This window comes from Bradyrhizobium sp. USDA 376 (genome assembly GCF_054063675.1).
The window spans coordinates 3,945,067-4,057,705 of sequence record NZ_JBSSGN010000001.1 but is presented as its reverse complement, the minus strand read 5'-3'; the positions used below and the strand labels follow the sequence as shown (position 1 = coordinate 4,057,705).

At 65.2% G+C, this 112,639-nt stretch carries 102 protein-coding genes, 1 other RNA gene and 2 pseudogenes (1 of these 105 cut by a window edge); 41 read left to right on the top strand and 64 right to left on the bottom strand.

Going from position 1 to position 112,639, the window contains the following annotated elements; all coding sequences use genetic code 11:
• Positions 1 to 506: 506 nt before the first annotated feature.
• Positions 507 to 968: a hypothetical protein gene (locus tag ACVJ19_RS19020; RefSeq protein WP_453950552.1), complete on the bottom strand. Its 462-nt coding sequence runs from the start codon at positions 966 to 968 to the stop codon at positions 507 to 509.
• On the opposite strand from ACVJ19_RS19020, the gene ACVJ19_RS19015 reads away from it, so the two are divergent.
• Entirely contained in the window at positions 930 to 4,595 is a 3,666-nt protein-coding gene (locus ACVJ19_RS19015; protein WP_453950551.1) for a VCBS domain-containing protein, read from the top strand. The two genes, ACVJ19_RS19020 and ACVJ19_RS19015, sit on opposite strands and share 39 nt — an antisense overlap.
• A gap of 24 nt (positions 4,596 to 4,619) precedes the next feature.
• On the opposite strand, the gene ACVJ19_RS19010 is transcribed toward ACVJ19_RS19015, so the two are convergent.
• From ACVJ19_RS19010 to ACVJ19_RS18995, 4 genes are all read right to left on the bottom strand, one after another.
• A complete protein-coding gene (locus tag ACVJ19_RS19010) occupies positions 4,620 to 5,561 on the bottom strand; it encodes a LysM peptidoglycan-binding domain-containing protein (protein ID WP_453950550.1) in 942 nt (313 codons plus the stop codon).
• A gap of 136 nt (positions 5,562 to 5,697) precedes the next feature.
• Positions 5,698 to 6,018: a hypothetical protein gene (locus tag ACVJ19_RS19005; protein WP_453950549.1), complete on the bottom strand. Its 321-nt coding sequence runs from the start codon at positions 6,016 to 6,018 to the stop codon at positions 5,698 to 5,700.
• 118 nt (positions 6,019 to 6,136) lie between these two features.
• Positions 6,137 to 6,391, bottom strand: coding sequence for a hypothetical protein (locus tag ACVJ19_RS19000; protein WP_453950548.1), 255 nt, complete (start codon positions 6,389 to 6,391; stop codon positions 6,137 to 6,139).
• A gap of 61 nt (positions 6,392 to 6,452) precedes the next feature.
• Entirely contained in the window at positions 6,453 to 7,316 is an 864-nt protein-coding gene (locus tag ACVJ19_RS18995) for a DUF3313 domain-containing protein (protein ID WP_453955161.1), read from the bottom strand.
• A 171-nt stretch (positions 7,317 to 7,487) separates the two neighbouring features.
• Here ACVJ19_RS18995 and ACVJ19_RS18990 point away from each other — a divergent pair, with 171 nt between their 5' ends.
• A complete protein-coding gene (locus ACVJ19_RS18990) occupies positions 7,488 to 8,165 on the top strand; it encodes a TetR/AcrR family transcriptional regulator (RefSeq protein ID WP_453950547.1) in 678 nt (225 codons plus the stop codon).
• Positions 8,166 to 8,228: 63 nt separating this feature from the next.
• Here the strand turns inward: ACVJ19_RS18990 and ACVJ19_RS18985 are convergent, their stop codons facing one another.
• Entirely contained in the window at positions 8,229 to 8,846 is a 618-nt protein-coding gene (locus ACVJ19_RS18985) for a CGNR zinc finger domain-containing protein (protein ID WP_453955160.1), read from the bottom strand.
• Between the two features lie 130 nt (positions 8,847 to 8,976).
• Here ACVJ19_RS18985 and ACVJ19_RS18980 point away from each other — a divergent pair, with 130 nt between their 5' ends.
• A complete protein-coding gene (locus ACVJ19_RS18980; protein ID WP_453950546.1) occupies positions 8,977 to 9,828 on the top strand; it encodes an alpha/beta fold hydrolase in 852 nt (283 codons plus the stop codon).
• 42 nt (positions 9,829 to 9,870) lie between these two features.
• Here ACVJ19_RS18980 and ACVJ19_RS18975 read toward each other — a convergent pair whose 3' ends face one another.
• Positions 9,871 to 10,350, bottom strand: coding sequence for a MarR family winged helix-turn-helix transcriptional regulator (locus tag ACVJ19_RS18975; RefSeq protein WP_453950545.1), 480 nt, complete (start codon positions 10,348 to 10,350; stop codon positions 9,871 to 9,873).
• A 107-nt stretch (positions 10,351 to 10,457) separates the two neighbouring features.
• Between ACVJ19_RS18975 and ACVJ19_RS18970 the strand changes: the two genes are divergently transcribed.
• Together ACVJ19_RS18970 and ACVJ19_RS18965 are read left to right on the top strand one after the other, a co-directional pair.
• Positions 10,458 to 11,663: an ABC transporter substrate-binding protein gene (locus ACVJ19_RS18970; RefSeq protein ID WP_453950544.1), complete on the top strand. Its 1,206-nt coding sequence runs from the start codon at positions 10,458 to 10,460 to the stop codon at positions 11,661 to 11,663.
• A 17-nt stretch (positions 11,664 to 11,680) separates the two neighbouring features.
• Positions 11,681 to 12,859: a cytochrome P450 gene (locus ACVJ19_RS18965; protein ID WP_453950543.1), complete on the top strand. Its 1,179-nt coding sequence runs from the start codon at positions 11,681 to 11,683 to the stop codon at positions 12,857 to 12,859.
• A 34-nt stretch (positions 12,860 to 12,893) separates the two neighbouring features.
• Here ACVJ19_RS18965 and ACVJ19_RS18960 read toward each other — a convergent pair whose 3' ends face one another.
• Positions 12,894 to 13,613, bottom strand: coding sequence for a hypothetical protein (locus ACVJ19_RS18960; protein ID WP_453950542.1), 720 nt, complete (start codon positions 13,611 to 13,613; stop codon positions 12,894 to 12,896).
• Positions 13,614 to 13,890: 277 nt separating this feature from the next.
• Here ACVJ19_RS18960 and ACVJ19_RS18955 point away from each other — a divergent pair, with 277 nt between their 5' ends.
• From ACVJ19_RS18955 to ACVJ19_RS18945, 3 genes are all read left to right on the top strand, one after another.
• Positions 13,891 to 14,814, top strand: coding sequence for an ABC transporter ATP-binding protein (locus ACVJ19_RS18955; RefSeq protein WP_453950541.1), 924 nt, complete (start codon positions 13,891 to 13,893; stop codon positions 14,812 to 14,814).
• Entirely contained in the window at positions 14,811 to 15,572 is a 762-nt protein-coding gene (locus ACVJ19_RS18950; protein ID WP_453950540.1) for an ABC transporter permease, read from the top strand. Before ACVJ19_RS18955 ends, ACVJ19_RS18950 begins: the two co-directional genes overlap by 4 nt.
• A gap of 163 nt (positions 15,573 to 15,735) precedes the next feature.
• On the top strand, positions 15,736 to 16,770 hold the full coding sequence (locus ACVJ19_RS18945) for an IS110 family RNA-guided transposase (protein WP_453948252.1): 1,035 nt from the start codon (positions 15,736 to 15,738) through the stop codon (positions 16,768 to 16,770).
• Between the two features lie 347 nt (positions 16,771 to 17,117).
• Here the strand turns inward: ACVJ19_RS18945 and ACVJ19_RS18940 are convergent, their stop codons facing one another.
• Positions 17,118 to 17,444, bottom strand: coding sequence for a hypothetical protein (locus ACVJ19_RS18940; protein ID WP_453950539.1), 327 nt, complete (start codon positions 17,442 to 17,444; stop codon positions 17,118 to 17,120).
• Positions 17,445 to 17,841: 397 nt separating this feature from the next.
• Here ACVJ19_RS18940 and ACVJ19_RS18935 point away from each other — a divergent pair, with 397 nt between their 5' ends.
• From ACVJ19_RS18935 to ACVJ19_RS18905, 7 genes are all read left to right on the top strand, one after another.
• Positions 17,842 to 18,627, top strand: a complete 786-nt coding sequence (locus tag ACVJ19_RS18935; protein WP_453950538.1) for a L,D-transpeptidase — start codon at positions 17,842 to 17,844, stop codon at positions 18,625 to 18,627.
• 38 nt (positions 18,628 to 18,665) lie between these two features.
• Positions 18,666 to 19,679, top strand: a complete 1,014-nt coding sequence (locus tag ACVJ19_RS18930; RefSeq protein WP_453950537.1) for a glycerophosphodiester phosphodiesterase — start codon at positions 18,666 to 18,668, stop codon at positions 19,677 to 19,679.
• A 169-nt stretch (positions 19,680 to 19,848) separates the two neighbouring features.
• Positions 19,849 to 20,883, top strand: a complete 1,035-nt coding sequence (locus tag ACVJ19_RS18925; protein ID WP_453948252.1) for an IS110 family RNA-guided transposase — start codon at positions 19,849 to 19,851, stop codon at positions 20,881 to 20,883.
• A 474-nt stretch (positions 20,884 to 21,357) separates the two neighbouring features.
• Positions 21,358 to 22,656, top strand: a complete 1,299-nt coding sequence (locus ACVJ19_RS18920) for a site-specific integrase (protein WP_453950536.1) — start codon at positions 21,358 to 21,360, stop codon at positions 22,654 to 22,656.
• A 119-nt stretch (positions 22,657 to 22,775) separates the two neighbouring features.
• Positions 22,776 to 23,201 carry a hypothetical protein gene (locus ACVJ19_RS18915; RefSeq protein WP_456739410.1) on the top strand — a complete coding sequence of 142 codons (426 nt, stop codon included), beginning with the start codon at positions 22,776 to 22,778 and terminating at the stop codon, positions 23,199 to 23,201.
• Entirely contained in the window at positions 23,191 to 24,186 is a 996-nt protein-coding gene (locus ACVJ19_RS18910) for a TIR domain-containing protein (protein WP_453950534.1), read from the top strand. The genes ACVJ19_RS18915 and ACVJ19_RS18910 overlap by 11 nt, the downstream gene beginning before the upstream one ends.
• Before the next feature lie 270 nt (positions 24,187 to 24,456).
• Positions 24,457 to 24,723, top strand: coding sequence for a LuxR C-terminal-related transcriptional regulator (locus ACVJ19_RS18905; protein ID WP_453950533.1), 267 nt, complete (start codon positions 24,457 to 24,459; stop codon positions 24,721 to 24,723).
• Here ACVJ19_RS18905 and ACVJ19_RS18900 read toward each other — a convergent pair.
• From ACVJ19_RS18900 to ACVJ19_RS18835, 14 genes and pseudogenes are all read right to left on the bottom strand, one after another.
• Positions 24,711 to 25,052, bottom strand: coding sequence for a hypothetical protein (locus ACVJ19_RS18900; RefSeq protein WP_453950532.1), 342 nt, complete (start codon positions 25,050 to 25,052; stop codon positions 24,711 to 24,713). The two genes, ACVJ19_RS18905 and ACVJ19_RS18900, sit on opposite strands and share 13 nt — an antisense overlap.
• Positions 25,033 to 25,461 carry a hypothetical protein gene (locus ACVJ19_RS18895; protein WP_453950531.1) on the bottom strand — a complete coding sequence of 143 codons (429 nt, stop codon included), beginning with the start codon at positions 25,459 to 25,461 and terminating at the stop codon, positions 25,033 to 25,035. The genes ACVJ19_RS18900 and ACVJ19_RS18895 overlap by 20 nt, the downstream gene beginning before the upstream one ends.
• Positions 25,462 to 25,985: 524 nt before the next feature.
• Entirely contained in the window at positions 25,986 to 26,228 is a 243-nt protein-coding gene (locus ACVJ19_RS18890) for a hypothetical protein (protein ID WP_453950530.1), read from the bottom strand.
• On the bottom strand, positions 26,218 to 26,652 hold the full coding sequence (locus tag ACVJ19_RS18885; protein WP_453950529.1) for a hypothetical protein: 435 nt from the start codon (positions 26,650 to 26,652) through the stop codon (positions 26,218 to 26,220). Before ACVJ19_RS18885 ends, ACVJ19_RS18890 begins: the two co-directional genes overlap by 11 nt.
• Before the next feature lie 5 nt (positions 26,653 to 26,657).
• Entirely contained in the window at positions 26,658 to 27,713 is a 1,056-nt protein-coding gene (locus ACVJ19_RS18880; RefSeq protein WP_453950528.1) for a hypothetical protein, read from the bottom strand.
• A gap of 42 nt (positions 27,714 to 27,755) precedes the next feature.
• Positions 27,756 to 28,043 carry a hypothetical protein gene (locus tag ACVJ19_RS18875; RefSeq protein WP_453950527.1) on the bottom strand — a complete coding sequence of 96 codons (288 nt, stop codon included), beginning with the start codon at positions 28,041 to 28,043 and terminating at the stop codon, positions 27,756 to 27,758.
• Positions 28,044 to 28,048: 5 nt separating this feature from the next.
• Entirely contained in the window at positions 28,049 to 28,261 is a 213-nt protein-coding gene (locus ACVJ19_RS18870) for a hypothetical protein (protein ID WP_453950526.1), read from the bottom strand.
• Between the two features lie 90 nt (positions 28,262 to 28,351).
• The gene (locus ACVJ19_RS18865) at positions 28,352 to 29,107 is read right to left on the bottom strand and encodes a hypothetical protein (protein WP_453950525.1); all 756 of its coding nucleotides are present in this window, start codon (positions 29,105 to 29,107) and stop codon (positions 28,352 to 28,354) included.
• Positions 29,104 to 30,039: a DUF7146 domain-containing protein gene (locus ACVJ19_RS18860; protein ID WP_453950524.1), complete on the bottom strand. Its 936-nt coding sequence runs from the start codon at positions 30,037 to 30,039 to the stop codon at positions 29,104 to 29,106. Before ACVJ19_RS18860 ends, ACVJ19_RS18865 begins: the two co-directional genes overlap by 4 nt.
• Positions 30,040 to 30,171: 132 nt before the next feature.
• Complete coding sequence (locus tag ACVJ19_RS18855; RefSeq protein ID WP_453950523.1) at positions 30,172 to 30,855, bottom strand: hypothetical protein; 684 nt, start codon at positions 30,853 to 30,855, stop codon at positions 30,172 to 30,174.
• 72 nt (positions 30,856 to 30,927) lie between these two features.
• The gene (locus tag ACVJ19_RS18850; protein ID WP_453950522.1) at positions 30,928 to 31,215 is read right to left on the bottom strand and encodes a hypothetical protein; all 288 of its coding nucleotides are present in this window, start codon (positions 31,213 to 31,215) and stop codon (positions 30,928 to 30,930) included.
• 130 nt (positions 31,216 to 31,345) lie between these two features.
• Positions 31,346 to 31,639 (bottom strand): hypothetical protein, encoded by a 294-nt coding sequence (locus ACVJ19_RS18845; protein WP_453950521.1) that lies wholly within the window; start codon positions 31,637 to 31,639, stop codon positions 31,346 to 31,348.
• 102 nt (positions 31,640 to 31,741) lie between these two features.
• Entirely contained in the window at positions 31,742 to 32,194 is a 453-nt protein-coding gene (locus ACVJ19_RS18840; RefSeq protein ID WP_453950520.1) for a hypothetical protein, read from the bottom strand.
• Between the two features lie 159 nt (positions 32,195 to 32,353).
• Positions 32,354 to 34,635 (bottom strand): annotated as a pseudogene (locus ACVJ19_RS18835) (fused MFS/spermidine synthase).
• A 259-nt stretch (positions 34,636 to 34,894) separates the two neighbouring features.
• Here ACVJ19_RS18835 and ACVJ19_RS18830 point away from each other — a divergent pair.
• Positions 34,895 to 36,505, top strand: coding sequence for a phytoene desaturase family protein (locus tag ACVJ19_RS18830; RefSeq protein ID WP_453950518.1), 1,611 nt, complete (start codon positions 34,895 to 34,897; stop codon positions 36,503 to 36,505).
• Between the two features lie 264 nt (positions 36,506 to 36,769).
• Here the strand turns inward: ACVJ19_RS18830 and ACVJ19_RS18825 are convergent, their stop codons facing one another.
• Entirely contained in the window at positions 36,770 to 36,925 is a 156-nt protein-coding gene (locus ACVJ19_RS18825) for a Flp family type IVb pilin (protein ID WP_092021903.1), read from the bottom strand.
• 163 nt (positions 36,926 to 37,088) lie between these two features.
• Between ACVJ19_RS18825 and ACVJ19_RS18820 the strand changes: the two genes are divergently transcribed.
• The gene (locus ACVJ19_RS18820; RefSeq protein ID WP_453950517.1) at positions 37,089 to 37,976 is read left to right on the top strand and encodes a 50S ribosomal protein L11 methyltransferase; all 888 of its coding nucleotides are present in this window, start codon (positions 37,089 to 37,091) and stop codon (positions 37,974 to 37,976) included.
• Between the two features lie 121 nt (positions 37,977 to 38,097).
• Here ACVJ19_RS18820 and ACVJ19_RS18815 read toward each other — a convergent pair whose 3' ends face one another.
• The gene (locus tag ACVJ19_RS18815) at positions 38,098 to 38,277 is read right to left on the bottom strand and encodes a hypothetical protein (RefSeq protein WP_453950516.1); all 180 of its coding nucleotides are present in this window, start codon (positions 38,275 to 38,277) and stop codon (positions 38,098 to 38,100) included.
• A 185-nt stretch (positions 38,278 to 38,462) separates the two neighbouring features.
• Between ACVJ19_RS18815 and ACVJ19_RS18810 the strand changes: the two genes are divergently transcribed.
• On the top strand, positions 38,463 to 40,292 hold the full coding sequence (locus ACVJ19_RS18810) for an aminopeptidase P family protein (protein WP_453950515.1): 1,830 nt from the start codon (positions 38,463 to 38,465) through the stop codon (positions 40,290 to 40,292).
• Between the two features lie 320 nt (positions 40,293 to 40,612).
• Positions 40,613 to 41,889: pseudogene (locus ACVJ19_RS18805) on the top strand (multidrug effflux MFS transporter).
• Between the two features lie 167 nt (positions 41,890 to 42,056).
• Here the strand turns inward: ACVJ19_RS18805 and ligA are convergent.
• A complete protein-coding gene (gene ligA / locus ACVJ19_RS18800) occupies positions 42,057 to 44,204 on the bottom strand; it encodes an NAD-dependent DNA ligase LigA (protein WP_453950514.1) in 2,148 nt (715 codons plus the stop codon).
• Between the two features lie 120 nt (positions 44,205 to 44,324).
• Between ligA and ACVJ19_RS18795 the strand changes: the two genes are divergently transcribed.
• Positions 44,325 to 44,612 (top strand): GIY-YIG nuclease family protein, encoded by a 288-nt coding sequence (locus ACVJ19_RS18795; protein WP_453950513.1) that lies wholly within the window; start codon positions 44,325 to 44,327, stop codon positions 44,610 to 44,612.
• Positions 44,613 to 44,704: 92 nt separating this feature from the next.
• Here ACVJ19_RS18795 and recN read toward each other — a convergent pair whose 3' ends face one another.
• From recN to rsmH, 18 genes are all read right to left on the bottom strand, one after another.
• Positions 44,705 to 46,393, bottom strand: coding sequence for a DNA repair protein RecN (gene recN / locus ACVJ19_RS18790; protein ID WP_453950512.1), 1,689 nt, complete (start codon positions 46,391 to 46,393; stop codon positions 44,705 to 44,707).
• Between the two features lie 16 nt (positions 46,394 to 46,409).
• Positions 46,410 to 47,312, bottom strand: coding sequence for an outer membrane protein assembly factor BamD (locus ACVJ19_RS18785; protein ID WP_453950511.1), 903 nt, complete (start codon positions 47,310 to 47,312; stop codon positions 46,410 to 46,412).
• Between the two features lie 240 nt (positions 47,313 to 47,552).
• Positions 47,553 to 48,515 carry a UDP-3-O-acyl-N-acetylglucosamine deacetylase gene (gene lpxC, locus ACVJ19_RS18780; protein ID WP_453950510.1) on the bottom strand — a complete coding sequence of 321 codons (963 nt, stop codon included), beginning with the start codon at positions 48,513 to 48,515 and terminating at the stop codon, positions 47,553 to 47,555.
• A 360-nt stretch (positions 48,516 to 48,875) separates the two neighbouring features.
• Complete coding sequence (gene ftsZ, locus ACVJ19_RS18775; RefSeq protein WP_453950509.1) at positions 48,876 to 50,672, bottom strand: cell division protein FtsZ; 1,797 nt, start codon at positions 50,670 to 50,672, stop codon at positions 48,876 to 48,878.
• Positions 50,673 to 50,759: 87 nt separating this feature from the next.
• Positions 50,760 to 52,082 (bottom strand): cell division protein FtsA, encoded by a 1,323-nt coding sequence (gene ftsA, locus ACVJ19_RS18770; RefSeq protein ID WP_453950508.1) that lies wholly within the window; start codon positions 52,080 to 52,082, stop codon positions 50,760 to 50,762.
• Positions 52,079 to 53,095, bottom strand: a complete 1,017-nt coding sequence (locus ACVJ19_RS18765; protein WP_453950507.1) for a cell division protein FtsQ/DivIB — start codon at positions 53,093 to 53,095, stop codon at positions 52,079 to 52,081. The genes ftsA and ACVJ19_RS18765 overlap by 4 nt, the downstream gene beginning before the upstream one ends.
• A gap of 346 nt (positions 53,096 to 53,441) precedes the next feature.
• Positions 53,442 to 54,428: a D-alanine--D-alanine ligase family protein gene (locus ACVJ19_RS18760; protein ID WP_453955159.1), complete on the bottom strand. Its 987-nt coding sequence runs from the start codon at positions 54,426 to 54,428 to the stop codon at positions 53,442 to 53,444.
• Between the two features lie 117 nt (positions 54,429 to 54,545).
• Complete coding sequence (gene murB, locus ACVJ19_RS18755; protein WP_453950506.1) at positions 54,546 to 55,466, bottom strand: UDP-N-acetylmuramate dehydrogenase; 921 nt, start codon at positions 55,464 to 55,466, stop codon at positions 54,546 to 54,548.
• Between the two features lie 4 nt (positions 55,467 to 55,470).
• A complete protein-coding gene (gene murC, locus ACVJ19_RS18750) occupies positions 55,471 to 56,874 on the bottom strand; it encodes a UDP-N-acetylmuramate--L-alanine ligase (RefSeq protein ID WP_456739409.1) in 1,404 nt (467 codons plus the stop codon).
• A 122-nt stretch (positions 56,875 to 56,996) separates the two neighbouring features.
• Positions 56,997 to 58,097 (bottom strand): undecaprenyldiphospho-muramoylpentapeptide beta-N-acetylglucosaminyltransferase, encoded by a 1,101-nt coding sequence (murG, locus tag ACVJ19_RS18745; RefSeq protein WP_453950505.1) that lies wholly within the window; start codon positions 58,095 to 58,097, stop codon positions 56,997 to 56,999.
• A 176-nt stretch (positions 58,098 to 58,273) separates the two neighbouring features.
• Complete coding sequence (locus tag ACVJ19_RS18740; protein WP_453950504.1) at positions 58,274 to 59,425, bottom strand: FtsW/RodA/SpoVE family cell cycle protein; 1,152 nt, start codon at positions 59,423 to 59,425, stop codon at positions 58,274 to 58,276.
• Between the two features lie 235 nt (positions 59,426 to 59,660).
• The gene (gene murD, locus ACVJ19_RS18735; RefSeq protein ID WP_453950503.1) at positions 59,661 to 61,058 is read right to left on the bottom strand and encodes a UDP-N-acetylmuramoyl-L-alanine--D-glutamate ligase; all 1,398 of its coding nucleotides are present in this window, start codon (positions 61,056 to 61,058) and stop codon (positions 59,661 to 59,663) included.
• Positions 61,059 to 61,197: 139 nt separating this feature from the next.
• The gene (gene mraY / locus ACVJ19_RS18730; RefSeq protein ID WP_453950502.1) at positions 61,198 to 62,301 is read right to left on the bottom strand and encodes a phospho-N-acetylmuramoyl-pentapeptide-transferase; all 1,104 of its coding nucleotides are present in this window, start codon (positions 62,299 to 62,301) and stop codon (positions 61,198 to 61,200) included.
• Positions 62,302 to 62,457: 156 nt separating this feature from the next.
• Complete coding sequence (locus tag ACVJ19_RS18725; protein WP_453950501.1) at positions 62,458 to 63,837, bottom strand: UDP-N-acetylmuramoyl-tripeptide--D-alanyl-D-alanine ligase; 1,380 nt, start codon at positions 63,835 to 63,837, stop codon at positions 62,458 to 62,460.
• Complete coding sequence (locus tag ACVJ19_RS18720) at positions 63,834 to 65,306, bottom strand: UDP-N-acetylmuramoyl-L-alanyl-D-glutamate--2,6-diaminopimelate ligase (protein ID WP_453950500.1); 1,473 nt, start codon at positions 65,304 to 65,306, stop codon at positions 63,834 to 63,836. The genes ACVJ19_RS18725 and ACVJ19_RS18720 overlap by 4 nt, the downstream gene beginning before the upstream one ends.
• 83 nt (positions 65,307 to 65,389) lie before the next feature.
• Positions 65,390 to 67,144: a peptidoglycan D,D-transpeptidase FtsI family protein gene (locus tag ACVJ19_RS18715; RefSeq protein ID WP_453950499.1), complete on the bottom strand. Its 1,755-nt coding sequence runs from the start codon at positions 67,142 to 67,144 to the stop codon at positions 65,390 to 65,392.
• A complete protein-coding gene (gene ftsL / locus ACVJ19_RS18710; protein WP_018640944.1) occupies positions 67,141 to 67,533 on the bottom strand; it encodes a cell division protein FtsL in 393 nt (130 codons plus the stop codon). The genes ACVJ19_RS18715 and ftsL overlap by 4 nt, the downstream gene beginning before the upstream one ends.
• A gap of 3 nt (positions 67,534 to 67,536) precedes the next feature.
• Entirely contained in the window at positions 67,537 to 68,526 is a 990-nt protein-coding gene (gene rsmH / locus ACVJ19_RS18705) for a 16S rRNA (cytosine(1402)-N(4))-methyltransferase RsmH (RefSeq protein ID WP_453950498.1), read from the bottom strand.
• Between the two features lie 506 nt (positions 68,527 to 69,032).
• On the opposite strand from rsmH, the gene ACVJ19_RS18700 reads away from it, so the two are divergent.
• The gene (locus tag ACVJ19_RS18700) at positions 69,033 to 69,815 is read left to right on the top strand and encodes an N-acetylmuramoyl-L-alanine amidase (protein WP_453950497.1); all 783 of its coding nucleotides are present in this window, start codon (positions 69,033 to 69,035) and stop codon (positions 69,813 to 69,815) included.
• A gap of 103 nt (positions 69,816 to 69,918) precedes the next feature.
• Here the strand turns inward: ACVJ19_RS18700 and ACVJ19_RS18695 are convergent, their stop codons facing one another.
• Both ACVJ19_RS18695 and ACVJ19_RS18690 read right to left on the bottom strand, forming a co-directional pair.
• The gene (locus ACVJ19_RS18695) at positions 69,919 to 71,151 is read right to left on the bottom strand and encodes an RNA polymerase sigma factor (protein WP_453955158.1); all 1,233 of its coding nucleotides are present in this window, start codon (positions 71,149 to 71,151) and stop codon (positions 69,919 to 69,921) included.
• Complete coding sequence (locus tag ACVJ19_RS18690; protein WP_453950496.1) at positions 71,151 to 71,504, bottom strand: YciI family protein; 354 nt, start codon at positions 71,502 to 71,504, stop codon at positions 71,151 to 71,153. Before ACVJ19_RS18690 ends, ACVJ19_RS18695 begins: the two co-directional genes overlap by 1 nt.
• Positions 71,505 to 71,654: 150 nt before the next feature.
• On the opposite strand from ACVJ19_RS18690, the gene rnpB reads away from it, so the two are divergent.
• An RNA gene (gene rnpB, locus ACVJ19_RS18685) (RNase P RNA component class A) lies at positions 71,655 to 72,136 on the top strand.
• Between the two features lie 236 nt (positions 72,137 to 72,372).
• On the opposite strand, the gene ACVJ19_RS18680 is transcribed toward rnpB, so the two are convergent.
• Complete coding sequence (locus ACVJ19_RS18680) at positions 72,373 to 72,831, bottom strand: DUF983 domain-containing protein (RefSeq protein WP_453950495.1); 459 nt, start codon at positions 72,829 to 72,831, stop codon at positions 72,373 to 72,375.
• A 49-nt stretch (positions 72,832 to 72,880) separates the two neighbouring features.
• Here ACVJ19_RS18680 and ACVJ19_RS18675 point away from each other — a divergent pair, with 49 nt between their 5' ends.
• Entirely contained in the window at positions 72,881 to 74,251 is a 1,371-nt protein-coding gene (locus ACVJ19_RS18675) for an aminotransferase-like domain-containing protein (RefSeq protein ID WP_453950494.1), read from the top strand.
• A gap of 110 nt (positions 74,252 to 74,361) precedes the next feature.
• Here ACVJ19_RS18675 and ACVJ19_RS18670 read toward each other — a convergent pair whose 3' ends face one another.
• Positions 74,362 to 74,622, bottom strand: coding sequence for a hypothetical protein (locus ACVJ19_RS18670; protein WP_453950493.1), 261 nt, complete (start codon positions 74,620 to 74,622; stop codon positions 74,362 to 74,364).
• Between the two features lie 231 nt (positions 74,623 to 74,853).
• Here ACVJ19_RS18670 and ACVJ19_RS18665 point away from each other — a divergent pair, with 231 nt between their 5' ends.
• Positions 74,854 to 75,597, top strand: a complete 744-nt coding sequence (locus ACVJ19_RS18665; protein ID WP_453950492.1) for a sulfite exporter TauE/SafE family protein — start codon at positions 74,854 to 74,856, stop codon at positions 75,595 to 75,597.
• Positions 75,598 to 75,647: 50 nt separating this feature from the next.
• On the opposite strand, the gene ACVJ19_RS18660 is transcribed toward ACVJ19_RS18665, so the two are convergent.
• The 4 genes from ACVJ19_RS18660 to ACVJ19_RS18645 all read right to left on the bottom strand — a co-directional run bounded on the left by ACVJ19_RS18660 (position 75,648) and on the right by ACVJ19_RS18645 (position 82,533).
• Positions 75,648 to 77,054, bottom strand: a complete 1,407-nt coding sequence (locus ACVJ19_RS18660) for an MATE family efflux transporter (protein WP_453950491.1) — start codon at positions 77,052 to 77,054, stop codon at positions 75,648 to 75,650.
• A gap of 56 nt (positions 77,055 to 77,110) precedes the next feature.
• A complete protein-coding gene (locus tag ACVJ19_RS18655) occupies positions 77,111 to 78,910 on the bottom strand; it encodes an ABC transporter ATP-binding protein (RefSeq protein WP_453950490.1) in 1,800 nt (599 codons plus the stop codon).
• 476 nt (positions 78,911 to 79,386) lie between these two features.
• A complete protein-coding gene (locus ACVJ19_RS18650; protein ID WP_453950489.1) occupies positions 79,387 to 80,970 on the bottom strand; it encodes a DHA2 family efflux MFS transporter permease subunit in 1,584 nt (527 codons plus the stop codon).
• 246 nt (positions 80,971 to 81,216) lie between these two features.
• On the bottom strand, positions 81,217 to 82,533 hold the full coding sequence (locus ACVJ19_RS18645) for an HlyD family efflux transporter periplasmic adaptor subunit (protein ID WP_453950488.1): 1,317 nt from the start codon (positions 82,531 to 82,533) through the stop codon (positions 81,217 to 81,219).
• Positions 82,534 to 82,725: 192 nt separating this feature from the next.
• On the opposite strand from ACVJ19_RS18645, the gene ACVJ19_RS18640 reads away from it, so the two are divergent.
• Both ACVJ19_RS18640 and ACVJ19_RS18635 read left to right on the top strand, forming a co-directional pair.
• Positions 82,726 to 83,361 (top strand): TetR/AcrR family transcriptional regulator, encoded by a 636-nt coding sequence (locus ACVJ19_RS18640; protein WP_453950487.1) that lies wholly within the window; start codon positions 82,726 to 82,728, stop codon positions 83,359 to 83,361.
• A gap of 54 nt (positions 83,362 to 83,415) precedes the next feature.
• A complete protein-coding gene (locus ACVJ19_RS18635) occupies positions 83,416 to 83,757 on the top strand; it encodes a DUF6665 family protein (RefSeq protein ID WP_453950486.1) in 342 nt (113 codons plus the stop codon).
• Between the two features lie 217 nt (positions 83,758 to 83,974).
• Here ACVJ19_RS18635 and ACVJ19_RS18630 read toward each other — a convergent pair whose 3' ends face one another.
• Together ACVJ19_RS18630 and ACVJ19_RS18625 are read right to left on the bottom strand one after the other, a co-directional pair.
• The gene (locus ACVJ19_RS18630; protein WP_453950485.1) at positions 83,975 to 85,183 is read right to left on the bottom strand and encodes an extensin family protein; all 1,209 of its coding nucleotides are present in this window, start codon (positions 85,181 to 85,183) and stop codon (positions 83,975 to 83,977) included.
• A 567-nt stretch (positions 85,184 to 85,750) separates the two neighbouring features.
• Complete coding sequence (locus ACVJ19_RS18625; RefSeq protein ID WP_453950484.1) at positions 85,751 to 86,644, bottom strand: DUF2147 domain-containing protein; 894 nt, start codon at positions 86,642 to 86,644, stop codon at positions 85,751 to 85,753.
• A 195-nt stretch (positions 86,645 to 86,839) separates the two neighbouring features.
• Between ACVJ19_RS18625 and ACVJ19_RS18620 the strand changes: the two genes are divergently transcribed.
• Together ACVJ19_RS18620 and ACVJ19_RS18615 are read left to right on the top strand one after the other, a co-directional pair.
• Positions 86,840 to 87,616 (top strand): DUF2147 domain-containing protein, encoded by a 777-nt coding sequence (locus tag ACVJ19_RS18620; RefSeq protein ID WP_453950483.1) that lies wholly within the window; start codon positions 86,840 to 86,842, stop codon positions 87,614 to 87,616.
• 312 nt (positions 87,617 to 87,928) lie between these two features.
• Positions 87,929 to 89,326 carry a FecR domain-containing protein gene (locus ACVJ19_RS18615; RefSeq protein ID WP_453955157.1) on the top strand — a complete coding sequence of 466 codons (1,398 nt, stop codon included), beginning with the start codon at positions 87,929 to 87,931 and terminating at the stop codon, positions 89,324 to 89,326.
• Between the two features lie 261 nt (positions 89,327 to 89,587).
• Here the strand turns inward: ACVJ19_RS18615 and ACVJ19_RS18610 are convergent, their stop codons facing one another.
• Positions 89,588 to 90,151, bottom strand: a complete 564-nt coding sequence (locus tag ACVJ19_RS18610; RefSeq protein WP_453950482.1) for an NUDIX hydrolase — start codon at positions 90,149 to 90,151, stop codon at positions 89,588 to 89,590.
• Between the two features lie 67 nt (positions 90,152 to 90,218).
• Positions 90,219 to 91,082 carry an archaetidylserine decarboxylase gene (gene asd, locus ACVJ19_RS18605; RefSeq protein WP_453950481.1) on the bottom strand — a complete coding sequence of 288 codons (864 nt, stop codon included), beginning with the start codon at positions 91,080 to 91,082 and terminating at the stop codon, positions 90,219 to 90,221.
• Between the two features lie 35 nt (positions 91,083 to 91,117).
• On the opposite strand from asd, the gene ACVJ19_RS18600 reads away from it, so the two are divergent.
• Positions 91,118 to 92,782 (top strand): aminotransferase class III-fold pyridoxal phosphate-dependent enzyme, encoded by a 1,665-nt coding sequence (locus ACVJ19_RS18600; RefSeq protein WP_453950480.1) that lies wholly within the window; start codon positions 91,118 to 91,120, stop codon positions 92,780 to 92,782.
• Between the two features lie 242 nt (positions 92,783 to 93,024).
• Here the strand turns inward: ACVJ19_RS18600 and ACVJ19_RS18595 are convergent, their stop codons facing one another.
• The 3 genes from ACVJ19_RS18595 to ACVJ19_RS18585 form a co-directional block, all read right to left on the bottom strand.
• The gene (locus ACVJ19_RS18595) at positions 93,025 to 93,684 is read right to left on the bottom strand and encodes a hypothetical protein (protein ID WP_260388948.1); all 660 of its coding nucleotides are present in this window, start codon (positions 93,682 to 93,684) and stop codon (positions 93,025 to 93,027) included.
• Positions 93,685 to 93,922: 238 nt separating this feature from the next.
• The gene (locus ACVJ19_RS18590; RefSeq protein WP_453950479.1) at positions 93,923 to 94,612 is read right to left on the bottom strand and encodes a methyltransferase domain-containing protein; all 690 of its coding nucleotides are present in this window, start codon (positions 94,610 to 94,612) and stop codon (positions 93,923 to 93,925) included.
• A 33-nt stretch (positions 94,613 to 94,645) separates the two neighbouring features.
• The gene (locus ACVJ19_RS18585) at positions 94,646 to 95,698 is read right to left on the bottom strand and encodes a glycosyltransferase family 4 protein (RefSeq protein WP_453950478.1); all 1,053 of its coding nucleotides are present in this window, start codon (positions 95,696 to 95,698) and stop codon (positions 94,646 to 94,648) included.
• Positions 95,699 to 95,972: 274 nt separating this feature from the next.
• Here ACVJ19_RS18585 and ACVJ19_RS18580 point away from each other — a divergent pair, with 274 nt between their 5' ends.
• The gene (locus tag ACVJ19_RS18580) at positions 95,973 to 96,689 is read left to right on the top strand and encodes a L,D-transpeptidase (protein ID WP_453950477.1); all 717 of its coding nucleotides are present in this window, start codon (positions 95,973 to 95,975) and stop codon (positions 96,687 to 96,689) included.
• Positions 96,690 to 96,800: 111 nt separating this feature from the next.
• Positions 96,801 to 97,223, top strand: a complete 423-nt coding sequence (locus tag ACVJ19_RS18575; protein WP_453950476.1) for a c-type cytochrome — start codon at positions 96,801 to 96,803, stop codon at positions 97,221 to 97,223.
• 181 nt (positions 97,224 to 97,404) lie between these two features.
• Here the strand turns inward: ACVJ19_RS18575 and ACVJ19_RS18570 are convergent, their stop codons facing one another.
• Both ACVJ19_RS18570 and ACVJ19_RS18565 read right to left on the bottom strand, forming a co-directional pair.
• Positions 97,405 to 97,692, bottom strand: a complete 288-nt coding sequence (locus ACVJ19_RS18570; RefSeq protein ID WP_453950475.1) for a hypothetical protein — start codon at positions 97,690 to 97,692, stop codon at positions 97,405 to 97,407.
• Positions 97,685 to 98,479 (bottom strand): DUF899 domain-containing protein, encoded by a 795-nt coding sequence (locus ACVJ19_RS18565; protein WP_453950474.1) that lies wholly within the window; start codon positions 98,477 to 98,479, stop codon positions 97,685 to 97,687. Before ACVJ19_RS18565 ends, ACVJ19_RS18570 begins: the two co-directional genes overlap by 8 nt.
• Positions 98,480 to 98,569: 90 nt before the next feature.
• Between ACVJ19_RS18565 and ACVJ19_RS18560 the strand changes: the two genes are divergently transcribed.
• From ACVJ19_RS18560 to ACVJ19_RS18525, 8 genes are all read left to right on the top strand, one after another.
• Positions 98,570 to 99,790 carry a helix-turn-helix domain-containing protein gene (locus ACVJ19_RS18560; RefSeq protein WP_453950473.1) on the top strand — a complete coding sequence of 407 codons (1,221 nt, stop codon included), beginning with the start codon at positions 98,570 to 98,572 and terminating at the stop codon, positions 99,788 to 99,790.
• Between the two features lie 28 nt (positions 99,791 to 99,818).
• Positions 99,819 to 100,457 carry a Vgb family protein gene (locus ACVJ19_RS18555; RefSeq protein ID WP_453950472.1) on the top strand — a complete coding sequence of 213 codons (639 nt, stop codon included), beginning with the start codon at positions 99,819 to 99,821 and terminating at the stop codon, positions 100,455 to 100,457.
• Positions 100,458 to 100,585: 128 nt separating this feature from the next.
• A complete protein-coding gene (locus tag ACVJ19_RS18550; protein WP_453950471.1) occupies positions 100,586 to 102,154 on the top strand; it encodes a DUF4403 family protein in 1,569 nt (522 codons plus the stop codon).
• A gap of 109 nt (positions 102,155 to 102,263) precedes the next feature.
• Positions 102,264 to 103,388 carry an ABC transporter ATP-binding protein gene (locus ACVJ19_RS18545; RefSeq protein WP_453950470.1) on the top strand — a complete coding sequence of 375 codons (1,125 nt, stop codon included), beginning with the start codon at positions 102,264 to 102,266 and terminating at the stop codon, positions 103,386 to 103,388.
• A 48-nt stretch (positions 103,389 to 103,436) separates the two neighbouring features.
• A complete protein-coding gene (locus ACVJ19_RS18540; RefSeq protein WP_453950469.1) occupies positions 103,437 to 104,495 on the top strand; it encodes an ABC transporter substrate-binding protein in 1,059 nt (352 codons plus the stop codon).
• Positions 104,496 to 104,786: 291 nt separating this feature from the next.
• Positions 104,787 to 106,037 carry an ABC transporter permease gene (locus ACVJ19_RS18535; protein WP_453950468.1) on the top strand — a complete coding sequence of 417 codons (1,251 nt, stop codon included), beginning with the start codon at positions 104,787 to 104,789 and terminating at the stop codon, positions 106,035 to 106,037.
• On the top strand, positions 106,034 to 106,864 hold the full coding sequence (locus ACVJ19_RS18530) for an ABC transporter permease (protein WP_453950467.1): 831 nt from the start codon (positions 106,034 to 106,036) through the stop codon (positions 106,862 to 106,864). The genes ACVJ19_RS18535 and ACVJ19_RS18530 overlap by 4 nt, the downstream gene beginning before the upstream one ends.
• Before the next feature lie 399 nt (positions 106,865 to 107,263).
• Complete coding sequence (locus tag ACVJ19_RS18525) at positions 107,264 to 108,475, top strand: ABC transporter substrate-binding protein (RefSeq protein ID WP_453950466.1); 1,212 nt, start codon at positions 107,264 to 107,266, stop codon at positions 108,473 to 108,475.
• Between the two features lie 350 nt (positions 108,476 to 108,825).
• On the opposite strand, the gene ACVJ19_RS18520 is transcribed toward ACVJ19_RS18525, so the two are convergent.
• Together ACVJ19_RS18520 and ACVJ19_RS18515 are read right to left on the bottom strand one after the other, a co-directional pair.
• On the bottom strand, positions 108,826 to 109,359 hold the full coding sequence (locus tag ACVJ19_RS18520; RefSeq protein WP_453950465.1) for a PRC-barrel domain-containing protein: 534 nt from the start codon (positions 109,357 to 109,359) through the stop codon (positions 108,826 to 108,828).
• Between the two features lie 222 nt (positions 109,360 to 109,581).
• Positions 109,582 to 110,133: a hypothetical protein gene (locus tag ACVJ19_RS18515; RefSeq protein ID WP_453950464.1), complete on the bottom strand. Its 552-nt coding sequence runs from the start codon at positions 110,131 to 110,133 to the stop codon at positions 109,582 to 109,584.
• Positions 110,134 to 110,313: 180 nt separating this feature from the next.
• Between ACVJ19_RS18515 and ACVJ19_RS18510 the strand changes: the two genes are divergently transcribed.
• Positions 110,314 to 111,054 (top strand): response regulator, encoded by a 741-nt coding sequence (locus ACVJ19_RS18510; RefSeq protein WP_254122534.1) that lies wholly within the window; start codon positions 110,314 to 110,316, stop codon positions 111,052 to 111,054.
• Between the two features lie 13 nt (positions 111,055 to 111,067).
• The gene (locus ACVJ19_RS18505; RefSeq protein WP_453950463.1) at positions 111,068 to 112,390 is read left to right on the top strand and encodes an ATP-binding protein; all 1,323 of its coding nucleotides are present in this window, start codon (positions 111,068 to 111,070) and stop codon (positions 112,388 to 112,390) included.
• Between the two features lie 84 nt (positions 112,391 to 112,474).
• Here ACVJ19_RS18505 and ACVJ19_RS18500 read toward each other — a convergent pair whose 3' ends face one another.
• A protein-coding gene (locus ACVJ19_RS18500; RefSeq protein ID WP_453950462.1) for a hypothetical protein crosses the window boundary here: on the bottom strand, positions 112,475 to 112,639 show its 3' portion. It continues 36 nt past the right edge of the window; only the last 165 of its 201 coding nucleotides appear in the window; the start codon falls outside the window, past its right edge; it ends in the stop codon at positions 112,475 to 112,477.

Below are 112,639 nucleotides of genomic sequence, written 5' to 3'. Positions count from 1 at the left end.
GCGCAGCAAGAATGCTCGCCGAGGCCCAAATGAAACCAGTCACAAAAACTGCAATCATATGCCTGCACATGACCCACCCTTTCCGAGAAGATCTGCGTGGCGCTTGATGGGAGCTATGTAAGCCGCGACCAAGCTCGCAATTCGTGTATCGTGAATATCTACAACCTGGATCGATCCTAACGGACCTGTCGTCCAGAAAAAGTAATTCTTCCGGCCTCGATCTTAGGCCCAAGCCGTTTGCCTGACCAGCGAAAGTGAGCTAGGTTCCGCATAGCTCAACCGTCAACTTCTTGAGAGCGCAAATTGCTGTCGCGGAGAGGCATCTCCGCTGAACCTGCCATCACGTTGGTTATACCTATAGAGTCGCATTTTTTATCAAATGTCTTCGGCGTGCAGGCCTGGGGTTGCTAACGCCAAAAATTGCGCCCGCGGCGTAGCAAAACCGACAAGAAGACCGCGGCACCGCGCCGAGCCGGAATTGTTCGGCGCACGAGGCCACGGCCATGTCAGTTGCGTTTGGCGTTGGACCCCAGGATGGGGTCACTAGGGCTTTTCCCCTCCAGATCATCGGCATCGTTCAAAGCACGTTGGGATACATTACCCTCACGCGCGATGATGGCCCGGCCACGCAGGTCAATGTTGGCGACCTTGTCTGCCGCCATGACGTAATCGAAACGGCTGCGGATGCGCAGATCGGGATCCGGCTTCTCGACGACACCATATTCAACGTCGCCGGCGGAGCTCGCGTCGAACTGCGCGAGTTCGCCTCCGAATCCGACTCTGCTTCGCGTTCGACCGTCGTTGCGGTCACCAGCGGAAGCTTTGCGTTCGCGGCCGGTCGGCTGGCGAACAGCGGCACCCTGACGGTTGACACACCCCTTGGCAGCGTTCGCGGCCGCTCCCATGCGACCGGCTTCGGCATCCTGACGATGGCAGCGCTGACTTTCTCGATGGTGGACGATGCGCAAGGCGCGGACCCTGACGGCGCGTTTCTCGATAACGATACGCTCAGTTACAAGGACCTTCAGCACGGCGTCTTCGAGCTCATCACCAAGGAGCGGGTGCCGCGGCACATCATTGTCGACGATCCAGGCGAAACCGTCATCCTGAACAGGGTCGGCTCCTCGGTCAGCGTGAATCAGGTTGCCAACAGCGCTGCTCGCATGGAGGAGCTGCGCGCAGCTCAACAGGACGTGCTCGCCAACCTCACGCAAGGCCCGACAGGGTCCAGTACGCCACCTGGCGTCATTGCCCCCTCGCTGCAGCACATCAACTTCAACCCGGATAACGCGCCGGCGCCGCTAAACCTGCTTCCGGCACTGTCGCCGGCCGACATTCCCTTGATCGTACGCCCGCCGCCGTCACTGAACGTGCCGGGCGGGCCCACCGAAATCGACACGATAGCATTCAACGACACGTTCACCGCGACAACCGGCACTTTCACCGCCAGCAGCCCGATCAATTCCGCCCTCACCTTTGGCCTCAGCGGCGGGACGGCCGGCACCACGGTCCTGGACGGAGTGACCTACGATCTCTCGCAGACCGGTACGTATGGCACCCTCTTTCTCAATAGCGCATCCGGCGCCTATACTTTTGTTCCGAACGCGGCTGCCATCAATGCCCTGTCGTCGCCGACGACTATGGGTTTCGTCATCACGGTCTCGGACAGCGGGTTCTCGACGAGCCGAACATTCGTCGTCAACATCCTCGGCGTCAACGACACGGCCATTATCTCCGGCAACGCCGCCGGCACAGTGGTGGAGGCGGGCGGCGTCGCCAATTCGGTGCCGGGCTCACCGAGCGCAACCGGCACGCTGACAGACATCGATGTCGACAATCCGCCCAACACCTTCACGACAGTCAGCTCGCCGACCAGGAGCGCGGGCGGCTACGGCACGTTCACGATGACAATCGGCGGCGTGTGGACCTACACGCTCGACGATAGCGACGGCACAGTACAGTCGCTGAATGTCGGCGATACGCTGATCGATCGGTTCACCGTGACCACGATCGACGGCACCCCGCAGCTGGTGACGATCACGATCAACGGCACGAACGACGCCGCAATCATCTCCGGGACTGCGACCGGTTCAGTCGCCGAGGCGGGCGGCACTTCGCCCGGCACGCCGGTCGCGACGGGCACGCTTCTCGCCGCGGATGTCGACAATCCCGCCAACACGTTCGTGGCAGTCACCGCACCGACGGCGAGCGCGCAAAGCTATGGCAGCTTCACCATCACCGCGGCCGGCGTGTGGACCTACACGCTGGACAATAACAACATCGCGGTGCAGGCGCTCAACAATGGCGCCACGCTGACGGACAGTTTCACGGTAACCTCGGCCGACGGCACGGCACAGACAGTGACGATCACCATCACCGGCAGCAACGATGGGGCGGTCATTTCCGGAACGGTGACCGGCTCGGTGGTCGAGGCCGGAGGTGTGGCCAATGGTACGCCCGGTACGCCAACCGCGACCGGCACGTTGACCGATCTCGATCCTGACAATCCGTCCAACACCTTCACCCCGGTCACCACGCCAAAGACGAGCGCGGGCGGCTTCGGCACCTTCACGATGACGGCGCTGGGCACGTGGACCTACACGCTCGACAACAGCAACGGCACAGTGCAGGCGCTCAATGTCGGGGATACGCTGAACGATCAGTTCACCGTGACCACGGTTGACGGCACGCCGCAGCTGGTGACGATCACGATCAACGGCACCAATGACGCCGCCTTCATTTCCGGAACGGCGACGGGTTCGGTGCTCGAAGCCGGCGGCATCGCCTCCGGCACGCCAGTTGCGACCGGCGCGCTCACCGATACCGACCTCGACAATCCGGCCAACACCTTCACGGCGGTGACCTCGCCCAGGGCCAGCGACGGCGGCTACGGCACCTTCACGATGACCGCGTCCGGGCTGTGGACCTATACGCTCGACAACAACAACGCCGTGGTGGACGCGCTGGATGTCGGCGACACGCTCACCGATCATTTCACGGTCACGACGATCGACGGCACCACGCAAGAGGTGACGATCGCCATCCATGGCGCCAGCGACGCTGACCCCAACGACTTCGACAATCTGGCGACGGGATCAACTGTCGTAACCGATCCCCCGTTTGTCTTTGGCACGCCCGGGGGCGACAGCATCGCAGGTGGCGGCAGCGTTTCCCAGATCGTCTATGGCGGCGCCGGCGACGACACCCTTAACGGAACCGGCGTGAGCGACACCATCTTCGGCGGATCCGGCGACGACACGATCAAGGGCAACAACGGAGCCGACGTCATCTACGGCGGCTCCGGGCAAGACACCATCGACGGCAGCAACGAGAACGACACCATCATCGGCGGGTTCGGTGCGGACAAGCTCACGGGCAGCAATGGCGATGATGTCTTCGTCTATCTGTCGGCGGTAGATTCCAGGGCCGGCCGGTTCGATACGATCACCGATTTCAGATCGGGAAGCGACAAGATCGATTTGACGGCGATCGGCGCGCTCGGATTCGTGATCCTGGCGTTGAGCTCGACGAGCTCGTCCGTGCCACCCCACACCATCGCCTGGATCTACGACAGCTCGGCCAACGAAACCGTCGTCTATGTCAATCCGACCGATCAGCCGCTCCAGATCGGCGATTCCAGCCTGCTGGAGGTTCACCTCCAGGGTGTCGCGACCATCGATTCCTCGGACTTCATCGTGGATCAAGCAGCAGCACCGGTCCAGGCGGTGAGCGACACCCTCGATCCGGCCTCCGCCACGCAAGGCGACGCGCTGGCCATGACATTGAGCACCTCCGACGCCTCCACCGAGGCGACGGACAGCAGCGGCTCGGATTCCTTGGACGGAAGCTGGACCGCAATCGATGTGAGCTATCCCTTCGATATCGATGGGGATCACAGCGGGTGGAGCCACGAGATCACCGCTTCCGCGCCGGACGAGACTGCAACACTCGCCGGCCTCTCGGAACCGGCGATCCATTCGCTATCGATGGAGCCCTTCAAATTTGTCTTCGAACCGTCCCGGACCGACGACAGCATCCATCCGACGGGGATTGGCGCGATCGGCATAGCGGAGCAAAATCATGCCACAGCTTTCAGCATGCCGGATGCGCTCGTTGCCATCGACCAGCATCTAGATAACGGCAAGGCTGCCGAGGCTCATGGCCATGCAAGCCTTGCCGATACCGCCAGTGCGCTTCTCGATATCGCCTCCCAGAAAGGTCTCGGAAACGGCGGCAACGCTCATTCGAATCAATCTCAAGAAAGCAAACACAGTCATGCTTCGATGGAGGCGGCCGACAAGTCCAATGGACAACCTCATTCTGCGGCAGACGACACGCACGGCCCACACGGAAACACGCAGGCCCATCCGTCCGGATCGGACGATTCCTTCAAGTTCCTGACTCCGGCGATCGAGAAGTCGGGCGTCGCATTTGTGGACGATCTCCCGGCGCCGCTCGATCGTCATGAAGGCGTGGCACATGCCTACGGACATGGTGGCGCCGCGACAGCGGGCGAGGTTCCGCAGCCGGACGATAATGCGCACGGCGCGGGCGGCTTAGGCGGGCCTCATGTGCCGCATGATCTGCTGGTGTGAGCTTGATCTGCTGAAACCGCGGCTCTACTTCCGCCCGGCGGGCGGCGGCGTCGCCATCGCGGCGGCAGGCTCCGGCGGCGTCAGATGGCGCGGGACGATGATGGTCTGGCCCGGGGTGAGCTGCGCGTTCTCTGCAAGCGAGTTGCTCTGCGCGAGCGTCCACAGCGGCACGCGATTGGCTGCGGCGATGCTCTCCATGGTGTCGCCGCGGCGCACCGGCACCCGCACGCCGCTATCCCACAATTCGACCAGCGTATCCGCGGGCACGAGATAGCGCAGTGGCACGGCATCGGCCTGGGCCTGGGGCGGAATTCGGGGCAGCTGCGTCACCATCTCGACGATCTGGCGATGGATATCGTCGGACTTCTCGATGTTGATGTGCGAGACGCGGCTGTTCTCTTTCAGGTCGTAGCTCGCGTAATGGCCGCGATAGCCGGGCACGGCCACGACATCGCCGCCGCCGAGCACGCTGTCGGACAGGAAGATGTTGATGAAGCGCTCGACATTGAGCGGCACGTCGCCGGTCGCATGCGCAGGATCGATGGCAATCACGAGGCTGACCGGGATGTTCTCCTTGGCCGCCATCTCGGAGATGACGACCGAGCACAACCCGCCCATCGAATGGCCGATCAGCACGATGGGCGCCGGGCTCTCCTTGTAGCTGGCGATGGCGCGGTTGCCGATCAGCCGGCAGATCGTGAATTCATAAACGTCGGCCGAGAAGCCGGCCTGTGTCAGCCTCTCGCCGAGCCGGTCCATGCCGGTCGAGAAGATCGGCCCCATCGCGCCCCGAAACAGGTAGATTTTCGGCGGCGGCAATGGCTCGAACGGTGGGGGTGGCGGCGCGGCAGGCGCGGCCACGGTGGCCTTGGACTTGGACTTGGCCGGTGAGGCAACGGCCGTGCCGGTGCTCAAGGCGAGCAGCGCGACAGCTACCAGCACGACTAGCCGCCTCAAATCAATCATCAATCCAGCAGTCCCACCACGGGAGGCAGAGGCCTCCCCGAAGGGGCCTTAGTGACCACCGATTGGGTGGTTTTTGGGGCACGGAACCCAGCCCCAAACTCCCGTCGATCAAGGCTCCCATTCCCGCGCCCCGACATCAATTGAACGGAGTCCATGGCTGGGCTTCGCAGGCATCGGAGATCACCGAATGCTGGATTCCCTTGTAGGCGTCATCGTCGAAAAAGACTGAATAGGCGGGGTGTCTATCGGACGGACCACCGCGCTGCCTCAGGCAGACGAAATAGGATCCCGGCCCGTGGTCTGTATGACGGACAGCAGATGTCTCGAGCCCCCCGGTCAATTTGACTTCAACGGCCCCTTTCCTGACGCCCTCCTGCACCGCCTTGGTGCCCGGCGGACGCGGAGGATGGTAGACCGGAGGCAGATTCGACGCGCATCCCGCCAGCAGCAGCGTCAAGACGGCGGACAAGGCCGCCAGTGATCTGCGGTGGCCGACGACGGACCTTCGGTGGTCGCACCGCGCCAACTCATGTCGTGAACGCATCGCGTATCCGGCACCGCGCTCGATGCGCGCCTCATCCCTGGGTCAGGAAGAGATAGAGGCACCCCGCGACCGTCGGCAGGAACGCAACCAGGGCCGTCATCCAGAAGCCGGGTTCGAGCAAAGAATCCCGATCGTCCGTCTCGCCGGCCAGGCGCCGATCCGCAATCGTCCGGCTCCACGCTTCATCGGCCGTGAACAGGGGAGCGCTCCCCGCGTTCGCGTCGCCGCCCGCTGCGCGTTGGCGCAAAGCGCGTTGGGAGGGGCGTGTCGTTCCGGATGTCTGCATGTCGTCGGCTCTGACCGGCTACCAATGTGTCGAGGCGGATATCGCTGGGAGTGCAGCCGCATTACTGCGTCAGCGCCTGCTCTGGACCAGGTCCTGGGGGCGGTGCTGGGGCCGGATTGTTGCTCGGACTCTCCTTGGCGCCGGAATCCGTCCATGCCGGCGGCAGACCAAGCCCCTGCCCCGCAAGGCCGGTCAGGCCCGGAAAACGTCCGAACGCCTCGCATGCGACATATTTGGGCGCCCCGCCGAGGCGCACGGGAATGCTCTCCATCGGCGGCAATGCAGGGACACCGCCGAAAGGCGACTCTCCGGTCGTCACCAGCTTGGCGAAGTCCGCGCCGAAATCGCCGGCGAGATCGTAGGCATCGCCTTCGTTGGCGACCCGCGCAGAGCTTGCGATGGAATTGGCACTGCGCGCCCACACCATGGCCGCCTTCTGGAATCCTGCAAAATCGCGCGCTTCCGCCTCGACCGAAAGGCTGCCGAGCCCAACCGGAAGCCGCGGCACCGGTACGGGCACGCCGGGAAGCGCGACGGTCTTGGCAATCGACAGGGCTTTCGAGGCGCCGGAGGCAGTCGGGCTGGTTGGCGCGGCATGCGTCACCGTCGCCTGCACCGTGAGGTCGGCGTCATCATCGGAGGAGACGATGCGGAAGCGCTCGCTCAAGCGAAGGCAAAGCTCGCGGCTGACCGCGTTTGCGACCAGGCGACGTTCCTTTTCGGTCAACGCCACGTCGGTGCGCGCGGGAAAGGCGGTCGACGCGATCCGGATGGTCTTGGCCGCCAGCACGTCCTTCTTGTTCACGCGAATCTGCGATCGCGTCACCAGTCCGTTCGCATCCGACATCCGGTCGTAGCTCCTGAGCGAGCCGGCCCGTTCGAGCGGTGCGGCCGCGCACCCGCCAAGAGCAAGCGCGACACTCATCAGGGCCGTCGGTGGAAAGCGCATGGTCCCATTTCCGCATCGACGGATTATTAGATGGATCGCTCTAATAATCACTTTCACGCCCCGCAACATCCGTCAACATAAATAGATGGAACTCTCTAATTTTGATTTTCTCGTGGCGAATCGTCGTGCTAAACGGGGCGAGTGTGAATGGAGATGTCCGATTTGAGGAAAGTGGATCCCGTCAAGCATGAGCAGAAGCGCGCCGAGATCCTCGGCGCGGCGATCCGCTGCTTCACCCGGGACGGCTTCCGCGGAGCCAGCACGACGGACATCTGCACCGAGGCCGGGATCAGTCCCGGCCACCTCTATCACTACTTTCCGAGCAAGATGGCGATCATCGAGGCGATGATCGACCTCGGTCTCGCGCGTTCGGCGGAACGGTTTGAAAAGATTCTCGCGGCCACCGACGTGATCGAGGCGCTACTTGTCGATATCGAGGAAACCAGCCTGCGGTTTCGTCCCGCCCAGATCCTCAATCTGGATGGCCTCGCGGAGGCCGCCCGCAATCCGGAATTCGCCAAAATCATCGAACGGCACACCGCCGCAGTCCGCGCTATGTGGAGCGACTTCCTGCGCCAGGCGCAGGACCAGGGACGGGTGGATTCAGGACTCGATCCGGAGGCGACGGCGAACATCCTGATCGCCCTCATCGACGGATCCCGCGCAATGCCGATCCGCAATCCGAAGCTGGATATCAAGCAGAACGTGGAGCATCTGAGGACGATGCTCGCGCGCTTCCTGAGGCCGCCCGAGGCGCAGGGCACGACGGAGAAACCGCGCAATCAACGGACCAGTCGTCCGCTCAAGCTGGTCAGGAGGCGATAGGACGTCTGCCGGAAATGCGCTTCGCGCTTTTCCGGATCATGCTCCGGGTGCGCGCATTCGTCGTCACTGCCTGCTCTTGAGCCGGCTGCGATGTGCGGCCTGCTTGGCGCGGTTGCCGCAGACCGCCATGATGCACCACCGCCGTGCATGCCTGCGGGTGTGATCGGCGAACAGCATCGTGCAGTTATGGCCCTCGCAGGCCTTCACGTCGGAAAAGTCTTCCTCGCAGACGAACTTCGCCATCGCCTCGCCGATGGGCAGCAGCAGGGACTCCGGTGATCGCCAGCGCCGTTTCATTCGTAGCGCGAGAACGCCACCATCGTCCTGCCCGGGCCCTATCCGGCTGAATGCTTCATCGCGCTCGAGCAAGCTGTTCAACGGGCCAAGCTCGTGCAGCGCGCTCGGGCTAAGCGGCCGTCCTGCATGCTTGCGAACAAAGCCCCGAAACCATTCGCGCAAAGCGCACGCCTCACCAGCGACCTTGTCGAGCTCGCCGGGCTTTGCGCGCACCCTCAGTGCGTCGAGCTCCTCCGCCGGCACGAGTTTCGCCTGGGCCAGCCAGTCGATCAGGCCATCGCCATCGTCGAGCCAATCAACGGGCGTATCGACTGGCGTCGCCACCGAGTTGAGAAAATCGAGGCCGGGCGAGTCGGCGATGAACATGGCGGGCGGTCTGTCCATGAGCGGTCCTTGGCCGTTCGAAACAACGCTACCGTTAGTAACCAGTAGAATGCCTATTGACAAGTTACTCAAGGCGCACGTAACCTAATTATAGCCTTTTAACGGGTTATCATCAGTAATGGAGACGGTCATGACCGCGACCACCTACCGCACGGCCGACGTCGATGGCTTCAAGGTGTTCTATCGCGAGGCCGGCTCTCGAGGTGCGCCAAAGCTGCTGCTGCTGCACGGCTTCCCCAGCGCCGGCCACATGTTCCGCGACCTGATCCCGTTGCTCGCCGACAAGTTTCACATCGTCGCGCCCGACCTGCCCGGCTTCGGCCAGTCCGACATGCCCTCGCGCGAAAGTTTCCGCTACACCTTCGACAACGTCGCGCAGGTGGTCGAGCGCTTCACCGAAGTGATCGGCTTCGATCGTTTCGCGATCTACGTCTTCGACTATGGCGCGCCGACCGGCTTCAGGCTCGCGCTGCGTCACCCCGAACGGATCACGGCGATCATCTCGCAGAACGGCAATGCCTATGAGGACGGCCTCAGCGACGGCTGGACGCCGATCAAGGCCTATTGGCAGGATCCCTCGCCGACCAATCGCGAGGCGCTGCGCGCCTTCCTCACGCCGGAGGCGACGCGCTGGCAGTACACCCATGGCGTCCCCGATCCGACGACGGTGTCGCCGGACGGACAGAACCTCGACAATTTCTATCTGGCACGTCCCGGCTCCGATGACGTGCAGCTCGATTTGTTCGGCGACTACAAGAGCAACGTCGCGCTCTATCCGTCATTCCAGGAGTATTTCCGCAAGCACAAGCCGCCGTTCCTGGCGGTCTGGGGCAAGAACGATCCGTTCTTCATTCCGCCCGGCGCCGAAGCCTTCAGGCGTGACAATCCCAATGCGGTCGTGCAGTTCTTCGACACAGGCCATTTCGCGCTGGAAACGCATGCACGGGAGATCGCCGAGAGCATTCGCGCATTCCTGAAGTGACGTGAGCTGTGGCGATCGTCGATTGCCACACTGCGCGCGGGCCTAAAGCGGCAGCATCCGGTTCAAGAGATCGAGCAGCGCGCGCTGCTCGGCCTCGCTCAGCGGAGCCAGCATCTTCCGATTATACGGCTCCGTCAGCCTTGCTCCCTCGGCAATGAGCTTTGCGCCCTTTGGCGTGAGCACGAGTTCGACCGCACGGCGGTCCGCCTTGGAGCGGTTGCGTTTGATGAAGCCGGACGATTCGAGCTCGTTCAGGATCTTGATCAGGTTCGGCAGGCGCAGCCGGAGCAGGCTGGCGAGGCTGCTCGGCGGCACGCCGGGATTGTCGCGGATGACGGCGAAGATCGCATAGGTCGCGGGCGTCAGGCCCAGTGCGGCAAACTCCTCGTAGAAGCCTTCGAAGAACTTCAACTGCGCGAGGCGCAGCATGAAGCCGGGCGTGCGTTGCAGCGCGCGCAGGTCCAGCGAATTTTCCGGCTGCTGAGCGGGCTTGGCTCCGGGTCTGACGGCTTTCGAGCTCATGATCCTCAAATCCGCGGCCGCAAGTCGGCCGAATTGACACTCTCAAAAATAGCTATAAAATATAACTATTATTCAGCGGCACCAAGACCGCCCATGGGAGGGACACAATGAACAGCAAATTCCTGCATAAATTGTGCATGGTGGCCGCAATGCTGACCGCGGCGCCGGCATTCGCCCAGGACGTCGTGAAGATCGGCATCCTGAATGACCAATCCGGGCCGTTCGCGAGCTATCAGGGCATCGGCTCGGTCGTCGCCGCCAAGATGGCGGTCGAGGATTATGGCGGTAAGGCTGCCGGCAAGCCGGTCGAGGTCGTCGCGGCCGACCATCAGAACAAGACCGATATCGGGATCGGCATCGCCCGGCGCTGGTACGAGAACGAGAGCGTCGATGCGATCTTCGACATCCCGAACTCGTCAATCGCGCTCGCGGTGGCCGGCATGAGCGCCGAGAAGAACAAGGTCTTCGTCGGATCGGGCGCCGGCACGGTGCTGCTGACCGGCGAGAAGTGCACGCCGAACACCGTGCACTGGACGTACGACACCTATGCCTATGGCCGCGGTCTCGGCAAGGCGATCGTGCAGCAGGGCGGCAAGAAGTGGTTCTTCATCACCGCCGACTACGCCTTCGGTCACGATCTGGAGAAGCAGGCCGCGGAGGCCGTGAAAGCGTCGGGCGGCGAAGTGCTCGGCAGCGTGCGGCATCCGCTGGGAACAGCCGACTACGCCTCCTTCCTGCTCCAGGCCCAGGCGTCGGGCGCGAACGTCGTCGGCTTCGCCAATGCCGGCGACGACACCATCACCTCGATGAAGCAGGCCGCCGAGTTCGGGCTGACCAGGGATCACAAGCTGGTCGGATTGATCCTGGGCATGAACGGCCTTCCCGCGCTCGGCCTGAAATTTGCGCAAGGCGCGCAGATCATGAACCCGTTCTACTGGGACCTCAACGACGGCACACGTGCGTTCGCAAAGCGCTTCACCGAGCGCATTCCGTCGAAGGCCTATCCGAACGACATGCAGGCCGGCGTCTACGCCTCGGTCATCCACTACCTCAAGGCGGTCGACAAGGCCGGCAGCGCCAAGGACGGCAAGGCCGTCGTCGCCGCGATGAAGGAGATGCCGACCGACGATCCGCTGTTCGGCAAGGGCTACATCCGCAAGGATGGGCGCAAGATCCATCCGCTCTACCTGCTGCAGGTCAAGGCGCCGGAGGAATCGACGTCAGCCTGGGATCTGCTGAAGGTCGTCGCCACCATCAAGGGCGAGGACGCATTCCGCGCCGAGAGCGAAGGCCAGTGCCCACTTAGCAAGTAACAGAAGCAGAGCTGACCATGAGCGGCATTGCATCCAGCCCGGTCGACCCGTTCGCGCCCGACTTCCTGATCGACCCCTATCCTGCCTATCAGGCGCTACGCGCGCTCGGGCCCGTGTTCGAATTGGAGCGTTACGGCGTGTGGGCGATGGCCGGCTATGCCGAGGTCGAGCCGGCGCTGAAGGACTGGAAGACGTTCATCAGCGGCGAAGGCGTCGGGCTACACGGCATGAACCCGGCGCTGCCAAAGCCGCTGACGCTGCAGATCGATCCGCCCGACCACGACAAGGGCCGCCGGGTGCTCGGCCGCACGCTGTCGCCGGGCGTTGCAAGGAAGCTGCGCGAAACGTTTCAGCAGGAGGCGGAGAGGAAGGTCACGGAGCTGATCGACAAAGGCACGTTCGATGCCGTGACCGATCTTGCGGAAGCCTATCCGATGAAGGTGTTTCCGGATGCGATCGGCATCCGGCCCGACGGCCGCGACAAGCTCCTGGCCTGGAGCACGTTCGTGTTCAACAGCTTCGGCCCGGAGAACGAGATACTCGCGGCTTCACGGGAGGAAGGTCTCGCCGCGCAGAGCTGGATCATGGAATGTTGCGCGCGAGATGCGCTGCGGCCCGACAGCCTCGGCATGATGATCTACCAGGCGGCCGACGAGGGCGAGATCACCGAGCACGAGGCAACGCATCTGGTGCGGCCGTTCCTCACCGCCGGGATCGACACCACCGTCAACGGCATCGGCAACACCCTGCTCGCGCTCGCCACCCATCCGGATGAATACCGCAAGCTCCACCACAAGCCGGAGCTGGCGCGCAATGCGTTCGAGGAAGGCCTGCGCTATGATTCACCGGTGCAGACGTTCTTTCGCACCACCTCGCGCGAGGTCGAGATCGGCGGCGGCGTGATCCCCGCCCACCGCAAGGTGCTGCTGTTCATGGCCTCGGCCAATCGCGATGCCGCGCGCTGGGACAGACCCGATCGCTTCGAGGTCGAGCGGGTCGCGACCGGGCATGTCGGCTTCGGCGCCGGCATCCACGCCTGCGTCGGCCAGATGATCGCGCGTCTGGAAGGCGAACTGATCTTCGGCGAGCTTGCAAGGCGCGTGAAGACCATCGAGCTGACGGCCGAGCCGAAACGCAGGCTCAACAATTCCCTGCGCGGGCTGGAGAGCATGCCAGTGCGTGTGACGGCCGCTTAGGCCGCATCACACGATCCGGGCATGAGCGATGTGCTCAGTTCCTCGCCGGAGCCGTTGCCGCTGCGGCGCGGGCGGACCGCGGCGCGCCGGGTTCGGCGACGGGGGCAGCCGGTGCACGCGAGCGCATGATCGCGGCGTCGATCTCGGCGATGACGCGGCGCTGGATCGCCTCGTTCTTGTCGATCGAGATATGGCCGACACCCGTGCCGCGCACGTCGACATTGTCGAGCTTGCCGCGCAGGCCCGCCGCGGCCCGCACCGGTTCGCCGGGACCATCGCCGATATAGATGTTGATGTAGCGTTCGGCGCCGGTCGATAGCCTGGTCTTGAACACGGAATCGAGGCCGATCGCGAGCTTCACGGGCACGCCGAGCTGGTTGAGCTTGGCGATCATGTCAGGCAGCGCGGTCGCGCCGGAGGAATGGCCGACCAGGATGATGGTCTTGATACGGCCGGCCCTGTAGGCGGTCGCGGCTTCGTCGGCGAGCGAGGACCAGGAGACGAAATTGGCGACGGTCACCGGGATGCCCTGCGCCTGGAGACGGGCGCCGATCGTGTCGAGCCCGAGCGAGAAGATGTTGAGCACGCCACGCAGCAGGTAGACATGCGTGGTCGCGACTTGGGCCTGGCTCGGGGCCGCCCTCGCGGTGGTCGGGCTGATGGCAACAGCTGACAGCAGAAGCAGACAGATCGCCCACACGCGGAGGGCGGGCAATTGGCTGGCGCCGGCGGTGTGACGGCCGTTCGGTCTCATCTCAATGTTTTCCCTGGAGACAATACGCTTCGCGATTGGCCGGAATCGTAGCCACGGCCTGCTCGCAGACGCAACAAAGAGCCGCGTGAGCGACAATCTTAGCCGCAGCCCGTGGCGGTTGCGCAACACTTACCCGGAACCTGCCACGGAAGAGCCGGTTTTGAGACCATTTTTCTCCGGCCAATTGCGACCGGGCAAGGGCATTCCTATCTCAGGGCTCCGCTGACCACCCTCCCGGGCTGGTTCCAGCCTCCCTCCCCCACCCCTGCCGGCCATCATGTCCTCCATCATCTCCGTCGCCAATCTGTCGAAGACCTATGGGTCCGGCTTCAAGGCGCTCAAGAACGTCAATCTCGATATCAAGCGCGGCGAGATTTTTGCGCTGCTCGGCCCGAACGGCGCCGGCAAGACCACGCTGATCTCGATCATCTGCGGCATCGCCAACCCGAGCGAAGGCAAGGTTCTGGTCGGCGGCGAGAACATCCAGACCTCCTACCGCAAGGCGCGCTCGCTGATCGGCCTGGTGCCGCAGGAATTGCACACCGACGCCTTCGAGAGCGTGTGGGCGACCGTGAGCTTCTCGCGCGGGCTGTTCGGCAAGCCGAAGAATCCTGATCACATCGAGAAGGTGCTGAAGGACCTCTCGCTCTGGGACAAGAAGGACAACAAGATCATCACACTCTCCGGCGGCATGAAGCGCCGCGTGATGATCGCCAAGGCGCTGTCGCACGAGCCGCAGGTCCTGTTCCTGGACGAGCCCACCGCCGGCGTCGACGTCGAGCTGCGCAAGGGCATGTGGGAAGTCGTGCGCACGCTGCAGCAATCCGGCGTCACCATCATCCTCACCACGCACTACATCGAGGAAGCCGAGGAGATGGCCGACCGTATCGGCGTCATCAACAAGGGCGAGATCGTGCTGGTCGAGGACAAGGCGACCTTGATGCAGAAGCTCGGCAAGAAGCGGCTGACGGTGCACTTGCAGGGCAAGGTCACCTCGCTGCCGGAGAGCCTCGCGCAGTACGAGCTCGACCTCTGCGACAACGGCGCGACGCTGGTCTACGACTACGACACCAAGGGCGAGCGCACCGGCATCACCAGCCTGCTCAGCGACCTGCGCACCGCCGGCATCCGCTTCAACGATCTCGACACGACGCAGTCGTCGCTCGAGGACATCTTCGTCGACCTCGTGAGGACGTCATGAATCACCGCGCCATCCGCGCCATCTATCTGTTCGAAATGGCGCGCACCTGGCGCACGCTGCTGCAAAGCATCGTCTCGCCGGTGGTCTCGACCTCGCTCTATTTCGTGGTGTTCGGCGCGGCGATCGGCTCGCGCATCAGCGAGGTCGAGGGCGTCAGCTACGGCACCTTCATCGTGCCGGGCCTGATCATGCTCTCGGTGCTGACGCAGAGCATCGCCAACGCCTCGTTCGGCATCTACTTCCCGAAATTCACCGGCACGATCTACGAGATCCTGTCGGCGCCGATTTCTTACTTCGAGATCGTGCTCGGCTATGTCGGCGCCGCCGCGACCAAGTCGATCATCCTGGGCCTGATCATCCTCGCAACCGCCGGCCTGTTCGTGCCGCTGCACATCCATCATCCGGTCTGGATGCTGGCCTTCCTGGTGCTGACGGCGGTGACGTTCAGCCTGTTCGGCTTCATCATCGGCATCTGGGCCGACGGCTTCGAGAAGCTGCAGATGATCCCGATGCTGGTGGTGACGCCGCTGACGTTCCTCGGCGGCAGCTTCTATTCCATCGACATGCTGCCGGCGGGCTGGCGCACGGTCGCGCTGCTCAACCCGGTCGTCTATCTGATCTCCGGCTTCCGCTGGAGCTTCTACGAGATCGCCGACGTCAGCCTATCCGTCAGCATCGGCATGACGCTGGCGTTCCTGGTGATCTGCCTCGCCATCATCTGGTGGATTTTCCGCACCGGATATCGGCTGAAGAACTGATGGCTGTCCGTAGATGGGGTAACGGGCCGGCCGCCCGCTCGCTACGGCGCGATTTGGAAGCGCGCTCGCGAGCGGCCTGTTGGTTGGAAGGCGGTCGTCCCTCAAACTGATGGTGTTCAACGGAGTCGGGCAAGCCCGCTCCAAGCATCATTAAGGGACGACCATGTATCACTATGCAGGAATCGACGTGTCATTGGAATGCTCGAGCGTCTGCCTTGTCGATGGGACAGGCAAGATTTTGCGCGAGACGAAGGTTGCGAGCGAGCCGGAGGCCCTGATCGCCTGGTTCCGGTCGCTGGCCTTGCCGCTGGAGCGGATCGGCCTGGAGGCAGGCCCGTTGTCGCAATGGCTCTACGCGGCTCTGCGGGAGGCAGGGCTTGCGGTTGAGCTTCTGGAGACGCGTCACGTTCGCGATGCCTTCAAGGCGATGCCAGTCAAGTCGGACCGCAACGATGCGCGCGGGATCGCCCAGCTGATGCGGCTCGGCTGGTTCCGGCCGGTGCATTGCAAGTCGGTCGCGGCGCAGGAGACGCGCGCCATTCTGACGGCCCGCAAGCTGCTGCAATCCAAGCTGCACGACATCGAGAACAGCCTGCGCGGCGTGCTTCGCGGCTTTGGGCTGAAGGTCGGCAAGACCACCGAGCGCACCTTCGCCGAGCGCATCCGGGAGCTCGTTGCAGGCCATCCAGGCCTTGAAGTGGTGGCGCAGGCGCTGCTCGAAGCTCATGGCGTGCTGCGGCGCGAGTTCAACAGCCTGGACAAGCAGGTCGCCAGGCTCGCCAGATCGCACCCTCAAGCCCGCCTCCTGATGACGACGCCGTCCGTTGGCCCGATCGTGGCGCTGACCTACGCCTCGGCGGTCGACGACCCGAAGCGCTTCCGCTCATCGAAGGCGACGGGGGCGCATTTTGGCCTCACCCCGAAGAAGTACCAATCGGGGGAAACCGACTACACCGGCCGCATCAGCAAGATCGGCGATGCCTCCGTGCGCGAGGCGCTCTACCAGGCGGCCCACGTGATGCTGACCAAGCCGGTCAGGAATTGCGCGGCGCTCAAGGGCTGGGCGATGCGGATCGCCCGGCGCGCAGGCATGCGCAAGGCCAAGGTGGCGCTCGCGCGCAAACTCGCGGTGATCCTGCATCGCATGCTCGCCGACGCCACGCCGTTCAACCCGATGGCCAAAGCCACGACAAGCTGAGCTAAGGAGTATCGATCGGTTCCGGGCGGGCCACGACACCAGGCTCGTCCGCGCGAGGTCCCTTCGCTGGGACGATGGATCCGGTCAGGCCGCCATCCGGGAAGTGGATCACAACCACGCTTCCGTAGATTGGCCGGCCGGCTCCTCATGCACCCCATCAGGCGACGGCCTCCGCGCCGATCCCGTACAGAAGCAAGTGCCCAGCGATCGGATCACGCAAAAAGGGATTGACTAACCAAGGCCCGTTACAGAAGCCCGGATGGAGCGTCAGCGTAATCCGGGACCTGCGTCACGTCAGCTCCGGCGATCCCGGATTGCGCTGCGCTCCATCCGGGCTACAGAAGTCTTCACCGGTAGCAATGAAAACGGTGATAGCCGTCGTAATACCTGTGACAGCGGTGGCGGTAGTGGCGGTGGGGAATGCCGAGCACACCCTCCACCGCACCCACGGCGCCGCCGACACCGGCGCCGACCGCGCCACCAACCACGCCACCGACGGGCCCCGCGATCCGGTTGCCTTCATAGGACCCTTCCTGAGCGCCGCGCACGATGCCTTGAGCATGACCAGCTCGAGGCAACGCCAACAGCGCAAGCAGGATAGCGGCGGCTGCGAACAGCAGGCGGACAGGCAAGCCGGCCGGCAGGGCGGCGGCGTTAACACGGGCTTTGTTCATCTTCAGTCCCAGGGAAGTACAGAGTGAACGGCGGCGAAAGCCGCCAATCGGCAGGCCATCATCAACGCACCGAACGGCCAAATGGTTGCGCCTTTGCGACGAATTGTCGGCGATGTGAACGCATGTCCGCTCGCGAAAATGTCAGCATCGCAGCTAACGGCGCGGCACAAAGCGGCCTTGCTTACATCAGACATCACGTTAACGATGGGTCGGCGGGCCGCTGGAACGGAAGCCGGATTGCAGGCATATTGCACGCCGGGGGACGGAGAGCCGCGGTGTTATTGTTTGAGCATGATCTTTTCGGAAAACCGCTACACACTTTTCCGGATCATGCTCTAGCGTGAACAGGCCGGAGGCCAGAACTCAGATGTATTTCCCTCAAATGTGTTTCCCTCGGATGCGTTCGTTTTTTGTTGCTTTCACCTCGCTGATGCTTTTGAGCGCGGGCACCGCGCAGGCCAAGGTCGAGATCACCGTCGACAAGGACAATCAGCAGATGACCGTCGCGGTCGACGGCGTCGCGCGCTACCACTGGCCGGTGTCGACAGGCATCCCCTCCCGCGAAACGCCGGCCGGCGCCTTCCGCGCCTTCCGTATGGAAGAGGATCACTACTCCAAGGAATTCGACGACGCTCCGATGCCGCACGCGATCTTCTTCACCAAGGTCGGGCACGCCATCCACGGCACGGACTCGGTCGGCCGGCTCGGCTCACCGGCGTCCCATGGCTGCGTGCGCCTGTCGCGCCAGAACGCCTCGACACTCTACGCGCTGGTGCAGCAGCAGGGCGTGCTCAACACCACGGTGACGCTGACCGGCTCGGCGCAGGTGGCGCTCGCCCGCAATCCGCGCGGCCGCAGCAACACGGCCGTGGCCCGCGCTCCGCAGCAGCCTGTTGAAGAGCAGTATGCGACCACGGGCGATCCCGTGAACCTGACGCCGCCGCAGCAACCCGCCCGCCGCTACATGCCGCAAGACGACAATTACATCTATCCGGCCGATGGCAGCGACACCGGCGCGCGCTATCCGGCACCGCGCCCGATCACGCGCCCCTATGGCACGCAGGCCTATCAGCAACTGCCGCAGCCGACCTACGACCAGGGCTATGGCCAGCAGGGCTACTATTATCAGCAGCAGCAGCCTCGCCAGTATTATCAGCCGCGCGGCTATTACTACCAGAACTGACGCGGCCGCCATCAACTGTCCTCGCCGGTCGAGGCGCCATGCCGTCACGTGCCACGACAATCCTGACCGTGCTCTCGGTTCTTGCCGCGGGACAAGGCATTGCAGGACAAGGCATGGCAGGACAAGGCATGGCCTTTGATCTCGAGGCGCATCGCGGCGGGCGGGCGCTGCTGCCGGAGAACACCCTGCCCGCGTTTGCGAACGCGCTGTCGATGGGCGTCGACACGCTGGAGCTCGACGTCGGCGTGACCGCCGATGGCGAGGTGATCATCTCGCATGAACGCGGGCTCAATCCGGATCTCGCACGGGATGCGAGTGGCGCCTACATTGCACCGCCCGGAACGCCCTTCGTCAGGCTGCCGCTCGCCGACGTCAGGACGTACGACGTCGGCCAGATCCGGCCAGACAGTTCTTACGCGAAGCAATTCCCCGAGCAGCGCGCGTTGCCGGGGACGCGCATCCCCACGCTGAAGCAATTGTTCGCGCTGGTGCGCAAGTCCGGCAACGCCAATGTGCGTTTCAATATCGAGACCAAGATCGATCCGAACCATCCGGACGAGGCCCTCGATCCGCAAGGTTTCGTCGGAAAACTGCTCGGGCTGATCGAGGCCGAAAAATTCTCCGATCGCGTCATGATCCAGTCGTTCGACTGGAGGACCCTGCAACTCGTCCAGCAGCAGGCACCGAAGATTCCAACCGTGTACCTGACGCTCCAGCGCGGCTCGGCTCCGACGGTGGCGCTCGACAAGGCTACCAACTGGACCGCGGGTTTCAGCCCGGCCTATCATGGCGGCTCGCTGCCACGGACCATCAAGGCTGCGGGCGGCGCGATCTGGTCACCCTATTTCGGCGACGTGACCCCGGCGCTGGTCACGGAAGCCCATGCGCTCGGACTGCGCGTCGTGGTCTGGACGGTCAACAAGCGCGAGGACATGGCGCGGATGATCGAGACCGGAGTCGACGGGATCATCTCGGACAATCCGGACCTGTTGCGGCAGGTCGCCGGCGAGAAGGGAATTGCGCTGCCGGCGGGGACGCCGGTGGAGCCTTAGCCTCGGCCTGCCCTCGTAGATGGGGTAACGGGCCGGCCGCCCGCTCGCTACGGCGCGATTTGGAAGCGCGCTCGCGAGCGGCCTGTTGGTTGGAAGGCGGTCGTCCCTCAAACTGATGGTGTTCAACGGAGTCGGGCAAGCCCGCTCCAAGCATCATTAAGGGACGACCATGTATCACTATGCAGGAATCGACGTGTCATTGGAATGCTCGAGCGTCTGCCTTGTCGATGGGACAGGCAAGATTTTGCGCGAGACGAAGGTTGCGAGCGAGCCGGAGGCCCTGATCGCCTGGTTCCGGTCGCTGGCCTTGCCGCTGGAGCGGATCGGCCTGGAGGCAGGCCCGTTGTCGCAATGGCTCTACGCGGCTCTGCGGGAGGCAGGGCTTGCGGTTGAGCTTCTGGAGACGCGTCACGTTCGCGATGCCTTCAAGGCGATGCCAGTCAAGTCGGACCGCAACGATGCGCGCGGGATCGCCCAGCTGATGCGGCTCGGCTGGTTCCGGCCGGTGCATTGCAAGTCGGTCGCGGCGCAGGAGACGCGCGCCATTCTGACGGCCCGCAAGCTGCTGCAATCCAAGCTGCACGACATCGAGAACAGCCTGCGCGGCGTGCTTCGCGGCTTTGGGCTGAAGGTCGGCAAGACCACCGAGCGCACCTTCGCCGAGCGCATCCGGGAGCTCGTTGCAGGCCATCCAGGCCTTGAAGTGGTGGCGCAGGCGCTGCTCGAAGCTCATGGCGTGCTGCGGCGCGAGTTCAACAGCCTGGACAAGCAGGTCGCCAGGCTCGCCAGATCGCACCCTCAAGCCCGCCTCCTGATGACGACGCCGTCCGTTGGCCCGATCGTGGCGCTGACCTACGCCTCGGCGGTCGACGACCCGAAGCGCTTCCGCTCATCGAAGGCGACGGGGGCGCATTTTGGCCTCACCCCGAAGAAGTACCAATCGGGGGAAACCGACTACACCGGCCGCATCAGCAAGATCGGCGATGCCTCCGTGCGCGAGGCGCTCTACCAGGCGGCCCACGTGATGCTGACCAAGCCGGTCAGGAATTGCGCGGCGCTCAAGGGCTGGGCGATGCGGATCGCCCGGCGCGCAGGCATGCGCAAGGCCAAGGTGGCGCTCGCGCGCAAACTCGCGGTGATCCTGCATCGCATGCTCGCCGACGCCACGCCGTTCAACCCGATGGCCAAAGCCACGACAAGCTGAGCTAAGGAGTATCGATCGGTTCCGGGCGGGCCACGACACCAGGCTCGTCCGCGCGAGGTCCCTTCGCTGGGACGATGGATCCGGTCAGGCCGCCATCCGGGAAGTGGATCACAACCACGCTTCCGTAGATTGGCCGGCCGGCTCCTCATGCACCCCATCAGGCGACGGCCTCCGCGCCGATCCCGTACAGAAGCAAGTGCCCAGCGATCGGATCACGCAAAAAGGGATTGACTAACCAAGGCCCGTTACAGAAGCCCGGATGGAGCGCAGCGCAATCCGGGATCAGTGTTCGCCACGCAAGGACGGCCCCGGATTGCGCTTCGCTCCATCCGGGCAAAGTTTGTCCCAGCCAGATACCAATTTTACCTCTTTAAGTCATTGAATTGTATTGCATTTAGTCGGTGACTGTCGGCTGGTGTCGGTGTATATCTGGGAAGGTTTTAGGACTTTTAGGACTTCTCCGGAGTAGTACCAGTGACACGCAAGCCGAGGCACAAAGCCGCCAAGACCAGCACCAGCCAACTGCAAAGCGCGACAGCACGGCTGAAGCTCGCCGCACAGGCGCGTGCCTACTTCGTCAAGATCGCGGACGGCGCATGGCTCGGCTATCGCAAGCCGTTCAGCGGTGCTGGCTCATGGGTCGTCCGCTCAGGCGGCAGCGACGGCAAGGGCTGGGAAAGAACCTTGTGGCGTGCCGACGACAACAGCCTGAAGGCTGACGGCGAGAAGGTCCTGAACTTCTGGCAGGCGAAGAGCAAGGCGCAGGCGATGACGGGACGTAAGCCCGGCATCGACACGCCTTTGGCTGACGGCGCACCGATCACGCTCGACGACGCGACCAAGATACACGAGGCGGACCTGCTGCAACGCGGTGCGAATGTCCACAACGCACGCCGCGCGCGTTGTCACCTGACCGAGGCGCAGTTGTCGAAACCCGTCGAGCTGATCACGGCCGACGAGCTGACGATCTGGCGCGACGGGCTGCTGAAGAAGGGTCTTGCACCGTCGAGTGTGAACCGCACCATCAGCACCATCCGCACGGCGCTGACGCTGGCGGACAAGAGCCGTGCCCACATCTGGCGCAGCGCGCTGAAGGCGCTGCCGGACGCGACCGAGGCGAACAACGTCGTCATCGAGGACGAGGCGAAGGCGCAACAGTGGGTTGCCGAGAGCTACGCTCACGATCACCAGCTCGGGCTATTGACGCATGTGATCGCCGAGAGCGGCGCACGACCGTCGCAGGCGGTGCGGCTCCGGATCAGGGACCTGATCACCCGCGATCCGACAACGCCGCGCCTGATGATGCCCAAGAGCGGCAAGGGCGGCACCCGCAGTCCGGGGCACCGCAAGCTCGAACGCTACACCGTGTCGATCTCCCCGGAGCTTGCAGCACTACTGAAGGCGGCAGCGAAGGGTCGTCCAAGCAACGCGCCGCTGCTGGTGCGCCAAAACGGGCAGGCATGGGACGACGGCAACCCGAACCCCTACGACAGGTACAAGGAGCCCCTGAAGCTCATCCTCAAGAGCATCGGCCTCGATCCGACGATCTACGGCATGTACGCCTTCCGGCATACCAGCATCACCCGGATGCTGCTTCAGGGTGCGCCGACATCGATTGTCGCCAAGGCGCACGACACCTCCGAGGCGGAAATTCGCAAGCACTACGCGGCGTCGATCCTCGACTTCTCCGACGAGATCACGCGCAAAACCCTGCCATCGTTTGGACCGGCTGCGCCTGCCGCGAGCAATGTCGTCAAGCTGACGAAGCGGTAAGCTCGACACGGATTTCTAACGACCGCCTGAGTCGTAAGCTGTCAATGGCGAAATTCTCCTTACACAACCTTGAATTTTAGCAATGTGGTTCCGACCTTCTGCTAAATTTTGGGTCGATGATGCCGCCAGAAAAGATTGCCGAGCTGCGCGTAAAGCACCTTGAGATGTTGCAAGGGCTGGTCACCCGCATGGCGGGGTATGGCGCTTCCTTCAAGAGCTACTGCATTACGGTCGTCACGGCTGTGGTCGGATTTGCACTCACTGCTCACAAGCCCAATGTGATCTGGCTGGCTCTCCTCCCGCTTGTCGCATTTGCTTTGGCCGACGCGCAGTATCTGCGGGTCGAACGTCGGTTTCGAGCCGTGTTCAATCTCGTGAGAAAAGAAGGCTGGGATCAGATGCCCACTTTCGAGATCAACTTAGAGCACGCTCCAACCCATTCGTATCTGAGCGCCCTTCTGAGCTGGTCGATTGTCGGTTTTTACGCACCGCTGACAATCGGCGTTCTTATCTCGGTGCTCGGGGCATGGGTTTATGGCGTCTAATCCCTCCGATCCGAAAAACAATACATTGGCTTCGTTGCTCGGCATGTACGACCCGCCAGTCTCAAAGCCTGCCTTGCCAGTGAGCCCGCTAGGGTTTGGGGCGCTCGCCCCCTTGTTTAATTCGCCGCCGCAGGAGCCGGAGAACCCGCTGGCCCGCGCTCTCGGGCTGATACCGACGAAGCCCGTGCTGCCGGTGAGCCCAGCGGTCAACGATCTGTTTCCGTATCTGGGATCATCCGCAAGCCCCTTAAGCGGTCTGGGCGGTGCGGCTGTCGATCTTTTTCCCTTCGGCGGGTTGGCACCTCCGCAGCGTCCGCTCGCTCCGCTCAAGCCTGCGGTTAAGCGCAGGGCATTCTTCTCGTTCCACTACGACGACATCATGCGAGTGAACGTGGTCCGTAATGCGTGGAAGATTGATCATCCCGACAATCAGTTGATGCGTAGCTTTCAAGACAGCAGCCTGTGGGAGAGCCGCAAGCTCGAAGGCGAGGACGCTGTCAAACGTCTAATTCGGGAAGGCGTTGAATACACTTCCGCCGTTTGCGTACTGATCGGGACCGAAACGTGCTGGCGGCGTTGGGTGCGCTATGAAATCGCGAGAGCCATCGTTGACGGCCGAGGGCTTCTCGGCGTGCATCTCAACAGTATTCGCCACCATCATACAAAGACGCCTCACACGCGAGGCCACAACCCATTGGAATTTTTGGCCGTGGGCAAGGTGCAGGCGGGTATACTAGCGACGCCAAAATATTTTCTCTTCGAGAAGATTGCCGTGCCAAACGGCATCGGCGGATGGAAATTCGAGTGGCATCGTTACAATGACTACACAAACTCAGTGGCCTTGCCCCCGTGGTTGGCGGACCCTCAGCCGGGCTTCGTAACTCCCCTTTCGCACAATACCATCGTGTACGACTACATTGCCGACAACGGGCACAAAAACATTGGAAGCTGGATTGATAAGGCCGCTCAGCGGGCCGGCCGCTAGACACCGCTTCGAGGCGGCTACTTCGCGATCTGCCGCTGCTCGGCCGCTCGCCATCAGCGGCCTTTTGTAACCGGAACGTGCGTCCCCGCAAGCTCTCAAGCCTCTGGCGAGCCGTCCCCGGCTGGTGCATACTCCTCGCACGGTAGCCGAGCGGAGCTTTGCTATGCGTCACCCAAAACAGCTTCTTGAACGTGAAATAGTCTACACGGCGGGCGTGATCGGTCTCGGATTGCTGCCGGTGGCGATAGCCATCACCGCGATCCTTGCGCGTTGACTGACACGCATCAAGTAGCATTGACGTCGCGGACTGTGATCCTCAGCCCGCGAGAAAAGCGGCTGTTGCGACGTTTCGCCCGAGGCAAGACGGACAAAATGATTGCGCAGGAAATAGGCGGCACCGCGAAGCAGGTCGCGGCAGCGCGCGCGATGCTGACCAAGAAACTCGGTATTCACTCGCAGGAGCAGTTTGCAGTCGCCGCCAGTGAGCTTGCCCCTTGGCCCGGCTATCCGACGCGAGTGCGGCCCTACACCGATTGACGTCGCCTGGAATGCTCCAGCGCGACCTCGACGTCCGGCTCGAACCGCGACAGGCCGGCGGCGAGCATCTGCTGCAACAGCGCGATGTTGGCGCGCACGTAGCGTGCATCGCCACAGCGCAGCCCGGCGTACATCGGAGGGTCTTGCATCGGCGACAGATGCAGCGTCCGGATTTGGCTGTTGTAGGCGCAGAATTTGGCGACGTCTTCCCACGGCCGTTCGGCGAACATGCGGTCGATCTGCCGCGAGCGGGCTTCGCTCTCACCGCGCGCGTAGACGATGGCGCGCGTCAGGGCATCGCGGTCGAGGTCACTGAGTTGGTTCGTCATCGCGGCGGTCCTCGTCCAGCAGGCCCATGCGTTCGAAATAGGAGGGCGGAAGCGGCGGCTCCTTCGGCGCTGTCGGCACGGTGTACTCGGACAGCGGCGTCAGGCGCAGCTTGGTCGCCAGCGACATCATCGCGCTGTGCCGAGCTTTCCAGATCGCCAGCCATGGCGACGGCTTGCCGTCGATGACGGGCTCACGCTCCTGCTCGGCGAAGGCGTCCCGCTCCGCGACCTGTAAACGGGCGTAGCTGACGACCAGCCCCAGATGCCCGGCCCGGAAGTAATCGGGCCTGACGCCTTGCACGATGGCAAGGAAGGCGAGCCGCGCCGGGCCGGCCAGATCGTCGGGCGGAGCCAGACGCTCGGCTTGGCTGGCAGGGAAGGCGATGTCGGCGGAGCTTTTGCGAGGCATCGGGGCGGGGCCCGGCTGGCTGGCTTAAAGCCAGTGGTTGTATTGGACCGATCTGGGGACGATAGGCGGTCTTGGAAGGATTTTCTACGGTTCCGGAGGTTCCAGTTCCGACCTACCACCCCTTGGGGCCCATTTTTGTACCGGGTAGAGTTCCCGTTGCGCCGCCGCGATGGAAAATGCTGCCGACCGGCAAAAACGGGTGGTCCCCCCCGGCCCCGCTTCGATCCAGACGAGCCAGCCAGCCCCGTGGATGCGTTCGCGCGACCTCTCTGGCACTCCGCATCGTCCGGCTCGACGCCAGCTCGCCAGCGGGCTTCCTAGGGCCTCGCGCTCTGGTCCATGCAACCCCTTGATGGACCGACACAAATTGACGCGACCGAAAGGCCTCGTAAGCAGTTGATTAGATTGAGTTATTCGGCGTTTTGATAGGTCCGAACATAGGCACAAGAGGTCGGAACATCGGGGAATAACTTGCTAAAAGCCAGCGTAGCGGTTCCAAGCGGCTCAACGCGGGAGCGACAGGCCTACATCCCACACTCAACCAATGCGAGCAGTCGCCGCGCGTGGTCTCGTGCCCGGAGAGCGAGGAGCAGCAGCGCAAATTCGCGTTCGTCCGGATCGGTCGGCAAGGTCGCCGGGAACGGCGTTCGGATCGCCTGCACCAATGCGGCCAACTCGTCGGCGCGCTCGCGGATCGGATTGAGGGTTGCTCGCGCATTCAGGTCGGCGACGAGGGCGCGGACTTTGGCCTCGTGATCATCCTGCACGGCGCTGCCTCCGGGTGTCCAACCAACGCTGACGATGCTTCGCGCGGATCGGAGCCATGATCTTCTCGTCGATGGGGTTATCGACCGGACCGATGATTGCGTTGTGAAGCTCGCGGTCCTGCTTCTTGCCGTCCTCGTCCAGATAGAACAGCTCGTTTCCGCCGGTTCGCTCGGCGAGAACCTTCGCGATCTCGGCGCGCCAAAGTTTGCGTTCTTGCGCGATCACCGCGCCATGGACCTCGCGCCAGATTGCGTCCCGTTCGGCGAGCGCAGCAGCGACGCGACGATCCACGAGCTTCTCGATATCGCGCGTGGTCTGCGACGGAGGCGGGGCCTGCGGTGCCGTTGCGTGACGCGCGAGCGAAACCTCGTAGGCTTCGGCGCGGGCTTCGATCCATGCTGCTTGTCGTTCGTCGTGATCCATCGCGCTCACCATGTTGCACCCTCGATCCACGCAACACTTCCCGGCGCTGCGCTCCACGTCACCCGCGAGATGCAACGAAGCGCGAAGCTGTCGGTCTGAAACATACTGACGCTCGGCGCGGCAATCACGGCCGGATCGGGCGAGGTGCCCGGTGTCCCGATCTGCTCGGCGGGATCAGCAAGATGCAGCGTGGCTTGTCGGCTGCTATCGACCTCCGGAATGCCGTCGCCGGAAACGACGAACCCGTCAGTCGCGAGAGCAATCGCGGTGCCGGGCGCGAGCGTCGGGGCCTCGATCACCGTGCGTTTGAAATTCGGCCATGGCAGCGTTTCAAATACGCCGAACAGATCGGACGCGACGATGAGCACGACCGAGCGCGTGCTGATGCCATTGGCCGCGATCTCGGCGAGCAGCGCCTTGATGTCGTCGGACGCGGATGCGCCGGCGGCGAGCGGCGGGATGCCGTACAAAATTCCGCCGGGACTTGCTGCGGTCGGCGGATCGGCCGAGAGCAACACCTTCGCGCCGCCTTTGCCCACGGCTTGCTTCAACAACCGCGAGATCACGACGCTGGCGTCGGGAGCTGACAGGTTTTCAAGCTCGTTGGTCAGCGGCGCGAGCAGCGCGAGCTTTTTCACCGGACCGATCAACTGACCTTCGAACACGCCTTGCGCGGCCGGGATCGGAAAACCTTCCTCGACAAAAACCGCCTCGCTGAAACTGGTCGGCGACACCAGCGAAAATTGCGACAGGCCGCGAAGATTGATCCTGTCGGCGAGGTTCAGTATCTCCGCAAACTCGCTATCGGGCGCGAGCAAGAGCAGCGCCGCAACGCTGTCTCCCGGAAGATCGGCTTGCTTCAACGGCTCGACCGCTGCGCGCAGGATCAGCCCAGTGAGGTTGTCGTGCTGCCATCCCGCATCGCGCAGGACCGCCTCGACGCTGGTCTTCTGGACGCGCGACAGGACACGGGCGGTCGCGGCGCGAATGAACGAGCGGTGCCACTCGCGGGCGAGATCGGTGCGGCTCGGCGGCATGAACGGCTTTCTGAACTCGGTCATGCCGGGAAGTTACACCCGCCCCGACCGGGCGAGCGTGATCGATCACGTTTTGCCGCGCTCGGCGAGATACAAGCGCGCCCACCGCAGGACGATCTCAGTGAGATCGGCGTTGACCTTCTTTCGGTTGCGCGTGGCGCGTTCGGCGGCCTCCGCAGTCATCTTGGCGTCGATGTTACGAGCCTTCAGCGCCGCGTAGACCGTCTCCCCGGCGCGGACCGTGTGGAGTTTGATACGCTTCTGCTCGCGGGCTCGACGACGGGCCTCGGCGAGCCGGTGCAGCTCGCGCTTGCGGGCCGTATCATCGGAGCGCAATGGCGGGCGGCGAAGCATCGGAGTTAGCGGCGGTTCAGTTTAATAAAACCATCCCAGCTCATCTTGCACTCGGGATTGGTCGCGATGCGTTCAGCAACAACGCTCGCAGTCTTCAGGATGTCCGGATCGGCACTATTGGCAAAAGCTCTGCGCGCCTCGTCCATCATGGTCTGATAGTCGAAAGCGGCCAGACTGGCGCGCTCGCGAAGTTCGGCCACTCGGTCGCGGTTGGTCATGGCGCACGCTCCGCACCCGCTCTCTCTCCCATCCCTTCAGGAGGTGTCACACCCGTCACACCCGTCACGGGCTGCTGGTCCGGGGCGATCTCAAAGAAGCGGTGGAGAGCATCTCTTGTGACGTCTGTGACGCCTGTGACGCCCTCCAGAGGGTACGGAGAGAGAGGCGGCAAATAGCGCCGCCAAGCGTCGGCAAGCTCGCCGAGCAGGTAGCCCCGGCACTGATCGCCGCCGGGCACCGCACGCAACACTTTCGGCCCGGCATCGTAGTCGCCGACCCGCCAGCGCGACGGCAGCAAAGCTCTCGATCTCTTCGGTCTCGACGGTCTTGCCGCGCACGACGCAGCGGCCGAAGGTCGCGCCGCGTCGATGCCCGGAATTCAAAAACGACCTGACGTCCTCATGCTCGTTTTTGACCTTCGGGCCGAAGAGAGCATCGATCTCGTCGAACAGGATCGACGGCGGACCGCTCTCTTCATCGCCGCATTTCCTGAACAGGTAGGCTGGCGACACGTTCGTGACATTGATCGGGTTTGGCACCAGCAACTCGGTCACTTCCAGTGCGCGCGACTTGCCGCATTCCGGCTCCGGCGAGAGGAACGCGAGGCGAGGTGTGCTTTCCCATGCTCGCATCAGGTGACAATGAGGAACCCACAACGTGTGCGCCACGCTCGCGTGCCCGGAGGGATAGCTTACGAAACGGCCCAGAAACTTGCGCACGTCATCGAGCAACGCCGCCGCTGTCTGTTTGCGATGCGCCTTGTCATGCCTCGCGCGCACGGCGTCCGCACCATCGGTGCGCAGTGTGTCGTTGACGTCGGGCTTCTTGGTCTTGAGCGTCTTCACAGCGCGCCCTCCAGCGTGATCTCGATGGATCGGCCGCGCAGCCCGGCGGCGAGCTTGCGAGCGTTGTCCTGACCGGCCTTATCGTCATCGGCGAAGATGGTGAGCGTCTCGACATAGCCGGGGATGACGTCGGCGAGCATGGGGAGCTGGGCCGCCGATCCGGCGGCCCAGGTACCGAGACCTGTAGCCTCGTGAACCGACAGCGCGTCCTCGATGCCCTCGGTGATGGCGAGGCCGAGCAGGTCGTTCGGCGGCGCGAGCACGATGGGCAAGCCGACTTCGATGATGTTGCCGTCATCGTCGAACCGTTCTTCAACCGGACGCCCGACGATGATCTTGGACGACTTTCCGTCCGGCATCTCGGCTTTGCCGGTGCCGTCATCCTTCAGCTTCGTCAGATGCACGGCCTCGACCTTGCGCGGAGCCGCGAGCACCCCCGGCTCGATCTCGTCTGGCACTCCGAAGGCCGCGATCATTGCCGGATGATATTGGCCGTTGCCCGGCAGGAAGCCGAGCGTCGAGGGCAAAGCGCAGGCAATGCCTCGCGCGCGTAAATAGGTCTCAGCGATGGTGCCGGTGATCGGTTGACGCCGCGACCAGAGCCAGCGAGCCTTGTCATGCTGGCGGCGTTCGTGATCGTCGGCGCGCGTCTTGTTTCTAATCCTGACATTGTCATGGTTAGGAACACGAGCGCTTCGGTCGTCGAGCAGCCTGCGCCGACGAAGCTCGTCGAGCACGTCACGCGGATCGCAGCCGCCATAACAATGGACCAGCACGCGCGTCTCGCCGTCGCCGATGCGCAAGGATGGCGACCGATCACCGCGACCCTTGCCATGCGACGGCACCGGGCACGGCACCAGCCAGCCGCCATCGCCGAGCCGTTGCGCTCGCTTGCCGCCAAGAGCTGTTGCGATCTGTGCTGCGGTGTTCACGGCGAGGGTCTCCCTCTTGAAACGGGAGCCGGGCCGGGGAGTACGGTCTGGGCCTTCGTCGGTGCCCGGCCATCCCCGGTCGGCTCAAGAAGTGCCCTCGGCCGCAAGCAGCTCGGCCGGGGGTTTTTCGTGTCAGCGTGGCTTGGGCGTCAACAATTGCTCAACAAGGCCGCTCGGAAATTCGAGACAATACTCGTCATCCATCCAGACGCTGCGTTGCCAGAGCGTGCGCGACGTTCCGTTCTTGCGAGCGAGGTGTTCGAACGCTGCGGGGACGATAAGCCTCCAGCCCGCGTAGCGATCAGCGGTCATCTTCAGAAACCGCGCCATGCTGTAGTTGAATTGCGGTTGGTCGTCGGCGCGGCACAGCGTGAAGGTCTTTGCCTCAAGGTCGCGCCGATACTCCGGTGCAGTGTAGACCTCGTTGCCATCCCAACCCGCCATGCAGATGCCGAAGTCGAAGCGGGCGAGGTTGTCCTGCATACCGAGCGGTCTCCGCCGGTCGTAGTCATCGTAGGGCCGCTTCAGTCCAATCAAGCAGACCGGGATTTCCTCGTCGGCCTTTTCAAACTTGGCCACCCGCTCGACGGCGGGATCGGAGAACATCGCGTATTGCTTCCATTCTCCAACCTTGACGAAGCCGTACTGCGACCGCATCAGTGCCGCAGCCTCGTCGGTGCAGTCGGCGTCGAGAAACAGATCGACGTCCCTGATCGGCCGCTCCAGCAGCGTGTCGCGCACGGCACCGCCAGCGATATGTGCGGTAGGACAGATGCTCCTGATCGCGCCGAGAATTGGGTTATAGCGTTCCAACATTTTGCGTCTCCTGTTCTGCTGTTGAGGCTGAGAAGGAAAAGGCGTCGCCCTCGCGAGCGACGCCCAGTGCTGTTAGTGCAGACGTTGAGTTGTCGGTGCGGTGGCGCGGTCCAGCGCCGCGAACACGCGCTCGGCACCGAGCCGCTCGATGGTGCGGTCGGCCTGCCGGTCGTAGGCGACCGCCACAAAGCGGACGGCACGGTCGGCCTGCTGTTCGGTAAAGTTGGTGACTATGATCCTGCCGGACTTCAGATCGTCGGCGATGGCCGCAAGCTCGGAGGTGGAAGCGCACCTGATCTTCCGGTCGAGCTGGCGGCCGGTGAGATAGACACCGGCATCGTTCAGTTGTAATGAAGGCACTGTAAGTCTCCTTTTGATCTTGACCGGGTGCCCTTTCCTCGTTTCCACCGATGAGGGTCACCCGGTCGTCCAAGCCGACAGTTTGTGAATTCCACACGAGGGCCTGCCGACATCGCCCGCGCGCGGCAACCTATGCGGCGGCCTCCTTCTGTGCCTTAGCGTCAGCCTCGCGCTCGGCGCGCCAGCGGGCGGCGGCTTCGAACGAGATCAGACGTCGCCTTTTGCCGGTGAGGATGCAGTCCGGTGCCTTGTCCTCTTTCAGCAGTTCGTAGAACGTGTCGCGGTTGAGGTTGTGGGCATGGCAGAACTGATCGACGGACATCGCGAGCGTGGGGATGTTGTCCATCCGAAGGCGCTTCGGCGTGGCTGCCTTCTTGCGCGGCTTCCGCTTGCGTGCGGGCATGCTGGTGCGTTTGCGGGCCATGGGGTCCACCTCACCTCCGTTGTGCAGAGCTATCGGCTGTTGTCGATGTGTGTGATGAAACGCCCGATGACGGGTTCGCGCAATTACAACAACTAGTAAAAACTAGTTTTTGGTTTTCGCCATCGCGGCGCGGATCGTGCCGAGCGAGGCGCTGATGTCGAGCTTGTCCTTCGCCCAGTTCTGCAGATGCCGCTCGACATCCTTCTTCAGCTTGCCGGGGAGCTGCTTCTCGTACCTGTGCTGTTCTTGCTGAAGCCGGTTAGTCTGCTTCGGCGTGAATGACGGCGGACGTCCGCCAGCATGTTTGCTTTTAACTGGCGATGGTGCAGCGGTGACAAGAGGCGCTAATGCAGGCGAGTGATCCAGTCTCGATAGTGCCGTGCGATCAAGCTCGACAAGCGGCGGGTGCGACGGCAACCGGCTAAACGCCTCTTTCAGTTTCCGCCGTTCGTCGTCCGGCAATGGCGGTCCGGTGTAGACGAGCGTGCGCGGCGGCTGCTCCGGTTCGGCCGCCTTCATCTGCGTGGTTGCCTTGCTCGGCTTCTTCTTGCTCACCGGCTTTGCTCGCCTGCTTCACTTGCCGCATCTTAGTTTGTCGGCGTGTGTCGGCTAGTGCCGGTTAGTATCGGCCGGGTTTTAGGACCTCCCTAGGACTTTTGCCGAAAAGCCGAGCAATATCAAAGCGCTTCTTTGCCCCATCCGGGCTACGGACCATCACTCCCCGTCCCTCAAACGCCGGTACAGCGCGCCCAGAATGTTGGAGTAATCGTCGGTCCAGACCCGCACCCGGTCGTCCGCTTCGGTCTGCTCCCACGACTTGGAAGCGGCGAGCTTGCCGACATCTTCCTCCTCGCGCGCGGAGATGACGACGTCGGTCGAGAAGATGTAGTCGGAATCGCGGCCCGAATCCTCGTTGAAGACCCAGCTCTTGAGATCATTGGCGTCGGCGATGCCGACCACGACGGTCTCGAGATCGAGGTGGCGGTTGGAGACGTGCATCACCACCGCGCCGTGCGGCGCGAGCTTGTCCTTGTAGATCTTCATCGCCTCTTCGGTCGCAAGATGGATCGGGATCGCATCGGACGAATAGGCATCGACGATGATGAGATCGTAGGCGCCGTCCGGCTCCTTGGCGAAGGTGAGGCGCGCGTCCCCGATCACCGGCTTCATGTCCGGCAGGCAGCTCGAGATGTAGCGGAACTTTTTGGGGTCACGCGCCGCATCCACCATCGACTGGTCGATCTCGAAAAATTTCCAGTCCTCGCCGGGTTCGGCGGCGCAGGCGAGCGTGCCCGAGCCGACGCCGATCGCGGCGACCTTGAGCGGCGACCCCTTGCGCTCGCGGATCGCGGTGACGGCCTGACCGATGCCGCCATCCTTGTGATAATAGGTGATCGGCTCGGGCCGGCCGGTGACCGGCGTGCCGTCATTGTTGCGGAAGCGTTCGGCGCCGTGGATGGTGGTGCCGTGCATCAGCACGTGGAAATAGCCGCCGGGCGTCTCCACGATCTTGTGCACGCCGAAGAAGCTGCGCACCGTGGTGACGCGGCCCTCGTCCGCCGGATAGACCCGGATCAACGCCAGCGCCAGCGCGACGGTGGCAAAGATCTTCCAGCGTCCGGCATTGAGCGCCAGCGTCAGCAGCGCGGCGAGCACGCCGACGGAGCCGGCGACCCAGACGCGGTGATCCTCGAACCAGGTCGAGAGCTCGCCCGTGGTGGTAGACGGCACGATCAGCGCCACCGCGAGCGCGGCGAGCGCCAGCCAGTACCATCTCACGATGCCGGCGAGGCGCTCGTTCGCGGACGGGCGGCACAGCGCGGCGAGCGCGATCAGGATCGGATATTCGGCGATCCAGGAGAAGGTGAAGGGCGCAACGAGGCCAGCAAAGAGGCCGCCGACCATGCCGCCGAACGACAGCGCGACATAGAAGCCGGTGAGATATCTGGCGGCCGGCCGCGTCCGCGCCAGCTCGCCGTGACAGGCCATGGCGATGACGAAGAAGCACAATTGGTGACCGCCGAGCGTCAGCAGCAGGTTCTGCTCGCCGCCGAAAGCGAGCAGGACGACGACGCGCCCGCGATCGCGACCGGCTGGAGCATCAGCATCCATTTGTGCGGCAGCAGCGGCCGCGACTGGAACACCACCACCCATGTCAGCAGGTACAGCGACAGCGGCAGCACCCAGAGCAGCGGCGCCGCCGCGACGTCGGTCGAGATGTGCGCGGTGACCGCGATCAGCAGGCCGGACGGCACCGCGGCGAGGAAGATCCAGCGCAGCCGCGTCAGGAAGCCTGGCGCCGGCGCATTGACGTCCTCGGTTCGCGCGTCAGCCACCGCCAGTTGCGGTGAGCGCAGCAGCAGCACACCGCAGGCGGCGATCAGGAGGATCAGCACGCCATAGCCCGCCGTCCAGAACCGGTTCTGCGTGTGCAGCGTGAACATCGGCTCGAGCAGGAAGGGATAGGACAACAGCGCCAGGAAGCTGCCGATGTTGGAGGAGGCATAGAGGAAATAGGGATCGTGCCCGGCGGGGTGACCGGTGCGGACGAACCAGGCCTGCAGCAGCGGATTGTTGGCAGCCAGCGCGAAGAACGGCAGCCCGATCGAGACCACGAACAGGCCGAGCAGCCAGAACGCATAGCCCGAGGCCGGCGGCTCACCATAGGCGGTGGCGATGCCGAGCGGCAGCGTGGCGAAGGCCGCGATCAGCAGCACCAGATGCACCGCGACCGGAAGGATGCGGTTCCTCGCCTGCATCAACAGATGCGCATAGGCATAGCCCGCCAGCAGCAGCGACTGGAAGAACACCATCGCCACCGACCACACCGCCGGCGAGCCGCCGAGCCGGGGCAGCACCATCTTCGTGAACAGCGGCTGCACCGAGAACAGCAGCAGCGCGCTGACGAAGATCGCAGCGGTGTAGACCGTCAACAGCAGCCGGTTGCGCGACGACGACGGCTGCTCCGTGGCGGCGGGTTGCACGATCGAATCCATGAAAACTCCGGCAAAAGCGTTTTCCAGCAAAGTGGGCACTGGTTCGCGCGAGAAAACGCGTCGGATAACTCCCCGGCGGGCGCCGGACGGGGTGCAATGGAGCACACCGCGCCTGAACGGGCAATAAAGGGGCTCGTGATGTTGCAGCGACGAATGCTTGATATAGAGATGTCATTCCGGGGCGCCTCGAAGAGGCGAGCCCGGAACCTCGAGATTCCGGGTTCGCGCTTCGCGCGCCCCGGAATGACATCAGGGAATCATGACCGAAACTGACGTCGTCATCATCGGCGCTGGCCATAACGGCCTCACCTGCGCGGCTTATCTCGCGAGCGCGGGCCTGCGTGTGCGCGTGGTCGAACGGCGCAAGGTGGTCGGCGGGGCCGCCGTGACAGAGGAGTTTCACCCCGGCTTTCGCAATTCGGTCGCGGCCTACACCGTGAGCCTGCTCAATCCGCAGGTGATCGGTGACCTCAAGCTGGCCGAGCACGGCCTGCGCGTGGTCGAACGTCGTGCGCAGAATTTCCTGCCCGCGCCCGACGGCAGCTATCTCCTCACCGGCGAGGGGCGGACCAAAGCGTCCGTCGCGCGGCTCAGCGCGCATGACGCGGAGGCGCTCGACGGGTTCTCGCGCGAGCTCGAAGACATCGCCGACGTGCTCCGGCAATTCGTGCTGCGCGCGCCGCCGAACCTGCTCGACGGCTTCGGCACGAACGCGATCCGCGAGGCCGTGAACGCATTGCAGAGCGCCAACATTTTGCGTGGCCTGACGCTGGAGCAAAGCCGCAGCCTGCTCGATCTGTTCACGCGATCGGCCGGCGAGATGCTCGACGAGCGGTTCGAGCACGATCTCGTCAAGGCGCTGTTCGGCTTCGATGCCATCGTCGGCAACTACGCCAGCCCTTATGCCGCCGGCTCGGCCTATGTGATGCTGCATCACGCCTTCGGCGAGGTGAACGGCAAGAAGGGCGTCTGGGGCCATGCCATCGGCGGCATGGGCGCGATCACCCAGGCGATGGCGCGCGCCGCCAGGGATCGCGGCGTTACGATCGACACCGAGGCGGGCGTGCGCGAGGTGATCGTCGAGCGCGACCGCGCGGTCGGCGTGGTGCTGGAGAACGGCGAGACGATCCGCGCGAAATATGTCGCGGCCAACGTCAATCCAAAGCTGCTGTATACGCGGCTGATCGCGGCCGATGCGCTGCCCCAGGACTTCCTCGCCCGCATCAGGCACTGGAAGAACGGCTCCGGCACCTTCCGCATGAACGTGGCGCTGGACCGCCTCCCCTCCTTCACGGCGCTATCAGGCGAGGGCGATCACCTCACCTCCGGCATCATCATCGCGCCAAGCCTTCCCTACATGGACCGCGCGTATCTCGATGCGCGCGCGCAGGGCTGGAGCCGGCAGCCCGTCGTCGAGATGTTGATCCCCTCGACGCTCGACGACACGCTGGCGCCGGCCGGCAAGCACGTAGCCAGCCTGTTCTGCCAGCACGTCGCGCCGGAGTTGCCCGATGGAAAGTCGTGGGACGACCATCGCGACGAGGTCGCCGATCTCATGATCGCGACGGTGGACAACTACGCGCCGGGCTTTGCGTCGAGCGTGCTCGGCCGCCAGATCCTCTCCCCGCTCGATCTCGAGCGGCAGTTCGGCCTGCTAGGGGGCGACATCTTCCATGGCGCGCTGACGCTGAACCAGCTGTTCTCGGCACGGCCGATGCTGGGCCATGCCGATTATCGCGGCCCTCTGAAGGGTCTCTATCACTGCGGCTCCGGCGCCCACCCCGGCGGCGGCGTCACCGGCGCCCCCGGCCACAACGCCGCGCGCGTGATCCTGCGGGACCACCGCGCGCTGTTTGGAAGCCGTGGATAGGGCTGTGGATGGGCTGTGGACAGGCTGTCGAGATGTCTGTGGTCGGCCGGGGAACCCGATCCGGACATGGTGGGGAAAGGGCGGTGGATAACCGCGGGACAGCTGGGGGATGAGGCGGTGGACGACGCCTTGATAAAGGGCGGACGTCCTGTGGACATCGCCGAGCCCCTAAACGACCTCGCCCGCCGGGGGCAATTCCCCGCGCGGGCGCTCGTCTGGATTTCTATGAAGAAAGTGGCCCCCGCTGGAAATCGGAGGCGGAAATTACTTCAAGGAGCTGCTAATCGAACCGAACTTGTCGTTCATCGTGCTGCCCAGGCTGTTCACCACGGTGATGATCGCCAGAGCGATACCGGCCGCGATCAGGCCGTATTCGATTGCGGTCGCACCGGATTCGTCGGACCAGAATTTCAAAACCATGCGCTTCAAGACGTGCCTCCGTTTCAATCACAAGCTGTGTTGGCCAACCCCAACAGCCGCAAATCTACGGGGTGCGACCTTCGGTCCAGTTAATCTCGAGATTCAACTTATGCGGAAAATTGCACGCAAAAGTTCCCAAAATTGAGCCGATGGAACCCTGAGGATGCAGCCTTCCCCCACCCACCGCGCCAGCTTCTCGATCGGCACCGAGGCCGCCGCAAGGCGCGTTGTCGATGTACTCACCGAGGTGTTTTTCGAGGGCGACGCAGCGGTCGCCGCGTTCGAACGGCCGAACGGCCAGTGGGACGTCACGCTGCATTTCGCCGAGCCGCCGGACCAGGCGTGGCTGCGCGAACTCATTGTAACTTCTGCAGGAAATGAGATTGCCGACACGCTTGCCTTCGACACCGTCGAGGCCAAGGACTGGGTCAAGGCGAGCCTGGAGGATCTGGTCCCGGTGCCGGCCGGGCGCTTCGTCGTGCACGGCAGCCATGATCGCGACCGCGTCGCGCCGAACAAGCTCAAGATCGAGATCGAGGCGGCGCTCGCCTTCGGCACCGGCCATCACGGCACCACGCGCGGCTGTTTACTCCTGCTTGACCATGTCCTGAAGAGTTCCCGTCCGCGCAACGTGCTCGACCTCGGCACCGGAACCGGCGTGCTGGCCATCGCGGCGGCGAAGGCGCTGCATCGCGCGGTGCTGGCTTCCGACATCGACCCGCCCTCGGTGCGGGTGGCGGCCGAGAACGGCCGGCTCAATGAAGTCGGCCACCATGTGCGGGTGATCCGCGCCACCGGCTTTGCCGCGCCGGATTTTGCCAGGGCCGGCCCGTTCGACCTGGTGCTGGCCAACATCCTCGCCAACCCGCTGCGGCAGCTGGCGAGCCCGATGGCGCGGCACCTCGCGCCCGGCGCCCGCGTCATCCTCTCCGGCCTGTTGACGCATCAGGCGCCCGCGGTGATCGCGGCGTACCGCGCACGGGGCCTCGTGCCATTGCGGCACCTGCGGATCGAGGGGTGGAGCAGTCTGTTGTTGCGGAAGGTGGGGTAAACGAGGTGCCGTAGGGTGGGCAAAGCGCAAGCGTGCCCACCATTTCGTCCGCAAATCCGGAAAGCATGGTGGGCACGGCGCTTTGCGCCTTTGCCCACCCCACGGCATCGTCATCACCGCGCTACTCCGTCGGCTTCTCGTCCCGGCGCACGACGCGCTCGCCCTGCAGGGCGCGCCTCGCACGACGCTCGGCGAAACGGTTGATCATCTGGCTGATGAGGCCGCGCGGCTTCTTAGGTAGCGCCGCGGCCGGGGCGCGGCGCACCGGCGGCGAGATCTTCTCAAACGTGAACGCTGGCATCGTGTGTCCCCTCGCCGTTGAGATGAACCACTTGCTCGAATTTCCCTGTTATCCGGACGAAGCTCAACTGCCGCATCCCTTACTCCACTCATTCGAATGGAACATTTTCAAGCACAGTCCATGCCAGATGCGATGCAAATGCGTCTAGATTGCGGACCGATGCCCATGATCCTAGAGTGATCCACATGTTCGAAGCGCACTTCCAGACATTCGAGGAGCCTGAGGCCGGCGTCGCGTTGACGGCGCGCCTTGCCGCGCTCCGCGAAGAACTCGCCCGCCGCAAGCTGACCGGCTTCGTCATTCCGCGCGCCGACCAGCAGCAGAACGAATATGTGGCACCCTCGGAAGAGCGGCTGGCCTGGCTGACCGGCTTCACCGGTTCGGCGGGCTTTGCGGTGGTTCTGACCCGCGAGGCCGCATTGTTCGTCGATGGCCGCTACACGCTGCAGGCGGCCAAGCAGGTCGATGCCAAGGCCTGGGCGGTGGAATCGCTGATCGATCCGCCGCCGGAAAACTGGGTGTCGGCGCATCTGAAGGCAGGCGATCGCCTCGGATTTGATCCGTGGCTGCACACTTTTGCGGCAGCCGAGCGCCTGTCCGCCGCCTGCGCCAAGGCCGGCGCCGAGCTCGTCGCCGTCGACGGCAATCCGGTCGATGCGATCTGGCAGGACCGGCCGCAGCCGCCGCTTGCCCCCGTCGCCGTGCACAGCCTCCAGCATGCCGGCGTCACCGAAGCCGAGAAGCTGACGCAGGTCAGGGCCGAGATCGCCAAGCTCGGCACCGATGCGCTGGTGCTGTCGGACAGCCATGCGGTGGCCTGGACCTTCAACATCCGCGGCGCCGACGTCGCGCACACGCCGCTGCCGCTGTCCTATGCGCTGGTGCCGAAGGACGGCCGCCCCACCATCTTCATCGACCAGCGCAAGCTCTCCAACCTCTCGCGCGATCATCTCGAACAGTCCGCCGACGTGCGCGAGCCCGATGCGATGGCGCCGACGCTGATGGCGCTCGCCAAGAGCGGCGCGGCGATCGCGCTCGACAATGCCACCGCAGCCGACGCGCTGAGCCGCCTGATCGCCGGCGCCGGCGGCAAGCCGGTGCGCGGCAGCGATCCGATTGCATTGCTGAAGGCGGTCAAGAACGCGACCGAGATCAAGGGCACGAAGACGGCCCATGTGCGCGACGCCGTGGCGCTGGCGCGCTTCCTCGCATGGGTCGATCGCGAGGCACCAAGCGGCAAGCTCACCGAGATCGACGCGGTGGAAGCGCTGGAGACGTTCCGCCGCGACACCGGCGCGCTGAAGGACGTCTCGTTCCCGACCATCTCGGGCACCGGCCCGAACGGCGCCATCGTGCACTACCGCGTCACCCGCAAGAGCAACCGGCGGATCGCGCCCGGCGATCTCCTGCTGATCGATTCCGGCGCGCAATATGAGGACGGCACCACCGACGTCACCCGCACCATGGCGGTCGGCGAGCCCACGGCCGAGATGCGCGATCGCTTCACCCGCGTGCTGCGCGGCCATATCGCGATCGCGCGCGCGATCTTCCCCGACGGCACCACCGGCGCACAGCTCGACACGCTGGCGCGGCAATATCTCTGGGCCGCCGGCGTCGATTTCGAGCACGGCACCGGCCATGGCGTCGGCAGCTATCTTTCGGTGCATGAGGGGCCGGCCCGGATCTCGAAGCTCGGCATCACGCCGCTGAAGCGCGGCATGATCCTCTCCAACGAGCCCGGCTACTACAAGACCGACGGGTTCGGCATCCGCATCGAGAACCTCGAGCTCGTCGTCGCCGCCGAGATCAAGGGCGCCGAGAAGCCGATGAACGCGTTCGAGACGCTGACCCTGGCGCCGATCGACCGCCGGCTGATCGACGTGACGATGCTGAGCAAGGACGAGCTCGACTGGCTCAATGCCTACCATGCGCGCGTGAGGGCCGAGGTGCGGCCGGCGCTGGACGAGGCGACGAAGGCGTGGCTCGATCAGGCGACGGCGGAGCTGAAGGCGTAGCGCGCATAGTGCCACGCGATTTTCGCAAGGCTGCTTCTCCAACATGACTGTCATGCCCCGCCTAGTGCGCAATTGCGCACGGGGGCGGGGCATCCAGTATTCCAGAGGCAGCAAACGTATCCGGATAAGTCACGGCGTACTGGATTCCCCGCCTTCGCGGGGAATGACACCTGTAGCGCGGCATGAGCAACGCGCCCAATCGGTCGCCATCGCGCCCTCATCATAACCGTCCCGGAATCCGTATAGCCGCATTCCGAAACGCCGATATCCGTCTTGCGTGGGCACGCTACAGTCGATTCGACATCGAAAGACGGACACTTATGCACGGCATGATCAGCAGGCCGCCGGAAGCGGCAACGAAGACCATCGCGAGCTCGCGCGTGATGCTGCTGTTGCTCGTCTGCATGACGGGCGTCGCGCCGATCTCGCTCTACATGCTGGTTCCGGCGCTCCCCGTGCTGGCGACGAATTTCGGCAGCGACATCTCGGTCGCGCAGATGACGGTGTCGCTTTACATGGTCGGCATCGCCTGCTCGCAACTGATCATGGGCCCGCTGTCCGACAAGTTCGGGCGGCGCCCGGTGCTGCTGGCAGGGCTCGCGCTGATGGTCGCGGCGAGCATCGGCTGTGTGTTCGCCGAGAGCCTGCCGCAGCTGATCGCTGCACGTTTCTTCCAGGCGCTCGGCGGGGCTACCGGCATGGTGGTGAGCCGCGCCATCATCCGCGATCTCTACGAGCGCGAGCGCGTCGGCGCGATGATCAGCCTCGTCATCGCCGTCATGATGATCGCGCAGATGCTCTCGCCGCTGACCGGCGGCTTGATCGAGACCGCGTTCGGCTGGCGCGCGATCTTCTACGCGATCACCGCAGGCTCTCTTGCGGTCGCGATCGGCATCGCGCTCGCGCTGCCGGAGACGCGCCGCGACCGTGCGGCCGGCAGCGGCTTTCGCGGCGATGTCGGCAGCCTGATCAGGAACCGCGCCTTCGTCGGCTACGTGCTGTGCCAGGTGCTGGCCTCGCAGATCATCTTCACCTTCGCCGGCGGCGGTCCGTACATCGTGGTCACACAGATGGGCCGAACCACCGTCGAATATGGCGCGTGGTTCGCCACCAGCAGCCTCGCCTTTCTCGTCGGCAATCTGCTGTGCGTGCGCTTTGCGCCGCGTCATTCTCTGGAGAAGCTGATCTGGTTCGGGCTGGCGCTGCAGCTCGGCGGCAGCATCCTCAACCTGCTCTGGAGCTTGACGGGACTGAACGCGGCCCCACTCTGGCTGTTCGGCACCCAGATGATCGTGATGGCGGGCAACGCCATCGTGATGGCAAATTCCGCGGCCGGCGCCATCAGCGTCCGCCCCGAGGCCGCCGGCACGGCGTCGGGAGCGAGGGCTTTCTGCAACAGGGCCTCGGCGCGCTGATGTCGCAATTCGGCGCCTATCTCGGCGGCCACTCGACGACGGCGCTGCCGCTGACCGCGGCGATCCTGGCGATCTCGCTGCTCTGCGCCGGCACGATGATCTTCGTCGTCCCCCGCCGCGAAGTGGTGGTGAGCGAGGAATTGATCGAGCAGGCGGAAGAGGAAGAGACGGGGATGATGTAGCTGTCGCGGGGACGACGGCTATCACCACACGTTAGGTGTCATCCCCCGCGAAGGCGGGGGATCCAGTATTCCAGAGACAGTGCGGGGATACGGAGAGGCCGCGGCGTACTGGATCGCCCGCCTGCGCGGGCGATGACAGCGGAGTGAAGGGCACGAGTGCGCCCCTGTCACTCCCCGATCAACTTCAGCCACTCGTTCTCGGTCAGCACCTTGACGCCGTGCTTGTTGGCTTCCGCGAGCTTCGAGCCTGCGCCGGGGCCGGCGACGACGAGGTCGGTCTTCTTCGACACTGAGCCCGAGACCTTGGCACCTAAGCGCTCCGCGGTCGCCTTGGCTTCATCCCGCGTCATCTTCTCCAGCGAGCCCGTGAACACCACGGTCTTGCCGGCGACGGGCGAGTTGCTCTTCGGCTTCTCGGCGTCGACGATCTCGACCTCCCGGGTCAGGCGCTCGACGATGCCGCGGTTGTGGCTCTCGCCGAAGTAATCGGCGATACTCTTGATCACGGTGTCGCCGATCTGGTCGAGCGCATCCATGTCGGCCATCGCCTCCTCGTCGCCCTTGGCGACCTTGAGGCAGGCGTCGTGGAACGCCTCCCATGAGCCGTAGCCGCGCGCCAGCGCCAGCGCGGTGGTCTCCCCGACATGGCGCATGCCGAGCGCATAGACGAAACGCTCCAGCGCGATTTTCCGGCGGCTCTCGATGGCGCCGAACAGGTTGCGCACCGAGGTCGCGCCGTAGCCCTCGATCTCCTCGAGCTTGAGCTTCGAATTGCGCTTCTCCAGCGTGAAGATGTCGGCGGGCTCCCTCACCCACTCCTCGTCGAAGAAATACTGGAGCTGCTTCTCGCCGAGACCATCGATGTCGAAGGCGCGGCGCGACACGAACAGCTTCAGATGCTCGATCTTCTGGTAGGGGCAGGCGAACTCGCCGGTGCAGCGCGCACGCGAGCCCTCTTCGCCCGCCGCCGTCTCCTCGCGCGTGACGTCGGTGTGCAGCGGGCACGGGCACTTCTTCGGGAACTGGAATTCCTTGGCGCTCTTCGGCCGCTTGTCGAGGACGACGTCGACCACCTGCGGGATGACGTCACCGGCGCGCTGGATCACGACGGTGTCGCCGATCCTGATGTCGCGCCCCTCGCGCAGCACCTCGCCCTTGTTGCCGATGCCCTTGATGTAATCCTCGTTGTGCAGCGTGACGTTCTGCACGATCACGCCGCCGACGCCGACCGGCTCGAGCTTGCCGACCGGCGTGAACGAGCCGGTGCGGCCGACCTGGATCTCGATGTCGCGCAGCACCGTCATGGCGCGCTCGGCCGGGAATTTGTGCGCGATGCCCCAGCGCGGCGTGCGCGAGACGAAGCCGAGCCGCTCCTGCCAGTCGATGCGGTCGACCTTGTAGACGACGCCGTCGATGTCGTAGTCGAGTTTTGCGCGCTGCTCCTCGATCGCGTGATGAAACGCGAGCAGCTCCTCGACCGAATGACACAGCTTGGTCAGCGGATTGGTCTTGAAGCCGCAGCGCTCGAACCAGCCGATCATGCCGCTCTGCGTATCCTCCGGCATCGCGCTCATCTGGCCCCAGGCATAGGCGAAGAAGCCGAGCGGACGCGAGGCGGTGATGGTCGGATCCTTTTGCCGCAGCGAGCCCGCGGCCGAGTTGCGCGGATTGGCGAAGATGGTGTCGTCCGCCGCCTTCTGGCGCTCGTTGAGCGCGAGGAAGGCCTTCTTGGTCATGTAGACCTCGCCGCGCACCTCGCAGATGTCGGGGACGTTACGGCCCTTCAGCTGCTGGGGCACGTCTTCGAGGGTGCGGATGTTGGCGGTGACGTCCTCGCCGATCGCGCCGTCGCCGCGCGTCGCCGCGGTGACGAGCTCGCCGCCCTCGTAGCGCAGCGACATCGACAGGCCGTCGATCTTGGGCTCGGCGGAGAAATTGACCTTGTCGTCGTCGAGCTTCAGGAAGCGCACGATGCGGCCGACGAAGTCGCGCACGTCCTCTTCCGCAAAGGCGTTGTCGAGCGACAGCATGGGCACGGAGTGCCGCACCTTCCTGAAGCGCCCGGACGGTGCCGCGCCGACCTTCTGCGACGGCGATTCTGCGCTGACGAATTCAGGAAAGCGTTTTTCGATCGCGTCGAGGCGCTGCCGCAGAGCGTCGTACTCGGCGTCGGTGACGGTGGGCGCGTCGTCCTGATAGTAGCGCTCGTTGTGTCCCTCGATCTCGAGCGACAACCGCATGTACTCGACCTTGGCCTGCGCCTTGGTGAGATCGGCGACGTCGCGAAGCGGTTTCGATTTTGCTGCTCTTGCCATTATACTTAAGGTTGCATCTCGTCGTTCCGGGATGGTCCGAAGGACCAGACCCGGAACCTCGAGATTCCGGGTTCGCACTTCGTGCGCCCCGGAATGACGGTTGGGAGGGGCTCGGAAATCATGGCGTACTACGTCTATATCCTAGCAAGCCGGCGCGATGGGGCAATCTACGTCGGTATCACCAATGACCTTGTGCGCCGCGTCTACGAGCACCGAATCAAAGCCGTTCCTGGCTTCACGGCAAAATACAACATCACGCGGCTGGTTTGGTTCGAGACGTATGATGACCCGATCTCGGCAATCTCTCGCGAGAAAGAGCTCAAGAAGTGGAAGCGCGCTTGGAAAATCCAACTGATCGAGAAGGACAATCCGAACTGGAATGATCTCTACGAGTCGATCTGCAAATGAGGAGTCATTCTGGGGCGGCTCGAAGAGCCGAACCCGGAATCTCGAGATTCCGGGTTCGATGCTTCGCATCGCCCCGGAATGACGGTGGTGGCCTAAGCCGTCGCCGCCTTCAGCAGCCGTTCCGCCGCCGCCCTCGCCTCGGCCGTGATCTCCGCTCCCGCCAGCATCCGCGCGATTTCCTCGCGGCGGTGGTCGGCGGCGAGCGCATTGACGCGGGTGGCGACGCGCTTGCCCTTGTCGAGGGCGTCCTTGGAGATGAGCAGATGCTGGTCGGCACGGGCGGCGACCTGCGGGGCGTGGGTCACGGCCATCACCTGCACCTTGCCGGCAAGCCGGGCCAGGCGCCCGCCGATGGCGTCCGCGACCGCGCCGCCGACGCCTGTGTCGATCTCGTCGAACACCAGCGTCGGCGCCGAGCCGCGGTCGGACAGCACGACCTTGAGCGCCAGCAGGAAGCGCGACAGCTCGCCGCCGGAGGCGACCTTCATCAGCGGCCCCGGCTTGGTGCCCGGATTGGTCTGCACCCAGAACTCGACGCGGTCGAAGCCCTGCGGGCCCGGCGCGGCCTCGTCGGTCTCGACCTGGGTCATGAATTTGGCGCGTTCGAGCTTGAGCGGGGCGAGCTCGGCATTGACGGCCTTGTTGAGCTTTTCCGCCGATTTCTGCCGCGCCAGCGACAGCTTCTTGGCGGCCGCGGCATAGCGGCTATCTGCCTCGATGGCAGCCTGCTCCAGCTTCTTCAACTGCGAGGCGCCGGCGTCGATCAGCACGACGTCGGCGGCGTATTTGGCGGCAAGCGCCGCGAGCTGGTCGACCGGGGTCGAATATTTGCGCGAGGCAGCGCGCAGGGCGAACAGCCGCTCCTCGATGCGTTCGAGCTCGGCCGGGTCGAAATCGGTTGCGGCAAGCGCGGCCTGGAGATGCTGGTCGGCTTCCTCCAGCGCGTTGATCGCGGCGTCGATCGCCTTCACCGCGGGCTCGACCAGCGCCGGCGAGTTGACGCCGCGGCGCTCCAGCCGGCGCACAGCCGCCGACAGCGCCGCGACCGGCGAGTGATTGCCGCCGACCGCCTCCTGCGCCTCGCGCAGATCGGAGGCGATCTTCTCGCCCTGCATCATCGTGGTGCGGCGCTGGGCCAGCGACGTCTCCTCGCCCTCCCTGGGCGCGAGCCGCTTCAGCTCGTCGGAGGCGTGGCGCAGATAGTCGGCCTCGCGCGCGGCGCGCTCCATGCCGGCGCGATGCTCTTCCAGCGCCGTGTCGGCGGTGCGGCGGGCGTCCCAGAGCTCCTCGACGGCCGTGACGTCCTTTTCCAGGCCGGCGAAGGCGTCGAGCAGGCGGCGGTGCGTGGCGGCATCGACCAGCGCGCGCTCGTCATGCTGGCCGTGGATCTCGACCAGCGCGGCGCCGACCGCCTTCAGCGTCTGCACGCTGATCGACTGGTCGTTGATGAAGGCGCGGGTGCGGCCGTCGGCGAGCTGAACCCGGCGCAGGATCATCTCGCAAGAATCTGCGACGCTCGCGTCGTCCAGCCCGTTCTCGGCCAGGATCTTCGTCGCGGGGTGATTCTTCGGGATATCGAAGACGGCGGTGACCTGTCCCTGCTCCGCGCCGTGGCGCACGAGGCCGGCGTCGCCGCGGCCGCCGAGCGCCAGCGCAAAGGCATCAAGCAGGATGGATTTGCCCGCCCCGGTCTCGCCGGTCAAAACGGCAAGGCCGGTGGCGAATTCGATATCGAGCCGTTCGATCAGGACGATGTCACGGATCGACAGACGCGCCAGCATGGAACCCCAAAATTTCCTAGCCGAGGCCCATCTTCTTGAAGGTCTTGCTGATCCAGGACCCCTGATTCTCGCTCGGCTCGAGACCACCCGATTTTACAAGATTATAGGCGTCCTTGTACCAGCGGCTGTCAGGAAAATTGTGGCCGAGCACGGCGGCCGCGGTTTGTGCCTCGCCGACGATGCCGATTGCCATATAGGCTTCGGTCAACCGGTAGAGCGCCTCCTCGACATGGCGCGTGGTCTGGTACTGGGTGACGACGGCCTTGTAGCGATTGATCGCGGCGGTGTAGTCGCGCTTCTGCATGTAGTAGCGGCCGACGTTCATTTCCTTGCCGGCGAGCTGGTCGCGGGCACCCTCGATCTTTGCCTTGGCGGAGGTCGCATATTCGGACGTCGGATATTTGCGCACCACCTCTTCCAGCGAGGCGATCGCCTTCTCGGTGCGGCTCTGGTCGCGGCTGATGTCCGGGATCTGGTCGTAATGCGAGGCGGCGATCAGGTATTGCGCATAGGCCGCATCCGGGCTGCCGGGATGCAGCGTGACGTAGCGGGTGGCGGCGCCGATGCATCCGTCGTAGTCGCCGCCCTGGTAGGAGGCGTAGGCAGACATCAGCAGCGATTTGCGGGCCCAGTCGGAATAAGGATGCTGGCGGTCGACCTCTTCGAACTTCTTGTTCGCCGCCTTCATGTCCTTCTTCTCGTTCATGAGGTACAGGCCCTCATTGTAGATCTTGTCGGCGGGCTCCTCGACGAAGGTGTCGTCCTTGGCGGTGAACTTGTCCCAGAGTTCTCCGGTGCCGCAGCCGGCCAGCGGCAGCGCGAGCAGGAAGAAGGTGGCAGCCTGGAGCAGCCCACGGGCCGCAATCGAGGCCTTTGGCGAAATCGAAAGAGAGCCGCGCGTCATACGCTGTGCCGACATGAGTTTTGCCCTGACGCCCTGTGATGCAGTGCCCGCCAGCCCATGAAGTCAGTCATGGGCGCGAAATGGTGCGTGGTGCCTGCCATGCGACCACGCCGATGTATCCGAAAAACGATCGTTAACAACCGGATAGGCAGGCATTTCGCCCGGATTAAGGCGAACCTGCCGCAATGCTAGCCGATCATGGTTACCAGGAGTTTCCCGGGGGCAGGTTGCCCTTGCCCGCGGCGGCAGATCCCTTCAGGACACGTCCGGCCCATAGGCCGCGGCGATCCGGCCACCGACAATGCCGCGACCGACTTCGCCCACCGGACGGGTGGTGCGACGCACCGCCTCGCCCTCGACCACGCGCCAGGCGGTACGGTCGGCAAGCAGAGCAGTCAGGACGGCGTGGTTGAGCTTGTGGCCGCCACGGACCGAACGGTAGGCGCCAAGCAGCGGCAGGCCGGCCAGCGCGAGGTCGCCGATCACGTCCAGCACCTTGTGGCGGGCACATTCGTCGGCGTAGCGCAGGCCCTCGGTGTTGAGCAGCCGCTCCTCGTCGAACACGACGGTGTTGTCGAAGGAGGCGCCAAGGGCATAGCCCGCGCTCCAGAGCCGGGCGACGTCGCACATCAGACCGAAGGTCCGGGCGCGGCCGACTTCGCGGCGGAAACGCTCCGGGTTGAGCTCGAGGGCGTAGCTCTGCTGGCCGATGACGGGATTGGTGAAGTCGATCTCGACCTCGGCGCGGAACCCGTTGGCATAGGGCCGGATCTCGCCGAAGGAGTCGCCGATCTTGACGGAGATCGGCTTCAAAACCTGGATGAAGCGGCGCTGCGCGGACTGGGTGACGATGCCGGCCTGGTCGATGGCGGCAATGAACGCCGCGGCACTGCCGTCCATGATCGGCACTTCCGGCCCGTCGAGCTCGATCGTGGCGTTGTCCACGCCCATGCCCCGCAGTGCGGCAAGCACATGCTCGGCGGTCGAGACCAGCGGACCGTTACGATCGCCGAGGACGGTGGCAAGGTCGGTCGCGATCACCTGGTCGGCGGTCGCCTGAACTTCGCGGTCACATCCCTCGAGGCCGGTACGGACAAAAATAAAACCCGCGTCGATAGGCGCAGGCCCAAGCGTGAGAGTGACGGGAAGACCGGAGTGAACGCCGACGCCGGCCACGGTGGCTTGCGCACGAAGCGTTGTTTGCCGGCTAAATTTCATCAGGAACCCGCCCCACTACGACCCATTGCGACTTATACTCAACCCGACCGATCAGCTTGCGCCGTCGTGCGAATCCGTATCCCCAAGTCACGGCAAACCATAGTTGCTGCCTCAAACAGCGCCAACTCACGGTTTTTTACCGATTGTTACCCCAAACCTGCCGTATTCGCGCCAAGGCTTAACCAAATTGCGCCGAGGTTTTGGGCCGCTGCCGGCGATTTTACTGAACCACCGAATACATAATTAATGATTTAAAATCAGATGCTTGTCTGTGCAATCCGGGCATTCCCGGGAGAAAAGGAAAGGTCCCGGCAAGCTTGTCGCCGGGACCTTTTTTCGTCTGCCCTATTGTAACAATTCTCAGGTCGCCTGCCGCCGCAGGAAGGCCGGGATATCAAGATGGTCGTCACCCTGTGGCGCCGGCGCAACAGGTGCGGGGCGGCCATGCATGTCGAGGCCCTGCGGCGCGGGACGGCGCGCATACTCCGATACCGGCTCACTAGCCGCGATCTGCTGCGCCACGGTCTTCTGCGGCCGGCGCTCGGGGAGCGGCGGCATGGCGGGACCGGTGGTGCGCGCGGCCACCGGCGGCTCGCTCTCCTCGTCGCGGCGGCCAAGGCCGACATTGGCGAGGCGCTGCAGCAGCGACAGGCGGGTCTTCTGCGGGGTCTCTTCCTCCACCTCGCCACGGGCCTGACGAAGCTCGGCCTGGGCCGGCATCGGCAGCTCCTCGATTCGCGGCATCCGCGGCGCGCGAACCGGCGGACGCTCGGCCTGCGGCGGAATGAAGTTTTCGGGCATCATCGGCTCCTGCATCGCGACCGGGGCCATGTCGGGCTCGGGGAACAGGGTCGGCTTCTGCGCGATCGGGCGCACGGTGACGTCGCCATAGGTCTGGGGCGCGGGCGCCTGCGGGACCTCGGCAACGGCAGCCGCGATGGCGGCGAGCGCCGCGCGCTCGACGTTCTGGCGCGGCGCGACCGGAGCAGCCGCAACCGGAGCAGCGGCAGGGGTCTGGGCTTCCAGCTTCTGGGCACGCTCGGCCAGGCGCTGATTGTCGGCGCGCAGACGCGCGGTGAGGTCGGCGAGACGGCTCTCGGCGGCCGCGGCGGGAGCTGCAGGAGCCTGCTGCACCTGCGGCGCAGCGTTCGCGACCGGAGCGGAGGTCGCCTGGCTGTTGCGGGCGATCGCGGCCTGCTCGATGCCGGTGGCGACGACCGAGACGCGGATCAGGCCGTCGAGGGCTTCGTCGAAGGTGGCGCCGACGATGATGTTGGCGTCCTGGTCGACTTCCTCGCGGATGCGGGTCGCGGCCTCGTCGACCTCGAACAGCGTGAGGTCCTTGCCGCCGGTGATGGAGATGAGGAGGCCCTTGGCACCCTTCATCGAGCTATCGTCGATCAGCGGGTTGGCGATCGCAGCTTCCGCGGCGGTCAGCGCGCGCTTGTCGCCGGAGGCTTCGCCGGTGCCCATCATCGCCTTGCCCATCTCGCGCATGACGGCGCGAACGTCAGCGAAGTCGAGGTTGATCAGGCCTTCCTTGACCATCAGGTCGGTGATGCAGGCGACGCCGGAGTAGAGCACCTGGTCAGCCATCGCGAAGGCGTCGGCGAAGGTGGTCTTCTCGTTGGCGACCCGGAACAGGTTTTGGTTCGGGATGATCAGGAGCGTATCGACGACCTTGTGCAGCTCGTTGATGCCGGCTTCGGCGGTGCGCATGCGGCGGCCGCCCTCGAAGTGGAACGGCTTGGTGACGACGCCCACGGTGAGGATGCCCATGTCGCGCGCGGTCTTGGCGATCACGGGTGCAGCGCCGGTGCCGGTGCCGCCGCCCATGCCGGCGGTGACGAACACCATGTTGGCGCCCGAGAGATGATCGCGCAACTCGTCGATCACCTCTTCCGCCGCCGCGGCGCCGACGTTCGGCTGCGAACCCGCGCCGAGGCCTTGCGTGACCGCCGTGCCCATCTGCACGATGCGCTGCGCCTTCGACATCGTCAACGCCTGCGCGTCGGTGTTGGCGACCACGAAGTCGACGCCCTGCAGGCCCGCCGTGATCATGTTGTTGACGGCGTTGCCGCCGGCGCCGCCGACGCCGAACACGGTGATCCGGGGCTTCAGTTCGTGAATATCAGGAACATTGATGCTGATGGTCATGGTTGCCTCTCGATCACGCGCGCGTGGGTTCGCCCCGGCCGGCGGCCGCGGGAGTTGGTGAAAATGGGAAATTGCGGAAAGGAGTCATCAGAAGCCCTCGCGTAGCCATCGTCCAACCTTTCCGAAATAACCGCCGGTCCCTGTCTTGACCTGCTGCCGCGTATGCCGCGGTTCGACATGTTCCTGGTGAACATATTGCGGGTAGACGAGGAGGCCGGCCGGCACCGCGAACGCGGCGTTCTTCGCCTCGTTGGGCAGCCGGCCGAAGCCAAGGGGACGCCCGACCCGCACGGGCCGGCCGAGAATTTGAGTTCCGAGTTCGACGAGACCGGTCAGTTGCGAGGCGCCGCCCGAGAGCACGACGCGGCCGTTGGGCTCTGACGCGAAAGGCGAATCCTTCAACCGGTCCCGGACCATTTCGAAGATTTCCTCGGCACGGTGCTTGACGATGTTGGCGATGGTGGCGCGGGAGACGATCTGCGGCAGATCCTGCTCGTCACCGGCTGTCGGCACAGACATCAGCTCACGCGAGTCCGATCCACCGGTGATGACCGTCCCGTATAAAGTCTTGATTCGCTCGGCATCGGCAATGGTCGCGGAGAGTCCGCGCGCCATATCCATCGTGATGTGTTGCCCGCCGACCGCAAAACCCGCCGCATGCACGAAACGGCCGCCGGAATAGACCGCGATCGTGGTGGTGCCCGCGCCCATTTCGACGACGGCCGCGCCGAGATCGGCCTCGTCGTCGGTCAGCACCGACAAGCCGGCAACATAAGGGCTCGCCGCCATGGCTTCGACATTGATGTGGCAGCGCTCGACCGCGAGCATCAGGTTTCGCGCCACGGTGGCGTCGCAGGTGACGACGTTCATGTCGACACCGAACTGGTGCGCGACCATGCCGCGGGGATCGCGGATGCCCTTGACGCCGTCGAGCGTGTAGCCGACCGGCAGCGCGTGCAGCACGGTGCGACCCTCGCCGGTGGCGTGGCGCATGCCGGTGGAGGTGACGCGGCTGACGTCGGCCGGCGTCACGGCGCCGCCGCGGATGTCGGCGGCGGCTTCGACCAGCTGGCCGGAGAGCCGGCCGCCAGACACCGAGAGCAGCACGGACTCGACCCGCACCTTGGCCATCTTCTCCGCCAGTGCGACGGCCTGGCGCACCGCCTGCTCGCATTCACCGAGATCGATCACCGCGCCGGCCTTCATGCCGCGCGCCTGGATCTGGCTGTAGCCGATCAGCTCCACCGCATGGGTGCGGCCGCGCAAGGCTTCGCTCGGCGCCGACGGCTTCAGCCGTGCGATCATGCAGGCGATCTTGCTGGTGCCGATATCGAGGCAGGCGACCAGGCCGCCGCGCTTGTGCGGCATCTGGCGCGTCTTCGGCGTCTGGGTGCGATCGAGACCGGTCATGCGGCGTCCCCGGCCTTCTTTTTCTTCTTGTCCTTGAACTGGTCTTCGCGCGCCTTGGCGGCGTCGTCGGACAGCTGCACCACCAGCCGATCCGGCAGGCGCATGTCGACGGCGACGATGTCGCGGGAGAACAGCCTGTCTTCCTTGTCGAGCCTGGACAGCATCGCAAGCGCGTTGCCGACGTCCTGCTCGGGCAGGCGGATGTCGAGGCCGTCCTTCAGCCTCAGGTTCCAGCGCCGCTCGCCGACATAGACCGCGGCCTTGGTCACCGCATTGACCTGCGGATAGCGCGCCAGCAGCGCCAGGAAATCGCGGGCCTGGGTGTCGGCGCCCTTGCCGACCACGAGCGGCAGCGACAGGAAGCGGCGCGAGACATAGGGCTCGAGCACGGCGCCGTCGTCGGCGATGACGGAGAGGCGGCCGCCCTCCTGCCACAGCGCGAACGCCTTGCGCTCGGTGAGCTCGATCATGAGCTGGCCCGGATAGAGCTTCAGCACGGTCGCATCCGCGATCCAGGGATTGGCCTTGAGCTTGTCGCGCACGGCGTCGGCGTCGAGGAACAGCAGCGAGGAGCGGCCGCTGACGCCGCCGATGGCGAGGATCTCGTCCTGGGTCAGCTGCTTGCGGCCGTTGATCACCACGGAGGTGATGCGGAAGCCGGCGGAATTGGCCATGGCGTTGCGGGCGTCGCTGACCGCGGTGATGAAGTCCTGGAGGTGGCCGCCCTTGACGATGCCGAAGCCGCAGCTTCCGAGCAGCAGCAGCACGGTCATGGTGATCCCGACCCGGCGCGGCGCATAGCGCTCGACCAGCGCGACCACGCGCGGCGGCGGCTCGCGCTCGACGACCGGCTTGGCCTTGGCTTTGCTCTTCGCGGCAGCGCGTTTCTCGTCGCGCTTGTCCTGCACCCACTCGCGCAGAAGCACGACCGCTCCGATAGCGGCTGCCTTCAGGTCAGCTTGGGGCCTCAGCGATCTGAAAAGCGACCGGGTGAGGCTTCCTGCTCCATCCATTGCACGAGCTCGTCAACAGTTTGCCCGCGACATCGCGCGGATCCTGGCGAACATGACGTCTCGGTGCCGGGCCGGGTGCTGGTCTTCAGCAGAAGAAGCCTCTCCCCTTCAAAGCGTTCGCTGGAGGTGACATCACCCACCACAGCTCACGCGCCGGCAGCCAAAGCGCCATATGCGCCGCCAGCGTTAACCTTCGGATGTCCTGGTAAACAAAAGGTAAAATTCGTTAACGACTTGCGCTTTTTGCCCAGCCATGTGAGGCATTTATGCCGCGATGTCCGGCATTTTACCGGATTTGGACCCCAAACCGGGCCGTTTCGCCCGTCCGGCCGTTAACCAGTCCTAATTATTTCCGCACGCCTCGCCCGGCGAGTTCGACCAGGCCCTGCAGGAAATCGACGAACGCGATGCCCTCCGCCTTCAGCGCCTTGGGGTAGAGCGAGGACTTGGTCAACCCGGGCAGCGTGTTGGTCTCGAGGTAAACGAGGCCCCTGTCCGAAACGATGAAGTCGGAGCGGGAATAGCCGGTGCAGGACATCGCCCGGTGCGCCAGCATCGCGTGCTCCTTGAGCGCGGCGGTGATCTCCGGGGCGAAACGACCGGGGCAGATCTCCTGGGTCGACTTCAACAGATATTTCGCGGCGTAGTCGAAATTGCCCTCGCCCGGAATGATCTCGATCGGCGGCAGCGCGATGATCGAGCCGTCAGTGCGCTCCAGCACGCCGCAGGTCGCCTCGACGCCGGCGATGTAGGGCTCGATCACGTACTCTTCATGCTTGGCCGCATTGCGGACGGCGACGAGATCCTGCTTGGCGTTGACGAAGATCAGGCCGTAGCTCGACCCGTCGCGCGCAGGCTTTGCGATCAGCCTGCCATATTCGGCGAAGGCCTCGTCGATGTCATCGAGCGCGACGTTGGCCGGCGGCGTCACGCCGCCGAGCGCAGCGAAACGCTTGGCCGCGATCTTGTCGAAGGCGAGATGCGAGGAGGCCGAACCAGATCCGGTGAACGGCACGCCGCGCGCCTCGCACATCACCTGCAATTCGCCGTTCTCCGCGCTTCCACCATGCAGGCCGAGCACGAGCACGCGATCTTCCGCCTTGGCCCGGTCGAGCGCCTGCGCGAGCGGAATGCCCGATGTGCCCGGCTTGAACTCGTCCTCGAACGGGCGCGCATGCTCCAGCAGCTGCCTGGACTGCACCACATGCACCTTGTCCTCGACGTCCCACCACCAGAGATCAGCCTCGGGCAGCGCCTGATGCAGCGCCTGCGCCGAGGCGACCGAAACCAGACGCTCGCGGTTGGAGCCGCCGAAGAGGATGGTGATGCGCATGTTTCCTCGCATTTCGTCATTCCGGGATGGTGCGCAAGCACCAGACCCGGAATCTCGAGATTCTCAGGTGCGCAATTGCGCACCATAGTTCGCCCTTCGGGCGCCCCGGAATGACTGTTAAATGGGAATCCCGATCCGCTTGATTTCCCAGTGCAGCTCAATTCCGGAATTCGCCTTCACGCGCTCGCGCACGGTCTCGCCGAGCGTCTCGATGTCGTGCGCGGTGGCATCGCCGGTGTTGATCAGGAAATTGCAGTGCATCTCGGAGACCTGCGCGCCGCCGACGCGCAAGCCGCGGCAGCCGGCGGCATCGACCAGCTTCCAGGCGGAATGGCCGGGCGGATTCTTGAAGGTCGAGCCGCCGGTCTTTTCGCGGATCGGCTGCGCGCTCTCGCGGTGGCTTTGCACGTCGGCCATGCGCGCGCGGATCGCATCTGCATCCCTGATCTCGCCGCGAAAGCGCGCGGAGGTGAAGATGATGGAGGGATCGACGCCGCTGTTGCGGTAAACGAATTTCATCTCGGTGTTGGAGAAGACGTGCTTCGTGCCGTCGCGACCAACGCCGCGCGCCTCGATCAGCACGTCCTTGGTCTCGCCGCCATTGGCGCCCGCATTCATGCGCAAGGCGCCGCCGATGGTGCCGGGAATGCCGAAATAGAATTCGAGCCCGCCGATATTGGCGGACGCCGCAACCTCCGCCACGCGCTTGTCGAGCGCGGCAGTGCCTGCGGTGACGATGTCGCCACTCGCGGTCGCCTCGCCGAAGGCGCGCGGCGCAAGACGGATCACCACGCCCGCAATGCCGCCATCGCGCACGATCAGGTTGGAGCCGACGCCGATGACATAGACGGGGATGTCGGAGGCAAGATGCGCGAGGAAGTAAGCGAGATCGTCCTCGTCCGCGGGCGTGAACAGCACCTGCGCAGGACCGCCGACGCGAAACCAGGTGAGCTCGGCCAGCGACTGGTTGGCGAGCAGCCGGCCCCGAAGTTTGGGCATCGCGGCTTTGAGCGAGGGTGTGATGTCGGGGAAGCTCACTGCCCTACCCCAGCGCCTTCAATTCGCCGGGCAGTGCATACGCCCATTGCGTGATGTTGCCGGCGCCGAGGCACACGACAAGATCGCCCGACTTCGCAAGTCCCTTGACGATGCCGGCGAGTTCCGTCGCAGCCGGCAGCGGGACCACCTCGCGATGACCATGGGCGCGCAGGCCCGCAACGAAATGATCGCGGTCGATGCCGTCGATCGGCGCCTCGCCCGCGGCATAGACGTCGGCGACAACAACCGCATCGGCGTCGTTGAAGCAGGTGCAGAATTCCTCGAACAACGATTGCAGGCGGGTGTAGCGATGCGGCTGCACCACGGCGATGATCTTGCCGTTGGTGGATTCCCGCGCCGCCTTCAGCACCGCCGCAATCTCGACGGGGTGGTGGCCGTAATCGTCGATCACGGTAACGCCGTTCCATTCGCCGGTCTTGGTGAAGCGCCGCTTGACGCCGCCGAAGCCCGCGATCGCCTTGCGGATCGCGTCGTCGGAGACACCGAGCTCGCGCGCGACCGCGATCGCGGCCGTCGCATTGGACGCGTTGTGGCGGCCCGGCATCGGCAGCATGAGATCGGCGATTTCGTGCACGGCGCCTGTCTTGCGATCGCGGAACGCGACCTTGAATTTCGAGCCGCCACCCATCGGGGTGAGATCGAGCAGCCGCACGTCGGCCTGCGGATTCTCGCCATAGGTGATGATGCGCCGGTCCTCGATCTTGCCGACGAGACTCTGCACCACGGGGTGATCGATGCACATCACGGCAAAGCCGTAGAACGGCAGGTTCTCGACGAAGTGACGGAACGCGTCCTGCACGGCCTCGAAGGTCTTGAAGTGGTCGAGGTGCTCGGGGTCGACATTGGTGACGATCGCGACATCGGTCGGCAGCTTCAGGAACGTGCCGTCGCTCTCGTCGGCCTCCACCACCATCCAGTCGCCGGCGCCGAGCCGCGCGTTGGAGCCGTAGGCGTTGATGATGCCGCCGTTGATCACGGTGGGATCGAGCCCGCCGGCATCGAGCAGCGTTGCGACCATCGTGGTCGTCGTGGTCTTGCCATGGGTGCCGGCGATGGCGACGCAGCTCTTCAGGCGCATCAGTTCGGCCAGCATCTCGGCGCGGCGCACCACGGGAATGCGCCGTTCGCGCGCCGCCATCAGCTCCGGATTGTCGCGCTTGATCGCGGTGGAGACCACGACGACCTCGGCGCCATCGACATTCTCGGCCTTGTGGCCGACCGAAACTTTTGCGCCCTTCTTACGCAAGCGATCGAGATTGTAATTGTCGGAGGCGTCCGAACCCTGCACGGCGTAGCCGAGATTGACCAGCACCTCGGCGATGCCGCTCATGCCGATCCCGCCGATCCCGACGAAGTGGATGGGTCCGATCTCGCGCGGCAGTCTCATGCTCTGTTCCCTGACCTTGCCGCCGGAAAGGCGGCAGCTGGCGAAGGTCACGGCCAAATCAGCCGCGCGCCCTTCCTACTGGATGCCCCGCTTTGGAAGACGAAGACAAGGGCTTTTTCGCGTCAGATTCCCGCGACCTTGACCACCAGATCGGCCAGCCGCTCGGCGGCATCGAGCCGGCCTGCCCCCTTTGCGGCCGCGGCCATGGCGGCGAGGCGCGCCGGTTCGGCGGCGAAGGCTGAGATTTCGGCGGCGAGGCGGTCGGAGGTGAACTCGGCCTGCGGGATGCGGATGGCGCCGTCGACCTTGGCCAGCACGCCGGCATTGGCGAACTGGTCCTGGTCGATCGAGCCCGGCAGTGGCACCAGGATCGAGGGCCGTCCGATTGCGGCAAGCTCGGCAACGGTGCCGGCGCCAGAGCGCGACACGATCAGATGATTGGAGGCGAGCCGCGCCGGCAAGTCGGTGAAGAACGGCGCGAGCTCGAACTTGATCTTGAGCTTGTCGTACACCGCGCGGACACGCGCCATGTCCTCGTCGCGCACCTGCTGGGTGAGGATGAGACGGCTCCACAGCGCAGGCTCGAGCCGCTCGATCGCGCCCGGGACGATGTCGGCCATGATGCGCGCGCCCTGGCTGCCGCCGACGACGAGCAGGCGCAGCGGACCGTTGGATTCGGGCGCAGTGTATTGCACGGCAGCTGCCGCGAGGATCGCGGGCCGCATCGGCGTGCCGACCGTGGTGGTCTTGCCTGACAGCGACGGATCGCGATCGAGCACGCCGGGCAAGGATGTCGCGATGGCACGGACGCGGCTGGACAGGAAGCGGTTGGCGCGGCCGAGCACCGCATTGGCGTCGTGGATGATGCCGGGGACGCCGGCGAACTTCGCGGCGACGAGCGGCGGCAGCGTCGGATAGCCGCCGAAGCCGACGACGGCGGCCGGCTTCAATCGCCTGATCAGGCCGTAGGCGGAGAGCGTGCCGACGACGAGCGTGAGGCCGGCATAGGCGAGCTGGAACGGATTGCGGCCGCGCGCGGTCTCGCTTCTGACGACGTCGATCATGTCCTTGCTGAACAGCCCGCTATAGCGCAGCGCGCGCTCGTCGGTGACGAGGCGGACGCGAAAGCCGCGCCGGATCAGCTCGACGCCGAGCGCCTCGGCCGGAAACAGATGGCCGCCGGTGCCGCCCGCGGCGAGAAGAATCAGGGGGGAGGTGTCCATGGGCGCCGTATTTACAGGGAAAGGGGGGCCATTGCGAGCCAACTACCGGGGGCTCGTGCCCCGGGCGCAGCGCAGCGCGCCGCACTTGGCGGCGTGGTGCGCTGCTGAACCGGGGCCCATTCTCGCGGCATTCTGGGTCCCGGCTCGCGCTCCGCGCGTCCGGGACACGAGAGTGACTACGCGTAACTCCGCATCGCCTCGGCGTGGCCGCTGGCCTCGACCTCGGTGCGCGGACGCAGCCGTGTCAGCGCCAGCATCATGCCGACGCCATAGGCGAGCGAGACGATCGAGGAGCCGCCATAGGAGATGAACGGCAGCGTCATGCCCTTGGCGGGGATGAGCTGCAGGTTCACCGACATGTTGATCGCCGCCTGCACGCCGAAAAGGATGGCAAGTCCCGAGGCCGCGAAGCGCGAGAACATGTCCTCATTGGCATAGGCGCGCGACAGCGTGCGGATGACGACGAAGGCGAACAGCGTCAGCATGGCCAGACACAGAACGATGCCGAACTCCTCGGCGGCGACCGCGAACACGAAGTCGGTGTGGCTGTCCGGCAGGCTGCGCTTGGCAATGCCCTCGCCCGGTCCGAGGCCGAGCCAGCCGCCGTTGTAGAAGGCCTCCATCGCCATATCGACCTGGAAGGTGTCGCCCGAAGCCGGGTTCATGAAGCGCTTGATTCGGCCGGCGACGTGCGGGACGAACAGATAGGCGCTGAACAGGCCCGCGGCAGCGGCGCCTGCAAGACCGAACACCCAGATCATGCGCATGCCCGCGATGAAGAACAGCGAGCCCCACACCATCAGGATCAGCATGGTCTGACCGAAGTCCGGCTCCATCACCAGCAGCGAGACCAGCATCAACAGCAGCACCAGCGCCATCGAGGTCGCCGGCATTTCCGGCCGCTTGGTCGATTCCGCGAACAGCCAGGCCGCGATGACGACGAAGGAGGGCTTTGCGATCTCGGAGGCCTGGATGTTGACGCCGAGCAGCGTGATCCAGCGCCGCGAGCCCTTCACCTCGGGACCGATCGCGAGCGTCACCACGATCAGGATGATGCTGACGGTGAAGATGATCAGCGCCGAGCGGCGGATCGCGCGCGGCGACAGGAAGGACACCCCGAGTAGCACCAGGCAGGACGGGAGGAGGAACATCACGTGGCGGCTGAAGAAATGGAACGGATCGAGCCCGATGCGGGTCGCAACCGGCGGGCTCGCCGCCAGCGACAGGATCACGCCGGTCAGCATCAGCGCCAGGATGGCGCCCATCAGCGGCTTGTCGACGGTCCACCACCACTCGGAAAAGGGGGTGCGTTCTTCACGGGAGAGCATGGGCGGCCGCTTTCGGACAGAGGTCCGTCCATTGGTCGCCGAGGTTGGTTACCGGGGGGTTAATGAATCGTGGATGTTTTGAGATGATCTCAGCCGCCTCCACAAATGTCCGTCATGCCCCGCGAAGGCGGGGCATCCAGTACGCCGCGGCCTCTCGGCTCAAGCCCCGTCTCTGGAATACTGGATCGCCCGCCTTCGCGGGCGATGACAGCGGAGATTGGGGAAGCAGCGCGCCTCACACCACCGGCTTCACACCCGGCAGCTCCTGCACCAACTCGCGGAACTTTGTGCCGCGGATTTCGAAGTTGCGGTACTGGTCGAACGAGGCGCAGGCCGGCGACAGCAGCACGACGGCGTCGGTGAGGCCTGAGGCTTCCGCGTCGCGCGCTGCGTGCTCGACGGCGACGTCGAGGGTCTGGCTGATCTCGTGCGCGACTGCGCCCAGCGTGCCCGAAAACTCCTGCGCGGCTTCGCCGATCAGATAGGCTTTTCGGATGCGCGGGAAATAGCCGGTCAAGCTGGTGATGCCGCCCGCCTTCGGCTTGCCGCCGGCGATCCAGAATATGTCGGCGAACGACGACAGCGCGTGCGCGGCGGCGTCCGCGTTGGTGCCCTTGGAGTCGTTCACGAACAGCACGTTGCCGCGGCGGCCGACCTGCTCCATGCGGTGCGCGAGGCCCGGAAAGCTGCGCAGGCCGTTCTGCAGCACGTCCTGGCTGATGCCCATCGCGAGCGCGGCGGCCGCGGCGCAGGCCGCGTTCTGCGCGTTGTGCAGGCCGCGCAGCGACCCGATGCCGCCTAGCGCGGCGACCTCGCTGCGGGCGCCGCCCGAGGCGCGCACGATATTGCCGTGCTCGAAATAAATGCCGGAGGCGAGCGGGTTCTTGACCGAGATGCGCACCACTGTCTTGCCGGCGCGCTCGAGCCGGTCGGCGACATCGCGACAATAGCCGTCGTCGACACCGACGATCGAGGTGCCGCCGGCCTGCACGCCCGCAACGAGGCGTTCCTTCACCGCGGCATAATGCGCGATGGTGCCGTGACGATCGATGTGGTCCTCGCTCACGTTGAGCAGGATGCCGACGGAGGGATCGAGCGAGGGCGTGAGATCGATCTGGTAGGACGACATCTCGATGACGTGGACGCGGCCCATGCGCGGCGGCTCCAGCGACAGGATCGCGGTGCCGATATTGCCGCCCATCTGGGTGTCGTAGCCCGCGACCTTGGTCAGATGCGCGATCAGCGCCGTGGTGGTCGACTTACCGTTGGTGCCGGTGATGGCGACGAACGGCGCGTTCGGCGCGTGGCGACGGCGCTCGCGGCAGAACAGCTCGATATCGCCAATGACCTCGACACCGGCTTCGCGCGCCTTCAGCACGCTCCAGTGCGGCACCGGATGGGTGAGCGGCACACCGGGCGCGAGCACGAGGGCGGCAAAGTTCGCCCAGGAGACGTTGCGCAAGTCGGCGGTGATGAAGCCGGCCTGCGCGGCCTTGGCGACGTTCTCGGCATTGTCGTCGGCGGCGACCACCTCGGCCCCGCCAGCCTTCAGCGCGTGGCAGGAGGCGAGCCCCGAGCCGCCGAGGCCGAACACGGCGACCGTCTTGCCGGCAAAGGATGTGACGGGGATCATGCTTGGGCCTCTGTCATTCCGGGGCTCGCGATGCGAGAACCCGGAATCTCGAGATTCTCAGGTGCGCAATTGCGCACCATAGTTCGACGCTGACGCGTCGCCCCGGAATGACAGCAAAAGGGAAGCACGGCGAGCATCATCACCGCAGCTTCAGCGTCGAGAGGCCGGCGAGCGCCAGCATCACCGAGATGATCCAGAACCGGATCACGATCTGCGGCTCGGTCCAGCCGAGCTGCTCGAAATGGTGATGGATCGGTGCCATGCGGAAGATGCGCTTGCCCGTCAGCTTGAACGACACCACCTGCACGATGACGGAGACCGCCTCCAGCACGAACAGGCCGCCGATCACCGCGAGCACGATCTCGTGCTTCACCGCGACCGCGATCGCGCCCAGCATGCCGCCGAGCGCGAGCGAGCCGGTGTCGCCCATGAAGATCGAGGCCGGCGGCGCGTTGAACCAGAGGAAGCCGAGACCGGCCCCGAGCAGCGCGCCGCAGAGCACGGCGAGCTCGCCGGTGCCGGCGACATATTTGATCTGCAGATAATCGGCGAACACGGCGTTGCCGGCGAGATAGGCGATCATCGCAAAGCTCGCGGTCGCAATCATCACCGGCACGATGGCGAGGCCATCGAGGCCGTCGGTGAGGTTCACCGCGTTGCCGGCGCCGACGATGACGAAGGCGCCGAACACGACGAAGAACCAGCCGAAATGCAGCACGGTGTCCTTCAGGAAGGGAATCGTCAGTGCGGTCGACGCGGGATCGCGATTCAGGCGCACCAGCGCGTAGCAGGCGACCAACGCGATCGCCGCCTCGATCAGCAGGCGGAGCTTGCCGCCGAACCCGGTCGTGGTCTGCTTGGTCACCTTGAGGTAATCGTCATAGAAGCCGACGAAGCCGAAGCCGAGCGTCACGGCGAGCACGATCCAGACATAGGGATTGAGCGGATTGGCCCACAGCACGGTGCCGACCGTGAGGCCGGACAGGATCATCAGGCCGCCCATGGTGGGCGTGCCCTTCTTGCTGAGATGCGATTGCGGCCCGTCAGCGCGGATCGGCTGGCCCTTGCCCTGGCGGATGCGCAAATGGTCGATGATCCAGGGCCCGAACAGGAACACGAACAGCGCGCCGGTGACGATGGCACCGCCGGTGCGGAAGGTGATGTAGCGGAAAACGTTCAGGAGGGTGCGAAACGCACCCAGGATCGGAAATGTATTGGAGAGTTCGATCAGCCAGTAAAACATTCAGACGGTCCTATGGCGCCTTTCGCACGCGGTCTTGGCCCTTGGCCTCACCATGCCTTACGCGCATTCGCTTCATCATGGGTCGGGCGACCTCTGGGACAACGGATGGCTTGGTGCCGCAAACGGTGGGATTGGGAACAGCGCCTTCCAAGCAGTTTACGCCTTTGCCTGCAAGGCGGCCACTAGGCCCGGCACAAACTTGTTGACCCAGAACATCTTCTTGCTGCCCTTGACAACCACGACGTCGCCTGCCTGCAGCAGGCTTGCGATCTCGCCTGGCTTCAACGTGGCGGGATCGTCATGCCAGCCCAGGCCCTTGCCTGATGGCAGCACGTCATAGAGGTGGCGCATCAGGGGGCCGACGCAATAGACGCCGTCGATGCCTTCGAGATACTTGGTGAGGCCGGTGTGATAGCCCGGTGCGTCATCGCCCAGTTCCAGCATGTCGCCGAGCACCGCGATGCGGCGACCGCCGGTCATATGGCGTGCCTGAAGGCTTTGCAGCGCAGCCGCCACGCTGGCCGGGTTCCCGTTAAAACTGTCGTCGATCACGGTGATGCCGCCGACCGCCTGCTCGACGCCGCGGCCGGTCATGATGCCGACCCGGTCGAGCTTGATCGCGAGCGTCGCCGCATCGAGGTTCGCGGCACGGATCGAGGCGAGCGCGGCCAACGCATTCTGGACGCGGTGCGGCGCGCCCGGCGTCAGGCTGAAGGCGATCTCCTTCTTGCCGATCATGGCCACGACCTGCCAGCTCTCGCCGTGCGGCGCGTGCGCGACCTCGTGCACCTCGGCATGCTCGCCGAAGCGCACCACCTTGCCCTTCCACTCCGACGCCTTGATCCCGGCGGGCAGCACCAGCACGCCGTCCTCGGGCAGGCCGAGCGCGATCGACACCTTCTCGCGCCTGATGGCTTCGAGCGAGCCGAGCTTTTCCAGATGCACGGGCTGGACGTTGACGACCAGCGCGACGGTCGGCCGCGTGAGTTCGCTGAGCCGCGCGATTTCACCTCGCTGGTTCATGCCCATCTCGACGACCCAGAGGCTGGCGTCTGCCTTCGCATTGCACAGCGTCAGCGGCACGCCCCAGAAATTGTTGAAGCTCGACGGGCTGGCATAGGCGCCGGGATAGGCCGCCAGGAACTCCTTGGTGCTGGTCTTGCCGGCGCTGCCGGTGAGGCCGACCACCGGCCCGTGGAAGCGCGCGCGTGCGGCGCGCGCGAGGCCCCAGAGACCGTCGATCAGCGTGTCCTTCACGACGATCTGGGGAATGCGAATGCCCGCGATCTCGTGCGGCACGATCATCGCGACCGCGCCGGAGGCTTCCGCCTTGTCCGCGAACTCCCAGCCGTCGCGCGCGCTGGCGAAGGCCGAGATGAAGCCGCCGCTCGGCGTGCCGCTGAGAGCGACGAACAGGCTGCCCGGCTTCACCAGGCGGCTGTCCTGGGTGACGAAGTCGATCGGCGTGTCCGGAAAGGATCCGGCGGCTCCCAGCGCACGCGCCACCTCGGCAACCGTCCAAATTGGCGCGCTCATGCAACCCTCGACGCTAGTGCGGCGGCAACCGCCTCGTGATCACTGAAGGGCAGCACTTCGCTGCCGACGATCTGCCCGGTCTCGTGGCCCTTGCCGGCGATGAGCAGCGCATCGCCGTCTTCGAGTTCCTCGATCGCGACACGAATGGCCTCGGCGCGGTCGCCGATCTCGCGCGCGCCCTTCGCCGCCGCGAGGATCGCGGCGCGGATCGCCTCCGGCTTCTCGCTGCGCGGATTGTCGTCGGTGATGATGACGCCGTCGGCGTTCCCGGCCGCGATCTCGCCCATGATCGGACGCTTGCCGGCATCGCGATCGCCACCGGCGCCGAACACGACGATCAGCCTGCGCTTCGCATAGGGACGAAGCGCCTGGAGCGCCTTCGCCAGCGCATCGGGCTTGTGCGCATAGTCGACGAAGATCGGCGCGCCGTTGCGCTCGCCGACGCGCTCGAGCCGGCCCTTGGCGCCTTCGAGATGCTCGAGGCTGGCAAACACGTTTGCGGCATCGCTGCCGGTGCCGATGGCAAGGCCGGCCGAGACCAGCGCATTCTCGATCTGGAACTCACCGACCAGCGGCAGCCGGATCGCGTAACCCTTGCCGCGATGCTCGACCGTAAGCTTCTGCGAGAAACCTTCGACCACGGCCTCGGTGATGCGAATGCCCTCGCCTGCCCCGTCGCCGTTGCGCCCGACCGCCATCACGCGCAGCCCGCGCGACTTAGCGGCATCGATGGCTTCCGCCGAGCAGTCGTGATCGGCGGAGATCACGGCAGCGCCATCAGGCGGCACCAGTTCGCGGAACAGGCGGAGCTTTGCGGCAAGGTAATGCGCGACGGTCGGATGATAATCCATGTGGTCGCGCGACAGATTGGTGAACCCGCCGGCGGAGACGCGCACGCCGTCGAGGCGATATTGGTCGAGCCCATGTGAGGACGCCTCGAAGGCGAGATGCGTGACGCCTTCGCGCGCGATCTCATCTAACTGCCGGTGCAGCGCGATCGGATCCGGCGTCGTCAGCGAGCCGTAGACCGTGCGCTTCGGCGAGACGAGACCAATGGTTCCGATGCTGGCGGAGGCATGCCCGAGCCGCTCCCAGATCTGGCGGGTGAACGCTGCGACCGAGGTCTTGCCGCTGGTGCCGGTGACCGCGGCGATCGTCGCGGGCTGCGACGGGAAGAATCTTGCCGCGGCCAGCGCCAGCGCGCGGCGCGGATTGGCCACCGCGATGAACGGAACCTCGCAGGTGGCCGGCATGTGGTCGCCGACCACGGCGACTGCGCCTGCGGCAATTGCGGCATCGATGAAGCGAGCGCCGTCGGTCTTGCTGCCTGCCAGCGCAAAGAAGAGATCGCCGGGCTTGACCACGCGGCTGTCGAGCGCAACGCCGGTCACTTCGAGCGCTGCGACAGCGGGCTCGATTGCGGCATCATTGCCCAAAACATCCTGACCTATGAGGTCGCGCAGCTTCATGGTCTTCCAGTCGACATGCCGCGCCGGGAAGCCGAATCGTCAGGAAAAGCCGAATCAGCACCGGCGATGGCCACCCCGGTTGATTACTGGGTTGTCCGGGATGCTGCAAGAATAAGGCGCTCGGACGGCGGCAGGTCGAACCGCGGCTCGACGCCCAGCAGCGGCGCGATCCGTTCGATCACCTTGCCGCCGGTCGGCACCGTGTTCCAGCCCGAGGTGATGAAACCCTTCGTCTCGGGGATCGCCTGCGGCTCGTCCAGCATGATCAGGATCTGATATTTGGGATCGTCGCAGGGCATGATCGCCGTGAAGGAGTTGAGCACGCGCTTCTTGGCATAGCGGCCGTTGATGACCTTCTCGGACGTGCCGGTCTTGCCGCCGACGTAATAGCCCTTGACGTCGGCGGTCTTGGCGGTGCCGATTTCGGCATTGAGCCGCATCAGGAACCGCATCTTGTCGCTGGTCTCCGGCTTGATGACGCGCTTGGCCATCGCCGCCGCTTCGGATTCGGTTCGCTTCATGAAGGTCGGCGGAATCAAATAGCCGCCGTTCACCAGCGCGTTGATGCCCATCACCGCCTGCAGCGGCGCCACCGACATGCCCTGGCCGAACGCGATGGTCACCGTGTTCAATTCACCCCAGCGGCGCGGCACCAGCGGAGCCGCGCTCTCCGGCAGCTCGGTGCGCAGGCGCGTCAACTGGCCCATCTTGGCGAGGAACGCCTTGTGCGCCTCGACGCCCTGGCCGAGCGCGATCCGCGCGGCGCCGATGTTGGACGAGAAGGTGAAGACTTCCTTGGTGTTGATGAAGCGTCCGAGCGGGTGGCTGTCGTGGATGGTGAACTTGCCGTAGTGCAGGTTTCCGCGCGCATCCCACGACGAGTTCAGATTGATCTTGCCGGAGTCGAGCGCCATCGCCAGCGTGAACGCCTTGAAGGTCGAGCCCATCTCGTAGACGCCGGTGGTCAGGCGGTTGATGCGATCGGGGTCGTGCGCTTCCTTTGGATTGTTGGGGTCGAAGTCAGGCAGCGAGACCATCGCCACGATCTCGCCGGTCTTGACGTTGGAGACGATGCCGGAGGCGGCCTTGGTGTGGTACTTCTCCTTGGCCTTCAAGAGCTCGTCGCGCAGCGCGTGCTCGACGCGCAGGTCGATCGAAAGCTCGATCGGCTTTTGCAGCCGATCGGTGGCAAAACCGGCGCGGTGGAGATCGGCGAGGCCCTGATTGTCGAGCCATTTCTCCATGCCGGCGATGCCCTGGTTGTCGATGTTGACGAGACCGATGAGGTGGGCGACCTCGTTGCCGGTCGGATAGACGCGCTTGTTCTCACGCAGGAAGCCGATGCCGGGAATGCCGAGCTTGTGGATGTCCTGCTGCTGCTTCGCGGTGACCTCGCGCTTCAGCCAGACGAAGCCCTTGCGCGTCTTCAGGCGCTCGCGCACCTCGGCCTCGTCGAGGTCGGGCACGGTGGCGGTCAGAAGCTCGATCGCCTCGTCCTTGTCGATGATGCGGCGCGGCTCGCCGAACAGGCTCGAGGCCTTGACGTCGGTGGCGAGGATCGCGCCGTTGCGGTCGACGATATCCGGACGCGCGGTCGCAACCACTTCCTGCGAGGCTGCACGGCGCGCACTGTGGGCGTCGGCGCCGATCGCAAACATCACGAGCCGGCCGCCGATCAGGGCATAGACGGACGCGAAGGCCAGCATGGCGAGGCCGACGCGCGCCCGCGCCTTCGCCGCGCGGTCGACATTGCGCCCGTAAAGCAGGCTGCGGATCAGCCGCTGCCGCCAAGGTTCGGTCGGCTTTTCGGTGGGCTTTGCAGGCGTTGCCGGGCTCATTGCTTGTCCTCGGGCTGAGGCACGGAGCCCGTCACGGTGTCAGGATCGCTCGCGGCTTCGATGGTGTTGAGCATGGCCCCGATCGGGTCGGGCTCGCCGGGCCTGAACATCCGCGGCGGACGCTCGGGCAAATTCTTCAGCGAGTCATATTGCGTGCCGTTGACCGGCTTGAGCGGCAGATGCCGCTCGGAGAGGCCCTGCAGGCGCAGCGGCGCATCGAGCTTGGCCCATTCGGAGCGCAGCGAGGCGATCGCGTCGCGCTGCTCGCGGATCTCCGCATGCAGCCGCAGCACTTTCTCTGTGCGCGCGGTGGAGTCCATCTTGATCCGGTAGACATAGGCCGCCGCGAAGATCAGCGCGCCGATGACGAGGAGGTGGATGATGCGCATGCGCTAGCCTCCCCTCATCACGTCGGAGAGTCTTGGCCAGGACGATGGCTCGCCGTCGTCATGCGCAGGCGCAGTGGTGCGCTCGGCGGCGCGCAGCTTGGCGGAACGCGCACGCGGATTGTTCGCGACTTCGTCTTCGCCGGCAACCACCGGGCGTCGCGTCAGCAGCTGGAAGCTCGGCGCAGCCTGCGACACCTCCGGCAGATGCCGCGAGCCGCCGCCGGTCTTCGAACGCTCGGAAAGGAAATTCTTGACGATGCGGTCTTCCAGCGAATGGAACGAGACGACGACGAGACGGCCGCCGGGCTTGAGCACGCGCTCGGCCGCAGTGAGCGCGGTCTGGAGCTCGTCGAGCTCTTCGTTGACGAAGATGCGCAGGGCCTGGAACGTCCGCGTCGCCGGATGGATGTCGCCGGGCTTGGAGCGCACGATCCTGCCGATGAGATCGGCGAGCGCCCGCGTGGTCGTGAACGGGGTCTCCTGCCGGTCGGCGACGATGGCGCGGGCGATGCGGCGCGACTGCCGCTCCTCGCCGAAGAGATAGATGATGTCGGCGAGATCGCCTTCCGAGGCGCGGGCAACGACGTCAGCCGCGGTCGGCCCCGTCTGCGCCATGCGCATGTCGAGCGGACCGTCGAGGCGGAAGGAGAAGCCGCGGCCGGCCTGGTCGAGCTGCATCGAGGACACCCCGACATCCATCACGACGCCGTCCACGCCATCGATCCCTTGGGCCGCGCAGACCTCTGCGAGATTGGAGAAGCGGTCCTCGACCAGCGTCAGCCTTCCGGCGGAGCGCGCGACCAGCTCGGCCCCGCCTGCGATCGCAGTGCGGTCGCGATCGATCGCGATCAGCCGGGTTCCCGGTACGTCGAGGATGGCGCGGCTGTAGCCGCCGGCGCCGAAGGTGGCGTCGACATAGATGCCGCCCGCGCACGGGGCGAGATGGTCCACGGCCTCGCGGCCGAGCACGGGAATGTGAGGAGCGGTGCTCATGCGCCACGCCTGCCGAACGACCAAGCCAGATCGAGGGCGAACCAGCCCATAACGCCTCGAATGATTCCGCGCCGCGGCGGTTCCACGACCAAGCCCCAGTCCAACATGGTTATCGAGCCCGGTCGTCCCGGGCGGCAAACCCAGAGTTCCCAGCGAAATTTGTCGGGCAGCCATGGGATTTCGAGCCAAAATACGCTTTGGCCGCCTCCGGACGCGGGTCGGCTCTTCATCTCTCAGTAACGGCCCTTAGCGTTAAGAAAGCGTTGATCGGCTCGTTACAAGTCGAAAAGGTGCGGCGATGGTGATGCCTCATCCACACACCTCGTCCAAAATGCATCCGTTAACCGCGTCGCGCGATTGCGCACGGCGGAGGGTAAAGGAATAGTAAAGAGAAGGGCTTGGCCCACTCTCCTGTCCGACTTGAGCTGCTTATGTCGTCCGGTTCGCCGTCTGGATCTGATTCGAAGCGTCAGCGCGTCCTCCCGGTTCCCAAGGCCGCGGCGAACATGCGTACGTTCGAGCCGGATTCCTCGACCGTCTCCGACATCATCCCTTCGCCCAACTATGGCGAGCGCAACAAGGGCCGGGAGGTGGACATGATCGTGCTGCACTACACCGGCATGCCCGACGTCGAGGGCGCGCTGGCGCGGCTGTGCACGGCGGGGACGGACGTGTCAGCACACTACGTCGTGCTGGAGGACGGCCGCATCGTGCAATGCGTTCCCGAGGCCAAGCGCGCCTGGCACGCCGGCGTCTCGTCCTGGGCCGGCGAGGACGACGTCAATTCCTGCTCGATCGGTATCGAGATCGTCAATCGCGGTCACGACTGGGGCTATCCGGAGTATCCGCTGCGCCAGATCGCGGCGGTGATCGCGCTGTGCCGCGGCATCATGCTTCGCCGCAAGGTACCCGCGCACCGGGTGCTCGGCCATTCCGACGTCGCACCTGCGCGCAAGAAGGACCCCGGCGAAAAGTTTCCGTGGCATTCGCTGGCCAATTCGGGCGTCGGTCACTGGGTGACGCCCGCACCGGTGGTGCGCGGCGAGACCCTGATGCTCGGCACCATCAGCGATGCGGTGCTGAGCATGCAGCAGGCGCTCGCAAAGTACGGCTATGGCGTGCCGCTGACCGGCAAATACGACGCCGCGACCATGGAAGTCGTCACCGCCTTCCAGCGCCATTTCCGCCCGGCGCGGCTCGACGGTGTTGCGGATCATTCGACGCTGTCGACCTTGCAGGCGTTGCTGGCGAGCCTGCCGCCCGATGGGACGCCGGTCGCGTCGAAATAATGGTAGCTGTCATTCCGGGGCGCACGAAGTGCGAACCCGGAATCTCGAGATTCCGGGTTCGATGCTTCGCATCGCCCCGGAATGACGGAGTGTGTGGCAGCAGCTACTCCATCTCCCTCATACGCCGCGCATACAACCGTCGCAGTGGTTCCAGCTGTGTCGCAGCCGTAGCCGCGACATACGCCTCCATCGCCTCTTCCTTCCGCCCTAACCGCCGCAACAGATCCGCGCGCACCGCGGGCAGCAGTTCATAGCCGTCGAGTCCGCCGCGCGCGGCGGTCGCATCGACGAGATCGAGCGCGCGTGCCGGGCCGTCGACCATCGAGACTGCGGCGGCGTGGTTCAGCTCGATCACCGGCGACGGATTGATGCGCAGCAGCACCTCGTACAGCCCGGCAATCTGCGGCCAATCGGTCGCCTTGAAGCTCGGCGCGCGCGCATGCAGCGCGGCGATCGCAGCCTGCACCGCATAGGCTTGCGGCCGGCCGCGTATGCGCAGCGCCTCGTCCACCAGACGCGAGCCCTCCTCGATCTGCGCAAGATCCCAGAGCGTGCGATCCTGCTCTTCCAGCAGCACGATGTCGCCGGCGGCCGTCTCGCGCCCGGCGCGGCGCGCGTCGTGCAGCAGCATCAACGCCAGCAGACCCTTGATGGCGGCGCGATCGGGCATCAACCGGTCGAGCAGGCGGCCGAGCCTGATCGCCTCGACGGCGAGATCGGGCCGCATCAGGTCCGTCCCCGACGTCGCAACGTAGCCTTCGGTGAAGACGAGATAGATCACGGCGAGCACACCGTCGAGCCGTGGCGTCAGCGCGTCGCGCTCCGGCACCTCGTAGGGGATGCCGGCGAGGCGGATCTTCTGCTTGGCGCGAACGAGGCGCTGTGCCATCGCCTCCTCGCTGACGAGAAAGGCGCGCGCGACCTGCGCTGTCGACAGCCCGCAGACGGTGCGCAGCGTCAGCGCGACCTGGACTTCGGCTGCGAACGCTGGATGGCAGCAGGTGAAGATCAGCCGCAGCATGTCGTCGTCGAGCATGGCCGGCGCCTCGTCAGGCGCTTGCGCGTTCTGCTCGAGCTCATGCACGAGCGCCTGCTGCTTGCCGCGAAGGACGGCCTGGCGGCGGATGCGGTCGATCGCCTTGTGCTTGGCGACATTGACCAGCCAGGCGCGCGGATTGTCAGGCAACTCGCCCGCCGACCAACGCTCCAGCGCCACCGCGAACGCATCCTGGAGCGCATCCTCGGCGAGATCAAAATCACCGACGAGGCGGATCAGGGTGGCCAGCGCCCGCCCCGCCTCGTCGCGAAAGATCGTCTCGATGTCGGCAGGAGAGATCACTTGTTGTAGATCATGACCGGCCGAATCTCGATCGAGCCTCGCTTGGCCTCGGGAATGCGCGCCGCGAGCGCGACGGCGTCGTCGAGGTCTTTGGCCTCGACCAGATAGTAACCGCCGAGCTGCTCGCGCGTTTCCGCGAACGGACCGTCGGTCGTCATGGTCTTGCCGTCGCGCACGCGCACCGTGGTCGCCGTCGTCGTCGGCTGAAGCCCGTCACCGGCCTTGAAGTGGCCGCTCTGGATGATTGACTGCGTGTAAGCGCCGTATTCCCCCGTCAGCTTCTGGCGGTCCGCGGCGCTCATCTCGGTCATATAGATTTCGTTCCGGTAGATCAGCAGCAGGTATTGCATCGCTTAACTCCTGTTGTTCGGCTGGGTTGCCGACATCCAGTCGAACGGGGCACGCTCCAAACGACATCTTCAGGATAATTTATTTCGGGTACAGCGTGCGCGGCGATCTCCGCTTGACGAAACCGTCACAAATGCCCATTGCCTAGGCCGTCAGTCGGCCGGACGGCCGCTCCGGCAAGCGTCGAAAGGCCGCCGGGGAGGAAAGTCCGGGCTCCCTTGACATGCGGTGCCGGATAACATCCGGCGGGGGCAACCCCAGGGAAAGTGCCACAGAGAACGAACCGCCCGCCTTCGCCCCTTCGGGGCTTCGGCGAGGCAGGCCCGCCGGGCTTGCCACGTCGTAGCAGCGCCAGCTGCGTAGACGGGTAAGGGTGAAAAGGTGCGGTAAGAGCGCACCGCGGCGCCGGCAACGGGGCCGGCATGGTAAACCCCACCGGGAGCAAAACCGAATAGGGACGGCGTAGCGGGCTGTTCGCTTTGAGCGATAACGCCGCGGGGCGATGTCAGGCCCGCCGTCCGGGTAGGTTGCTCGAGGCCATGTGCAAACATGGTCCCAGAGGAATGGCCGTCACGTATCGTTCGCGCAAGCGGGCGGTGCCCTACAGAACCCGGCTTACAGGCCGGCTGATATCTTGCAACGAGGGGTTCGATGCCAACGCATCGGACCCCTCACCATTTTCGGGCCCCAGCGCACAACCATTCAAATGGTGTCATTCCGGGGCGTGCGCAGCACGAGCCCGGAATCCATCGCGCGGCAGTGTCGGTGGATGAATGGATTCCGGGTTCTCGCTTCGCGAGCCCCGGAATGACGGCTGTGGGTCAGGCCACGATCTGTTGTGGCCGGCCGCGCGATGTAAACGCCGCCGCTTCAGGCCGCGCGCGTATTCACTTTTGCGAGGACGAGCGCACCGGCCTCGCGCCGGAGCTTGCTCGCCTCAAAGCCATGCATGCCGAGTTGCCATTGCAGGCCCACGATGGCGCCCTTGGTCGGTTGCAGCAACGCAAGCGAAGCGAACAGCGTCACCGGTAGCCACACGGCCAATTGCAGCCAGATCGGCGGCGCGTAGGCGGTCTCGATTGCGAGGATCGCAGGCACGACGAGGTGACCGACCACGACCATCACCAGATAGGCCGGAAAATCGTCGGCGCGCTGGTGAATCAGTTCTTCGCCGCAATGGTCGCAGGCCTCGGCCACTTTCAGGAAGCGTCCGAACATGTGTCCTTCGCCGCAGTTCGGGCACTTGCCGCGAAAACCGCGCCACATCGCCTTTGCCAGGGAAACTGAACCGGTCGTCATGACGACACCTCTTCCGTTTTGCTGATCCATACAATACTATCTTGCATCCATACATTCAAAGGATATGGGCCTAAATTGCATGGATTGGACCCCTACAATCTCGGAGCTGAGCGGGCCGCGCTACCAGCGCATCGTCGAAGCCATGGAGGCCGACATCGCCGCAGGGAGGCTGGTGCGGGGCCAGCAACTGCCGACGCAGCGCGCGCTCGCAAAAGCCCTCGGCATCGACCTCACCACCGTGACGCGTGCCTACACCGAGGCGCGGCGCCGCGGCATCATGGAAGCCCGCGTCGGACAGGGATCGTTCGTGTCGGAGACCAGCGCGCGGCGCGCGGTCGACCTGCCGCACCCCGTCGCGATCGACCTATCGATGAACGTGCCGCCACATCCGCTCGAGGCACAGCTCGACGAGCGCATCGTCGCGGGGATGGAAGCCCTTCGCGCCCAATCGGGCCTGACCGCGTTCCTGAATTATCAGCCGCCCGGCGGCAGCGTGCATGAGCGCGAGGTCGCGGCGCGCTGGATGCGCGCACGCGTCCCGCACGCGCACGCCGACAGGCTCGTGATCTTTCCCGGCGCGCAGACGATCCTGTTCAACCTGCTCGCCCGTCTGGCGCGGCCCGGCGACATCGTGCTCACGGAAGCCCTCACCTTCCCCGGAATCAAGGCGGCCGCCGCGCGGCTCGGCGTCAAGCTCGTCGGCGTCGCCATGGATGACGGCGGCATCCTGCCCGAAGCGCTGGCGAAGGCCTGCCGCACGCACAAGCCGAAGGCCGTCTATCTCATTCCGACGCTGCACAATCCGACCACTGCGACGCTTCTTCCCGAGCGGCGCAGCGCCATCGCGAAGATCATCCGCGACGCCGATACCATCCTGATCGAGGACGACGCCTACGGGCTGCTCGATCGCTCGGCTTCGCCGATCGCGAACCTCATTCCGGAGCGGACTTATCTTGCAACCACGCTGTCAAAATGCATCGCGCCGGCGCTGCGGGTCGCATATCTGATGACGCCCGACAACGCTGCGCAGCAAGAGATGCGCGCCTCCTTGCAAGCGACGGTGCAGATGCCAGCACCGCTGATGGTCGCGCTGGTGACGCACTGGATCGAGAGCGGCGTCGCCGACCGCATCATCACCGCCATCCGCAACGAGGCGATTGGGCGCCAGCAACTCGCGCAGCGCGCCCTGAAAGGTTTTCAGTTCCTGGCCAAACCCGCCGCCCATCATCTGTGGCTGCGATTGCCAGAGAGCCGGCCTGATGTCGCGGCGTATCTGCTGCGGAATGGTCTCGCGGTCGTCGCCGGCGATGCCTTCACCGTCGATGGAACACCGCCGCATGCGGCGCGTGTCTCGCTGGGCGCGGCGCGCAACAGGGCGGAATTGACGGAAGCGCTGCGCATCCTGGTCAGCGCGCTGCACAAGCCCGCCGACACCAGGCAGATCGTCTAGAGCATGATCCGGACCCGAAGGGCCGCGTTAGCGCAAAGTGCGCAGCGGTTTTCCCTCGCGACAAACGCGGAACGCGTTTGCGCGGAGATCATGCTCAAACAATAAGTCTCTTATTGATGATGACGACGGTGGCGTGAGCGAACGACCGGCGCAACGGCCGCAGGATAAGCCGCATAGGCCTCGCTCGGGACCACTGTCTCGCCACGGGCCGCGCGCCCTGCGGGCGTGAGCTGGCCGCCATTGAGCACATCGCGGTCGGGATGCGCGGCCTGATAGGCCGCAGGCTCGGAAAACTGCGCCTGCGCCAATGTCGGCGTCAGGGCGGCGGCCGACAGCAGCGCGGCCGCAACGGCAATGTTCACGCGGGTCATGATCATGCTCCATCATCTCATCAGGGACGGTGCGGCGTGACGCCCGGCAGGCCCCCAGGATTAAAGTACAGGCGTCATGTAGGCGCCGCTTCGGCGAACGCCCGCCCTTGACCCGCCCTTGGGGATCACGCTTGCGTGCGGTTTTGAAATTGACCTTCCCGGCCGCATCTGTGCTATGCGCCAGATGGCGATCAACCGTTCGAGATCGCCGCTAACGACAGGAAATCACAGGTGGAAGCGTCCACTTACGCGCTGCTGCTGTTCGGCGCGCTGGCCGGCGGCTTCGTTTCCGGGCTGGCCGGGTTCGGCACTGCGCTGATGGCGCTCGGGATCTGGCTCTACGTGCTGCCCCCCTCGCTCGCGGTGCCGCTGGTGCTGATCTGCTCGGTGATCGCGCAGACCTCGACGCTGCCGTCGATGTGGAAGAGCTTTGATCTCTCGCTGGTGTGGCCGTTCCTGATCGGAGGACTGATCGGCGTGCCGCTCGGGACCATGATGGTCGCCTCCGCCGATCCCAAAGTATTCAAGCTGAGCGTCGGCGTGCTGATCCTGATTTTTTCCACGGCGCTCTATCTGAACAAGAGACCGCTCGCCTTCAGGTTCGGCGGCCGGATCGCCGATGGCGCGATCGGTTTTGCCGGCGGCATTCTGGGCGGACTTGCCGGACTGTCCGGCCCGCTGCCGATCCTGTGGGCCAACATCCGCGGCTGGAACAAGCACGAGCGGCGCGGCATCTTCCAGCTCTTCAACTTCACGGTGCTCGCCACCGCACTGGTATTGCAGACGGCCTCGGGCCTCGTCGCGTTCAAGGTGGTCTGGCTCGCAGCCGTCGCCTTTCCCGGCACGCTGATCGGCGCCTGGGCCGGCGCGCGCGTCTATCACGCGCTGAACGACAAGCATTTTGGCGATGTCGTGCTCGGCCTGCTGTTTCTGTCAGGCCTCACACTCGTCTGGAACAGTCTTGGCGCGCATTAGCCCCACGGCGCCGCAAACTGGCGGGAGCCGTGGGGAGCAGGTAACCGTCGCTACGCGGGCGCACGCGCAGGAGGCGCGACGGGCTCGGCTTCCGCTGGCTTCGCGACCTCGTCCTGCGGCAACGGCGCGAAGCGCTTCCTGAACTCGCAGCGCAACAGCCATAGGCTCATTGCAGCCTGGAGCGTGGTCGCCGCAATCGAGAGGTACCAGACGTGCTCGATGCGGAAGCCTGACAGCGTCGACAGCCAGATCGCCGGAAGCGAATAGGTGAACACGCGCGTCGCCGAGCTCAGCAGCACCGGCTTGGTGTTGCCGAGGCCCTGGAACATGCTCGAGCAGGTGAAGATCAGCCCCTGCGCCACCATGTTGAGCGAGATGATCCGCAGGAACAGGAAGGCGATCTCCATCGTCTCCCGGTCGTTGGAGAATCCCGCGAGCAGCAGTTCCGGCTTCAACTGCGCGAGGGCCATGAAGCCGAGCGCCACGACGGTGGTGATCAGCGCCGACTTGACGAAGGTTTCCCGCACGCGCGCGGCGTTGCCGGCGCCGACGTTCTGGCCGGCGATGGGTCCTGCCGCCAGCGCAATGGCGAGCGCCGGCATCTGGATCAGGCCGAGCACGCGCTGTCCGATGCCGAAGCCGGCCTGCGCCGTGGCGCCGAAATCGCGCAGCACGTAATAGACCACCGCCATGAAGATGAACATCATCGCGAACTCGCCGCCGGCCGGCAGGCCGACATCGAGGATGCGCTTCAAATGGCGCGGCTGCGGACGCCACTGCGCCGCGTTGAAGGCGACATAGCGCTCGACCTTGCGGAAATACGCCAGCAGCATCAGCACGCCGGCGGCGACCGCAATCGAGCTCGCCAGCCCCGCGCCGGCGACGCCGAGCGCGTAGCCCGTGCCCCAGCCCGAGATCAGCACCGGCGCGAGCGCGATGTTGATCGCGACCGCGACCGCACGCACGAACATCGCGGGGCGCACGATACCGGTCGCACGCAGCGCCGATGCCAGCACCTGCATGGCGAATTCCAGCGCGAGCGCCGGCATGAACCACAACAGGTAAGTGGTCCCCGCCTCGACCGTGGCCTCGTCCGCCGCGACCGAACGCATGTAGGGGCGCGACAGCACCGCACCCATCGCCAGCGTCAACAGTCCGGCCAGCACCGACAGCACGATCGCCTGGTTGAAGACCAGGTTCGCATCCGGCCGGTCCTTGCGTCCGACGGCATGCGCGATCAGCGCCACCGTGCCGACGCCGAGCACCTGCATCAGGGCGTTGACGAGGAAGCCGGCATTGCCGGCCGCGGCGACGCCCGCTACCGCGGCATCGCCAAGGCCAGAGACGAAGTACAGATCGACCAGCTGGCAGATCATGATCGAGATCATGCCGACCATGATCGGCGGGGCCATGGCCAGGATGTGTCGCACGATGGAGCCGTGTGTCAGGTCTTTCATCTCATTCCATCCTTAGGCCTCGTGACAGCGGGACGTTTACCCCGCTGCCGCGCGCCTCATTCCGCTGCTGCGATCTGTCCGAGCTCCACCACCTGGCGCTCGAACAGGCCGCGATAGATGCCTCCCGGCTTGCCCGCGAGCAGAGCATGCGTGCCTTGCTCGACGATCTCGCCGCGGTCGAACACCAGGATCCGGTCGAGGCTCTTCACCGTCGACAGCCGGTGCGCGATCGCGATCGAGGTGCGGCCTTTCATCAGCCGTTCCATCGCCTGCTGGATCAGCGCCTCCGATTCCGAATCGAGGCTCGAGGTCGCCTCGTCCAGGATCAGCACCGGCGCATCCGCCAGGAATGCGCGCGCCAGCGCCACGCGCTGCCGCTCGCCGCCCGAGAGCTTGACGCCGCGCTCACCGACCAGGGTGCCGTAACCCTTGGGCAGGCGCAGGATGAAGTCGTGCGCATTCGCCAGCCGCGCCGCCTGCTCGATCGCCTCGAGGCTGGCGCCGGGCCGGCCATAGGCGATGTTCTCCGCAAGCGTGCGGTGGAACAGGATCGGCTCCTGCTGCACGATCGCGATCTGGCTGCGCAACGATTGCTGCGTCGCCAGCGCGATGTCCTGCCCGTCGATCAGCACGCGACCGCCGGTGACGTCGTAGAGCCGTTGCACCAGCTTGACGAAGGTGGTCTTGCCGGAGCCGGAGCGACCGACCAGACCGACGCGTTCGCCGGCGCGGATCCTGACCGACAAGCCGTCGTACAGCGGCGCGCGATGGCCGCCATAGTGGAACGTGACGTCGTCGAACACGATCTCGCCGCCCTCGATCGCGATCGGCAGCGCGCCCGCGGCATCGACAATCCCGATCGGCTCGTCATGGATCGCCACCAGTTCGTCCATGTCGTTCACGGCGCGCTGCAGATTGTTGATGTGCATGCCCACGTCGCGCAAATAGGCGTGGATGACGTAGTAGCTCGTCAGCACATAGGTGACGTCCCCGGGCGAGGCATGCCCGGAGATCCACAGCAGCACCGAGCCGCCAATCACCGAGGCGCGCAGGGCCAGCAGCAGCGCGAGCTGCGCCATAGCCGTGTAGTTGTAGCGGAACCAGGTCCGCCGCACCCGCACGCGCCAGCGGTTGACGACGCGGGCGAGCCGCGCGTCCTCGCGCAGCTCCGCGCCGAAGGATTTCACCACCGCATTGCAGGTCAGGGCGTCCGCCAGCGTGCCGCCGACCTTGGTGTCCCAGGCATTGGAGATGCGCGCGGCGGGCGCGATGTAGCGGGTCGAGAACAGCACGGTGATGGCGACGTAAAAGAGCGCTCCCACCGCGATCACGGCGCCGAGCGACGCCCAATGCAGGCCGATCAGGACCACAGAACCCATCAGCACCAGCAGTGAGGGCGCCAACGCCATCAGGATAGTGTCGTTGAGCAGGTCGAGTGCCCACATGCCGCGCGTGATCTTGCGCACGGTGGAGCCGGCGAAGGAGTTGGCGTGCCAGTCCGTCGAGAACCGCTGCACGCGCATGAACGCGTCCTGCGCCACGTCCGTCATGGTCTTCAGCGTGAACGGCACGATCGCCTGGAGACCGATCAGCCTGAGCACCACGGAGGCTGCACCGAGTGCCACGATGGCGCCGAGTGCGACCAGCGCGGCGTGGCGCGCATCGGGGTCGGATGAGCCGCGCGTCAACGCATCAATCAATTGTCCGGAGAAAACCGGCATGAACAGGTCGGCGACGGTCGCGCCCAAGAGGCCGCCGGCGACGACCAGCGTACGCGCCGGCTGCTTCAGCCAGTGCCGGAACACGAAGGGCAGCACCACGCGTATCGCCGCGGGCTTCTTTGACAGAGCGGTCATGGCATCATCCGGCCACTTCGCGCGGGCCGGCTCCATCGGTGGACGCGAGTCGGCCACGGGGGCCGCGACGGCGTCACGTAAGACTGATTTTGACTTGGGAAGCGGAGCGATCGGGACCTGATGCCCAATCGAATCTGGCGGAAGAGGCCTCTAACAGGCCGCGTACATACCGAACCAGGAGATCATCGAGCGCGGGCGTACGATCTGCGAGTGCGACGAAATCATGCAAATCTCCCCGGTTCGAATGAATGAGGTGCGCTTTATAGATGTGCCGCGGGCGATTTGCAACGGGGCCCGCGCGAGATCACGGATGAGTGTTGCAATTTGGTGCGGGGTGCCGCTTCAAACGCGCTGTCATGCCCCGGCTTGACCGGGGCATCCAGTACGCCGCGGCGACAGTTAGCTCACACAATTTCCGCCGCGGAGTACTGGGTCGACCGGTCAAGCCGGGCGACGACACCGACTGTGTGACCCGCTCAGTGCGCGTCGCCGCCGCCGGCCAGCGAGGCCGGCTTGTTCAGCAGCGTCACCAGCAGGCTGAGGCCGAGATAGAATACCGTCAGCACGAAGAAGGCATCGCCAAAGCTCATCACCACGGCCTGGCGGTGCACGATCTGGCTGAGCTGCTTCATCGCCATCAGCGTGGAATCGCCGAGCCCCTGGAATTTCTGCTGGAGCATCGTCAGCGTTTCGGTCGCGGTGGCGTTGGCCCAGGTCACGCGCTCCTGCAGGCGCGTGATGTGCAAATCGGTGCGGTCGTTGAGCACGGTGTTGATGACCGCAAGCCCAACCGCGCCGCCGAGATTGCGCATCAAATTGAACAGGCCGCTCGCGTTCTTCACCCGGTCTGGCGCCAGCGTGCCGAGCGCGATGTTGTTGGTCGGCACCATCGCGAACATCATGCCGATGCCGCGCAGGATCTGCGGCACCAGCAGCTCGTGGAAATCGTAGTCGCGGGTGATCCAGGTCATCTGGTAGGAGCCGATCGCGAACACGATCAGGCCGAACGCGATCATGTAGCGCATGTCGATCTTCACCATGAGCCGGCCGACCAGCGGCGCGACCAGGAACATGGTGATACCAGAGACGAACATGGTCTCGCCGATCATCAGCGCACTGTAGCCGCGCACCTCGGCGAGATAGCGCGGATAGATGTAGGTCAGGCCGTAGAGGCCGATGCCGATGCAGAACTGCAGGAGGCAGCCGATCGCGAAATTGCGGTTGGAGAAGGTGCGCAGGTTGACGATCGGCTCGGCCGCCGTGAACACGCGCCAGAAGAAGGCGATCGCCGAGATCGCGCAGATCCAGGCGCAGATCGCGACCGACGTGTCCTGCATCCATTCATATTGCGGACCTTCCTCCAGCACATATTCCAGCGTGCCGAGGAAGCCGGCCATGAACAACAGGCCCCACCAGTCGAAGCGGTCGAGCAATTCGAAATGCGGCTCGTCGAAATCGACCAGCGCCAGCACGCCCAGCGTGATGCCGATACCGGGCACGACGTTGATGAAGAACAGCCAGTTCCACGACATCAGGTCGGTGATGTAGCCGCCGACCGTCGGCCCGATCGTGGGAGCCAAGGTCGCGACAAGCCCGATGATGGGACCGACGATGTGGAATTTCGTGCGCGGGAAGACGGTGTAGGCCGAGGCGAACACCGTCGGGATCATGCCGGCGCCGAGGAAACCCTGCAGCGCGCGCCAGAGGATCATCTCCTCGATCGTTGTGGCGAAGCCGCAGAGCAGGCTCGAGACGGTGAAGCCGGCCGCCGAGATCGCGAACAAGAGCCGCGTGCCGAAGGCGCGCGACAAGAATCCTGAGAGCGGGATCGCGATGACCTCGGCGATCAGATAGGCGGTCTGCACCCAGGAGACTTCGCTGGAGCTCGCCGACAGACCGGCCTGGATTTCGCTCAAGGAGGCCGAGACGATCTGGATGTCCAGGATCGACATGAACATCCCGAACACCATGATGATGAAAGCGAACAGCCGCTTCGGCGCGATGCGCTCCGAAGCGGGGTTCGCCATCATGGCGGGTGAAGCGGTGGTGGCGGTGGCCATGGTGTCAGCTCGGGCTGGAGCAGGCTGCGAGTTGGGTACACCTCTCCCGCCTGCGGGAGAGGTCGCGCCCACCGGGTCGCGCCGAAGGCGCGCCCGATGACAGGCTCCGGCGCGGGTGAGGGCTCTCTCCACTTGGGGATTGTCCCATTGCGGAGGCACCCTCTCCCCTGCCCTCTCCCGCAAGCGGGAGAGGGAGCCCGGCGTCGCTCGGAGCTATGGTGTCGCCAGGCGCCATCGCAGCAAGTCCTACTGCGGGTGGATCGCGGTGGGATCGTCGAGATCGACCTCGCTGTCGGCGTCGGCCGCGCCCTTGTTGGTGTCGACGGTCGCATAGACCGACATGCCGGCGCGGAGCAGGTTCTGCTTCGCCACCGATTTCGGCACGCGGATGCGGACCGGTACGCGCTGCACGATCTTGGTGAAATTTCCGGTGGCGTTGTCGGGCGGCAGCAGCGTGAACACCGAGCCTGCGCCCGCCGCGATGCTGTCGACCACGCCGGAGAACTTGCGCATGCCATAGGCGTCGACCTTGATCGTCACCGGCTGGCCGGGACGGATGCGCTTGAGCTGCGTCTCCTTGAAATTGGCGTCGATATAGACGTTGTCGAGCGGCACGACGTTGCCGAGCCGCTGGCCGACCGCGACGAAATCGCCGGCGCTGACGAGGCGGTTCGAGAACGTGCCGTCGACCGGCGCGCGCACCGCGGTGAAGCTGAGATCGCGCTCGGCCTTGGCGAGCGAGGTCTTGAGCTCGGCGAGCTGGGCCTGCGCTTCGGCCTGCTGCGCCTTGGTGACGTCGACATTGCTGACGGCGACGTCGTAGGCGGCCTGCGCGGCCTTGACGGCGGCGGCGCCCTGGTCGCGTCCGGCTTCCGAGCTCTCGAAGGTGGCGCGCGAGGCAAAGCCCTTGCTGCTCAGCGCCTGCTGGCGCTCATAGTCGAGGTCGGCGCGCTTGAGGCCGGCTTCGGCCGAGACGAGCTGCGCCTTGGCCTGCGCGACCTGGCTGTCGAGCGCTGCCACCTGGCGGCCGATGCGATCGATGGTCGCCTGCTGGGTCGCGATCTTCGTCGCGGCGGCATCGACCGCGATCTTGTAGTCGCCGTCGTCGATGCGGAAGATGATGTCGCCAGCGCGCACGATGGTGTTGTCGCCGGCAAGGATCGAGGAGATGTGGCCGGCAACGCGCGCGCCGAGCATGGTGTTGTTGGCGCGGACATAGGCGTCGTCGGTCGAGATATAGAAGCGGCCGACCAGCGTGTAATAGCCGGCATAGCTCGCAGCCGCGAGCGCCAGCACGAGACCGACGCCCATCAGGACGAATTTGCGCTTGCCGGATTTTGGCGCGCCGGCAGCAGCGGGCGCGGCCGGCGCCGGTGCGGCCGGCTTGTCGCTCACGGGCTTCTCCGGCGCCTCGCTGTGGCGCTTGGTTTCCTCGGTCACATGGGAGCGCAACTGCTCGGCAAGAGCTGCGGGCGTCTCGGCCGCCGCCTCATCGTTCGCCGACATCGTGTCCACCGTTTCCTGGCGAATGACGCGCGCAGCCTGGTCTCTCGATACGGCCATCAAGGCCTCCTCAAAAAGCACGACCAAGGACGGCCGTCCTGAGGCCGGTTCCTCTCGCTCTCCCAGATATCATTGACCGAACCGTTCGGTCAATATACATATTATCTCGGGCCGGACCCTACTGGCTCGAATCCTTTATTTGCGTTTCTTAGGTCGGCACCTCGTCCAGAAACCTTCCGAGACCCTGAACCAATGGTTGTAGCTGCCAGCGAACGTCTGCACGTCATCCAGGAGGAGGACAGCTCCAAGCGCCGCCAGATCCTCGACGGCGCCCGCAAGGTGTTCATGGATCTCGGTTTCGACGGCGCCAGCATGGGCGAGATCGCGCGTGCCGCGCAGGTCTCCAAGGGCACGCTCTACGTCTACTTCGCCGACAAATGCGCGCTGTTCGAAGCCATCCTCGAGCAGGAGGCGCTCCAGCACGGCCAGGTCGTGTTCAATTTCGATCCCGCCCGCGATGCCGAGACCACGCTGAAGGAGTTTGGCCGCGCCTACATCCATCTGCTCTGCCGGCCCGGCGGCGGATCAGCGATCCGCACCGTCATGGCGATCGCCGAGCGCATGCCCGATGTCGGTCGCCGCTATTATGCGCGGGTGCTGGACAAGACCATCAACCGCCTCTCCGATTATCTCAAAATCCATGTCGCCTCCGGCGATCTCAAGATCGGCGATTGCGACCTTGCGGCCTCGCAGTTCATGGAGCTGTGCAAGGCCTCGCTGTTCCTGCCCTTCGTCTTCCAGGCCGCGCCCGCGCCGTCGGAAGAGCGCATGACCGAAGTGGTCGACAGCGCGGTGCGGATGTTCCTGGCGGCGTATCAAGCGAAATAGCAGCGAGCGGCCGACGCGTTGCGCAGGCCGCTCCCGCGGCATTATATTTGCGGCATGTCCCGTGATCTTCGCCCGCCTGTCGATATCCTCCATTACGAGATCGTCCAGGAACAGGCCTCGGCGCTTGGGCGGATGGGCCGCACGCTCGAACAGGCGCTGGCGCGTTTGCGCGAATTCGACGCCACCCACGCCGCCACGGCAACTGCAGCCTCGATGCAGCCGGCCAGGCGCAAGCTGGTGCTGGAAGCCGGCCAGGCGCTCTGGATGTTCGTGGTGCAACGTGAGGCAACCGGTCTGCGCGACAGCCGCCATATCATGCGAACCTACAACGTTCCGGGCGAAGTGCAGCTCTGCATGGGGCTGGCGCCGGCACCGTCGAAGCCCGGCTCGAAATGACGTCACCGGGACGGTTGGTTGAGAGCTGCTTCTCCGCTGTCGTCCTGGCGAAAGCCAGGACCCATTACCCCAGCGAGATGTTTTAAGAGCAACTTGGGGCGGCCGCGCGCTGCAACGACATGAGCCGGTGGTAATGGGTCCTGGCTTTCGCCAGGACGACGTCGAAGAGACCTGTCGCCTTGCTTACGACGTTCGCCGTTTCTCTGAAACAACACGCCTAATCGTCGGCGTACTCGTCCTCTTCCTGCTTGCGCGTGCTCTTGCGCGTACCGAGCGAGCCCGTGACATAGGGATCGCGCCTGCCGGCGTAAGGGTTGCGCTGCTGGGCGCGGCCCGCGACCTCTTCGCCCGACACTGCGGCGGGCTGGCAGATCAGGCGGCGGCTGGCGCGGCGCATCAGGTCCACGTGAATGTGATCGTAGTGATAGACGTTGGAGCCCGGCGCCAGCACCGTGGTGAAATGCGCGCACGCGCCCGACTGCACGTCGCGCAAAAAGCCCTGCTCTTCCGGCATGCCGCGCCAGCCGTCCTTCACGGTGACGCGGCGGCCGTCGGCGAGCACGAAGGCGGAAATGTCGAGCGCATTGCCGAAGGCGTGCTCGGAGATGTGCGCGTGCGAGTTGCCGTTCATGCCGCGGCAGGAATAGGCGGAGATCTGCTTGATCTCGGCGACACGGGTCCCGAACCAGCGCATCGCCGAGGGCTGCACGGTATCGGCGAGCCAGCGATCGAGCTCGGACACGATCGGACAGGCGAGCGTCGCGGTCGGCCTGATCGCAACCGGGCCGACGGCGGTGACGGGATTGCCCTGCGCCGGACCAAGGCGCGGCAGCGGCTGCTGCGCGGGCGGCTGCGAATAGGGCGCGGGACCGGGCTGCCGCGCCGGATAGCTCGGCGCATTCATGTAGCGCGCCGCACCCGCGGCATCGGTGCCCTCGGGCGGCAGATCGATCTCGTCTTCCTGTGGTGCGACGCCGGGCGCGTTGAGTGACATCGGCCCGGACTGCGCGCCATAGCCGGCCGGCTGGCGCACCGCGCTGTCGGGATAGTTCGACCGCTGCGGATAGGACGATGCCGGATAATTCTGGCTCTGCGGGTAATTCGACTGCGGCTGCACCGGCCAGCGCGGCTGGTTGCCGATGCTGCCGGGCGGGCGCAACGTCTCGTCGGCAAAGCCGTAGCTGCTGGAGGCTTCGCCGATGGCGGCGACCTTGAGCGGATACTCGGCGCCGCACATGCCGGGCCCCGAGATCGGGTCGATGCGGACGATGTCCGCACTCTCCTTGACCGCGCCGGATTTCAGGCATGCGGCTTCCGCCTCGGCCCGCCATGGTTCACGTTCGGCCTGGAAGAAGCCGCGTCCGCAACCCGCTAGCGAAACAAGGACGATGGAGCCGACGAGATACAAACGAACTCCGCGCGTCATGCACGCACGTTCGGTGAATTTACTTAAAGACTCTTCAACACGTTGATTTCAGTGTTCTTTAACCATACTGCGCCGCGCCCGCCGGAACGCTGTGGAGACTGAGCGACAGCGAGGCTGACTTTTTCGAAAAGAGACTTTCTGTTAACCATAAGGATGCGCGCCAGACAGCGTGCATGGAGGGAACGACCTCATGACGTTCGCCGGGAGACTGAGCGTAGTCACCGCGTACCTCGCCATGGCCTTTGTCGCCGCCATCGTGCTCGGCATGATCTAGGGACGTCGATCAATCACGTCGAGGCCGCTCTACTCTCCTCTGGAGGGCAGGGCTATCGCATATGGTTGTTGGCCACGCCTGAATAAACGCCTCGTCCTTCGAGACGACCGCTTCCAGCGGTCTCCTCAGGATGAGGCTAAGCAGCACTTTTTCCCTTGAAACAACTGCTGCCACGCATTCCGCCCTCATCCTGAGGAGCCCGCCTAAAGCGGGCGTCTCGAAGGATGGCCGCAGGAGCTGCTCTCGAATCCGACCGCCTGCCCTCCACAGGAGGGTGACAGAAGCGCTCATTGCTACGACCTCGCGCTCCACTGCTGCGACGAGGTCACCATCTTCTCCTGCTGCTCCTCGACGCGCGTCCAGTCGTTGCCGGAGCACCAGAAGCGGCCGATCGCGCAGGCCTCGACGTAAAGCCTGCCGGAGCTCTTCAGCGTCATCCTCGCATAATAGGTGTTGCCGCTGGAGCGGCTGTAGATGCTGCCGGTCCATGCGTTGTGCGATTTCGGCTTCATGTTGACGAGCACGCTCTCGCCCCGGTCCGACGTCTCGGTGAGCGCATAGCCGCACAGCGCGGGGCCGCAGCGCTCGATGCGGACCGTGCCCCTGGCGCCGGTGCTCTCCCATTCGCCCAGCGGCAAATAGGTCGCCTCGTCGTCGCTGCTCTGTGCGACCGTTGTGCCCTGCTTGCTCTCGGGTCTCGGAGCAACCACCGGCGGCTCCACGCGCGGCGGATCGAGCGTGACAGTCTTCGGCGGCTCCACCCGCTGCAGGTCAACCCGTGGCGGATTGGGACACGGTGCCTCAACTCTTGCTGCCTCGAGTCTTGGCGCCGGCGGCGGCACAGCGGACTGCGACGTCGTCGCAGCAAGGACGGGGACCGTCGGTGCCGATGATGGCGCGACCCCGGTCGGCTGCGGCGGCCGGACCGAAGCGGCCGGAGTGACAGGCTGCGGCGCCTGGACAATCGGTGCGGGCGCAGGCGGCGGGACCGGTGTCGTGTTGACCTCTTCCGCCGGCCGAAGGCTGCGACCGGAAATCGAGACACAGGAGGTGGACCGGCAATTCCTGGGCGCCTCGACATGGAACCGATGACCGCCGATCGAGAAGGAATAGGAACCGGCCTGGGCCGCGGGCGCAATCGCCGTCAACGCGATCAATGTGCCAAGCGAAGTCGCAAGCCGCTTCATCGGCGCCTCCTGTCGTGTCGCGACGAGGTTACGCGGCATGAGCCGCGGCTGAATGTGCGCTGCCTCACCCAGGCGCTCGCCAGCCGTTGTGACGTCCGTCACGGAAGGCGGGACCGGCCCGGCGTAGGGTCGAACCACGCTTCATCCCCCAGCGACTTCAGTCCATCTCGGGACCGCGCAATTTCGGAGGTTGTCATGAACAAGCTCACCATCGCCGCCGCCGCGCTCTTCCTCGCTTCGACCGCCGCCGCGCATGCCGGCAATTCGATCTCGTTCCAGATCGAGGGCCAGCGCATCCGCATCGAGACGCCGCGCAACTGCGCCTCGCTCAATTGCGTGACCATCGTCGCGCCGGGTCTGTCGGACAAGCCGATCAGGCTGAACGACATCAACCTGAAGGGCCTCGGCGGCTCCAAGGACGATGACGTCGACACCACACCGGCTCCGGCCACGACCGCGCAGCCCGCACCGGCTCCCGTGCAGCAGCCCGTGCAGCAGGCGCCGGTTCAGGCGACCGCGCCGGCAGCCCCCGTTGCCCCTGCCCCGACGACGACCGTTACCGCCGCGCCGTCGGTGGATACGACAGCGCAGCCCGCGCCCGTTGCGGCGCCTGCTCCGGTCGCGACCGCGCCCGCTCCGGCTTATGTGCCCGCTCCGGCTCCCGTTGCCGCTGCGCCTGTGGCCGCCCCGAGCTCGCCGATCGGCGTGTGGGCGACCGAAGAGAACAAGGGCAATGTCCGCGTCGAGCAGTGCGGCGCCAATCTCTGCGGCTATGCCGAGAAGACCAACGAGCGCATCCTGATCAACATGAAGCCCGAGGGCTCGAAGTGGAGCGGTCGCATCCGCGATCCGAACTCCGGCCGCAACTACGACTCCACGATCGCGATGAAGGGTTCGAACGCGATGCGCGTGCAGGGCTGCGCCTTCGGCGGCATGTTCTGCGGCGGCCAGACCTGGAAGCGCGTGAGCTGACGCGCGAAGCGCGTCATCCCGTACTATTGTGATCCCGGGCGATGCAAATCATCGACCCGGGATTTGGCGCCACAGCATCACTTTATCCCCTCACCCTGAGGAGCCTGCGCAGCAGGCGTCTCGAAGGGCGAGGCCCGCATCGAGAGCGGGCCTGCATGGTTCGAGACGCGCGCAAGGGCGCGCTCCTCACCATGAGGGGAGAGAGCGGTTCACCCCTCCCATGCGACAGACGTTCATCCGCCATTCAGCCTCACACGGCTGATATCGGCCGATCTCGCCTCGCGTTCTCACCGGGACATCCTCGTGACTTCAATGGTGGCTTGGCGCCGCTCCGTGTTCGCGCTCGTGCTGCTGGCCTTGCCGGTGGCCGGCAGCAGCGTGGCTTTCGCATCCGATGCGATCGAGCTTGCGCAGGCACAGCCACAAGCGCAGCCGACGCCCGAGCCTTCACCGACGCCATCCGCTTCGCCAACACCGGCGCCGGACTCGCAATCCAACTCCGTCGAGCCGATCGGCAACGTCGCGACCGTGACGGGGATCGCGACCGTGATCCGCGACAAGAACTCCTATCCGCTGCGGGTGCGCGACGACATCTATCTCAACGACATCGTGCAGACCTCGTCGAACTCCTCGCTCGGCATCACCTTCAACGATGCGACGACGTTCAACCTTTCGGCCGGCGCCAGGATCACCATCGACAATTACGTCTATGAGGACGGCGGCAAGCAGAACTCGGCGATCTTCGACATCGGCAAGGGCACCGTGGCCTTCGTTGCGGCTGCCGTCGCGAAGACCGGCGACATGAAGATCGCGACGCCGACCGCGACGCTCGGCATCCGCGGCACCACGGGCGTCGTCGACGTGCCCGAGAGCGCGACCGCGAACACCACGAACAACGTCAACATAAAACTCTATCCCGACGCCGACGGCCGGGTCGGCCACATCGAGGTCAACGACCGCAGCAGTGGCGCGCGGCTCGGTGCGCTGACGCAAGCCGCGAGCGGCTTTGCCATTCGCCCGGGCGCAGCTACGGCTGGCGTCATGCGCTTTGCAGCCGTGCCGATCACGATTCCCGCGCAGCAGATCGCGCGCGACCGCGGCTTCGTCAGCCAGGTGCATCTGGCCCAGACCACGGGCCGGCAGATCGTGACCGAGCAGCGCGACTTCCGCCGCGCCAATCCGGCCGCGATCAGCCGCATTCCGCGGCCGGCGCAACCGCCGCAGCAGCAGCAATTGCGGCCGACCACCGCGCCGGGGCAACAGCCGCAGCGGCCGAACGGCCAGCCCGGCCAGAACAACCGTCCGGGCCAGCAGCAGCCGGGCACGCCAGGCCGGCAGGGAACACAGCAAGGCACGCAACCGCCGCAGCGGCAGGGCCAGCAGCAACAAGGCCAGCAGCAGGGTGCAGGACAGCCGGCAGGTACGCCGCGCACCGGACCGGGCCCGCGGCCGGGCGGAGCGCCGCAGACGCAGCCGTCACGCGCCGGCCAGACTCCCACGCAGCCCGGAGGAGCCGTGCCACCGCAGCCGGGCGCGACACCGCAACCGCAAACGCCGCGCACCGGATTGCAGCCGGGCCAGCGGCCCGCGGCTCAACAGCCGGGCATCCAGCGACCGGGCGGCTTCCAGCAGCGCCTGCCCGCCGCACCACCCCCCGTAGCGCCACGCAAGCCGGCGCCCGCTCCGAAGGAGAAGAAGGAGCGACGGTGAAGTGTGGCGTGCGTCAACGCGCTCGGTGCGCTCCCTCGCCCCGTTCTTACGGGGAGAGGGTTGGGGTGAGGGGCTGCTTCCGCGAGCTTGATTTCAATTGTGGGCGGAGTAGCCAACTCGATAGTTGTCGTGCGAGTCGGATGGACTTCCATTCTTGCGACAGCACGCCTTGCCCCTCACCCGGATCGCACCGGACGATGCTGCGCATCGCCGGGGCTTCCGACCTCTCCCCGCCGAAGAGCGGGGAGAGGTAAACAGACCTCACGCCTCGCCGCGCAGCCAGGCCTTCACCTTTTGCAACAGGCCGTGCCGCAGCTCCTCGACGGAGGCGGCTTCGGCCGGCGTCAGCGTCTGCAAGGCGGCATCGATATCGTCCGCCGCGAGCGACGGCTCGGGCGCCGGCGACGGCACAAGTCCCGCCGCCGCGAGCGCGATCGGGCCGATCTGCGTCAGGAAGGCGCGCTCATATTCGCGCGACAGGCGGGCGATCGCATCGTCCAGCGTCAGCCAGTCCACCGCCTTGATGTCGTTCATCAGCTTGCGGACCGGACCGCCGTCGGCCTCCATCCGCCAGAAATGCACGACTTTCGAGCGGCCGCCGGACTGGTAGACCAGCGTGCCCAAAAATTCGTGGATGGCGACGTCGTGGCCGGTCTCTTCCAGCACCTCGCGGTGCGCGGCTTCCTTCGGCGTCTCGCCGTCGTCGAGCTTGCCCTTGGGCAAGACCCATTCATTGCGCTTGCGCTGACGCACGACTGCAACCAGCGGCACCGCTCCCCGCCGCAACACAATACCACCCGCCGCCATCACCGGCGCCCGCGCCATCACCAAATCCGTTCGATCGAATCGTCCCCGAGAGACGATATAGGCGGCGGGGACGGCGGATTGAAGGCTACTTTCTCCTGAGCAGCGCCTGGCCCGCGCGAATGCGCGTGCCCTCGGCGATGCCGTCGCAGAAGGTAAAATCGCCGGGCGCGAGGATGATGATGGTCGAGCCATGCTCGAACCAGCCGAGCTCCTCGCCCTTGCTCACCTTGACGTCGCAGGGAAAGTTGACAGGGCCGCGGGTCTGCGCGTTCAGCACCATGTCGAGGAAATGTAGGCGGATGCTCGCGACCAGAATCGCGGCCACCGGCACCAGCGTCACCGCCTCGCCAGTCGAAAGATGCGTCCGGATCACCGCGCGCTCGTTCTTGCAGAACAGTCGCTCGACCCGCTTCAAGGCGATCGGGTTGACGTTCCAGACGTCGCCATGGATCAGCGTGACACGTTCGATATGCGCGTCATAGGGCGCGTGGAAGCGGTGATACATGCTCGAGGTCAGCCGCAGCGTGACGAAGGAGCCGTTGCGGTGCTGCTCGACGAGCGCTGAGTCACCAAGCAAGTCCAGCAGCGAATAGGGCGCGCCCTTGACCTGAAACAGTTCGGTGTCGGCGATCTTCCCGTGCGCGCCGACGATGCCGTCCGAGGGGCTTGCGACAATGGATGGGTCGGCATCAAATGGCCGCAGGCCCGGCTTCAGCTCCCGGGTGAAGCAGTCGTGCAGGCTCTTGAAATGAGTCTTGCGCGCCTCCGACAGGTCGAGGTCGGAGAACAGCTTCCACAGCGCGATCGAGAAGTCCCGCACGAAGGGATTCTCGATCTTGGAGAACCAGCCCATGAAGCGGGTCAGGGCCGCGCGCGGGATGCGGTTGGTCAACAGGAAGTTGAGGTCTTCCTGCTGGGTGAAAGAGGCGATGATGGCTTTGACTGTCATGAATCTGTCAGCTCGCAGTATTAGCGCTTGTTGTCATGGAAACGACACTCCCGATTCTCTCATTTTCCGTGGCCGCCGCAGCGTCCGCTGCCGCCGCCTTCCCGAAGATCAAGGCGCGGGTCGAACTGTCCCGCGCCAAGCACCGGTCGCTCGCGGGGCACTCCAAGATGTCGCGCCGGGTGGCAAAGCTGCTCCCGTTCTACGAGTTCGAAGGCGACAAATATTTCGGTTGCGACGGCGCGCCCGCGAACATCGTGGCCCAGCGCAAGGACGCCTTCTTCCGCCTCGCGCGCCTCTACGCCGATCGCTACCCCAAGGGCCGCGCGATGACGAAGGAGGCGGCGGAGACGATTTCCGACCTGAACTTCACCGAGAGCTACCGCGTCCCGTTCCAGTTCTCGCGCCTCGTCCGCGAGCATTTGGGCACCTCGACCTTCATGGAGTCCTCGCGCGGCGTCACTGTCACCGATGTCGACGGCAACACCTCCTACGACCTCACGGGGTCCTACGGCGTCAACATCTTCGGCAACGACTTCTACAAGGAATGCATCGAAGGCTCCGAGAAGCGGGCGCATGCGCTCGGCCCGGTGCTCGGCCCCTATCACCCCGTCATCCTCGAGAACGTGCAGCGGCTCTGCCAGATCTCCGGCCTCGACGAGGTCTCGTTCCACATGTCCGGCACCGAGGCCGTGATGCAGGCGGTGCGGCTCGCGCGTTACCACACCAAGCGCACGCATCTGGTTCGTTTCGCCGGCGCCTATCACGGCTGGTGGGGCGACGTGCAGCCCGGCGTCGGCAATCCCATCCCCGCGCACGAGACCTACACCCTCTCCGAGATGTCGGAGAAGACGCTGCACGTCCTGCGCACGCGCAAGGACATCGCCTGCGTGCTGGTCAATCCGCTGCAGGGGCTGCATCCCAACGTCAACGCGCCCGGCGATTCCTCGCTGGTCGATTCCTCCCGCGGCGGCAACTTTGACCGCGCGGCGTACACCGAGTGGCTCAAGAAGCTTCGCGAAGTTTGCACCGAGCGCGGCATCGTGCTGATCTTCGACGAGGTCTTCGTCGGCTTCCGCCTCGCTGCCGGCGGCGCCCAGGAATACTTTGGCGTCAAGGCCGACATGGTGACCTACGGCAAGAGCCTCGCCGGTGGCCTGCCGGTCGGCGTGGTCTGCGGCAAGAAGGAGCTGATGCGCCGCTTCCGCGACGATCGTCCCGCCGACATCTGCTTCGCCCGCGGCACCTTCAACTCGCACCCCTACGTCATGACAGCGATGGACGAGTTCCTGAGCCGACTCGCAAGCCCGAACTTCCGCGCCGTCTATGACGGGCTGGAGGCAACCTGGAACGGCCGCGTCAGGAAGCTCAACGAGATGATGGAGAACGCCGAGCTGCCGGTGCGGTTCGCCAACTTCTCGTCGATCTGGACGGTGAAATACACCACGCCGTCCCGCTACAACTGGATGCTGCAATACTACCTGCGCGCCGAAGGCCTGGCGCTGAGCTGGGTCGGCACCGGCCGGCTGATCTTCAGCCTCAACTACACCGACGCCGACTTCACTGAGGTTGCCGAGCGTTTCGTTCGCGCGGCGCAGAAGATGAAGGCCGACGGCTTCTGGTGGCACGACGGCGTGCTCACCAACAAGAACATCAAGCGGCAGATCCTGAAAGAAATGCTGGCCAAGCGCTTTGGACGCTGAGGCTGGTTCTCTCCACATAACCACCGTCATTCCGGGGCGGTCCGCAGGACCGAACCCGGAATCTCGAGATTCCGGGTCTGGTCCTTCGGACCATCCCGGAATGACGGCATTTGTGGCCGCGCTCGATCCCACTTCCCCGCGCGCGGGGAGAGGCGAAGAGAGCCCCAAGACGTGGATGCCCGGCACGAGGCCGGGCATGACGTAACCATCAGACATCGGAGTGTGGCGTGTGCGCAGCGCGCTCAGGCGTGCTGCTCTTCGAGCACGGGCTCGTCGATAAAGCCGAGCGTGTGCTCGGGGTTGAGGTGCAGACCGGGGTCCATCAGCTCGCCGCGCATCAGGGCGAGCGGAGCACCGCGATAGAGCATCAGGTCGTGGAAGGGGTCGGTCAGGATCTTGGTCATCCAGACGAGACCGGTCTCGACGTCGCGGATGAAGAACAGGTGCACGGTGCGGAACAGAAGACCGCCGCCGCCGACCACGAGCCAGATCTTGGCGACCTGACGCATGAAGTCGGTCGCGCTCGCCCAGGGCGTGAACAGGCCGAACAGCGTCGGATCGGCGAACAGCACCAGCGGCGACAGCGCCCAGATCGCCATCAGCACCACCTTACGCTGAAGGTTGTAGCCGACCTTGATCTCTTCCTTGTACTCGTGCGTCGCCTGGTTGATGTGGTCGTAAGTGTGCGGCTCGAAGAAGAAGTGACCGGCCTGGCGCGAGGTCATCGACACCAGCCAGCCGACCAGCGCGGAGACCACGGGATCGATGAACAGCCAGACATAGGCAAAGAGAAAGCTCAGCGCGCTGACGAAGTGCAGGCTCTGATTGATGCGGCTGTGGTGATAGTAGCGATGGTCGTCCCAGCGCTGGATCCGCAGCTGCTCGAGATAGTTCTTGATCATGCTCTCCCCCAAAATGCTTTCGGGTTCAGGATTTACAGGGATTCGATGTAGGCCGTGTGACATCATCATTTTGTCATGTGACGATGTGCAGCGGCGCGATGACGCACGTCTTACTCTCTCCCCTCATCCTGAGGAGCGCGGAACGCGCGTCTCGAAGGATGAAGGCCGAGCTGCAGCAGCGGGGGCCTTCATGGTTCGAGACGGCGCTTGCGCGCCTCCTCACCATGAGGGGCGACAGTCAAGCCGCCTTGGCGACGTCGACCTTGCGGAAGCGCACCAGCGAGAAATGGCCGAGCGGCGGAATCAGGCGGCGCTCGGCGAGTTCGATGCCGTTGGCGCCGGCGAGCCACTTGGCGTAACGCGACCAGGCGAACTCGGCGGTGCGGAAGCCGAGCGGACGCACCACCGGCTGCAGCTTCTGCTCGATGAAGCGGCGCATGCCGGCATCGGCGCTGACGCGGGTCAGGATGATCAGCTCGCCGCCCGGACGCAGCACGCGGGCGAACTCGTCGAGCGCCTTCTCCGGATTCGGAACGGCGGTGACGACATACTGCGCCATCACGACGTCGAACGAGTTGTCGGGGAATTCGAGCTTCTCGGCGTCCATCACCGCGAGGCCCTCGACATTCTTCAGATTGCCTTCGGTGACGCGCTGGCGCGCCTTGTCGAGCATGGCTTCCGAAATGTCGGTGCCGAAGATGCGCAGGTGCGGCGCGTAAAGCGGCAGCGAGATGCCGGTGCCGACGCCGACCTCGAGCACGCGGCCGCCGATCTTGTTGGTGGCTGCGATCGCCGCCTGCCGGCCCTTGGCGAACACGCCGCCGAACACGAGATCGTAGACGGGCGCCCAGCGATCATAGGCCTGCTCGACCGTGCCGCGGGTGAGGTCGAGTTGCTGGGTGCCGTCAAGGTTCATGATCTTAGCCATCGATGAGGTTCTCGCTGTGGATCCAATGAAAGGTCAACCGCGCACCGGCCGCCGCGCCATGCGAGGCGAAGCGCGCAGGACGCGGCTGGGCTGAAGTGAGGTGAGATTTCCGACGAACTGGCGCGCGCTGTTTTCCCAGGAACGCTCCAGCGCAAAATTACGGCAGGTCTCGCGCGACATGGTGAGTGCGCGCAGGCACGCGGTACGCAGATCGTGGTCGATCGCGCCGATCGGGTGATCGGCGATGACGTCCTTCGGGCCCGTCACCGGAAACGCCGCAACCGGCGTACCGCAGGCGAGCGCCTCGAGCTGCACCACGCCGAACGTGTCGGTCAGGCTCGGAAACACGAACACGTCCGCGGCGGCGAGATGCGCGGTGAGATCGGCCCCCTTCTTCTCGCCCAGGAACACCGCGTCGGGATACTTCTTCTCCAGCGCCGCCTTCTGCGGGCCGTCGCCGACGACGACCTTGGTGCCGGGCAGGTCGAGCGAGAGGAACGCCTCGAGGTTCTTCTCCACCGCCACGCGGCCCATGGTCATGAAGATCGGGCGCGGCAGGTCGAGCGTTGCAGGATGATCGGGATGGAACAGCTCGGTGTTGACGCCGCGCGTCCAGAAGCCGAGCCGCTTGAAACCGCGCTCGGACAGCTCCTGCCGCAGCGAGGGCGTCGCCACCATGGTCATCGCGGCGGCATCGTGGAAATGGCGCAGCACGGCGTAACCGACGGCATCGGGGATGCCCGTCCGCACCGAGACGTATTCCGGAAACCGCGTCGTGTAGGAGGTGGTGAAGGCGAGGCCGTTGCGACGGCAATAGGCCCGCGCGGCCCAGCCGATCGGGCCTTCGGTCGCGATGTGCAGCGCCTCCGGCGCGGCCTTCTCGATCCGCCGCGCGATCTCTTTCGCCGAGGGCAGCGCGATGCGCAGGCCCGGATAGGTCGGCAACGGCCAGGACGGAAAGCCGTCCGGGGTGAGGAAGTCGATCTCGACGTCGAGCGCCTTGGCCGCGTTCGCCAGCGAGGTCAGGGTGCGGACCACACCGTTGACCTGCGGATGCCAGGCGTCAGTCGCGATTAATACCCGCATGGGGAAATCCCGAGAGTTTGATGATTCTCGGCTTTCGACCATCAACCAAGGATATTTCAGGCGTGTGACGTCATAGAAGTGTCGGCCCGCTGTTTTGTTCGTTAACGGACCCCTGCGGCCACGAAACTGTCATGAAACAATCCTTGCCGCATGAAACCGTTTTCGGTTTTCCGCGCAAATGTCCCGAAACGTTTTGCCGTTAGTGATTTAGGCAACGGAGCACCGCAACGGTGCCGCGGTGGCTTTTCAAACACCGAGCAAACAGGGGCGATCAATGTTCAATCTGGATACTTTCAAGACGTATTCGCGCGCCGTTGCTTTTGGCGCAGTCGCGATCTCCGCCATCGCGTTCGCAGGCCCGGCCAAGGCCGCGCCGGTGCAGCTCTTCCCCTTCTTCCAGCCGCTGCCGCCGATGGCGGCGCCGCAGCCGCTGCAACCCTATCAGCCCTATCAGGCGCCAACCTACCAGACCGAGCCGTCTGAGGATCAGGACGTGGTCGAGATGCCGGCCCGCTTCCGCCGCCAGACCGTCGCTTACGCGACGCGCGAGGCGCCTGGCACGATCATCATCGATACGCCCAACACCTATCTCTATTACGTGCTCGGCAACGGCCAGGCCCTGCGCTACGGCATCGGCGTCGGCCGCGACGGTTTCACGTGGTCGGGCATCCAGTCGGTGACCAGGAAGGCCGAGTGGCCGGCCTGGACCCCGCCGCCGGAGATGATCGCCCGCCAGCCCTATCTGCCGCGCCACATGGCCGGCGGCCCCGGCAACCCGTTAGGGGCCCGCGCCATGTATCTCGGCGGCACCATCTACCGCATCCACGGCACCAACGCCCCCGAGACCATCGGCAAGCGCGTCTCGTCCGGCTGCATCCGCCTGACCAACGATGACGTCACCGACCTCTATTCCCGCGTCAACGTCGGCACCAAGGTGATCGTGCTGCCGATGACCGAGCGCCGCGCGGACCTCGGCGCCGCGACGCGCTAGACAACAGGACATTGTGACGCGAACGGCCCCGGAACCCACCGGGGCCGTTTTCGTTTGCAACGTGCACTCCGGGCGACCTCGTTTGGAGAAGCACTCCTCATGGAGGCGCAGATGCAGTCACGCCTGCAAACATCGCTAACCACATGGCTGCGCGTGATCGCCAGCGCGGGAGCGTCGACGCTGATCCTGTCCGCCCCCTCCTCGCTCGCACAGCAGCCGACGAACGACGACGCGGTTCAACAGGCCTTCAACAATGCCTGCCGCACCTGCCACTCCGTGAAGGAAGGCGACAACCGCCTCGGTCCCAACCTCAACAAGATCGTCGGACGAAAGGCCGGTGCGCTGCCGGACTACAATTATTCGTCGTCGATGAAAGAAGCCGGCTTCGTCTGGGACCAGGACAAGCTCACCCGCTTCATGGTCAAGCCGGACGAGGTCGTGTCCGGCAACAAGATGCAGCCCTATGGCGGCGTCTCGGCGGAGGAAGCGGCGAAGGTGGCCGCTTATCTGCAGGCGGCGTCGGGCTCGCAATAACAGCGCCGGTGCCGCGTGCTGAAGCTTGCATAGGAAATCGCGGCGCATCCTTCGAGACGCCCGCCTGCGGCGGGCCCTCAGGATGAGGGCTGAGTGTGCGGCGGCGCTCTTGCTGCGGCACGAATGCCAGTTAGCCTCATCCTGAGGAGACCGCGAAGCGGTCGTCTCGAAGGACGAGGCTTCACTCGGACGGAGACCTCTGACCGCCCCGCCGCTCCGCGATCAACCTCAGCCACGCGGCCGAATGAAACGCGCTCATCAGGAGATACATCGGCACCATCCCGCCGAGCAGAGACCCCTGCCCGGCGCCGCACAGCATGTCCGCCGGACCGCCGCCGAGCGCGGCGGTCAGCACGGCCATGACCGCGAAGGTGGGCGTCGCCGCCAAGGCCAGCCATCTGGCGAGGCGGCGCGCGGCCGTCACGCCATCGCGACCGGCGCCAACGGTTGCGCTTGCGGGACTAGTCACGACCTTCCGCGGCCTCCTTGCGAAACGCCTTCTCGCCGGCGTCCGAGATCTCGACCCATTTCTTGTCGGGCGCGGCGTCTTCCGTGTAGCTGTCGTGCCAGTTCCACCATTTGTAGGTCGGCGTTTGCGGATAGCCCTTCGGCGAATCCTCCCAGACCTCCTGGCGGCCGAGCGGGGTGATGTCGAGATAGTTCCAGGTGCCGCCCATCTGTTCATCGCCGCGGCTCTTGACGAAATAGGTGCGGAAGATGCGGTTGCCGTCGCGGTAGAACACGTTGGTGCCGTGCCATTCGTCCACGCCGAAATCCTTGTCAAAACTGTCGGTGACCGTGACCCAGGGCATGGTCCAGCCCATCCGCTTCTTCAGCCTGATGATGTCGGCCTGCGGCGCGCGCGAGGCGAACACCAGCGTGGTGTCGCGGGCGTTCAAGTGCGAGACATGAGCGACCTGGTCGGCCACCATGGAGCAGCCGCGGCAGGCATGATCGGGCCAGCCGAACACGCCGGGCTCGAAGAAGGCGCGGTAGACGATCAGCTGTCGCCGGCCCTGGAACAGATCAGCCAGACTGACCTTGCCGCCGGGCCCCTCGAACGCATAGGTTTTGGCAACTTCCATCCATGGCATGCGCCGGCGCTCGGCGGCCAGGGCGTCGCGGGCACGGGTATGCGCCTTTTCCTTCACGAGCAGTTGCTGGCGGGCGGCCTCCCAGTCCTGCGCCGACACCACCGGCGGGGTCTGCATGGCGGTCTGTCCGTTGGTTCCGGCTTTTTCTGCTGATGTCATCATGACTCTCCAAAGCTTTTGCTTGACGTCCTGCCAACGATTTCTGGCACCAAGCGGTTGCGCGGTGGGAGTAACAAGTGTGGCGGGATTGACATGGAGTCGCTGATCACCGCCGCCGCACGCGCATTGGAGGCCGGCGATCCCCTGGGCGCGCTGAACCGCGTTGCGCTGCGCAACGATGCACCGTCGCTGGCGCTGCGCGGCATCGCGATGGCGCAGCTCGGCGATCTCGCCAAGGCCAAGGCGCTGCTGCGCAGCGCTGCGCGCGCCTTCGGTCCGCGCGAGGCTGTGGCGCGTGCAAGGTGCGTGGTGGCCGAAGCCGAGATCGCACTCGTCTCACGCGATCTGGGATGGCCGCCACATGCGCTCGCGGCCGCGCGGGCGACACTCGCAAAGCACGGCGATCTCGCCAATGCCGCACATGCCGGTCACATCGAGGCGCGCCACCTTCTCCTGCTCGGACGGCTGGACGACGCCGAGCACACGCTGGCGGGGCTTGGCACCGCACCGCTTCCGCCCGCCTCTCAGGTCGTCCGCGAACTCGTGATTGCCGGCATCGCAATCAGGCGGCTGAAAACGAAGGATGCGCGCGCGGCGCTCGACCGCGCGGCCAGTGCAGCGCGACAAGCAAGGATCCCGGCGCTCATGGCCGAGGTGGACAGCGCGACCCTAATCCTCGACACCCCGGCCGCGCGCCTGATCGCACGCGGCGAAGAACATCCGTTGCTGCTCGGAGAGGTCGAAAGGCTGGCGACCTCGACAGCGCTGGTCGTGGACACCTTCCATCATGTCGTGCGCAGGCAAGGCGTCGTCGCCTCGCTCGGCACGCGGCCGGTGCTGTTCGCGCTCGCCCGCCTTCTGGCGCAGGCCTGGCCGGCGGATGTCTCGCGAGAGAGGTTGATATCGGGTGCGTTTCAAGCAAGGCACGTCGATGAGTCGCACCGCGCGCGATTACGGGTCGAGATCGGGCGGCTCCGCACCCAGCTCAGGTCACTGGCCGACATCAACGCGACCAGGCAGGGATTCGTGCTGGCGCCGCGGAAGACGCGCGATGTCCTCGTGCTGGCGCGGCCCGTGGAGGAGAAGCACGCCGCCCTCCTCGCCTTTCTCACCGACGGCGAGCCCTGGTCGAGCTCGGCGCTCGCCCTTGCGCTCGGAATCAGTCCGCGCACCGTGCAGCGAGCGCTCGAGCAGCTGGCGCGGTCGAACAAGGTCCAGTGCTTCGGACACGGGCGCGCGCGCCGCTGGATGATGCCGCCCGTCCCGGGTTTCCCGACAGGCTTGTTACTCCCCACGCCGCTCCTGAAGACGTAAGGTGCATCACCTCATAGGGATCAGACACATGAAGCGTTCAGCTGCCGAGATCGTAAGGGAATACGGACCTTTTGACGGCGTCGAAGCCGTGCATGGCGTCACCTATGACGGCACCCATGTCTGGTTCGCATCCGGCGACAAGCTGAACGCGGTCGATCCGTCCAGCGGCGAGATCGCGCGCTCCATCGACGTCGCCGCGCATGCGGGAACGGCGTTCGACGGCCGCCACCTGTTCCAGATCGCGGAGGACCGCATCCAGAAGATCGATGCGGCGACCGGCAAGGTGCTCAGCACGATCCCGGCGCCTGGCGGCGGTGGCGACTCCGGGCTGGCCTGGGCCGAGGGCTCGCTCTGGGTCGGGCAATATCGCGAGCGCAAGATCCATCAGATCGATCCCGAGACCGGGACGGTGCTCCGCACCATCGAGAGCAAGCGCTTCGTCACCGGCGTGACCTGGGTCGACGGCGAGCTCTGGCACGGTACCTGGGAAGGCGAGGACAGCGACATTAGGCGTGTCGACCCCGAGACCGGCAAGGTGCTGGAGCAGCTCGACCTGCCCGCAGGCACCATGGTCTCGGGCCTGGAGTCCGACGGCGGTGACCGCTTCTACTGCGGTGGCGGAGATCGCGGCAATGTGAGAGCGGTCCGCCGTCCGCGGCGCGGCTAGGTGCGCGATATGCGGCAACGCGCATTCGCAAGCGTTAACCTGTTCGCCCCAATTCCACCCCACCGGTGCGCTCTAGCGCCCTCCTCGCCCGCCCTGTAAAATCCCCGCCGGGGCGGCTTGGGGGATTGATGCGACTGACGTTGAATCTGAAGACTATCCTGATCGCCGTCGCGGTGCTCGCGGCGTCGTTCTTCATCAGCCTGAAGGCGATGGACTTGCTGTCGCCGCGCGCGACGAATTCAGCGCCGCCGGTCGCGCAACTGCCGCCGTTGCCGCCGGTCTCGAAGAGCTCGATCGTGGTCGCGCCGGTCGCCATCGCGCTGTCGGCGATCCGCGAGCAGGCCGAGAAGGCCGCGCCGCGCAATTTCGCCGGCAAGGCCGACAATCCGATCTCGCAGATCCTGGAGAACGCCGATATCGGCTGGACCGCCGTGCGCGGACCGATGGCGGCCGCCGGCGACAAGGACGTGCTGACGATCTCGACGCCGCTCAGCGGCAAGCTCAACGTGACCGGCTCGCTGTCGGCGAAGGCCACCGGCGCGCTTGGCGACGCGCTCGGCAGCGTGCTCGGCGGTGACGCGGCGAAACGGATCGGCGCGGTCAACATCAAGAATCTGAACGCCAGCGCCGAGATCAAGGGCAATGTCATCGTCACCTCGCGGCCGAAGCTCGCGGCGAACTGGCATCTGGAGCCCAATCTCGGCGCCCAGGTCAATCTCGGCGACACCAACCTCAATGTCTCCGGCGCCAAGGTCAACGTGCCGGCGCAGGTGAAGCCGCTGATCGACAAGAATGTCGGCGAGCAGATCAACATCGTCTCCGAGCGCATCCGCAACGATCCTTCGCTGCGGGAGAACGCCAAGGTGCAATGGGCCAAGGCTTGCCGCTCGATCCCGCTGCAAGGCTCGGGCAGCTCGGCCGCGCTGCCGCCGCTGTGGCTGGAGATGAAGCCGGTCCGCGCCATCGCGGCGCAACCGCGCGTCGATGCGCAGGCGGTGACGCTGCTGCTTGGCCTCGAGGCCGAGACACGCGTGACCTCGACGCAGACCAAGCCGGACTGCCCGTTCCCCGACAAGATATCGATCGTGCCGCCGACCGGCACCGGCGTGAGCATCGGCGTGCCGATCGACGTGCCCTTCACCGAGATCAACAAGCTGATCGCCGCGCAGATGGTCGGCCACACCTATCCCGAGGACGGATCGGGCCCGGTCGACGTCACCGTGAAGAGCGTCAACGTGATTCCATCCGGCGACCGGCTGCTGATCTCGCTCCTGGTGCGCGCCAAGGAAAAGAAGAGCTGGCTCGGCCTCGGCGCGGAGGCGACGGTGCATATCTGGGGCCGGCCGATGCTCGACCAGGCACAGCAGACGCTGCGGCTCGCCGACATCCAGCTCGCGGTCGAGTCCGAGGCGGCGTTCGGCCTCTTGGGAGCTGCGGCGCGCGCCGTCGTGCCGCAGATGCAGCAGGCGCTGGTGCAGAAGGCGACGCTCGACCTGAAGCCGATCGCCGCCAACGCGCGCGAGAAGATCGCGGCCGCGATCGCCGACTACCAGAAGAGCGAGGACGGCCTCAAGGTCGACGCCAAGATCGACAGCCTGACGCTCGCCGACATCGCCTTCGACTCCAAGACGCTGCGCGTGGTCGCCGAAGCCGGCGGAACGCTCAATGTGTCCGTGACCAAGCTGTCGGGGATGTAGCGCGCCTCACTCACCGGGCCTGCACGCCTCTTCGCCGCTTGCGCCGCTGGCATTCTCGCCGGAGGATGCTAGTCTCACACAGCATTGTAGGGGACAACGCGAGGACAACATGGAAGCCGGCATGGTCACGCCTGCGCCGGCATTGGTGCGCTTTTCCGGCATTCAGAAGACCTATGATGGCGAGAACCTCGTGGTGAAGAACCTCGATCTCGACATCAGGAAGGGCGAGTTCATCACGCTGCTCGGCCCGTCGGGCTCGGGCAAGACGACCACGCTGATGATGCTGGCCGGCTTCGAGGTTCCGACCCAGGGCGAGATCTATCTCGCGGACCGGCCGATCAAGAACGTGCCGCCGCACAAGCGCGACATCGGCATGGTGTTCCAGAACTACGCCCTGTTTCCGCATTTGACGATCGCGGAAAACATCGCCTTCCCGCTCTCCGTTCGCAAGACGAGCAAGGCGCACGTGCAGGAGCGCGTCAGCGCGGCGCTGCGCATGATCAAGATGGAAACCATGGCGCAGCGGCGGCCCGGGCAGCTCTCCGGCCGCCAGCAGCAGCGCGTGGCGCTGGCCCGCGCGCTGGTGTTCAATCCGCAACTCGTGCTGATGGACGAGCCCCTGGGCGCCCTCGACAAGCGCCTGCGGGAGCAGATGCAACTGGAGATCAAGCAGCTGCACGAGACGATGGGCATCACCATCGTCTACGTCACCCACGATCAGAGCGAAGCGCTGACCATGTCGGACCGCATCGCCGTGTTCAACGACGGCATCGTGCAGCAGATCGACAGGCCCGACGCGCTGTATGAGCATCCGGTGAACAGCTTCGTCGCCCACTTCATCGGCGAGAACAATGTGCTGGCCGGCACCGTCGAGACGATCGACAAGGACTTTTGCCGCGTCGCGCTGGCTGGCGGCGGCGTCGTGACCGCACGGGCGATCAATGTCTCGGGCGCGGGCGCATCGACCTCGCTGTCGGTACGGCCGGAGCGCGTCGCGATTGTTCCGGATGGCAGCGCCAGCGACGGACCGAACCGGCTGCCGGCAAAAGTGCAGAACACCATCTATCTCGGCGACCACGCGCTGGCCGTGCTCGAGGTCGCCGGCAACGGGGAGTTCATGGTCAAGCTTCAACCGGGAGCGTATCACGGCCTCACACATGGCAGCCTAAGACCTGGCGAAAGCGTCTTCATCACCTTCCGCCCCGAGGACTGTCTCGCCCTCGATCCCGTCTGATCCAGCGATCAACGTCAACGCAACGCACACGAAGAAGGAACAACGACCATGCTGAAGCGCAAGACTGGCAAGATTGCTCTGGGGTTCGTCGCGGCGTTCAGCGCCAGCGCTGCGCTGGCCACGGCTGCGCAAGCGCGTGACCTCACCGTCGTGTCGTGGGGCGGCGCGTATCAGGATGCCCAGAAGAAGGTCTATTTCGAGCCGTTCAAGAAGGTATCAGGCGTTGCCATGAACGACGAATCCTGGGACGGCGGCGTCGGCGTGTTGCGCGCCAAGGTGCAGGGAGGTGCCGCCACCTGGGACGTCGTCCAGGTCGAGAGCGACGAGCTGGCGGTCGGCTGCGAGGAAGGCCTGTTCGAGAAGCTGGACTATTCCAGGATCGGCGGCGAGGCCGCCTATATCCCGCCGTCGGTCAATGCTTGCGGCGTCGGCGCCATCCTCTACGATTTCGTCCTCGGTTACGACAAGGACAAGCTGAAGCAGGCCCCGAGCGGCTGGGCCGACTTCTTCGACACCAAGAAGATTCCCGGCAAGCGCGCCTTGCGTCAGGGCCCGAAGACCACGCTGGAGATCGCCCTCATGGCCGACGGCGTCGCGCCGAAGGACGTCTACAAGGTGCTGGCGACCGACGAAGGTGTCGATCGCGCGTTCAAGAAGCTGGACACCATCAAGGGCGACATCGTGTGGTGGAAGGCTGGCGCCCAGCCGCCGCAATTGCTCGCCTCCGGCGAGGTGGCGATGACCTCGGTCTACAATGGCCGCATCGACACCGCGAACAAGAACGAGAAGAAGAACTTTGGCATGGTGTGGGACGGCGCGCTCTTCACCCTCGACAGCTGGGTCATCCTGAAGGGGAGCCCGAACAAGGACGCGGCCTACAAGTTCCTCGACTTCGCAGGCAAGGCGGAGAACCAGTCGAAACTGTCGGAGAACATCGCCTATGGCACCTCGAACAAGGACGCAGCCGGCCGGCTCGCGCCCGCCGTCCTGAAGGACCTGCCGACTGCGCCTGACAACATCAAGAACGCGGTCGAGATCAACGTTGCCTTCTGGCTCGAGAACATCGATCGCCTGACCGAGCGCTTCAACAAATGGGCCGCGAAATAGCACGCGACAGCACCGGCGTGCGGCGCAGGCGGAGGGAAAAACGTGGCGGAAAGCTCGCCCGCGGCGCATCCTTCGAGACGCCCGCCTACGGCGGGCCCTCAGGATGAGGTCTGAGTCTGTGGCAGCGACTTTACAGACACCGATGTCGATGAGCCTCATCCTGAGGAGACCGCCACCGGGTCCGCGCAAAGCGCGGCCCGATGACAGGCTCCGCGGTCGTCTCGAAGGACGAGGCGCGCGCTCAGACCGCCTCGAAATGGCGAGGGACGTCCGGTCAAAGAGGTTCGCACCATGACAGCGGCGTCCCTGACCGAGGCCGAGGTGCCGCTCAAGCGCCGATTGAGGCGCGCGGAGCGGACACGCCAGGTCAAGGCATTGGCGCTGGTTCTGCCGCTTCTCGTCTTCCTGCTCTTCACCTTTGCCGGCCCCATCGCCGGCATGCTGTGGCGCGCGGTCGATGACCGCGAGGTGCGCCAGGTTCTGCCGCAAACCATCGCTGCTCTCGCCAATTGGGACGGCAAGGACCTGCCGGACGAAAAGGCCTATGCGGCGCTGGCAAGCGACATCCTGGCGGCGCGCGCTGCCGGCACCATTGCGATTGCCGCCAAGCGGCTCAACTACGCGCTGAACGGTTTTCGCACGATCCTGACCAGCACGGCACGCAATCTGAAGGCGCTGCCGGAGCCCGGCACCGCTAGGGAGACGCTGGGCAAGATCAACGCGGCCTGGCGCGAACGCACCACCTGGACGACCATCAAGGACGCCAGCGGCCCGGTGACCGGTTTCTACCTTCTCGCCGCGCTCGACCTGACGCGGAACGCGGATGGCGCGGTCGTCGCGGCTCCGCCGGATCAGGCCATCTACCGCGACATTTTCGCCCGCACCTTCCTCATCAGCCTCGGTGTCACGGCACTCTGCCTGATCCTCGGTTTTCCGGTCGCTTACCTCTTGGCAACACTGCCACCTGGCCGGTCGAACCTGCTGATGATCTTCGTCTTGCTTCCGTTCTGGACGTCGCTTCTGGTCCGCACCTGCGCCTGGATCGTCTTGTTGCAGAGCAAGGGCGTCGTGAACGACAGCCTGCACTGGCTTGGCATCATCGACGAGCCGCTGCGCCTGATCTACAACCGCTTCGGTGTCTGCGTGGCCATGACCCACGTGCTCCTGCCATTCATGATCCTGCCGCTGTACAGCAGCATGAAGGCGATCTCGCCTGCCTACATGCGCGCCGCCGCCTCGCTCGGCGCGCCACCTCTCACCGCGTTCCTGCGGATCTACCTGCCGCAAACCCTGCCCGGCATCGGCGCCGGAAGCCTGCTCGTCTTCATCCTGGCGCTCGGCTACTACATCACGCCGGCACTCGTCGGGGGCGCCGCCGATCAGATGATCAGCTACTTCATCGCGCTCTACACGACCGAGACGGCCAATTGGGGCCTTGCCTCGGCGTTGGGTGCGGTGCTGCTGCTCGCCACCGTTCTGCTCGCCCTCGTCTACGGCAAGCTGGTACAGGGACAGCAGGTGACGGGAGGCATGAAGAATTGAGCGACAATTCCTCCCTCCGCACGCCCAGCCAGCGCATCGCGTGGACCGCGACCATCGTCATCTCGACGCTGGTGTTCACCTTCCTGATCGCGCCGATCCTGGCGATCATGCCGCTGTCCTTCAGCTCGGGCTCGTATCTCACCTATCCGCTGCCGGGCCTCTCCTTGCGCTGGTATGACGACTTCATCAATTCGCCGCGCTGGATGAACTCGCTGAAGAACAGCATGATCATCGGTATCGCCTCGACGCTGCTGTCCATGGTGCTCGGCACGCTGGCCGCGCTGGGCCTGGCGCAGTGGAAGAGCCGCTTCAAGCCGCTGGTGCTGGCCTTCGTGCTGTCGCCGGTCGTCGTGCCCGGCGTCATCACCGCGGTCGGTCTGTATTTCTTCTTCGCGCCGATCGGACTGACCGGCAGCTATCTCGGCCTGATCCTGGCCCACACCGCGCTGGCGACACCCTTCGTGGTGATCACGGTCGGCGCGACGCTGCAAAGCTTCGACACCAATCTGGTGCGCGCCGCCGCCTCGCTCGGCGCTTCGCCGCTTCAAGCGTTCCGCCGCGTGATCCTGCCGCTGATCCTGCCCGGCCTCGCCTCAGGCGCGCTGTTCGCCTTCGCGACCAGCTTCGATGAGGTGGTGATCGTGCTGTTCATGGCAGGTCCCGAGCAGCGCACCCTGCCGCGCGAGATGTTCAGCGGCATCCGCGAGAACATCAGCCCGACCATCACGGCAGCGGCGGTGATCCTGACGACGGTGTCGGTCATCCTCCTCGCCACCCTCGAAGGCCTGCGCCGGCGCAACGAACGGCTCAAGGGCAACGGGGGCTGATGACTTCTCCCTCTCCCCGCTTGCGGTAGGGCTATCGTATATGAAGAAGAGTGGTTGATAGCTCGCCCACAGCGCATCCTTCGAGACGCCCGCCGATGGCGGGCCCTCAGGATGAGGGCGGAGTGCGCGGCAACAATTTCAACGGAGCCAATGCTGCTTAGCCTCATCCTGAGGAGACCGCGGAGCGGTCGTCTCGAAGGACGAGGCGCTTGCTCAGGGCCCCACCAAGACGCCATCTGCGATAGCCCTCCCCGCAAGCGGGGAGAGGCGAAGGGAACACCGGCCGCCCCTTCTGATTTTGCATTCCGCCATGGCGCGCACCGCTTAGCTGCCGCGACCGATTGTCGCTAGAACAGTCCCCGCAACAACACCCGAACAACAACAGACAGGGAGAAACACATGCAAAAACTCATCGCCGCCGTCGCGGCCGGCATCGCCCTTGCCGCCACGTCAGGCGCCGCGCAGGCGCAGATTTCCGACGATGTCGTCAAGATCGGCGTGCTCACGGACATGTCGAGCCTCTATGCGGACGCGACCGGCAAGGGCTCGCTCGCCGCCGTCGAGATGGCGGTTGCCGATTACGGCGCCAAGGTCGCGGGCAAGCCGGTCCAGGTGGTCGCCGCCGATCACCAGAACAAGCCCGACGTCGGCGTCAACATCGCCCGCAACTGGTACGACAACGACAAGGTCGACGCGATCTTCGACGTGCCGACGTCGTCGGTGGCGCTGCCGATCTCGGCGCTGACGCGCGAGAAGAACAGGATCAACATCAATTCGGGCGGCGGCTCGTCCGACATCACGGGCCCCGCATGCTCGCCCAATACCGTGCACTGGACCTACGACACCTATGCGCTGTCGAACGTCGCCGGCAAGGCGATGGTCAAGCGCGGCGAGGATAGCTGGTTCTTCGTCACCGCCGACTACGCCTTCGGCATGGCATTGCAGCGCGACGCCGCGAACGTGGTCAAGGAAAGCGGCGGCAAGGTGCTCGGCGAGGTCCGTCATCCCCTCAACTCGTCGGACTTCTCCTCGTTCCTGCTGCAGGCCCAGGCCTCCAAGGCCAAGGTGGTCGCGCTGGCCAACGCCGGCGGCGACACCACCAACGCGCTGAAGCAGGCGGCCGAGTTCGGCCTGACCCAAGGCGGCCAGAAGATGATCGCGCTCCTGCAGGAGATCACCGACACCCATTCGCTCGGCATCAAGGCAACGCAGGGCCTGATCGTCACCGACGCCTTCTACTGGGACATGAACGACGAGACGCGCGCCTTCTCCAAGCGCTTCAACGAGAAGGTCGGCCACATGCCGACCATGATCCAGGCCGGCCTCTATTCGGCGACCATGCACTATCTGAAGGCGATCGAGGCCATCAAGACCGACGAGGCGCCGAAGGTGATGGAGCAGATGCGCAAGACGCCGGTCAACGACTTCTTTGCCAAGAACGGCAAGATCCGCATCGACGGCCGCATGGTCCACGACATGTATCTGTTCGAGGTGAAGAAGCCCGAGGAGTCCAAGGGCGAGTGGGACCTCTACAAGCTGATCGCCACCGTGCCCGGCGACGAGGCATTCCGTCCGCTCGACAAGGGCGGCTGCCCGCTGGTGACGCATTGAGAGTCTTCTCCCTCTCCCCGATTGCGGGAAGAGGGAGCCCCACTCGAGGCAGGCCTTCGCAAACGAAGAAAAATGGCGGATAGCTCGCCCGCAGCGCATCCTTCGAGACGCCCGCCGATGGCGGGCCCTCAGGATGAGGGCGGAGTGCGCGGCAGCAATTTCAACGGACCAATGCTGCTTAGCCTCATCCTGAGGAGACCGCTGGAAGCGGTCGTCTCGAAGGACGAGGCGCTTGCTCAGGCCGCCACCAAGACGCGATAGCCCTACCGCGCGAGCAGAGAGAAGAAAAACGGCGCGACAGCGCGCCCGGTGAAAACCAGGCGCGCTTCGTTCAGCCGATTAGTAGCCCATTACTCCGCGTACTTGAACTCGGGCATGTTCTTCAGCTCGTCCTTGCTCGCATTGAACACGGCGTGGTCCGGATACCACTTCGACGCGGACGATGTCGTGGTCGCCGCAGGCTTGTCAGTGCCGGTCGCAGCGCCCGTTGTCGTGCTTGCGGGGGGCTTGGCGCCCGGGTTCGTGCCGGCGCCGGTATAGGCCACGGCCTCGTTGACGAATTTTAGCTTCTCATAGGGCACGGCGACGAGATGCTCGCCCATGCCGAGGAAGCCGCCGACGCCGATCACGGCGATCTTGATGTCGCCGTTCTTGTCCATCAGGAGCTCGTTGATCGAGCCGATGTTCTCGTTGGCTTCATTGTAGACCTTCAGGCCCGACATCTTCGAGGCGCGCCACTGGCCCGACGCGGACGTGCTTGTCGTTGTCGTGGTGGCCGCAGTCGGCGCCTTGTCGGTGGTGGTGGCAGGCGGCGTTTGTGCGAACGCGGCGGTCGCAAGCAGTGCAGTGCCGGCGAGGCCGGCGACGATCGATTTCGTCAGCATGTTGTCCTCTCCTTCAACAAAAAACTCGTGTGGAGAAAACATCGCCATTCACGTGCAGTTCCTTACGCGCGGCAATTTCGTCGCGCGATGTGCGCAACGATATCGCGAATGTTCCTGCGTCACCCAGGAACATATTGCGGCGCACCGTTCCCCGCCGACGATCATGCGCCCTGGGTGAAGCACGATCGCGGCGGGGAACGCGCCGACCCGCATCGCTCGGGGTCAGCTCTTGTAGTCGATCAGGAGCGCGGAGAAATTCGAGCTGCTCGATGAGCTGCCGCTGGCGCCGTAGGACGAGCTCGACGATTGCGACTGCTGCAGCGCCTGCAGGAACTGCTGGAGGATCTCGGCCGTGGTCTGGTCCGTCGAGCTGCTGCTGGTCGCGTCCGTCGACGATGAATCCGAGGAGCTGTCGTCCGGCGGCGGGCCGGGCGGCGGTCCACCGGCACCGCCGGGACCGTTCGCGAAGGCGGACTGGAAGACGTTCTTCAACTCCTCGGCCTGGTCCGAGGTCAGCGTCCCGTTCGACACCTCGCTGGAAATGAGATCGTCGATCTTCGACTGCATGTCCTCCTTGGAGGGACGCGTGCCGCTCGACTGGTCGCTCGCCCGGCTCTGCTGGAGCGCGGTATCGATGTCGGTCAGCGCCGTCGAGAGCGCGGACTGGTCCGACGACGAGATCGTGCCGGCGGAAACTTCCGATTGCAATTCCTGCTGCAGCCGCTGCAAGGGCGACTGGTAGCTACCGGCGGATGCCGCCGAAATCGAAGTCATGATGGCTCCGTGGGTTTTGCGGGGTTTCTTGCGTGACCGCGCCACGGTATGGTTAACGGCCTTAACGAGACCTTGCCGCTTCCCTGCCCGGGCGTGTCCCCGTGTTGCGGATAGGCCTGCGGAAACAATCTGAAACAAAAATCTTCGCCATTTGGCCCGAATCTTGGACAAACAAAGCGCATGGCCATTCCCAATCCCAACATCCTGGTCGTCGAGGACGACCGCGAAACCCGGACGTTGATTGCGAAGTACCTGCGCAACAACGCCTGCAACGTCACCGCCGTGAGCGACGGCCGCGAGATGTCGCGCGCCATGGCCGACCACCGCGTCGACCTCATCATCCTCGACGTCATGCTGCCGGGCGAGGACGGCCTCAGCCTGTGCCGCAAGGTGCGCTCCGAGGCGCAGACGCCGATCATCATGCTGACGGCGCGCGGCGAGGACGTCGACCGCATCGTCGGCCTCGAGATGGGCGCGGACGACTATCTGCCGAAACCGTTCAACCCGCGCGAGCTGCTCGCCCGCATCAACGCGGTGCTGCGCCGCCAGGCGGCCGCGCAGGCGGCAAGCTCGATCGAAGGCGCGAGCACGCTCGCCTTCGAGGGCTGGCGCATCGATTTGCGCCTGCGCGAGCTGCGCAATCCCGAAGGCGCGCGCGTCGCGGTGACCAGCGCCGAGTTCGATCTGCTCCGGACGTTCTGCGAACGGCCCGGCCGCGTGCTGTCGCGCGACAGCCTGCTCGACCTCACGCAGGGCCGCAACACCGGCTCGTTCGAACGCTCCATCGACGTGCTGGTCAGCCGCATCCGCCGCAAGATCGAGCCCAATCCGGCCGATCCCACCATCATCAAGACGGTGCGCTCCGGCGGCTATCTGTTCACGCCCAGAACTGAAGCGGTTGCGGCCCCCCTGAGCAGCTAGAGGGGCGCCGACGATGAAGCCGTTCGGGTTCTTCCACCTCAAGGGTATCGGCGGGCAGATCGCCGCACTGGTGCTGGCTTCGACCGTCGCGCTTCATCTCGTCGTCACCACCGCCTTCCTGATCAGCCGACCGGACCGCCCGGACACGCCGCCGGACGGCGCCCATCAATTGACCGATGCCGCGCTGCTGCTCGGCTCGGCCGACGCCAGCGAGCGGCCGCGCCTCATCGCCGATCTCACGCGCGCCTTCCCCAAGCTCGGCATCGAAATGCTCGCGCCCGGCAACGCAAGCGTCGAGGAGAGCGACAATCAGCACCTGCACGGCATGCGCCGGCATCTCGGGCGCGGCTACAAGGCGGTACAGCTCGCCCCTGACGGCACCGCGCGGCGCGTCGGCGTCGAATTGCCCGACGGCACCGTCATCGCCGGCCGTGTCGAAGGCGGACCGCGGCCCTGGTTCTGGGGAGCCCCGTGGTTGATGACGCTGATGACCGCCTTCATCTGCGTCACCGTGCTCGGCCTGTGGGCGGCGCGCGCGCTGGCTGCGCCGCTGTCCTCCTTCGCCAGGGCCGCCGAGAATTTCAGCCTGGACGGCGAGGCGGATCCGCTGCCCGAGCGCGGGCCGGAAGAGATCCGCTCGGTGGCGCGCGCGCTCAATCGCATGCATGAGCGGATCGCGCGGCTGATGTCGGATCGCACCCGGATGCTGGCCGCGATCAGCCATGATCTGCGCACGCCGATCACGCGGCTGCGCCTGCGCGCCGAGTTCATCGAGGACGAGGGCAACCGCAAGCGCATGCTGATGGACCTCGACCAGATGCGCTCGATGCTGGAATCCGTGCTGTCGCTCTTGCGCAACGACCGCAAGATCGAGTCGGTGACCCTGGTCGATATCGCCAGCACGCTGCAGCTCGTCGCCGACCAGTTCGGCGACATGGGCCATGTCGTGCACTATGAAGGACCCGTATCGGCCACCGCCACCGCGCGGCCCGACGATCTGCATCGCGGCGTCACCAATCTGGTCGAGAACGCGGTGCGCTTCGGCGCCGAGGTCACGATCCGCCTCGACATATCGGGCACCAAGCTCGTCATCGACGTCGAGGATGACGGCCCCGGCATTTCGGATGCGCGCAAGCTGGAGATGCTGGAGCCGTTCGTGCGCGGCGACGACGCGCGCACCATGGACGAGTCCACAGGCTTCGGCCTCGGCCTGTCGATCGCGCGCGCGATCGCGATCGCCCATGGCGGCGAGCTGTCGCTGCACGACCGCGAGCCGCACGGCCTGATCGTGCGGATGCAATTGCCGATATGGCAGGAGCCGCGGCTGGCGGCTTAGCGCATGATCCGGACCCGAAGGGCCGCGTCAGCGCAAAGTGTGTAGCGGTTTTCCGAAGAGATCATGCGCCCTTAAGCCAGCAAGTCAGGCCGCAAGCGGCGGATGCTGGATCGCGTGCTCATGGAAGATCGCCACCGCCTCGAAGCGGTAGCCGCACGCTTGGCACTTCCAGAGATAGGAAACGCGGCCTTCGCCCGGCTCGATCCAGTCCGGGAACGGGATCGGCGTGCCACATTGTGCGCACGGGTT

What these genes read in the sequence shown, in the direction of transcription:
- ACVJ19_RS19015 (WP_453950551.1), top strand. Translation starts at nt 930, where the DNA reads ATGGCAGCGCTGACTTTCTCGATGGTGGACGATGCGCAAGGCGCGGAC.
- ACVJ19_RS19010 (WP_453950550.1), bottom strand. Translation starts at nt 5,561, where the DNA reads ATGATTGATTTGAGGCGGCTAGTCGTGCTGGTAGCTGTCGCGCTGCTC.
- ACVJ19_RS19000 (WP_453950548.1), bottom strand. Translation starts at nt 6,391, where the DNA reads ATGCAGACATCCGGAACGACACGCCCCTCCCAACGCGCTTTGCGCCAA.
- ACVJ19_RS18995 (WP_453955161.1), bottom strand. Translation starts at nt 7,316, where the DNA reads ATGAGTGTCGCGCTTGCTCTTGGCGGGTGCGCGGCCGCACCGCTCGAA.
- ACVJ19_RS18990 (WP_453950547.1), top strand. Translation starts at nt 7,488, where the DNA reads ATGGAGATGTCCGATTTGAGGAAAGTGGATCCCGTCAAGCATGAGCAG.
- ACVJ19_RS18985 (WP_453955160.1), bottom strand. Translation starts at nt 8,846, where the DNA reads ATGGACAGACCGCCCGCCATGTTCATCGCCGACTCGCCCGGCCTCGAT.
- ACVJ19_RS18980 (WP_453950546.1), top strand. Translation starts at nt 8,977, where the DNA reads ATGACCGCGACCACCTACCGCACGGCCGACGTCGATGGCTTCAAGGTG.
- ACVJ19_RS18975 (WP_453950545.1), bottom strand. Translation starts at nt 10,350, where the DNA reads ATGAGCTCGAAAGCCGTCAGACCCGGAGCCAAGCCCGCTCAGCAGCCG.
- ACVJ19_RS18970 (WP_453950544.1), top strand. Translation starts at nt 10,458, where the DNA reads ATGAACAGCAAATTCCTGCATAAATTGTGCATGGTGGCCGCAATGCTG.
- ACVJ19_RS18965 (WP_453950543.1), top strand. Translation starts at nt 11,681, where the DNA reads ATGAGCGGCATTGCATCCAGCCCGGTCGACCCGTTCGCGCCCGACTTC.
- ACVJ19_RS18960 (WP_453950542.1), bottom strand. Translation starts at nt 13,613, where the DNA reads ATGAGACCGAACGGCCGTCACACCGCCGGCGCCAGCCAATTGCCCGCC.
- ACVJ19_RS18955 (WP_453950541.1), top strand. Translation starts at nt 13,891, where the DNA reads ATGTCCTCCATCATCTCCGTCGCCAATCTGTCGAAGACCTATGGGTCC.
- ACVJ19_RS18950 (WP_453950540.1), top strand. Translation starts at nt 14,811, where the DNA reads ATGAATCACCGCGCCATCCGCGCCATCTATCTGTTCGAAATGGCGCGC.
- ACVJ19_RS18945 (WP_453948252.1), top strand. Translation starts at nt 15,736, where the DNA reads ATGTATCACTATGCAGGAATCGACGTGTCATTGGAATGCTCGAGCGTC.
- ACVJ19_RS18940 (WP_453950539.1), bottom strand. Translation starts at nt 17,444, where the DNA reads ATGAACAAAGCCCGTGTTAACGCCGCCGCCCTGCCGGCCGGCTTGCCT.
- ACVJ19_RS18935 (WP_453950538.1), top strand. Translation starts at nt 17,842, where the DNA reads ATGCGTTCGTTTTTTGTTGCTTTCACCTCGCTGATGCTTTTGAGCGCG.
- ACVJ19_RS18930 (WP_453950537.1), top strand. Translation starts at nt 18,666, where the DNA reads ATGCCGTCACGTGCCACGACAATCCTGACCGTGCTCTCGGTTCTTGCC.
- ACVJ19_RS18925 (WP_453948252.1), top strand. Translation starts at nt 19,849, where the DNA reads ATGTATCACTATGCAGGAATCGACGTGTCATTGGAATGCTCGAGCGTC.
- ACVJ19_RS18915 (WP_456739410.1), top strand. Translation starts at nt 22,776, where the DNA reads ATGCCGCCAGAAAAGATTGCCGAGCTGCGCGTAAAGCACCTTGAGATG.
- ACVJ19_RS18910 (WP_453950534.1), top strand. Translation starts at nt 23,191, where the DNA reads ATGGCGTCTAATCCCTCCGATCCGAAAAACAATACATTGGCTTCGTTG.
- ACVJ19_RS18900 (WP_453950532.1), bottom strand. Translation starts at nt 25,052, where the DNA reads ATGACGAACCAACTCAGTGACCTCGACCGCGATGCCCTGACGCGCGCC.
- ACVJ19_RS18895 (WP_453950531.1), bottom strand. Translation starts at nt 25,461, where the DNA reads ATGCCTCGCAAAAGCTCCGCCGACATCGCCTTCCCTGCCAGCCAAGCC.
- ACVJ19_RS18885 (WP_453950529.1), bottom strand. Translation starts at nt 26,652, where the DNA reads ATGGATCACGACGAACGACAAGCAGCATGGATCGAAGCCCGCGCCGAA.
- ACVJ19_RS18880 (WP_453950528.1), bottom strand. Translation starts at nt 27,713, where the DNA reads ATGACCGAGTTCAGAAAGCCGTTCATGCCGCCGAGCCGCACCGATCTC.
- ACVJ19_RS18875 (WP_453950527.1), bottom strand. Translation starts at nt 28,043, where the DNA reads ATGCTTCGCCGCCCGCCATTGCGCTCCGATGATACGGCCCGCAAGCGC.
- ACVJ19_RS18870 (WP_453950526.1), bottom strand. Translation starts at nt 28,261, where the DNA reads ATGACCAACCGCGACCGAGTGGCCGAACTTCGCGAGCGCGCCAGTCTG.
- ACVJ19_RS18855 (WP_453950523.1), bottom strand. Translation starts at nt 30,855, where the DNA reads ATGTTGGAACGCTATAACCCAATTCTCGGCGCGATCAGGAGCATCTGT.
- ACVJ19_RS18845 (WP_453950521.1), bottom strand. Translation starts at nt 31,639, where the DNA reads ATGGCCCGCAAACGCACCAGCATGCCCGCACGCAAGCGGAAGCCGCGC.
- ACVJ19_RS18830 (WP_453950518.1), top strand. Translation starts at nt 34,895, where the DNA reads ATGACCGAAACTGACGTCGTCATCATCGGCGCTGGCCATAACGGCCTC.
- ACVJ19_RS18825 (WP_092021903.1), bottom strand. Translation starts at nt 36,925, where the DNA reads ATGGTTTTGAAATTCTGGTCCGACGAATCCGGTGCGACCGCAATCGAA.
- ACVJ19_RS18820 (WP_453950517.1), top strand. Translation starts at nt 37,089, where the DNA reads ATGCAGCCTTCCCCCACCCACCGCGCCAGCTTCTCGATCGGCACCGAG.
- ACVJ19_RS18815 (WP_453950516.1), bottom strand. Translation starts at nt 38,277, where the DNA reads ATGCCAGCGTTCACGTTTGAGAAGATCTCGCCGCCGGTGCGCCGCGCC.
- ACVJ19_RS18810 (WP_453950515.1), top strand. Translation starts at nt 38,463, where the DNA reads ATGTTCGAAGCGCACTTCCAGACATTCGAGGAGCCTGAGGCCGGCGTC.
- ligA (WP_453950514.1), bottom strand. Translation starts at nt 44,204, where the DNA reads ATGGCAAGAGCAGCAAAATCGAAACCGCTTCGCGACGTCGCCGATCTC.
- ACVJ19_RS18795 (WP_453950513.1), top strand. Translation starts at nt 44,325, where the DNA reads ATGGCGTACTACGTCTATATCCTAGCAAGCCGGCGCGATGGGGCAATC.
- recN (WP_453950512.1), bottom strand. Translation starts at nt 46,393, where the DNA reads ATGCTGGCGCGTCTGTCGATCCGTGACATCGTCCTGATCGAACGGCTC.
- ACVJ19_RS18785 (WP_453950511.1), bottom strand. Translation starts at nt 47,312, where the DNA reads ATGTCGGCACAGCGTATGACGCGCGGCTCTCTTTCGATTTCGCCAAAG.
- lpxC (WP_453950510.1), bottom strand. Translation starts at nt 48,515, where the DNA reads ATGAAATTTAGCCGGCAAACAACGCTTCGTGCGCAAGCCACCGTGGCC.
- ftsZ (WP_453950509.1), bottom strand. Translation starts at nt 50,672, where the DNA reads ATGACCATCAGCATCAATGTTCCTGATATTCACGAACTGAAGCCCCGG.
- ftsA (WP_453950508.1), bottom strand. Translation starts at nt 52,082, where the DNA reads ATGACCGGTCTCGATCGCACCCAGACGCCGAAGACGCGCCAGATGCCG.
- ACVJ19_RS18765 (WP_453950507.1), bottom strand. Translation starts at nt 53,095, where the DNA reads ATGGATGGAGCAGGAAGCCTCACCCGGTCGCTTTTCAGATCGCTGAGG.
- ACVJ19_RS18760 (WP_453955159.1), bottom strand. Translation starts at nt 54,428, where the DNA reads ATGCGCATCACCATCCTCTTCGGCGGCTCCAACCGCGAGCGTCTGGTT.
- murC (WP_456739409.1), bottom strand. Translation starts at nt 56,874, where the DNA reads ATGAGACTGCCGCGCGAGATCGGACCCATCCACTTCGTCGGGATCGGC.
- murG (WP_453950505.1), bottom strand. Translation starts at nt 58,097, where the DNA reads ATGGACACCTCCCCCCTGATTCTTCTCGCCGCGGGCGGCACCGGCGGC.
- ACVJ19_RS18740 (WP_453950504.1), bottom strand. Translation starts at nt 59,425, where the DNA reads ATGCTCTCCCGTGAAGAACGCACCCCCTTTTCCGAGTGGTGGTGGACC.
- murD (WP_453950503.1), bottom strand. Translation starts at nt 61,058, where the DNA reads ATGATCCCCGTCACATCCTTTGCCGGCAAGACGGTCGCCGTGTTCGGC.
- mraY (WP_453950502.1), bottom strand. Translation starts at nt 62,301, where the DNA reads ATGTTTTACTGGCTGATCGAACTCTCCAATACATTTCCGATCCTGGGT.
- ACVJ19_RS18725 (WP_453950501.1), bottom strand. Translation starts at nt 63,837, where the DNA reads ATGAGCGCGCCAATTTGGACGGTTGCCGAGGTGGCGCGTGCGCTGGGA.
- ACVJ19_RS18720 (WP_453950500.1), bottom strand. Translation starts at nt 65,306, where the DNA reads ATGAAGCTGCGCGACCTCATAGGTCAGGATGTTTTGGGCAATGATGCC.
- ACVJ19_RS18715 (WP_453950499.1), bottom strand. Translation starts at nt 67,144, where the DNA reads ATGAGCCCGGCAACGCCTGCAAAGCCCACCGAAAAGCCGACCGAACCT.
- ftsL (WP_018640944.1), bottom strand. Translation starts at nt 67,533, where the DNA reads ATGCGCATCATCCACCTCCTCGTCATCGGCGCGCTGATCTTCGCGGCG.
- rsmH (WP_453950498.1), bottom strand. Translation starts at nt 68,526, where the DNA reads ATGAGCACCGCTCCTCACATTCCCGTGCTCGGCCGCGAGGCCGTGGAC.
- ACVJ19_RS18700 (WP_453950497.1), top strand. Translation starts at nt 69,033, where the DNA reads ATGCGTACGTTCGAGCCGGATTCCTCGACCGTCTCCGACATCATCCCT.
- ACVJ19_RS18690 (WP_453950496.1), bottom strand. Translation starts at nt 71,504, where the DNA reads ATGCAATACCTGCTGCTGATCTACCGGAACGAAATCTATATGACCGAG.
- ACVJ19_RS18680 (WP_453950495.1), bottom strand. Translation starts at nt 72,831, where the DNA reads ATGGATCAGCAAAACGGAAGAGGTGTCGTCATGACGACCGGTTCAGTT.
- ACVJ19_RS18675 (WP_453950494.1), top strand. Translation starts at nt 72,881, where the DNA reads ATGGATTGGACCCCTACAATCTCGGAGCTGAGCGGGCCGCGCTACCAG.
- ACVJ19_RS18670 (WP_453950493.1), bottom strand. Translation starts at nt 74,622, where the DNA reads ATGACCCGCGTGAACATTGCCGTTGCGGCCGCGCTGCTGTCGGCCGCC.
- ACVJ19_RS18660 (WP_453950491.1), bottom strand. Translation starts at nt 77,054, where the DNA reads ATGAAAGACCTGACACACGGCTCCATCGTGCGACACATCCTGGCCATG.
- ACVJ19_RS18655 (WP_453950490.1), bottom strand. Translation starts at nt 78,910, where the DNA reads ATGACCGCTCTGTCAAAGAAGCCCGCGGCGATACGCGTGGTGCTGCCC.
- ACVJ19_RS18650 (WP_453950489.1), bottom strand. Translation starts at nt 80,970, where the DNA reads ATGGCCACCGCCACCACCGCTTCACCCGCCATGATGGCGAACCCCGCT.
- ACVJ19_RS18645 (WP_453950488.1), bottom strand. Translation starts at nt 82,533, where the DNA reads ATGGCCGTATCGAGAGACCAGGCTGCGCGCGTCATTCGCCAGGAAACG.
- ACVJ19_RS18640 (WP_453950487.1), top strand. Translation starts at nt 82,726, where the DNA reads ATGGTTGTAGCTGCCAGCGAACGTCTGCACGTCATCCAGGAGGAGGAC.
- ACVJ19_RS18635 (WP_453950486.1), top strand. Translation starts at nt 83,416, where the DNA reads ATGTCCCGTGATCTTCGCCCGCCTGTCGATATCCTCCATTACGAGATC.
- ACVJ19_RS18630 (WP_453950485.1), bottom strand. Translation starts at nt 85,183, where the DNA reads ATGACGCGCGGAGTTCGTTTGTATCTCGTCGGCTCCATCGTCCTTGTT.
- ACVJ19_RS18625 (WP_453950484.1), bottom strand. Translation starts at nt 86,644, where the DNA reads ATGAAGCGGCTTGCGACTTCGCTTGGCACATTGATCGCGTTGACGGCG.
- ACVJ19_RS18620 (WP_453950483.1), top strand. Translation starts at nt 86,840, where the DNA reads ATGAACAAGCTCACCATCGCCGCCGCCGCGCTCTTCCTCGCTTCGACC.
- ACVJ19_RS18615 (WP_453955157.1), top strand. Translation starts at nt 87,929, where the DNA reads ATGGTGGCTTGGCGCCGCTCCGTGTTCGCGCTCGTGCTGCTGGCCTTG.
- ACVJ19_RS18610 (WP_453950482.1), bottom strand. Translation starts at nt 90,151, where the DNA reads ATGGCGCGGGCGCCGGTGATGGCGGCGGGTGGTATTGTGTTGCGGCGG.
- asd (WP_453950481.1), bottom strand. Translation starts at nt 91,082, where the DNA reads ATGACAGTCAAAGCCATCATCGCCTCTTTCACCCAGCAGGAAGACCTC.
- ACVJ19_RS18600 (WP_453950480.1), top strand. Translation starts at nt 91,118, where the DNA reads ATGGAAACGACACTCCCGATTCTCTCATTTTCCGTGGCCGCCGCAGCG.
- ACVJ19_RS18595 (WP_260388948.1), bottom strand. Translation starts at nt 93,684, where the DNA reads ATGATCAAGAACTATCTCGAGCAGCTGCGGATCCAGCGCTGGGACGAC.
- ACVJ19_RS18590 (WP_453950479.1), bottom strand. Translation starts at nt 94,612, where the DNA reads ATGGCTAAGATCATGAACCTTGACGGCACCCAGCAACTCGACCTCACC.
- ACVJ19_RS18585 (WP_453950478.1), bottom strand. Translation starts at nt 95,698, where the DNA reads ATGCGGGTATTAATCGCGACTGACGCCTGGCATCCGCAGGTCAACGGT.
- ACVJ19_RS18580 (WP_453950477.1), top strand. Translation starts at nt 95,973, where the DNA reads ATGTTCAATCTGGATACTTTCAAGACGTATTCGCGCGCCGTTGCTTTT.
- ACVJ19_RS18575 (WP_453950476.1), top strand. Translation starts at nt 96,801, where the DNA reads ATGCAGTCACGCCTGCAAACATCGCTAACCACATGGCTGCGCGTGATC.
- ACVJ19_RS18565 (WP_453950474.1), bottom strand. Translation starts at nt 98,479, where the DNA reads ATGATGACATCAGCAGAAAAAGCCGGAACCAACGGACAGACCGCCATG.
- ACVJ19_RS18560 (WP_453950473.1), top strand. Translation starts at nt 98,570, where the DNA reads ATGGAGTCGCTGATCACCGCCGCCGCACGCGCATTGGAGGCCGGCGAT.
- ACVJ19_RS18555 (WP_453950472.1), top strand. Translation starts at nt 99,819, where the DNA reads ATGAAGCGTTCAGCTGCCGAGATCGTAAGGGAATACGGACCTTTTGAC.
- ACVJ19_RS18550 (WP_453950471.1), top strand. Translation starts at nt 100,586, where the DNA reads ATGCGACTGACGTTGAATCTGAAGACTATCCTGATCGCCGTCGCGGTG.
- ACVJ19_RS18545 (WP_453950470.1), top strand. Translation starts at nt 102,264, where the DNA reads ATGGAAGCCGGCATGGTCACGCCTGCGCCGGCATTGGTGCGCTTTTCC.
- ACVJ19_RS18540 (WP_453950469.1), top strand. Translation starts at nt 103,437, where the DNA reads ATGCTGAAGCGCAAGACTGGCAAGATTGCTCTGGGGTTCGTCGCGGCG.
- ACVJ19_RS18535 (WP_453950468.1), top strand. Translation starts at nt 104,787, where the DNA reads ATGACAGCGGCGTCCCTGACCGAGGCCGAGGTGCCGCTCAAGCGCCGA.
- ACVJ19_RS18525 (WP_453950466.1), top strand. Translation starts at nt 107,264, where the DNA reads ATGCAAAAACTCATCGCCGCCGTCGCGGCCGGCATCGCCCTTGCCGCC.
- ACVJ19_RS18520 (WP_453950465.1), bottom strand. Translation starts at nt 109,359, where the DNA reads ATGCTGACGAAATCGATCGTCGCCGGCCTCGCCGGCACTGCACTGCTT.
- ACVJ19_RS18515 (WP_453950464.1), bottom strand. Translation starts at nt 110,133, where the DNA reads ATGACTTCGATTTCGGCGGCATCCGCCGGTAGCTACCAGTCGCCCTTG.
- ACVJ19_RS18510 (WP_254122534.1), top strand. Translation starts at nt 110,314, where the DNA reads ATGGCCATTCCCAATCCCAACATCCTGGTCGTCGAGGACGACCGCGAA.
- ACVJ19_RS18505 (WP_453950463.1), top strand. Translation starts at nt 111,068, where the DNA reads ATGAAGCCGTTCGGGTTCTTCCACCTCAAGGGTATCGGCGGGCAGATC.